Origin of the sequence: Pseudomonas sp. E45-MNA-CIBAN-0222 (genome assembly GCF_040310405.1) — a bacterium.
GTDB lineage: Bacteria > Pseudomonadota > Gammaproteobacteria > Pseudomonadales > Pseudomonadaceae > Stutzerimonas > Stutzerimonas stutzeri_AC.
On record NZ_JBEOPU010000007.1, the window covers coordinates 1 to 112,396 of the forward strand.

Sequence of the window (112,396 nt, forward strand, 5' to 3'; positions counted from 1 at the left end):
ACGACAATGCCCCTATCGACCGATAGAGGCATTGTCTTCACCTTGCACTCAGACTGCTAGGTTTTCACACAGTCTGGCATGGCGGGCTTCTTTTTACTGGTGGTGCTATCAGCCGCAGCAACCACCGCAGCAGCTACCGGAAGCGCGCTTGAGATCGCGAGCAATGTCGTCCTTCATGGTCACGCGCTCCTGCTTGAGCGCATTGAGTGCGGTGTCGTCGAGGGTTTCGACACCGTCTTCGACGCGGCAGATGCGCTTGTCCAACGCTTCGTATTCGTCCGCCTTTCGGGCGAAGGCCGGATCTTCCTGACGCAGTTTCTGCAACTGCTCGCGTTTCTCAGGGAAATCCTTGATCAGTGGGTGATGTTCGACGTGCATGGAAACCGCTCCGGTTTGTCAGGAAGGCGTCCACCTTAGTCTCCCTCCTCCGAGAACCGGTTGACGGCGATCAAGCGAACCTCATTCGCAATAACCGGTCGATGAAAGGCGTTCTGGCGTGGCCTGCGCCGGCAAGCCCGGCTATGCTCTACCACGGCGTTCACCGCCATGTCCGCGGGGGCATGGCGGGCGGCCCGGTCATCCACTAAAGGAAAATCTGCGTATGAGTCTGATCAACGAATTCAAGGCGTTTGCCGTGCGGGGAAATGTCGTCGACATGGCCGTGGGTATCGTCATCGGCGCTGCGTTCGGCAAGATCGTCTCGTCGTTCGTCGACGGGGTGATCATGCCGCCGCTGGGGCTGCTGATCGGCGGGGTGGACTTCTCGGATCTGGCGATAGTGCTCAAGGACGCCGTCGGCGAGGCGCCAGCGGTGGTGCTGCGGTACGGTGCATTCATTCAGACCGTGGTGGATTTCGTGATCATCGCCTTCGCCATCTTCATGGCGATCAAAGCCATCAATCATCTGAAGCGCAAGGAGGCAGAAGCGCCATCCGCACCGCCTGCGCCTTCCAAGGAAGAGCTGCTGCTGACCGAGATTCGGGACTTGCTCAGGGAGCAGAAGAGTAACTGAGCGGGCGTTTACTGAGCGTCATGGGGAAGTTACCCGGCGACTGGCGCCGGGTAACAGGAACGATCACTCAGGCTTTGGAGTGGTCGCTGTGCTGGCAGGAAGGATCGGGTAGGCCACTTGTGGCTGTTCGCCGGTTACGCTGTGCAGGAATGCAGTGATGGCGCTGACTTCATCTTTGTTGAGCTGACGACCCAGTTGGCTGTCGCCCATGATCGCAACCGCTTCTTCAAGCTCCCAGACCTCGCCGCTGTGGAAGTAGGGTGGGGTTAGCGCGACGTTGCGCAACGGTGCGGCGCGGAACACGTATTCGTCGCTTGCCGTGTTGGTCACTGCGAAGCGCCCCTTGTCGCCTACTGGCAGCACCTCGGCTCCTGGCCTCTTGATCACACCGAAGGGGAAGTAACCCTGACCACCGAGGTTTACCCCGTTGTGGCAGGCAGAGCAACCTGCGTCCATGAACAGCGCAAGGCCTTGCTTCTGTTTGTCGTCAAGCGCCTTGTCCTCACCCTTGAGGAAGCGGTCGAACGGTGAGTTCGGCGTAGTCAGCGTTACCTCGAAGGCTTCCAGGGCGTAAGCCATGTTGTCGAAGCTGACCGGATCCTTGTCCTTGGGAAAGGCTTTCTTGAACTCGGCGGCGTACGCCGGAATGCTCTTGAGCGTGGAGACGACGCGCTCTGGTGTGCTGTTCATTTCCACGCTCGCCTGCACCGGGCCTTTGGCCTGCTCCTGCAGGTCCTTGGCGCGACCGTCCCAGAACTGGGCGGCATTGAATACCGCGTTCAGCACGGTTGGCGAGTTGCGTGGACCTTTTTGCCAGCCATGGCCGATGGAGGTCGGCACGTTGTCGCTGCCGCCGATGCTCAGGTTGTGGCAAGTGTTGCAGCTGATGACGTGGCTGCTGGAGAGGCGCGGGTCAAACCAGAGTTTGTGACCGAGTACAGCTTGGTCTTCGCTGACTTTCTGGCCGCGGACTTCGGTGACTTTGTCGGGGATAGGTTTGAAAATGGCATTGGCTCGTTCGCGCAGTTCATCAGCGTTCGCTGCGCTGGTAAACAGTAGGCTGCTAAGCAATAGGGTGAGGGAAGGGTGCATCACGGAAGCTCCTTTTGTGTTGGCTGATGCTAGGAGGCGCCTTTTCGTCAAGCGACCGTTTGATCTGCATCAAGATGATCCGGCAGACCCGGTGCGGCTAACTGTATCCAGTTGTGTCCAGTTACTGATTGGTAGTGGCAGACGCCGGCTGGAGGGCGTGACCTTTTCGTTATGAGGCCCCTTCGAGTTGCGCTGGTCCTGGCCAGCCTTGCGGCGCGACCGAGGCAACGCCAGAATGGCGCCATCAATCGTGGCTATATGCGCCACTCCAGCAAGGATTCCCGATGCCTGAACCTGTCGCTGCCGGCTTGCGCCTGGCACCCGATGCGCTGACCCGTCCCTTCGAGCCCAGCCAATTCAACTTCAACACCACCGCCGAACTTGAGCCGTTTCTTGGTGTGCTCGGTCAGGAGCGCGCAGTCGAGGCGTTGCAGTTCGGCGTGGCAATGCCGCGCCCCGGCTATAACGTGTATGTGATGGGGGAGCCGGGGACAGGGCGTTTCTCCTTCGTGCGGCGCTATCTGAAAGCTGAAGGCAAGCGACTGGAGACGCCTTCGGACTGGGTTTACGTAAACAATTTCGACGAACCTCGTGAGCCACGTGTGCTGGAGTTGCCCAACGGCGGCGCAGCAACCTTTATCGCCGATATCAATCAGCTGATCGACAACCTGCTGGCGACGTTCCCGGCAGTGTTCGAGCATCCGAGCTTTCAGCAGAAGAAGAGCGCGATCGATCGTGCGTTCAACCAACGCTACGACAAGGCGCTGGATATCATTGAGAAGCTCGCGCTGGAAAAGGAAATTGCCCTTTACCGCGACAGCAATAACATCGCCTTTACTCCTATGAAGGAGGGTAAAGCGCTCGACGAGACTGAGTTCGCCCAACTGCCCGAAGCCGAGCGCGAGCGTTATCACGAGGACATTTCCGCACTGGAAGTGCGCCTGAACGAAGAGCTGGCGAGTCTGCCGCAATGGAAGCGCGAGTCGACCAACCAGCTGCGCCAGCTCAACGATGAAACCATCAGTCAGGCGCTGCAGCCGCTGCTGGCGCCGCTGTCCGAGAAGTACGCCGAAAATGCCGGTATCGAAGCCTATCTGCAGGCGGTGCAGGTCAATCTGCTGAAGACAGTTGTCGAGCAACTGGTGGACGAGAACCGTCCGGAAGCGCAGAACCGTGTGTTGCTCGAGGAGCAGTACAGCCCCAGCCTGGTGGTCGGACACCCGCTCGATGGCGGTGCGCCGGTGGTGTTCGAGCCACATCCGACCTATGACAATCTGTTCGGTCGCATCGAATACAACACCGATCAGGGCGCCCTCTACACCAGCTATCGGCAATTGCGTCCGGGTGCCCTGCACCGCGCCAATGGTGGCTTTCTCATGCTGGAGGCGGAGAAACTGCTCAGTGAGCCCTTTGTCTGGGAGGCCCTCAAGCGCGCCTTGCAGTCGCGCAAACTGAAGATGGAGTCGCCGCTGGCCGAACTGGGGCGTCTGGCCACCGTAACGCTGACGCCGCAGGTAATTCCCCTGCATGTGAAGGTGATCATCATCGGCTCGCGCCAGCTCTATTACACGCTGCAGGACCTGGATCCGGACTTCCAGGAAATGTTCCGCGTGCTGGTGGACTTCGACGAGGACATCCCGCTGGCCGAGGACAGCCTCGAACAGTTCGCCCAGCTGATGAAGACCCGCACCTCGGAAGAGGGCATGGCACCGCTTACGGCAGCAGCGGTTGCGCGCCTGGCGACCTACAGTGCGCGTCTGGCCGAGCACCAGGGGCGCTTGTCGGCGCGTATCGGCGATCTGTTCCAGCTGGTCAGCGAGGCCGATTTCATTCGCCAGCTGGCCAAGGACGAAGTCACGGATGTCGGCCATATCGAGCGTGCACTCAAGGCCAAGGCCACGCGTACGGGTCGTGTCTCGGCGCGGATTCTCGAAGACATTCTGGCCGGCGTTATTCTGATCGATAGCGAAGGTGCAGCCATCGGCAAATGCAACGGGCTGACCGTCCTGGAGGTTGGTGACTCGGCATTCGGGATGCCGGCGCGCATTTCTGCCACCGTTTATCCGGGCGGCTCGGGGATCGTCGATATCGAGCGCGAGGTCAATCTCGGTCAGCCGATTCACTCCAAAGGGGTGATGATTCTCACGGGTTATCTGGGCAGCCGTTATGCACAGGAGTTTCCGCTGGAAATATCGGCAAGCATCGCGCTGGAGCAGTCCTACGGCTATGTTGACGGCGATAGCGCCTCGCTCGGGGAGTGCTGTGCACTGATCTCGGGACTATCGCGTACGCCGCTCAAACAGTGTTTCGCCATCACCGGTTCGATCAACCAGTTTGGTGAAGTGCAGGCGGTTGGCGGCGTGAACGAGAAGATCGAGGGTTTCTTCCGTCTTTGCGAAGCGCGCGGACTGACAGGCGAGCAAGGGGTGATCATCCCGTTCGCCAATGTCACTACGCTGATGCTCGACGAGCGCGTGCTGGATGCGGTTCGTCAGCAGCGCTTCCACGTTTATGCCGTAAGGCAGGTAGATGAGGCGCTGTCGCTCTTGGTGGGCGAGGATGTGGGCGCGGCCGATGAGCAGGGACATTTCCCCAAGGGAAGCGTCAACGCCAGGGTGGTTGAGCGCTTGCGTGACATTGCCGAAATCGAGCTGGAAGAGGAAGGCAAGGGCGAGGCTGCGGATTCAACTGAGCAACAAGCGGCCAAGTCGGACGAAGATAACTAGGCGTCACCGCTGTACGGTTTTTGAACGGAACGATAGCGCGCGCGGCGGGTCTGCAGTGGAGGAGGGCATCCACCCTTCATCCACAGGATTATCCACAGCTTCAGGGGATAAACAGGCTCTCGCGCTACATCCGTGAAGGATGTTCCCGCGTCGGCCCGACGCGAGGATCGCCACTATGTCGCACAATCTTTGTCTGAATCGCCAGTGCCTGGGCCTGGTTACCCGAATCGAATGCGCCATACGCCCTCTTGCCGGCGGCAACGGGCTGTGGACGCTGCTCTGCGCGGCTGGTCTGGCAGACGGGCAACCGACTGCAATCAAGGTCCAGGGCCCATTCCACGGGCCTGCAATGGCCGAATCGGTGCTTGCCGCAATCGCCGATAACCTAATTGGCCAAGGCTACTGCGAGTCGGACGCCCCTTCGATCTGGCAGCTGCACATGCAAGCCGAATTGCGCCGAGTTAACGCCAATCAGGCGCGTTTTCTACGCGGCTGGGAGTCGCGACCCTAAGTCCGCCCCGCACACACCTGGTGCTGGCTGACAGGCTCGTTCTTTCTTTTTGCCTGCGCTAGCCGGATTTTTATCCACATGCGGAATGTGCACCGTTGGCTTGTCTTGGTGCGCTCGGTACGGCTGCGTATACTCGCGCGTCTTCCTTTCCCACTGTGAGACCTCATGGAGCGCATTCTTGAAAATGCCATGTACGCCGCTCGCTGGCTGCTGGCCCCCATCTACTTCGGTCTGGCATTTGCGCTGCTGGCGCTGGCAATCAAGTTCTTTCAGGAGGTCTTCCACATCCTCCCGATGATCTTGTCGATCAGCGAAGCGGATCTGGTGCTGACGTTGCTGTCGCTGATCGATATGGCGCTGGTCGGCGGTCTGTTGGTGATGGTCATGATCTCCGGCTACGAGAACTTCGTTTCGCAGCTGGACGTGGACGAGGGCAAGGAGAAGTTGGACTGGCTTGGCAAGATGGATTCCAGTTCGCTAAAGCTCAAGGTCGCGGCTTCGATCGTGGCGATTTCGTCGATTCATCTGCTGCGTATGTTCATGGATGTGCAGCAGATCGAGAGTGAAAAACTGATGTGGTATGTGATCATCCACCTGACGTTCGTGGTCTCGGCCTTCGCCATGGGCTACATGGATAAAATCACCAAACACTGATTGCCGGCACCCTGCCGTCGCGGGCAGGCGGAAGTCCCTGTGGTATCTGATAAAAAGCTCTACAGAATTATTATTTTGTCGAATATTCTGTAGCGGTTTTTCACGGGGATTCGCCATGTACCTTCAGGACCTTGCGACTCATGCCGTCGCCGGACGCGTCGACGCTCTGGAGCTGATTTCACTCGAGGGTGGGATCTACCTTCTCGACATCTATCTTCAAGGCCAGCGGCACAGTTTGACTGATGATCGCGGGAAGGTCTGGCACCTGCGTTCGGTGGAGCATGCCCGCGACATCTTGCGGGAATTGCCCGAACTGCCGTTCCACCTCGTGCAGCAATCGCCCTACGACGAAATGTGCGGTTTGGCCGAGGGCGTTCGCGAACCGCTGCGTGTGCCGCTTGGTATGCGGTCTCAGTGGTGAGATCTCGCCGCTGTTGTGTCCTGCCCTGCTGGTGTGAGGAGGGCTGGTGATGAGCATCACCGCGCTACGGTTGGTGCTCGGCGATCAGCTGAGCTTCGATCTGTCTGTCCTGGATGGGCTGGACCCGGTTCATGATCGGGTTTTGCTTGCTGAAGTGGCCGATGAGGCCAACCATGTGCCGCACCATCCGCAGAAGATTGCCTTTATCTTCAGTGCGATGCGCCACTTCGCCCAGGCCCTGCGCGAGCGCGGTGTGGCCGTGGACTATGTGGCGCTCGATGACCCTGCCAACAGTGGTTCGCTAGCCGGAGAGCTGGCGCGCTTTGCCGCAAAGTATCGACCCGCCGATCACATGGCACGCCGATCAGCGCTTTCTCTGTTCGCGGGCCCAGTTCGCTTGCTGGGCGAGCGGTAAAAAGCAGCTGCGAATGGAGTTCTTCTACCGCGAGATGCGACTCCGAGCAGGTCTTCTGCTGAATCTGGATGGGGCGCCGGAAGGTGGAGTCTGGAATCTCGATGCCGACAACCGCAAGCCTCTGCCGCGAGGACTACACGGCCCGATCACGTTGCGCTTCGTCGCTGACGACATCACGCGCGATGTGCTGGAGCTGGTCGAGGCGCGCTTCGCCCATCACTACGGTAGCCTGGAGAGGTTCGATTACCCGGTGACCCACGCCGAAGCCGAGCAACTCTGGCAGCACTTTCTGGATTTCGGCCTGGCGGCTTTCGGTGACTATCAGGACGCCATGGCGAGCGGCGAACCGTTCCTGTTTCATGCGCGTATCGGTGCGGCGCTCAATGTTGGCCTGCTTGACGTACGGCGACTGTGTGGGGACGTGGAGACAGCCTATCGGCAAGGGCGCGTCGCATTGAATGCCGCGGAAGGTTTCATTCGCCAACTGATCGGCTGGCGTGAGTATGTGCGTGGCATCTACTGGTTGCAGATGCCCGATTACGCCCGGCGCAACGCATTCGGTAACACCAGGCCGCTGCCGGAGTTCTACTGGACTGGTCAGACACGTATGAACTGTATGCGCCAGGTCATAGGGCAGACGCTGGACCATGCCTATGCTCACCATATCCAGCGGCTGATGGTGACAGGCAATTTCGCGCTACTGGCAGGCATCGCTCCACCGGCGTTGTGCGACTGGTATCTGGCGGTGTACATGGACGCATTCGACTGGGTAGAGCTGCCGAATGTGCTTGGCATGGTGCTGCACGCCGACGGTGGCTATCTCGGCTCCAAGCCTTACTGTGCCAGCGGCCAGTACATCAAGCGCATGTCCGACTACTGTCACGGCTGCGCCTACAAGGTGGGTGAGAGTACGACGGACGATGCCTGTCCTTTCAATGCCCTTTATTGGCACTTTCTTATGCGTCACCGCGAGCGGCTGCAAAGTAATCCTCGAATGACGATGATCTACCGCAACCTCGCACGTATGGACGAGAGCAAGCGGGAGGGAGTATGGCGGCGCGGCGAGGCATTGTTGGAGCGTCTGGATGCTGGTGACGCGTTGTGAGACAGAAAGCTGACCTGCCGGTAAAAAACTGCGTGGTGTGCGGACTACCCTTTACCTGGCGAAAGAAATGGGCACGCTGCTGGGATGAGGTGCGGTATTGCTCTGAACGCTGTCGGCGTAACAGGAGCGGGGCGGCCCCTAGGGCGGGTAGCGGCACGTGACGGCAGAGCACTGGCTGCCGCCCCGGTCGCCGCAGCTGTGCTAGGCTGGCCGACCTTTTTTGCTCTCGGAGCCCGGCATGACCGAACTCAACTTCTCCACTGACGAAACCCGCGTAAGCTACGGCATTGGCCGTCAATTGGGCGACCAGTTGCGTGACAACCCTCCGCCTGGTGTCAGCCTTGATGCGGTGATTGCCGGCATTCGCGACGCATTCGCCGGTGTGGCCAGCCAGGTCAGCCCAGAGGCGCTGAATGCCAGTTTCGCGGTGATTCGCGAGCGCATGCAGGCAGAGGCTCAGCAGAAGGCCGAAGCGGCCGCTGCTGAAGGTCGCGCCTTCCTCGTCGAAAATGCCAAGCGCGAAGGCGTGGTTGTGCTGCAGTCGGGCCTGCAGTACGAAGTGCTGACTACCGGTGATGGCGCCAAGCCGTCCCGCGAGGATAGTGTACGTACGCATTACCACGGCACGCTGATCGACGGCAGTGTGTTCGACAGTTCCTATCAGCGCGGCCAGCCAGCCGAGTTTCCGGTTGGCGGTGTAATTGCGGGTTGGACCGAGGCACTCCAGCTGATGAACGCCGGCAGTAAGTGGCGGCTGTATGTGCCGAGCGAATTGGCCTACGGCGCCCAGGGCGTAGGCAGCATCCCGCCGCACAGCACGCTGGTGTTCGACGTCGAGTTGCTGGACGTGCTCTAAAAGGGCAGCAGGCTTCAAGCCACGCCTGAAGCCTGAAAGCGCCTCAAGGCCGCAGCGCCCGGGCATAGCTGAAGAGGAACAGATTGCGGATCTGTTCCTTCAGCACGCAGGGCTCGTTCGTGCTCAGCTCCTGCAGGTCGAGGTCACCTTGCTCGCGCAACTCTTCCAGCGCCTCGCCTTCTAGTGAAACACACACCGCGCCGGTGTTGCGGTCGAGTATGCGCAGGTAGGGCTGCGGTCGGTCCAGCCAAGCATCTATCAAGTAAGTCATGCGGCATCTCCAATTGATTCCCGTAATGAGAATAATTGTTATTTACAAAGATGCAAGCGCAAAAGACCTATTCTGCCCGGCGGGCAAAGAGGGTTGGTGATTAAGCGATCGTGGGTGGCGTTTGGCTGCTGCTGCGCCCTGCACGACGCAGCATCGGAGGTTCTTGGTGGTCAGTGTGTGCGAGCTACGGCAAAGCGGCACAGCTCGACCAGGGCGTCGCGATACTGGTTGGCGGGAATGACTTCTAGGCAGACAATGGCGCGTTCGGCATAGTCGCGCGCAAGCTTTGCGGTGTAATCCAATGCGCCTGATGCCTCAACAGCGGCACGAATGCTCTCGAGGTCTTCCAAGCCGCCTTTCTGGATGGCTTTGCGCACCAGTGCAGCCTGTTCAGTCGTACCTTCGCGCATGGTATAGATCAGCGGGAGCGTGGGCTTGCCTTCGGCAAGGTCGTCACCGACATTCTTGCCAAGGGTTTCCGCGTCACCCTGGTAGTCGAGCAGATCGTCGACCAGCTGGAAGGCGATGCCAAGGTGATCGCCAAAGGTGCGCAACGCTTCACGCTGCTCCTCATTGGCGCCGGCCAGTGTCGCCGCGCTGTGGGTCGAGGCTTCGAAGAGCATCGCGGTCTTGCCGCGGATGACCTCCATGTAGATTTCTTCGGTGGTGCTGGCGTCGCGGACCTTCGACAGCTGCAGTACTTCGCCTTCGGCAATGACGCGCGTTGCCTGGGAGATGATGCGCATCACCGGCATGGAATCCAGTTCCACCATCATTTCGAACGAACGTGCATATAGAAAGTCGCCAACCAGTACGCTTGGCGCATTGCCCCACAGGGCGTTGGCGGTGGAGCGGCCGCGGCGCATGCCGGACATGTCGACCACATCGTCATGTAGCAGCGTGGAGGTGTGCAGGAACTCGATGATGGCGGCCAGCAAGCGTAATTGATCGCCCTGATGCCCGAGTGCACTGCCGCTGAGCAGTACCAGCAGAGGGCGCAGGCGCTTGCCGCCGGCCGAGGTGATGTAGTCCCCGATCTTTTCCACCAGAGGAACGCGCGAAGTCAGTTGCTTGCGGATGATGCCGTCGACAGCGGCAAAATCGTCCGCCACAACTTGATAGAAAGGCTGGGGTTGCATCGGGGACTCCTCGCAGATTGCGCGGCATGCTAGGGGGCGGGTCTGGCACTGTCAAGGCAACTCCAGTTGGCTATTGCGCGGGGTGTATCGCATGCGTACAATCGCGGACCCTGAACTTCCCCCTGGGCATTTCCCTGCCTTACGCAATTGCACGGGCGTCACCTTCCGGCCCCATGCAGCCATGCCAGCCACTAATCATTCTTTCAAAGCGCTGGGTGAGCAGGATCAACGGAGATACACAGATGTACGCAGTTATCGTAACCGGCGGCAAGCAATACAAGGTCGCCGAAGGCGAATACCTCAAGATTGAAAAACTCGAAGTTGCGACTGGCGAAGCTGTCACTTTTGACCGCGTTCTGCTGATCGGCAACGGCGATGATGTAAAGATCGGCGCTCCGGTGGTCGATGGTGCCAAGGTTACCGCTGAAGTGATCGCCCAGGGCCGTCACGACAAGGTCACCATCATCAAATTCCGCCGTCGTAAGCACCACATGAAGCGTCAGGGCCACCGTCAGTGGTTCACTGAGGTCAAAATCACCGGTATTCAGGGCTAATCGGGCCTGAATCCCCTTATAGGAGTATTGAACTCATGGCACACAAAAAAGCTGGCGGTTCTACCCGCAACGGTCGCGACTCAGAAGCCAAACGCCTTGGCGTGAAGATGTACGGCGGCCAGGCCATCAAGGCCGGTAACATCATCGTGCGTCAGCGCGGCACCCAGTTCCATGCCGGTTACGGCGTTGGTATGGGCAAGGATCACACCCTGTTCGCGAAAGTCGAAGGCGTGATCAAATTCGAAGTGAAGGGCGCTTTTGGCCGTCGCTACGTGAGCGTCGTCGCAGCCTAACTGCGCCGTTGCTGGAAAAGCCCTGTCATGCGACGGGGCTTTTTTGTTTCTGTATCCTGTGAGGCTCTTGCAAAGAACTGCTCGGTGCTCAATCAGTTTTCGCTGGGTTTTTTTGCAAGACCCTTATGTTTCTTGTTACTTAAGCCCGTCCTGCGACGGGAGGCGTTCCCATGAAATTCGTCGATGAAGTATCGATTTTTGTAAAGGCCGGCGACGGCGGCAACGGCATGATGAGTTTTCGTCGTGAAAAGTTCATCGAAAAAGGTGGCCCCAACGGTGGTGATGGTGGCGACGGCGGCTCGGTGTATTTGGTAGCTGACGAGAACCTCAACACGCTGGTGGACTACCGTTATACCCGTCGCTTCAATGCGCAGAACGGGCAGAAGGGTGGCAGTACCGATTGCACGGGTGCCAAGGGCGAGGATCTTGTCCTGCCGGTGCCGGTTGGTACCACCATCATTGATGCGGCTACCCAGGAGATCATGGGTGATCTGACCAAGGCCGGGCAGCGTCTGCTGGTGGCTCAGGGTGGCTGGCACGGGTTGGGTAATACTCGATTCAAGTCCAGTACCAATCGGGCACCAAGGCAGACCACGCCGGGCAAGCCGGGTGATGCTCGTGACCTCAAGCTGGAATTGAAGGTCCTCGCTGATGTTGGTCTGCTGGGCCTGCCGAATGCCGGCAAGAGTACCTTTATTCGTTCGGTGTCGGCGGCCAAGCCGAAGGTTGCCGATTATCCGTTCACTACGCTGGTGCCGAATCTGGGCGTGGTCAGCGTTGGGCGCTACAAGAGCTTCGTGATCGCCGACATTCCGGGGCTCATCGAGGGTGCGGCCGAGGGTGCGGGGCTGGGAATTCGTTTCCTCAAGCACCTGGCGCGTACTCGGCTGTTGCTGCATCTGGTGGATATGGCGCCGCTGGATGGCGGTGATCCGGCTGACGCGGCGGAAGTCATCCTGCACGAGCTGGAGAAGTTCAGTCCCGCACTGACTCAGCGTGATCGCTGGCTAGTGCTGAACAAGGCGGATCAGTTGCTCGATGATGAGCGCGAGGAGCGCGTGCGGCATGTTGTCGAACGCCTGGATTGGAAGGGTCCGGTGTTCGTCATTTCTGCACTGGAGAGCGAGGGTACTGAGGCGCTGAGTCAGGCCATCATGCGTTATCTGGACGAGCGTACTGTGCGCATCGCTGAAGAGCCAGAGTATGCCGAAGCCTTGGCCGAGCTCGATCGCCAGATCGAAGATGAGGCCCGTGCGCGGCTGCAAGAGCTTGATGATCAGCGTGCGTTGCGCCGCGCTGGCGTCAAGGCGGTTGATGAGGTCGAGGATGACGACTTCGACGACGATGATGACGAGGGTGGTGCCGAGATCATCTACGTGCGCTGATTCGAACGCCGGGTCGCTGTGCGGCCTGGTCGGACGGGAGGTCGGTGGGCTGGCTCGTGCGCAGCCCGATCCGGAAGTGTTTTGGCCGTATAGAAGGCGGGAACGATGCGGGACAAGGTGAGCGGTGCGCGGCGCTGGGTGGTGAAGATCGGCAGTGCGCTGCTGACCGCCGATGGTCGGGGGCTCGATCAGGCGGCGATGGCGGTCTGGGTCGATCAGATGGTCGCCTTGCGTGAAGCAGGTGTCGAGCTTGTGCTGGTTTCGTCAGGTGCGGTTGCGGCAGGCATGAGTCGTCTCGGTTGGAGTTCTCGACCCAAGGCCGTGCATGAGCTTCAGGCTGCTGCTGCTGTCGGGCAGATGGGCTTGATTCGTGCCTGGGAATCCAGCTTTGCCCGCTGCGATCAGCAAACGGCGCAGATTCTTGTCACTCATGACGATCTCTCGGACCGCAAGCGTTACCTCAATGCGCGTAGCACGCTGCGCACGCTCATCGATCTAGGTGTGGTGCCGGTCATCAACGAGAACGACACTGTCGTCACTGACGAGATCCGCTTTGGGGATAACGACACGCTAGCAGCCCTGGTTGCCAATCTCGTCGAGGCTGATTTGCTAGTCATTCTGACTGATCGCGATGGCATGTTCGATGCCGATCCTCGCTTCAATCCTGAGGCTAATCTGATTAGTGAGGCTCGCGCCGACGATCCCGCCCTGGATGCGGTGGCTGGTGGTGCGGGTGGGGCGCTTGGGCGTGGCGGTATGCAGACCAAGTTGCGCGCGGCTCGTCTGGCGGCGCGTTCTGGTGCGCATACGGTGATCGTCGGTGGGCGCATCGAGCGGGTACTGGCGCGCCTCAAGGTGGGTGAGCGTCTGGGGACGCTGCTGGCGCCGGAGTGCAGTCGGCACGCGGCGCGCAAGCAGTGGCTTGCTGGGCACCTGCAGACTCGTGGCACGCTGACGCTGGATGACGGTGCGGTGCATGCCTTGCGCCAGGGCAATCGCAGTTTGCTACCTGTTGGTGTGCGCGCAGTGCAGGGGGCATTCCGTCGTGGTGAGATGGTTGTCTGTGTGGGGCCGCAAGGTTTGGAGGTTGCGCGCGGTCTGGTGAACTACAGTGCGGCCGAGGCGCAGCGCATTCTCGGGCGGCCATCAGACGAGATCGAGAAGCTGCTCGGTTATGTCGATGAGCCGGAGCTTATCCATCGCGACAACATGATTTTGGTCTGAGGTGATGATGCGTCTTGCCGTTCTGACATTGGCCCTTGGGCTCACGATTCCGCAGTTCGCGCTTGCCGAGCGGATCGGCGAGGTGGATACCGTATTCAAGTGGCTTGGGCCGAATCATCGGATTGTCGTCGAGGCATTCGATGATCCCTTGGTTGATGGCGTGACATGCTATCTCTCTCGCGGAAAGACCGGCGGCATAAAGGGTGGTTTGGGTCTCGCAGAAGATCGGGCTGAGGCGTCCATCGCCTGTCGGCAGGTTGGGCCTATTCGCATTAACGCTAAGCTCAAGGATGGTGATGTGGTCTTCAAGGAGCGCACTTCGCTGGTCTTCAAGACGATGCAGGTTGTGCGCTTCTTCGATGAGTCGCGCAATACTCTTGTCTATCTCGTCTACAGCGATCGTGTCATCGAAGGTAGCCCGCAAAATGCGGTTACGGCCATTCCGATTCTGCCCTGGCCAGTAGCGCCATAACCTGAGTCTTTCCCGTCATCGTGGTGACGGGTAAAAGCGGGACATAAAAAAACCGGCGCTAGGCCGGTTTTTTTCAAGAACCTGCAGTTAGGCTGCAGCAGTTTCGCCGAGAGCCTTGATGTGGCCGTTCAGGCGGCTCTTGTGACGAGCGGCTTTGTTCTTGTGGATGATGCCTTTGTCAGCCATGCGGTCAATGACCGGCACGGCAGCAGTGTAGGCTGTGCGAGCCTTGTCCAGGTCTTTGGCGTCAATGGCCTTGACCACATTCTTGATGTAGGTACGAACCATGGAGCGCAAGCTGGCATTGTGGCTGCGACGCTTCTCAGCCTGAATTGCGCGTTTTTTGGCGGAAGGGCTGTTGGCCACCGTCGAACTCCTCGAAAACTTGGGGGATTGCAAAGCAAATAAGGCCGCGAATCATGCCGACGCGAAGGTCGCTTGTCAAGCCTGGTCGAATGGCTTGAGAAGCTGGTCGGACAGAAGGGGTGCGGCTAAACTCGCCGCCTCTTTTCGTGTCGTAACTGGCCATCGATCCGGCCGGCGCCAGGCGCTCGGTCGATCAATCTCGCTGCAATTCTAGGAAGACAAATGTCCGAAAAAACCGGCAAGGGCGGATTGTTGCGTTCCAGCGCTGTGGTCAGTGTCATGACCCTGCTGTCGCGCGTGCTGGGTATGGTACGCGATATGGTCGTCGCCAGCTACTTTGGTTCTGGAGCTGCCGCTGACGCCTTCTTCATTGCGTTCAAGATTCCCAACTTCTTACGCCGGCTGTTTGCCGAGGGGGCTTTTGCCCAGGCCTTCGTGCCGGTGCTGTCGGAATATCGCACCAAGCGCACGCTGGCCGACGTCAAGCAGTTGGTGGATCGCACCGCCGGCATGCTCGGACTTATCCTTGCCGGTCTGACCGCGCTGGGCGTGCTGTTCGCGCCCTATGTGGTGATGGTCTTCGCGCCAGGCTTTCACGACGATCCGGCGAAGATGCAGCTTGCCGGCGAGTTGCTGCGCATCACCTTTCCCTACCTGATGTTGATCTCGCTGACGGCATTCACCTCCGGCGTGCTCAACAGCTATGGGCATTTTGCGGTGCCCGGCTTCACGCCAGTGCTGCTCAATGTCTGCATGATCGCGTCGGCGGTGTTTCTTACGCCCTATTTCGATCAGCCAATCATGGCGCTGGCCTGGGGGGTGTTCATCGCGGGCTTCGCCCAGTTGGCCTTCCAGCTACCGTACGTTGCCAAGCTCGGCCTGTTGCCCCGGCCAAGGGTCAAACGGGGTGATGAGGGGGTGCGTCGTATCATGCTGCTCATGGTGCCGGCGTTGTTTGGGGTTTCTGTCAGTCAGATCAATCTGCTGCTCGATACCGTGCTCGCGTCCTTCCTGCAAACCGGCAGCGTCTCCTGGTTGTACTACGCCGACCGCCTGTCCGAGTTGCCGTTGGGGGCGTTCGGTATCGCGATTGGTACGGTGATCCTGCCGAGCCTGTCGCGTCAGCACGCCGGCGAAGACCCGAAGGCGTTCTCGGCGACGGTTGATTGGGCGTTGCGCATGGTGCTGCTGGTCGGTGTTCCTGCTGCGCTGGCGCTGGGTATCCTCGCCGAGCCTATGATTGCCAGCCTGTTTTACTACGGCGCCATGAGTGAGGAGGCAGTGGTTCAGTCGGCACGGGCCCTGCAGGCTTACTCGCTGGGCGTGCTGGCGTTCATGCTGATCAAGGTGCTGGCGCCGGGCTTCTTCGCGCGTCAGGACCTCAAGACTCCGGTGCGCGTCGCGGTCATTTGCATGATCGCAAATATGGTGATGAACCTGATTCTGATCTGGCCGTTGCAGCACGTGGGATTAGCATTGGCTACGTCGTTATCCTCGATGCTCAACGCGGTGCTGTTGTTCTGGGGCTTGTACAAGGTCGGGGTCTATCGCCCGGCGCCTGGCTGGTGGCCGTTCGGGTTGCGCCTGGCGGCTGCCTGCGCGGCAATGGTGGCGGTGGTCTGGTGGCTCAATGTGCCGGCACAAGAGTGGTTTGCCTGGGGTTGGCAGCAGCGAGCGCTGCGGTTGGGGATTCTCGTTTGCGCAGGGTTGGCGGCATTTGCCGGTGGGCTGCTGCTGACGGGACTGCGGCCGCGGCATTTGCGGCATTGATCGACGATTCACGGGCGGCGCAAACCTGTCCGGGATGCTCGGCACATGCGTATAATCGGCCACTTTTCAAGCAAGAAGTGCGGTATGCAGCTGGTTCGAGGCCTTCACAATCTGCGACCCCGGCATCGGGGTTGCGTCGCCACCATCGGCAATTTCGACGGCGTGCACCGGGGGCATCAGGCCATCCTGGCGCGGCTGCGCGAGCGTGCGGCCGAATTGGGGCTGCCCAGTTGTGTGGTGATCTTCGAGCCGCAACCGCGTGAGTTCTTTTCGCCGGACAAGGCGCCGGCACGGCTCACCCGGTTGCGTGAAAAGCTGCAGCTCCTGAGCGAGCAGGGCGTCGATCTGGTGCTGTGTCTGGCGTTCAATCGCCGCCTGCGTGAGCTGAGTGCCGCCGAGTTCGTCCATGCCACGCTGGTGGACGGGCTGGGAGTGCAGCACCTGGAGGTGGGTGACGATTTCCGTTTCGGTTGCGACCGCGCCGGCGATTTCGATTTCCTGCTCAAGGCCGGCGCGGCCGAAGGCTTCTCGGTTGAGGCCGCGACCACCATTGAGGTGGATGGCGAGCGGGTCAGCAGTACGCGGCTGCGCCAGGTGCTGGCAGAGGGTGATCTGGCCTGCGCCGAGGCGCTGCTCGGCAGGCCGTTCGGTATCACCGGTCGGGTCATGCATGGGCAAAAGCTAGGTCGCCAGCTCGGCGCACCGACTGCCAATGTGCAGCTCAAGCGTCGCAATACGCCGCTAAGTGGCGTGTTCCTGGTCAGTCTCGAATTGGATGGCAAATCGCTTGCCGGTGTCGCCAACATCGGCATGCGGCCCACGGTCGAGAGTGACGGTAAACCACATCTGGAAGTGCATCTGCTCGATTATCAGGGCGACCTGTACGGCCGTCTGGTGCAGGTGACCTTTCATCGCAAGCTGCGCGACGAGCAGCGCTTTGCCTCGCTGGAGGCGCTCAAGACGGCGATTGATGCCGACATCGCCGCTGCCCGTGATTACTGGCGGGCTTCACCCCTTATGACGAGTCAGGACTGAAATGACCGATTACAAAGCGACCCTCAATCTGCCGTCCACGGCATTTCCGATGAAGGCCGGTCTGCCACAGCGCGAGCCGGAGATTCTGCAGCGCTGGAACAGCATTGACCTGTACCGGAAGCTGCGGCAGATCGGCGAAGGTCGCCCGAAGTTCGTCCTGCACGATGGCCCGCCGTATGCCAACGGCAATATTCACATTGGTCACGCGGTGAACAAGGTGATCAAGGACATGATCGTCCGCTCGCGCACCCTGGCCGGCTTCGACGCGCCTTATGTGCCGGGCTGGGATTGCCACGGTCTGCCGATCGAGCACAAGGTCGAGACCACCTTCGGCAAGAACCAGCCGGCCGATCTGACCCGCGAGCGCTGCCGTGCCTACGCGGCCGAACAGATCGAAGGGCAGAAAGCCGACTTCATCCGTCTCGGCGTCCTGGGCGACTGGGACAACCCGTACAAGACCATGGACTTCGCCAACGAAGCCGGGGAAATCCGCGCCTTGGCCAAGCTGGTCGAAGGTGGCTTCGTCTTCAAGGGCCTGAAGCCGGTGAACTGGTGCTTCGACTGCGGTTCGGCGCTGGCCGAGGCGGAAGTCGAATATCAGGACAAGAAATCCGATGCCATCGACGTCGCCTTCGCGGTCGAGGATGCCGACAAGCTGGCTGCTGCGTTCGGTCTGCCGAATCTGACCAAGCCCGCCAGCATCGTGATCTGGACTACCACGCCCTGGACCATTCCGGCCAACCAAGCGCTGAACGTCCATCCTGAGTTCGTCTATGCGCTGGTCGACACCGGCGAGCGTCTGCTGGTACTGGCCGAGGAGCTGGTGGAGTCCTGTCTGCAGCGCTACGGCCTGGCTGGTGAAATCACCGCCCGTTGCGAAGGCAAGGCGTTGGAGCTGATCCGCTTCCGCCATCCGTTCTACGAGCGCTTCGCTCCGGTCTATCTGGCCGACTACGTGGAAACCGGTGCCGGTACCGGTATCGTCCATTCGGCGCCCGCATACGGCGAGGACGACTTCCGCTCCTGCAAGCACTACGGCATGGAGAATGACGACATTCTCGGCCCGGTGCAGAGTAACGGTGTCTATGTCTCCGACCTGCCGTTCTTCGGCGGCCAGTTCATCTGGAAGGCCAACCCGGCGATCGTCGAGAAGCTCGCCGAGGTTGGCGCGCTGCTCAAGCACGAGTCGATCCAGCACAGCTACATGCACTGCTGGCGGCACAAGACCCCGCTGATCTACCGCGCCACGGCGCAGTGGTTTGTCGGCATGGACAAGGTTGCCCATGACGGCAGCTCGCTGCGCCGCCGTGCGCTGGATGCCATCGAGCAGACCGAATTCGTCCCGGCCTGGGGCCAGGCGCGCCTGCACGGCATGATCGCCGGGCGCCCAGACTGGTGTATCTCGCGTCAGCGCACCTGGGGTGTGCCGATTCCGTTCTTCCTGCACAAGGAAAGCGGCGAGCTGCACCCGCGTACCGTCGAGCTGATGGAAGCCGTGGCGCAGCGTGTGGAGCAGGGCGGTATCGAGGCCTGGTCGAAGCTCGACGCAGCCGAGTTGCTCGGCGACGAAGCGGCGCAGTATGAGAAGATCACCGACACCCTCGATGTCTGGTTCGATTCCGGCACCACCCACTGGCATGTGATGCGCGGCTCGCACCCCATGGGTCACGAAAGCGGCCCGCGTGCCGATCTCTATCTGGAGGGCTCCGACCAGCATCGCGGATGGTTCCATTCATCGCTGCTGACCGGCGCGGCCATCGACGGTCATGCGCCGTACAAGGGCCTGCTGACCCACGGTTTCACCGTGGATGAGAACGGCCGCAAGATGTCCAAGTCCCTCGGCAACGTCATCGCGCCGCAGGAAATCACCGACAGCATGGGCGCCGACATCCTGCGTCTGTGGGTCTCGGCCACCGACTATTCCGGCGAGATGGCGGTATCCAAGCAGATCCTGCAGCGCAGCGCCGATGCCTACCGTCGTATCCGCAACACCGCACGCTTCCTGCTCTCGAATCTCGACGGCTTCGATCCCGCGCAGCACATGGTGCCGAATGATCAGCTGATCGCCCTGGACCGCTGGGCCATCGACCGCGCACTGCTGCTGCAGCAGGAGATCGAGGAGGCCTACACCACCTATCGCTTCTGGAACGTCTACCAGAAGGTGCACAACTTCTGCGTGCAGGAGCTGGGCGGCTTCTATCTGGACATCATCAAGGACCGCCAGTACACCACCGGTGCGGACAGCCTGCCGCGTCGCTCCTGCCAGACCGCGCTGTATCACATCGCCGAGGCGCTGGTGCGCTGGATCGCGCCGATCCTGGCCTTCACCGCCGAGGAAATCTGGCAGTACCTGCCGGGTGAGCGTAACGAGTCGGTGATGCTCAACACCTGGTACACCGGCCTGACCGAACTGCCGCAAGGCACCGAGCTTGATCGCGCCTTCTGGGACAAGGTCATGGCAGTCAAGACCGCGGTGAACAAGGAGCTGGAAAACCAGCGTGCGGCCAAGACCATTGGCGGCAACCTGCAGGCGGAAGTCACGCTGTATGCCGAAGATGCCCTGGTTGCAGAGTTGGCCAAGCTCGGCAACGAGCTGCGCTTCGTACTGATCACCTCTGCTGTCGATATCGCACCACTGACCCAGGCGCCAGCCGAAGCCGTGGAGAGCGAATTGGTCGGCCTCAAGCTGGTGGTCAAGAAGACCGAGCACAGCAAGTGCGGGCGTTGCTGGCATCACCTTCCAGATGTTGGTGCTCATGCCGAGCATCCGGAAATCTGCGGGCGCTGCATCGAGAACATCGAAGGTGCTGGTGAGGTTCGCCACTATGCGTGACTCTGTGCTTACTGCCGTAGGGTGGGCTTCAGCCCCCCATTACGACGTGGCCTTCCGTTTCGGTGGGGAAAGGACCACCACCTTGCCGCGCGGTGTGCTAGCGGAGGCTACGGTATGAGTGCACGTTTCGGCAGGCTCCCCTGGCTTTGGCTCAGTGTGCTGGTGATCGCCTTCGATCAGGCGACAAAACACTACTTCGAGGCCAATTTCAGCCTGTATCAAAAGGTCGACGTAGTTCCCGGCTACTTCGCCTGGACGCTGGCTTACAACACCGGTGCGGCGTTCAGCTTCCTCGCCGATCACGGTGGCTGGCAGCGCTGGCTGTTTGCGGTCATCGCGGTTGGCGTCAGTGTCGTGCTGGTGGTCTGGCTTAAGCGTCTAAAACCGAACGAAACCTGGCTGGCCGTCGCGCTGGCGCTGGTTCTGGGCGGTGCGATTGGCAATCTCTACGACCGCGTGGTGCTGGGCCATGTGGTCGATTTCATCCTGGTGCATTGGCAGAATCGCTGGTATTTCCCTGCATTCAATATCGCCGATAGCGCCATCACCGTCGGCGCCGTGATGCTGGCGCTGGATATGTTCAAGGGCAACAAGACCGGAGAAGCCGCACATGACTGAACAGCGCATTGGGCCGGACAAGGAAGTCACCCTGCATTTCGCGCTCGGCCTGGAGACGGGTGAGCTGGTCGACAGCACGTTCGACAAGAAGCCTGCCACCTTCAAGGTGGGCGATGGCAACCTGCTGCCAGGCTTCGAGCAGCAACTCTACGGACTCAAGGCAGGTGACAAGCGCACCCTGCAGATTGCGCCGGAGCAGGGCTTCGGTCAGGTCAACCAGCAGAATATGCAGGTCATGCCACGCAGTCAGTTCGCCGGAATGGAGCTTTCCGAAGGGCTGATGGTCAGTTTTCAGGATGCTGCGCGCACCGAGCTGCCGGGTGTGGTGAAGGCGTTCGACGATAGTCAGGTTACCGTCGATTTCAATCATCCATTGGCTGGCAAGACCCTTACCTTCGAAGTCGAGATCATCGACGTCAAACCCGCCTAGTTCGGCTGTAGGCCAGCGAATACCGCTGGCCTTTGGGCGCTATCTGCGCTGTAGCCTGTATCGCGTTACACTCCTTCGTCTTCAAGTTTCCGCGTGCCGAGATCAATCATGCAAATCAAACTCGCCAATCCCCGCGGCTTCTGCGCTGGTGTCGATCGCGCCATCGAAATCGTCAACCGTGCTCTGGAAGTCTTCGGCCCGCCGATCTATGTACGGCATGAAGTGGTGCACAACAAGTTCGTGGTGGAAGACCTGCGTGCGCGTGGGGCGATCTTTGTCGAAGAGCTCGATCAGGTGCCGGACGACGTAATCGTCATCTTCAGTGCCCACGGCGTTTCCCAGGCTGTGCGGCTCGAAGCGGAGAAGCGCGGATTGAAGGTCTTCGATGCCACCTGTCCGCTGGTGACCAAGGTGCATCTGGAAGTCGCCAAGTACAGCCGTGATGGGCGCGAATGTATCCTGATTGGGCATCAGGGCCACCCGGAAGTTGAAGGCACCATGGGGCAATACGATTCGCGTAACGGCGGTTCGATCTACCTGGTGGAGGACGAGGAAGACGTCGCGAAGCTGCAGGTACGTAACCCCGAGGCGCTAGCCTTCGTCACCCAGACCACGCTCTCTATGGATGATACCAGTCGTGTCATCGACGCATTGCGCAGCAAGTTTCCAAGCATTGGCGGCCCGCGCAAGGATGACATCTGCTACGCCACTCAGAACCGCCAGGATGCAGTGAAGCAGCTCGCTGACGAATGCGACGTGGTGCTTGTGGTGGGCAGCCCCAATAGCTCCAACTCTAACCGCCTGCGCGAGCTGGCGGAGCGCATGAGCACGCCTGCCTATCTCATAGACGGCGCCGAAGACCTCAAGCGTGAATGGTTCGAGAACATCGAGCGCATCGGCATCACCGCGGGCGCTTCAGCGCCCGAAGTGTTGGTGCGTGGGGTGATCGAGCAGCTCCGAGAGTGGGGTGCCACAGGCATGGACGAGCTGGAAGGGCGACCGGAGAACGTCACGTTCTCCATGCCGAAGGAGTTGCGGGTGAGGGCTGTTTGACTTGCTTCGTATCTTGTTCAACAAACTGGGGCCTTTAACAGGCCCCATTTTTTGTTTCAGCTAAAGAGCGTTGCTCGCTCAATTGAAGACTTAGCGCCAACACTCCGCTGCAGTCTTCCCGCTGCCGCTCCTGTCTTTGGCGCCCAGGGCGTTAAGGGTTAGGTTGCCGCACTTGGTGTCGCCGAAGTTTTGTTCGGCCGTGAGTGTATAACCGCCATCTCCATTGTTTGTTCCTACCGATAGCGTGTATTTACCGGTTTCCGATGTATTACCGTTCTTCAATCCCAGCTTGGCTATATCGGCGTCTGAAGTGATGTAGGCATTGTTCTGGCCGAAGTAACGCTCCTGCCGAGCGGATGCATCGCTCAGCAGGGCTTGGCCTTCGGTGCGGTTACCGCGCTTGACGTACTCGTCATAGCTTGGATAGGCAATCGCTGCCAGGATACCGATGATGGCGACCACGATCATGAGCTCAATCAGAGTGAAACCGCGCTCGGTACGCTTCATGGACTGCTCCGTTAATACTGGATTCATCTCGTTATTCCTGTTCGATACGACGCCAGCTTTGGCGGCCTAGGCTTGCGGGGTCCGGGTAGACATTGATGCACTCCTGACCTGTGCAGTATTGGTATGTCCCGTCGGAATCCTGGGAAAGCGTACCCCCGCCCTCGCCATCCTGACGAACCGCTGAGACATTGGTAGTACCGATATCCGTGGTTGGTATGTAGTCAAAGGCATTGTGAGAGGTTCTGCCGCCAGTGAAGGGATTGATGGCGTAGGTCCAGTTGTTCGCGCCATCACCGCAAGGGTCGTCATTCGGAATCAGCGACTGGAAGAATATCGTGCGGCCCAGCTGCGACATGTTTTCCACCACCATCTCCCCCTGGCTCTGGCGCAGGTTCAGAAACCAGCCGTTTTGTGCCGCCTGGGTGTCGCTGCCCTGCCAGCTGACGTTGTTATTGCTCAGTACGAGACCTTGGCGCGTGGTGCCGTTGGCCTCGACGGTGGTTTGGGTTGTGATTGTCTGCTCCTGCAAGCTACTGCGAGCGATATTCGGGTCACTTGCTTCCTCGCCCAGCGTCTGTTTGTCCCAGATGCCATATACCGTTTGGGCGAAACTCTTGTCGCCTTCCTTGTCGCCGGTTTCGAAGAACTTGCCGGTACCGAATACGACCAGATAGCCGAAGCCAGTAGGGTGGAGCACTAGGCTTGGTGCTGATGTAATGGGCTGACGACCTTCGGTCCCGGTGTTTGCCACGGCGCTGAACAGTGGTTGGCCGCCAAAGGCCACCTCGAAGTCATCAATGGCGTTTTCGCTATCATCTTCGGTGGTGAAGGGCGCCGTATCACTACGACCGTTACGCAGCAGGTCGAAACGCCAGAGATTGCCTTGCAGATCTCCTGCATAGGCGTAATCAGCTACGCCGTCGGCGTTGTAATCGGCGAGTTTGGGAGTCGACAGCCCGTTCGCAACGCCATCGACGCCTTGGACTTCCAAGCTGGTTAGCAGAGTGCCCTCCATTGCATCGACGACGAACAACGCCGCCTTACCGTTGGTGTTGTTGGCGCTTTCGTAACCATTGCCGAACACAACCGCCCAGGTTCCTGTATGCAGGCGTGCGATGGTGGGTTGCGAGAAGCTGTAGCCCATTTTCGCTGCGGCATCGTCCGGTAAGCTGCTGTCATCAAACTCCCAAAGGAGCTCTTCGCTTCCGGGGGTCGTAATGTCCAACGCAAATATTGATTTGCCTCCGGCTTTCAAAGTGCCAACCAAGATGGTGCGCCATTCTGTACCGTTGAATACGTCTGCTACGACCGGGCTGCCATCGACATAAAACTCATGGCTGTAATTGGTACCGGTCAGCTTGTTGAGCTTGGCGAACACGGCACTGGGGACGAAGGCAAATTCTTCGACGCCGGTAAGTGCATTGAAGCCATGGAGCATGCCGTCATTGCCGCCTACATATACGCGAGGCGTCCGCCCAGCGATATTGGTTGCGAATGTCGAATAAGCGGTGTTGCCTTCCAGGCGATTGCTAAAGTTAACCAGGTAGCGGGGCCCAGATACCACTGCAGGGCTAGATGAATAGAAGTCGCCTAGGACGCTGCTGCGTTGGCGGAACGTTGAGTTCTCGCCATTTCGGTTTCCACGAAGATACTGCAAGCGCTGCTCCCCCCGGGCGTCCGGCAGGTTACTGTTCTCCGGGTCGCGGCTTAGAAGATTGGCCAGCGTGCCGGTAGTCTCCGCGGAACCAGCGTTGTCCCAAGTGAAGTCCACGAGTCCGCTGTTCGTGTTGCCGGCCATTTTTATGGTCCGGCTTTGCCAACCAGGCACTTGGCTTTTGGCGCTCCATATTTCGGAAGTTTCAAAGGCGTTGTTTTGGGCGTTCCAGGCTTTTTCGAAGCGCTTGACGTCGCCAGACCAGTTGTCGTCGCTGGCATAGGATGTCTGATATGAGACGGTCTTGACGGTGCCGTTGTTATTTTCGTCGGTACTGACCTGGCCGGAGTTGATGGCAGGCCGGGCTGCTGTGGATTTCCGATCAGCAATTCGGGACAGAATGTCATCGAAGGCCTGAACCATTGCTTCCGGGCTGTCGACACTGAAGAACTCGCCGCGTGAGTTGATGGCCGCGTGCCAAAGGTCATAAACATTGTTGGCGTTGTTAGCGCCGCTACTGGCAGCTGGCGGCCAGCTGGCGGCACCGGACACTAAGTTGCTATAGCCAGTCCCAGCAAAGGTGCTGCCAGCCCAGGGCACGTTGGCATTGTTGAGCGACTGGGTCAGACCCAGGCCCATGACGAAGTTGGTCATATGCTGCCAGGTCGCCGGGTCGTTGCGCGGGTCCCAGTAGTCTGCCGTCGTATCGCCGCTTTTGAAGGGTATGTACGCCGGTAAGTCGTTGTCCAGATCAGGGTTAAGGTCGGTAGCCCAGTAGTGCATGGCCAGGTCGGCCAGAGTTTCACTCGTGTTGTCGTAATAGGGCTTGCGTTCACTATAAGCCCGACCGTCAGGCAGGGTGAAGTTCGCCGCATCGTGACGGAAATTGCTGGGCATGTCGGTGGTGGCGTTCCACATGCCGTCAGTCATCAGGATGTGGTAGCTGGCGCGGCAGGCATAGGTATTCTGTGTGGTGTTGCCGGTACCGTTTGGATTTTTCTGCCAGGGCGTGGTGGTGGTATAGAACTCACCGGCACGTTTTAGCGCCGCTGGTAACGGTGTGCTCTGATTGAAGTTGATGTTCTGCAACCAAGCGTAAAGTTGCCCCTTGTGTGTCGGCGAGTAATCTTTCAGCGAGTTGTTGTAGCAGTTGGCCGTATCGGTACCTGTGAAACTCTTGCAATTACCAAGCCCTTGCCAGGTCAGGCGAACAGAGGGTGAGAGGTCATAGAAGGCTAGCGCCGCAGCGGAAATGGTGGCCAGAGCGCGATTGCGGTAGAAAGAGTACCAATTGGCGAAGTTTTGCTGTTGGTCGCTACTGACGAAGTTCAGGCGGTAACAGTTGTCGTTAGCTGTGGTGCAGTTACTGGCGAGAGTGGCGTCATACGTATAGTAGTAGGCCGGGACGCCCGCCCGTCTCCAGCTACCGGTGTAGCGGCCATTGCCGCTATCGTAAGAACAGCTTCCGCTTGCCCAGCCATCCGTTGAGGCGGTACACGTTCGGGTCGAATTCCAGCCTCTGGTGTCGGCCCCGCGGGTGATCTTTATAGTTCTTCCTGCATTTGTGCAGGTTTTGCTTTCGCCGACATTTAATGTAGTGACGTAGCAGGTTGGAAAGTCTGCACTCGGGTTTTCTCCTAGGTTATTGCTCGTGTTGCTATACCCGTACGTGGTGGCCTGTGCGCTGCGAAGATCATAGCTCCATGTGAACTTGTAGTCGCTGCGTAGATCAATATTGCCAAGGGTGCTTTTGTAACCGTTAAGTAAAGCGGCGCTATAGCTGGTAGAAAGTTGCTGTTCCGTACCGTTCGTATCGAAAACGATGGGTGCGTCATAGCTGATACTTGGGTTGAAATAAAGTGGATTGAAATCGCTCGACTTCGCTCGTCGCGTCGCGTGTATGCCATTGACGTTATCTGGGGCGAAGGCCCAGCGCATACTGCCTGAGTCGTCCAGGGTGAGCGCCATGTTTGGCGGGACGCCAACGGTGAGGCTCAACGGGCTCTGTGATACAGCCGCAAAGCTATTGGCTGCGCTGAGCAGGGCTACGCCAAAAAGAGCGTATGAGAGCGTCTTAGCGCGAGAATAAGGATGAAAACGGGACATGATGTCGGCTCTCAATTGTTAAGGCCAAGGTAGATGTTGGCGTGGGTCGACTGCAGATAGAGGGCGTCGCCGGTTTTGCCATTGTTGAGATAGAAATAGGTGCCACTTCCCTCGCCGCGCCCGCCGTACTCGGCATTGACGGCCGCATTACCTGTTTCAGCCGCCAGAATGCTGTTGTAGTGGGCGTCAGCTTCGGTGTCGGCGGCAGGGTCCGTACCGCGGTAGGGCATCCAGACGTTCGAGGCGGTTAGCAAATCATCCCCGCCGGCCTTTTGCGGCTGGTCCACGAATGCCAACAGGCGATCTGTCTTGACTTCAAGCAGGCAGGGACTGTTGATTCCATTGGTCTTCAGCGTGTTCGCCGCCAAACAGTTCGCTGCTTTGGCTTCAAGCTTGTCGGCCAGATTGCCGGGACCGTAAAAACGAAATTCAGCTTCGCGCAATGCCGCGTCTGCAATGTTCTGGCTTTTCATGTCGTGTTGGCGGTTTGCCGTAATGCGGGACTCGAGCGTCACGCCGCGCATGCTGCTGACGGCCAGCACGGTCAATACCAGTAGCATGACGAGGGAAACGAGGAGCACCGCTCCGCTCTGAGATTTGCGGGAATTGAACGTCATGGCATGAGATTCCTGATGGTTTGCGTGGCGCCTGCTACCTGGTAGATGCGCTTGTTATCTGCTTCTTCCAGTCGGGCCTTCGCTTCCGTTGAGGCCTCTAACAGCCAGTCGTCGAGAACCTTCGAATCATCGCCGTCGCGTTGCCCTGCACGGCTGGCGAGTAGCAGCGCATAGCGCACACTACGAATTGCTCCACTGGCGGGTGTCCAATCTGCTTGCTGGATGAAGGTGGTGACTTCCTTTTCGAGCATGTCAGTCTTACCTACACCGAAGTCCAAACGCAGGTCCGCAATGCCGCGGAGTACCTCGCCGTACTGCGGGCTGGTTGCGTTGAGGCTTTTGCACAATAGGCGGCCGTCTTGCAGCTGGTCGTCGCTGCTGGGTTCGTACTTGAACGCTAGAACGGTCAAGTCACCAGCATCAGGCGGGGACGAAGGGAAGGCCTCATCGTATGTAACAGCACTAGCAGCGCCCTGACAGTCCAGTTCGTTGCCGGTCTGTGGCTGATAGCGAATACAGAAGCCGACACCTTCACTGGGATTCAGGCCGGTCGCGGCATGTCCTGCATTGAACGCAAGGCATCCACCGGAAGCCGGGCGGCTGGGGAAAACGATGTCCAGCAGCGCTGAAGGCGTACGGCGATAACCGGCCTTACCTAGGTAGTCGTTAATGACTAAAGCGGCGAAACGACTATTTTCTACGTTTCCGGCCTGATTCTGTTGGAAGACATAGTTACGCTTGTTGTCGATATAGACTTGCGTAATACCGAGGATTAGAAAGCTACTGATCGCTAGTGCGATAAGCAGCTCTACCATTGATAAGCCAAATTGATATCTAGAGTGATTCATGGTTCTACCCGAACTGTATAGCTGCAGACATCGGAATTGCTTGCATCAAGGCATTCACGAACTCGCCAGGCCAGGCGAATTTCAAGCATTGAACCCTTGTTATCGCAATCACCTGCAATAGAGCTGCGGCAAACGTATACGTCGCTATCGAATAGTTCGCTCCCGCCTGGCAATAACGCTTCAACCTTGTCCGCCCAGCAGTCGCGCAATTCTTTTGCCGTTTTTGCAATTCGGGTCGGACTCGCCACGCAGCTCTCGCGGTCGGCGAAGTCATCGCCGGCGTCTTTATAGAAAATGGAACTGCCTTTTAACCCGCTATTCATAGGAAATTGCGGCGGCGAGGTGTTGAACAGTTCTTTCGGGTGCGCTCTTACAATTTCGATGAGGTCTCCGGCCAGGACAATGGCTGTGTTGCGCTGTACGGAGTCTTGGGTGTACTGAATGCTGCGGCCCTGCAGGGCAACCATTCCCAGTACACCGATGGTGGTTAGCAGTAGGGCCACCAGTACTTCGATCAGGCTGAAGCCTTTATTGGTTTTCATTAGGTTCCTCATGGTGTGCAGCTGTCCAATGCAGCGCCGTCTTTCCTGCCGCGCGGGTAGAGGACGAGGCCTCCGCTGGCTTGCACTTCGAGCAGATAGCCGGTCGCTGGGTCGGATTCGCGGCATACGGTGAACTTGGCCGTTGTCGCGGTGCCGTTGGCCCGGTAGACCAGCTTGTCGTCGCTAAGGGCTGAGCTGAGGATCTCCGCATGGTCGGGGTTATGCTCCAAGATGCGCTCGGCGTCGTCGCTACCTGCTTTGACGATTTCCCACGGTCCGTTGCTTTTAATCTGGACCTCGTATGTCTGCCTGTTGAGGACGGCTTGTCCGCGCGCGTGTTGCAGGAATATCGCTAGCTCTTCGGCCTTGCTCTGCACCTGGTTACTACGGATCAGGCTGTTGAAGCTCGGGACCGCAATCGCAGCGAAGATGCCCAGCAGTGCCACGGTGATCATCAGCTCGACCAGGGTGAATCCGTGCATGTCGGTTCGGCGTGACATGGTGTACTCCAAGAGAATCGTGAGCGGATGATGCAAATGCGTCGGTGTCTTGTCCGCATGGGGATGATGGTTGGCATATTTTCGCGGATAGGCGGTCGGCCGTTCGGTCCGCGTCGCAGGAGAATGTGACGGGGTCGGCGTTTGCCGCGACTTCGCGGCAAACGCCTACTGGCACAGGCTGGCTTTTTGTTGGTTCTCCGCTGCTAGTGCCTGCCGTACCCGCCCTTGGCGGCTGATAATGAGCTGCCACGCGATCTGCTGTCGGTAACATTGGTAGAAGCGTCCGTTGCTAGTAGGGGTAGTGCCGTTGTCGCGAAACCGAATGTTGTCGCTGAAACCCTGCCAGCGCAGGGCGTCATGAGTCGGAAGCTGGGTAAGCTGCAATATCTGGCCGCTCGATGTGCGTACAAGCCAACCGTCCGCCCAGTTCGCAGAGCAGTTCTTACCGTCGCCAGTGCCGCATACCTCTACAGTACGGCGTTGGATGATTGCCTGGGCGCGGGCGTTATGCAGGATTCTCTCTACTTCGTCTTTCAGCGCTTCCCGACGACTTCTTGCAATCGTTTCGTCGACTACTGGAATGGCTATCGCTACGACGATACCCAGTATCGAAAGGGTGATGATCAACTCTATAAGCGTGAAGCCTTGATTTCGGTTCGCCATAGTGCGGTTCCTTTGCACGTATGATGCTCAGCCGTCCTGGCTGCTGTTTGTGTATCGGCGTTCGCGAGATACAACAGACGCTCTTTTAAAGCAGCCTGCTCGTCGGTCCAAGTGAAGATGGGCCGAAATGTGAACCAGATGGTTGGAGAGGCGTGTGAATCAAGAAGTGATCGTTGTCGGCGGGGGAGTGATTGGTCTGTTGTCGGCCTATCGGCTGGCGGAGGCAGGCAAGGTCGTGTCGTTGCTGGAGTCAGGTGCTGTCGGCCGTGAAGCCTCGTGGGCCGGGGGCGGGATTGTTTCTCCGCTGTATCCGTGGCGCTACAGCCCGGCGGTCACCGCGTTGGCGCATTGGTCGCAGGACTTTTATCCGCAATTGGGCGAACGGCTGCTGGCCGAGACTGGCGTGGATCCGGAGGTGCATGTCACCGGTCTTTACTGGCTGGATTTGCACGATGAGGCCGAGGCATTGAGTTGGGCTGAGCGTTATGGGCGGCCACTCACTTCAGTGTCGATGGAAACGGTGCACCAGGCCGTGCCTTCATTGGGTGACGGTTATGGGCGTGCCGTCTACATGGAGGGGGTCGCCAACATTCGCAATCCCCGTCTGCTGCGCGCTTTGCGTGAAGCGCTGCGGCAGCTACCGAATGTGAATGTAATCGAGCAGTGCCCGGTGGAAGGTTTCCTGCGCGATGGCGCGCGCATCGTAGGCGTGCAGACGGCGCAGGGCGAGATGCGAGCGGATCAGGTCGTGGTGGCGGCGGGCGCCTGGAGTGCACAGCTGCTGACGACGCTGGGACTGGAGATTCCGGTCAAGCCGATGAAGGGGCAGATGATCCTCTTCAAGTGCGCGGAGGACTTCTTGCCGAGCATGGTTCTGGCCAAGCGGCGTTATGCGATTCCGCGGCGCGATGGCCACATCCTGGTCGGCAGCACGCTGGAAGATGTCGGCTTCGACAAGACGCCGACGGAAGACGCGCTGGAAAGCCTGAGAGCGACCGCAATCGAATTGCTGCCCGCGCTGGCCGACGCGCAAGTGGTCAAGCACTGGGCCGGTCTGCGTCCCGGTTCGCCGGACGGTGTGCCTTATATAGGGCCGGTGAGCGGTTTCGACGGGCTGTGGCTGAACTGCGGACACTTCCGCAACGGGCTGGTGCTGGCGCCGGCGTCCTGCCAGCTGCTGGTCGATCTGATGCTTGGGCAGGCGCCGATCGTGGATCCCTCGCCCTATGCACCGACCGGTCGTATCGATCAGAAGGGCTGAGCGACTCTTCGCTGGGCTCCCGGTTACGTGAGCAGTCCGGGTTTCATATCCGTCGCCCGGACTCTGTTCTGCTACTGACTCGCATTGCTGGTAAATTAGCCGGCACTTCGGCTCTGCCAGGCAGAGCCAGATTGGCGAGTGAGGTTTGTGTGGCGAAGAAAACCACTTCCCTGGCCGGCCTGAGCGGGCTGGTCTATTCCACCGATGCTGGTCGGCATTGTCCCGAGTGCAGTCAACCGCTGGGCAGTTGCATCTGCAAACAGAGCGTTCTGCCCGAAGGCGACGGCATTGCGCGGGTGCGCCGCGAGAGCAAGGGGCGGGGCGGCAAGACGGTGACCACCATCAGTGGCGTTCCCTTGGCCGAGACCGAGCTCAAGGAGCTGGCCAGCGCGCTGAAGCGCCGCTGCGGCACGGGTGGCGCGTTGAAGGACGGCGTCATCGAGATTCAGGGCGACCACGTTCAGCTGCTGATCGACGAGCTGAACAAACGTGGCTTCAAGGCCAAGAAGTCCGGTGGCTGAGCGCCGATGTGACGCCTCCACCGATTTTCACCATTTTCCGCATATCGGCTGTCGAAGCCGCATAGCCTTCGCCGCGCGGTTCTGCTCGCTGCGAAACACTCAATTTCTTCCGGGAGGCCTTGATGCCTGTACGACGCACACGTAAAGACGACGGTAGCCAGTGGACCGCTGCCGATAGCCGCAGCATCTACGGTATCCGCCATTGGGGCGCTGGGTATTTCGCGATCAACGATCAGGGCAATGTCGAAGTGCGCCCGCAAGGGCCGAGCGGTGAGCCGATCGAGTTCAACGGCCTGATCGAGCAATTGCGCGAGGCGGGGTTGTCGCTGCCGTTGCTGGTGCGTTTCCCCGGCATCCTGCAGGACCGCGTACGGCGCCTGACCGGTGCCTTCGATGCCAACATCGAGCGCATGGAGTACGCCGGCAAGTACACCGCGTTGTATCCGATCAAGGTCAACCAGCAGGAAGCGGTGGTGGAGAGCATCATCGCAACGCAGAACGTTTCCATCGGCCTGGAAGCGGGCTCCAAGCCGGAGCTGATGGCTGTGCTGGCGCTTGCGCCAAAGGGCGGCACCATCGTCTGCAATGGCTACAAGGATCGCGAGTTCATCCGTCTGGCACTGATGGGCCAGAAACTCGGGCATAACGTATTCATCGTCATCGAGAAGGAGTCCGAGGTCGGCCTGGTGATCGAGGAGGCCAACGAGCTCAAGCTGACGCCGCAGGTCGGTCTGCGTGTGCGCCTGTCGTCGCTCGCTTCGTCGAAGTGGGCCGATACCGGTGGCGAGCGTTCCAAGTTCGGCTTGTCCGCAGCGCAGTTGCTCTCGGTGATCGAACGCTTCCGCGCCGCAGAAATGGATCAGGGTATCCGCCTGCTGCACTTCCACATGGGCTCGCAAATCGCCAACCTGGCGGACTACCGTCAGGGCTTCCGTGAGGCTATCCGTTACTACGCCGAGCTACGGGCGTTGAACCTGCCGGTGGATTACATCGATGTCGGCGGCGGCCTGGGGGTCGACTACGATGGCACCCATTCGCGCAACGCCAGCTCGATCAACTATGACATCGACGAGTACGCCGGCACCGTGGTCGGCATGCTCAAGGAATTCTGCGAGGCGCAGGGCCTGCCGCACCCGAACATCTTCTCCGAGAGCGGGCGGGCGATGACCGCGCATCATGCGGTGCTGGTCATGCAGGTCACCGACGTCGAACGGCATAACGACGAGGTGCCGCAGATCGACAATTACGCCGAGCTGCCGGATGTCGTTCAGTCGCTGGCCGATCTACTCGGGCCGACCGACCCGGAAATGGTTACCGAAACCTATTGGCGCGCCACGCATTACATGAGCGAGTCCGGTGCGCAGTATGCCTCCGGTAAGTTGACCCTGGCGCAGAAAGCCCTGGCCGAGCAGAGTTACTTTGCCATCTGCCGCCGCCTGTACAACCAGCTCAAGGCGCGCCAGCGCTCGCACCGCGCGGTGCTCGACGAGCTCAACGACAAGCTGGCGGACAAGTACATCTGCAACTTCTCGGTGTTCCAGAGCCTGCCGGACACCTGGGCGATCGACCAGATTCTGCCGATTGTGCCGCTGCATCGGTTGAGCGAGGAGCCGGTGCGGCGCGCCGTGCTGCAGGACCTGACCTGCGACTCGGACGGCAAGATCAAGCAGTACGTCGACGAGCAGAGCATCGAGAGCAGCATGCCGGTACATGAGGTGCAGCCCGGCGAGGAGTACTTCCTCGGCGTGTTCCTGGTCGGCGCCTACCAGGAAATTCTCGGCGACATGCACAACCTGTTCGGCGATACCGACTCGGTGAATGTCTACCAGCGCGAGGACGGCAGCTACTACCACGCCGGCATCGAGACCCACGACACCATCGAGGACATGCTGCGCTACGTGCACCTGTCGCCCGAGGAGCTGATGACCTACTACCGCGACAAGGTCGCCAGCGCCAAGCTGAGTGCTAAGGAACGCACCCAGTACATCGATGCGTTGCGACTGGGCCTAACGCGGTCTTCCTATCTGACGCCTTGAGTGGCGAGCCCGGCGTCAGCCGGGCATGACGCCAAAGCCGCGCGCCATCAGTGCCGCCAGCAATGGGATCAGCAGGAGTAGCAGCAGCTCCAAGCGGATGGTCAGCTTGACCCACCTGGCGCTGTTGTCCGAGATGATCGGTGCCTGGCCAGCGGACAAGGCCGGGCGCCAGCGCAGGAACGTCAGGGTGGGATAGATGGAAAGTACCGCGACCATCACGAACAGGCCGACCTTGGCATGGAACAGGCTGTTCTTCAGGTAATAGTCCAGACCTTTGCCATAGAAGATTGCCCGCGCCGCTCCGCTGGCCAGTACCGCCGCCGCGGTGATGCCGAAGGCGATGTCGATGCGGAACAGGCTGCGCGCGCGCTCCAGCGTCAGCGGCTGCCGGAACAGATGGTGCTCCAGCAGCAGCAGGGCAAAGAGCAGGAATATCGCCAGAAAATGCAGATAGGCGGCGATGGCGTAGGCCATGTTCAGGGTCCTTCGGAGTGTGTGGTGCTCGGCGCGCCCATGGTAAACCAGGCTCCGCGGCGCTGCAGGCGCTGAGCGAGCACACCGAGGCAGACGCCGCGCATCAGCATGAAGCTCAGAAATGCCAGCCACAAGCCGTGATTGCCAAGCCCTTGCAGTAGCCAGCCCAGCGGCAGCGTCAGACCTACCGCCAGGAGCATGCTGTTGCGCATTTCCCTCGCACGTGTGGCGCCGATGAACAGCCCATCGAGCAGATAACTCCACACCGCGATCAGCGGGAGCGCTGCCAGATAGGGCAGGTAGGTCAGCGCAGTCTGGCGTACCTCGGCGATGTCGGTTTGCATTTGGATGAACACGTGGCCGGCAAAAAGGAAAAACAGACCAAAGACAACGCTGGCTAGTAGCGACCAGCCGCCCGCGACGACCATCACGCGCTGCAGTGTCTTGCGGTCACGGGCGCCTATGGCATGGCCGCTCAGGGCTTCTACGGCGTGTGCCAGTCCGTCGAGAGCGTGCGCGGTCAGCAACAGGCCGTTGAGCAGCAGAGCGTTGGCGGCGACTGTTGCATCGCCCAGCCGTGCGCCCTGTACCGTCACTAGGAAAAACACCAGTTGCAGCGCTAGTGAGCGCAGGAAAATATCGCGGTTGACCGACATCAGCGGCCGCCAGCTCAGCCAGCGGCGCAATGCGCGGGTATCGACTCGACCGGGATAGCGGGCCAGCGCGTTGCGGGTGAGGGCAAGGCCCAGCAGCGCGCCGCTCCATTCGGCGATCACCGAGGCGCGCGCGGCGCCGGCCACGCCCCAGTCGAGGCCGAGCACGAACCACAGGTCCAGCGCCACGTTGATCAGGTTTGTCGTCAGCAAGATGGCCAGCGGTGCGCGGGCGTTCTGCGTCCCGAGAAACCAGCCGATCAAGGCGTAGCTGGCCAGCGCCGCTGGCAGGCCGAACAGGCGCGTGTGGAAATAATCGCGGGTGAGTTCGTCGAGCTGAGCGGAGGGCTGCATGAGCTGTAGCGCGGCGCCCTTCAGCGGTACGCCGATCGCGCCCAGTAACAGCGCGAAACCGAGTGCCAGCAGCAACCCCTGCAACAGGATCTGGCGCAGGGCCCCGCCGTCTTCGCGGCCGGCCGCCTGGGCGGCGAAGCCCGTCGTGCCCATGCGTAGAAAGCCCATCACCCAGACCAGCAACGTATACAGGCTGCCGCCAACTGCCACGGCACCCAGCTGATGCGCGTGCGGCAGATGGCCGATCACGCTGCTGTCCACTAGTGCGACCAGCGGAACGGAAAGGTTTGACAGGATCATCGGCGCCGCCAGCGCCCATACCTTGCTGTGGGTGGGCGTGTGGCGCCAGGCGGCAAGCATGCTGGACATTACGGGCCTCCGGGGCGGCCCGGCACTATACGTGGCATGCGATAAAAGAGGAAAAGCCCGAGCTTTAGGCTGCGCGTCAGTGAATCAACCAGCTCAGCAGCCACAGTCCGAGGAACAGCCAGATCAGCCCACCGATGATCGAGCCGCGAAAGAATGAGCGTACCGCTGCGACCAGCAACAAAAGGCCGATCGCCAGTGCCACCAGACTGATCAGCGAACGATCCATGCCCAGGGTGCGTGAGAGCCCCTCGAGGAAATTGTGCCCGGCCCGGGCGAACAGGCCGAAGAAGTCGCCCAGCGCCTCGACGATGAAGCGTATGACCGAGCCCAGCGCTTGTCCCAGCCATTCGAAGAATCCTTCTACCCGCATGTATCACTCTCCTGAACGTTCGATTGCGGCGCGTGAGCGCAGCCTTGGGCATTGGGCTGTCGAGCAGGCCTGAGAGTTCCAAACATCGCTGCTGCCGGCCTGGAACCACTGGCCGGGAAAGGAGGTCTCAGCGTTGCTGCCTGGGCCGACCGGGTTGGCAATCAGCCTTCATGCAACTGCAACAAGCTCCAGGCAGCCTGTCTACGATTTCCTGAACGAGAACTTTAATGATGCGAGCCCTTGCCAGAGCGCAGCTGGGACGATTCGCGACGCTGCGCCCTGTCTGGTGGTATGGCTGCGCTCTTTTTAGCCTGCTCTATGCCGCATCCTTCATTCATCTGGATGAGCGTCTGTTCTACGCATTGAAAACCACCTGGCATGAAGACACCTGGGAGCGGCGTAGTCTGTGGCTGCCGGAATACAGGGTGAAGATCGACGCACTGCCAGTAGCTTCGGTTAAGGACAATCTTTCCGGGCTGACCTACGATGAGCAGCGAGATCATCTCTGGGCGGTGGTCAACAACCCGGAGGAGCTGGTTGCCCTGGATCGCAACGGCGGCTTCATTGCGCGCTATCCGCTCGAGGAGTTCGAGGATGTAGAGGGTGTTACCTATCTCGGCGATGGCCTGCTGGTGCTGGCCGAGGAGCGTAAGCAGTCGTTGGTTATTGTTCAGATTCCCGACACTGTCCGCCCGTTGAAGCGAAGCGACTATCAAGCACTCACGCTTCGTTTGTTTGACGAGGAGAACTCGGGTTTCGAGGGGCTTGGTTACGACCGGGCCGGTGACCGCCTATTCGTGGTCAAGGAGCACTCACCACGCAAGCTCTACGAGATCCAAGGCCTCAAGCGCAGCCTTGAGGGCAACTTGGACGTCAAGATCATCGACCGCGAGGCCTGGATCGAGAAGCTGGATATGGCCAGTGATCTCTCATCGGTACATTTCGATGAGCGAACTGGACACCTCGTACTGCTCAGCGACGAGGCAAAGATGATGCTGGAGCTGAATGCGAAGGGCGAACTGGTCAGCTTTCGTTCTCTATGGAGCGGTTTTGCCGGCCTCGAGCGTAGCGTCCCGCAGGCCGAGGGCATGACCCTCGATGCACGCGGCAACCTCTACCTGGTCAGCGAACCCAACCTGTTCTACGCCTTCGAGCACGACTGACCCTGTCTTTGCCGGTCTGCTAGCCGCGCTGAATCAGCCAGACGCCAGCAAAAACCAGCAGCAGGCCGGCCACTTTACCCACGCTTATGGAAGACTGGCGAAATCCGGCCCAGCCGAAGTGATCCAGTAGCAGGGCGACGAACAACTGGCCGGCGAGCAATAGGGCCATGAATAGCAGCGCCCCGGTGCGTGGCGCGGCGAAGGCGGCGGTGGCGATAAAGAACGCGCCGAGCAAACCGCCAGACCAATGCCACCAATTCAGGCTTTTGAGCGTCTGCAGCGCCGGCATATCGCGCTGGATCAATACAATTACGAGCAGCGCCAGCGTCCCTACGGCGAACGAGAGCAGCGCCGCTCCCATTACATTGCCGAGGTGACGCGCTACCTGGCCGTTGATTCCTGCCTGTAGCGGCAGCAGTGCGCCAGCAATGAACGGCAGGGTCAGTAACCACCAGGCAACGGCGGGCATGTCGAGTCTCCAGAGTCAGGGGCGCGACATTATGGTGCGCTAGGCAGTGCCTCGCCAGCGTTGTGGCTGCTCAGGTGAAATCGTTCAGTGTGGTGGATACTGCGAAAGAACCCGTGCCACCAGCTCACGCAGGTTGCCGGCGCGCTCGTCGGGCGTTCCCTGACGGCTGCTCAACACTTGCTCGGCGCTGCCGCGCCAGACCAGCTTGCCGTCGGTGGCGTCATACAAGTCGATCTGCAGGGTGCCGACCTGATAATCGATAGTGCGGGTATCGGTGAACATCGGCCCGCCCCAATAGCCATACCAGGGATTGCCCCAGGCGCCGGAGGTCGTGCTGTACTGCTGAGTGCGCTGATCAACGATATACCAGGCCTGCACGTTGACGTCCGTTGCGCTATCAGCAGTGGCCGGGCGTAGGCCTCGCTGATCGAGCTGGTCGGCAACTGCATCGCGGATGCGCTGTTCGGTGAGGTCGCTCTTGATGCGAGGGTCGTCGGGCCGGTATTGCAGCGCTGGCTCTTTCCAGCTCCAGGCACGATAGGCGGAGAAATCCCGCGCGGGATCGAAATCACGCTGCACTTGCGGCCCTTGGCACGCAGCCAGCGCGAGTAGAAGGGGAATCAGCAACAGGCGGCGGAACATGATCGCTCTCCCGGTGTGGAATCTGCTCAGTCTAGGCGTGACGCAGTTTCGGGCCTAGACCACATTGTCGCGCTCAGCGTGGCGGATAGTCTTCGAGTGCGCGCTGCACCGCCTGGCGCACCGCATCCTGCTGTTTGGCTCGGTTGCCGCCACTCCGTGCTTCGGCCCGGTTGCTCCAGACGGACAGGCCTGAGGCGGCGTCGAACATCTCGATCCGTACCGAAATCACCTCTTCTTCATAATTGCGCACGAGGGGCACGCTGGTCCCGACGCCATATCCGGAGCCGTAGCCGCCGCCATAGCGGCCAACGCCGACCTGCGGGCCGTAGTGGTCATAGGTCTGGCGTACCCGCGTTTCCTTGCTGGCGCCGGCAGCAACCAGCACATCGCCTTTGCCGTTGCCTGGGGCAGGCCGCAAACCGCGCTGATCGAGCGCGCCGGCCACCATCTCCTGCAGCTCCTCACCGGTGATCGAGGCCGTGCCGGCCGGTGGAGTTCGCCAGCTCCAACTCTGGTAGCTGGAGAAGTCGCGCGGGGCCGCCGGGTAAGTCGGCGACTGAATTTGCTCGACCGGCGGAGCCGGCGGAATCGGCGCCGAGTCTTCGGTGTAGGGGTTCTTGCTCTGGCAGGCCACCAGGCTCAGACAGAGCAGGGGCAGAAAAGCGCGGATCGACATGAAGACCTCCCGGTCGGCGCTCAGTGCCGCCGACACATCCAGTGCAGGTAGCGCCCGAGACCGGCAAATTGCGGATGGCGGCGGTAGGCCAGTTCCATCTCGATCAGTTCGGCAGGCTCGGTGCGGGCCTGGAAATCGGCGGGCATGTAGTCATGGAACACGCGCACGCCACTGGTTGTTTCGACCTGCCAGTACGGCGCTAGTTGCGCCGCCAGCTCACGCGGGTCGAGTGGCTGTTGTGGCGTCAGACTCTGACGTTCACCCGCATAGCTCTGACTGCGCAGCTTCTTGAAGTGGCCTTTGAGCAGGTTGCGATAGATCAGTGCATCGCGGTTATAGAAGGCCAACGACAGCCAGCCATCTTCGGCAACCAGGCGATGCAACACCGGCAGGATCGCCTGGGGCTCGGCCAGCCATTCCAGCACGGCGTGGCAGATGACCAGATCGAAGCGGCCCTCGACCTGGCTTTCGATCTCCTGCCAAGGCGCTTGAACAAATGTGGCGTTCAGGCCCGCGTCGGCGAACTGCGCGCGGGCGCCCTCGAGCATGGGTTCGGCGGGCTCGGCGAGGGTTACTTCATGGCCCTGGCGCGCCAGCCACAGGCTCATATGGCCGAGGCCGGCACCGACGTCGAGAACCCGCAACGGCCGCTGCGGCAGAACCTCGGACAAGTCCGCCTGCAGTACGGCGAGGCGAATCGCGCCCTTGGCGCCGCCATAGATTTTCTCGGCAAAGCGCGTCGCCAGCTCGTCGAAATGCCGATCGCTCATCGAGTGAACCGCCGCTCGTTATCGGCCAGCTTGGCCAGCAGCGCCTGTTCCATGTCGATGCCCAGTTCGCTGCACATCAGCAACAGGTACATGAGGATGTCGCCGACTTCCTGCCCGGCATGTTCGAGTTTGTCGGGCGGCAGCCGACGCGACTCGTCCTCGGTCTGCCACTGGAAGATTTCCACCAGTTCGGCCATTTCCACGCTGGCGGCCATGGCGAGGTTTTTCGGGCTGTGAAAGCGCTGCCAGTCGTTGCTGTCGCGGATGGCATGCAGGCGTTGGGTAATCTGTTCGATATTCATCTGGGAGAGCGGGCGGTTCGAAAGACGACAAGCTTCCGCCAGCGTGTCCGTGGCCGCAAGAGCGGCGTCAGTCACGGCGTACTTTCAGCTCGCGCTCGATGGCGATCACGCCGGCACGGTAGTCACTTTGCTCGATGGCGCGGATCGCCTGTTCCAGGGTTCGCTCGGCAATCTGCTCGTGCTGCTGGGAGATCGCATTGACGCGGATAGGAAGGAAATCCAGCAACTGCGCGTCGCCAAAGGTCGCCAGCCGCAAGTGCTCCGGCCAGAGTAGATCGCGTTCGCGCAGCGCATCGAAGACGCCTTCGAGCAAGACATAGGCGGTGGTGATCAGGGCATCGGGCAGCGGGCCGCGATCGAGCAGAGCGAGCATTTGTTCGCGGCCGCAGGCGCGGCTGAACTGGTCGGCACGCAGGATGCTGACCTGGCCTATGTGCTGCGAGAGTGCCTGGCGAAAACCTTCTTCGCGCTGCTGACTGATAGGCAATGCGGGGCGTGCGCTGATCAGGGCGATGTGTGCGTCGGCTGGGGTATGTAGGGAGCGCGTCAGCTGCGCTGCTGCTTCGCGATCATCGCTGATCACCGAGCAGAAATGCTCGGCATCCAGTGCCCGATCAAGCGCAATGACAGGCGTCCCGCCTGCCTGGAGCTTGCGGTAGCTGGTGTCATCAGCCGGCAGGCAGCTGGCGACGATCAGTGCATCGCAGCGGCGCGAGCGCAACACCTGGATGACCTGGCGTTCCGTGTCCGGCTCGTCATCGGACCCCGCGATCAACAGCTGATAACCACGCAACCGGGCGCGCTGCTCGAGTAGCTTGGCCAGCCGTGCATAACTGGGGTTTTCCAGATCCGGGACGATTAAACCCAGCGTTCGCGACTGCCCGCGGCGCAGGCCCGCGGCCTGTTGATCGAGCTGAAAACCCTGCTGTTCGGCTACAGCCATTACCCGTTCAACCGTGGCTGGGCTGATGCGACGCTGCGCGGCCTTGCCGTTGAGCACGTAGCTGGCGGTGGTTACCGAAACGTTGGCGAGGCGGGCGATGTCGGTCAGTTTCAACTCGGATCCTAGACAGATGGTTTGAACTCGGGCTTCTAGAATTACCCAATATTGCGTAATGTGCCAGTCTTAGGTGAAACGTTTCAGCAGGCCTTTGGTCAGAAGCGCCAGCCCAGGATTCGGGTGATGCCGGCTCTCGTCGGCGACTACAACAATCGCGAGCCCCGCAGGAGTTATTCATGCTTGAGTTGAATGCGCAGCACATCCATATGCACCAGACGGCGGTGGACAAGCCTGCCGCGCTGGCCCTGCTGGGTGAAGTGCTGGTGGCTGATGGGCTGGTCGCGCCGGGTTATCTGGACGGGCTGCGTGCGCGCGAAGCGCAGGGTTCGACGTTTCTCGGGCAGGGCATCGCGATCCCCCATGGCACGCCGGAAACCCGTGATCAGGTGTTCATCACCGGCGTGCGGCTGCTGCATTTTCCGGCCGGCGTCGATTGGGGCAACGGCCAGCTGGTGTATCTCGCCATCGGCATCGCGGCGCGCTCCGACGAGCACCTGCGCCTGTTGCAGCTGCTGACCCGGGCATTGGGTGAGGGCGATCTGAGCGAGGGGCTGCAGAAAGCTGACGTCCCAGAGGCGATCATCGACCTGCTGCAGGGCGCGCCGCAGGCGCTGGCGCTTGATGGCGAGCTGATCTCGCTGGGTGTCGCGGCGGATGATTTCGACGAGTTGGCCTGGCAGGGCGTCAAGCTGCTCAAGCGTGCGCAGTGCGTGGAGCCCGGCTTCAATGCCAGTCTGCCGCTTGGACAGTCGCTGCCGCTGGGGGACGGCCTCTGGTGGTTGAGCAGCGAGCAGTCGGTGCAGCGTCCTGGTCTCGCTTTCGTCACGCCAGTCTCGAATCTTGAGCATCAGGGTCAGCCGCTCAATGGGCTTTTCGTGCTGGCCAGCATGGGGGAAGCGCATCAGGCCATGCTCGAACGGCTGTGCAATCTGCTGATCGAGGGTCGTGGTCAGGAGCTGAGCCGGGCGACATCCAGTCGCACGGTGCTCGAAGCTCTGGGCGGGGACGTGCCAGTAGACTGGCCGAGCGCCCAGGTGCCGCTGGCCAATGCCCATGGGCTGCATGCGCGCCCGGCCAAAGTGCTGACCGAGATCGCCCAGGCGTTCGAAGGCGAAATTCGCGTGCGGCTGGCTGGTAGTGAGAGCGCCGGGGTATCGGTCAAGAGCCTGAGCAAGCTGTTGGCAATGGGTGCGCATCGCGGTCAAGTGCTGGAATTCATGGCCGAGCCTTCTATTTCAGATGATGCGTTGCCTGCCCTGGTGCGTGCAGTAGAAGAGGGGCTGGGGGAAGAAGTTGAACCCTTACCGGCCCCGGGTGAGGCGGAGCAATCGGTGATCGCCGCGCAACCCGATGAGTCGGCCATTGAGCAGACCGCCCTGCGCGCGGGTGATCTGGTGAATGGTATTGCTGCTTCTCCCGGCATCGCCATCGGTCCGGTCCTGGTACGCAAGCCGCAGGTGATCGACTACCCCAAGCGCGGCGAGTCTCCGGTGATCGAACTGCAGCGGCTGGATGCGGCGCTGGACAAGGTCCATGCGGAGATCGGCACGCTGATCGATGAGAGTCAGGTCGCCAGCATCCGCGACATCTTTACTACCCATCAGGCCATGCTGCGTGACCCGGCGCTGCGCGAGGAAGTCCAGGCGCGTCTGCAAAAAGGATTGAGCGCCGAAGCCGCCTGGATGGAGGAAATCGAAACTGCGGCGCAGCAGCAGGAGGCCTTGCACGACAAGCTGCTGGCCGAGCGGGCCGCCGACCTGCGTGACGTGGGTCGCCGTGTGCTGGCCTGCCTGACAGGTGTGGAAGCCGATCAGGCCCCAGATGAGCCCTACATCCTGGTGATGGACGAGGTGGCGCCGTCGGACGTCGCCACGCTCAACGCCCAGCGCGTCGCAGGCATTCTTACCGCTGGCGGCGGTGCCACCTCGCATAGCGCGATCATCGCCCGGGCACTGGGCATTCCGGCCATCGTCGGTGCCGGGCCGGGTGTGCTCGGCTTGGCGCGCAATACGTTATTGCTGCTCGATGGCGAGCGTGGCGAGCTGCTGGTCGCGCCGACCGATGCGCAGCTGGAGCATGCCCGTAGCGAGCGCGCCGCGCGGGAAGAGCGCAAGCGCCTGGCAAACGAGCGACGCATGGAGCCTGCCATCACTCGCGACGGCCATCCTGTGGAAATTGCTGCCAACATCGGCGCGGCCGGCGAAACTCCGGAAGCCGTGGCGATGGGCGCCGAAGGCATTGGTCTGCTGCGCACCGAGCTGGTGTTCATGAACCACTCTCAGGCGCCAGATCAGGCAACTCAGGAAGCCGAGTACCGCCGCGTGCTGGAAGCCCTCGAAGGGCGCCCCTTGGTGGTGCGCACGCTGGATGTCGGCGGTGACAAGCCGCTTCCATACTGGCCGATGCCCGCTGAAGAAAATCCTTTCCTCGGCGTGCGCGGCATTCGCCTGAGTTTGCAGCGCCCGGACATCCTCGAAACCCAGTTGCGCGCGTTGCTCGCCTCGGCCGATGGCCGCCCGCTGCGGATCATGTTCCCCATGGTCGGCAACATCGATGAATGGCGTAGCGCCAAGGCCATGGTCGACCGCCTGCGCGTTGAGCTGCCTGTGGCGGATCTGCAGGTCGGCATCATGATCGAGATCCCGTCCGCAGCGCTGATCGCGCCGGTGCTGGCGCAGGAAGTCGACTTCTTCAGCATTGGCACCAATGACCTCACCCAGTACACCCTGGCCATCGATCGCGGGCATCCGACGCTTTCAGGGCAGGCCGATGGCTTGCACCCGGCGGTGCTGCGGCTGATCAGCATGACCGTCGAGGCCGCTCATGCGCACGGCAAGTGGGTGGGCGTTTGCGGTGAACTGGCCGCTGATGCACTGGCGGTGCCGATGCTGGTGGGCCTGGGCGTGGATGAGCTAAGCGTCTCGGCGCGCAGCATCGCGTTGGTGAAGGCGCGGGTCCGCGAGCTGGATTACGCCGCCTGCCAGCAACTCGCTCAGCAAGCCCTGATGTTGCCGGGTGCCCATGAAGTTCGCGCCTTCGTCGGGGAGCACTGCTGATGGCTCGCGTGCTGACCGTTACCCTCAACCCGGCACTGGACCTGACCGTCCAACTGCCATTCCTGCGCCTCGGCGAGGTCAATCGCAGCGAAAGCCTGCAGGTTCATGCTGCAGGAAAGGGCCTCAACGTGGCGCAGGTGCTAGCGGATCTCGGCCATCAGCTGACCGTCACCGGTTTTCTTGGGGAAACGAATCCGCAAGCCTTTGAACAGCTGTTCGGCGCGCGGGGCTTCACTGATGAGTTCGTCCGTGTCGCCGGTGAAACCCGCAGCAACCTCAAGCTGGCCGAGACGGATGGGCGGGTCACCGATATCAATGGCCCGGGGCTCGCCGTGACCGAGGCGCAGTGCGATGAGCTGCTGGCTCGGCTCCAGCGTCTGGCACCTGCTCATGACCTCGTGGTGGTAGCCGGCAGCTTGCCGCGGGGCATCGACAGTCAGTGGTTCGTCCAGCTACTGAACTCGCTCAAAGCGCTCGGCGTGCGGGTGGCGCTGGATACCAGCGGCGTCGCGTTGCGAGACGGGCTGGCGACCCGGCCGTGGCTGATCAAGCCCAATGAGGAGGAGCTGGCCGAGGCCCGTGGTGTTGATCTCTCCGGATCTTCGGCGCTGCTGGCCGAAGCGCGGCGACTGCAAAGCGAAGGCATCGAGCACGTGGTGATTTCGCAAGGTGCTGACGGTGTCAGCTGGTTCACCGCAGACGAAGCACTGCACGCCCAGCCGCCCAAGGTTCAGGTGATCAGCACCGTCGGTGCAGGCGACTCGCTGCTCGCCGGGATGCTGCATGGCCTGCTCGTAGGCTGGCCGGCAGAGCGCACCCTCGCGCATGCCACTGCCATCGCCGCACAAGCGGTTGGGCAGGTCGGCTTTGGCATCACCGATACGGCGCAACTGGCCGAACTTCAGGCCGCAGTGCGTCTCCAGCCGCTGAGCCAATAAATCGAACAAGAGGTGAAGGAATGAATCTTCTCATCGTCACGGCCTGCCCCAATGGAATGGTCACCAGCGTACTGACGTCACGCCTACTCGAAGCGGCTGCTCATCGCCTGGGCTGGTCGACTGCAGTGGAAGTCCACGATCCCAAGGCCATTGGCTCGCCGCTGACGCCTGCACAGATCGCCAATGCCGATCTGGTGATCGTGGTGAAAACTGGCCCATTGTCGTTGCAGCGCTTCATCGGCAAGCGCGTCGCGCAATCGACCCCATCCGAGGCACTGCTCGATCCGGAAGGCTTCCTGCGCAGCGCCGCGGACACGGCGAGCGAACTGCAACAGGACGACGAGGCCGACGCCGCACACACCGGCCGCAAGCCCAAGCTGGTTGCCATCACAGCGTGCCCGACCGGTGTTGCGCATACCTTTATGGCGGCCGAAGCGCTGCAGCAGGCTGCGGTTCGCAAGGGCTACGACCTGCAGGTTGAAACCCGCGGATCGGTGGGGGCGCGCAATGTGCTGGAAGCGGACGCCATCGCCGCGGCCGACGTGGTGCTATTGGCTGCCGACATCGAGGTGGATGTGGCCCGCTTCGCCGGTAAGCGCGTGTTTCGCTGTGGCACCGGAGTTGCGCTCAAGCAGCCTGATGCGACTCTGGATCGGGCGCTGGAAGAGGGCGCGGTGCTCGCTGGAGACGTCGCTGCCAGCGCGGGTGGTGAGCAGAAGGGCGAGAAGACCGGCGTCTACAAGCACCTGCTGACGGGTGTGTCCTACATGCTGCCGATGGTGGTGGCCGGCGGTCTGTTGATCGCACTGTCCTTCGTGTTCGGCATCGAGGCATTCAAGGAGGAGGGCACGCTAGCAGCCGCCTTGATGAAGATCGGCGGCGAAACGGCCTTCCAGTTGATGGTGCCGCTGCTGGCGGGCTACATCGCATATTCCATCGCGGATCGCCCGGGCCTGGCGCCCGGCATGATCGGTGGGCTGTTGGCAGGCACCCTGGGAGCAGGTTTTATCGGCGGGATCATCGCCGGTTTCGTGGCCGGCTATGCGGCCAAGGCGGTGAGTCGCTGGATTCCACTTCCGGCCAGTATCGAATCGCTCAAGCCGATCCTGATAATCCCGCTGCTGGCCAGCCTGGTGACGGGCCTTGTGATGATCTACATCGTCGGCACGCCGGTGGCGAAGATGCTTGCCGGGCTCACCGAATTCCTCGACACCATGGGCACGTCCAACGCCATCCTGCTCGGGCTCCTGCTCGGCACCATGATGTGCGTCGACCTCGGCGGACCAGTGAACAAGGCCGCGTATGCCTTCTCCGTCGGACTGCTCGCCTCGCAAAGCTATGCGCCGATGGCCGCCACCATGGCCGCGGGAATGGTGCCGCCCATCGGCATGGGCATCGCGACGCTGCTCGCCCGGCGCAAGTTCGCGCAGACCGAACGCGAAGCCGGCAAGGCCGCGTTGGTATTGGGCTGCTGCTTCATTTCAGAAGGCGCGATTCCTTTCGCTGCAAAGGACCCGCTGCGGGTGATCCCCGCCAGCATCGCCGGTGGTGCGCTGACCGGTGCGCTGTCCATGGCTTTCGGCGCGAAGCTGCTGGCGCCGCATGGCGGGCTGTTCGTGCTGCTGATTCCGAACGCCATCAATCATGCACTGCTGTATCTCGTCGCGATCCTCGCCGGCAGTCTGGTGACGGGGGTGATCTATGCTGTGATCAAGCGGCCTGAAACGCAACCGCTCAGCGTTGGGGCGACGGCGTAAGCGCTCTCCAGAGCGGCTGAACTAAAGCCCTGTCCATCGTATCCACTGAAAGCTGGCGAGACTTTGTGTCAGAAAGTTTCGCCGGCTTTTTGCTTTTTGTTTTGTAAATGAATCGGCTGGAGAGCGTTGCATGAGTATCGATTACGGGCCGCGGCCCATGCGCATCACCCTGACCGCCGTGGTGGTCCTGCTGCTGGGGGCGCTGATGGCGGTCGGCGGCGGCTACCTCGCGATGCTGGGTGGCTCTTGGTATTACCTGCTGGCTGGTATAGGGCTGTTAGGCGTGGCCGGGCTGTTGTTCGCTCGGCGTCGCGCCGCGATCTGGCTCTACGCGGTGCTGCTGCTGGCGACGTTGGCGTGGACGCTGTACGAAGTCAGCTTCGACTGGTGGCAGTTGGCGCCGCGAATCGACCTCTGGTGCATCCTCGGGCTCTGGCTGATTCTGCCTTTCGTCAATCGCTACGTCGGCGATCGGCTGGTCTGGCGTGATGGCGCCAGCGGCCTGCTTGGCTTGGGGCTGCTGGCCGGCGCGCTGATCGCCGGGTACTCGCTGACCCAGGATTATCACTCGATCACGGGTGAATTCAGCGACGCGCAGATGCAGGGCATGAACCCCGAGGGGCAGGCCGGTCGGGTTGCCAGCGAATGGAAAGCCTACGGTGGCTCCGACCGCGGCGATCGTTACTCGACGGCCGATCTGATCACGCCGGATAACGTCGGCAAGCTGAAGAAGGCCTGGGAGTTTCACACCGGTGATCTTTCCGGCGAGGGTGACCCTGGCGAGATCACCTATCAGGTGACGCCGTTGAAGGTTGGCGACAACCTGTTCATCTGCACGCCGCACAGCATCGCCGTCGCCGTCGATGCCGACAGCGGTGAAGAGCGCTGGCGTTTCGACCCGAGCATCAATCGCGATGCTGAGTACTACCAGCACATGACCTGTCGCGGCCTCGCCTTCCATGACGCCACGGCCTATGGGCCCGCAGCGACGGCGCCGTCCGAGCAGCCAGTTGCGCGCTGTGCACGAAGACTGTTTTTGCCGACCAACGACGGCACGCTGGTCGCGTTGGATGTCGAGGACGGCAAGCTCTGTGAAGACTTCGGCAATGCCGGCGTGGTGGATCTGAAGGCTGGACTCGGTAAGGATGCTTTGGGTGTTTATCTGCCGACTTCACCACCGGTGGTTACCGAGAAACTGGTCATCGTCGGCGGTTCGATCACCGACAACGGCGCGGTGGATTCACCCGGCGGCGTGATTCGCGCCTATGACGTGCGCAGCGGCGAGCTGGTGTGGAATTTCGATCCAGGCAATCCGGACGCCACAGAGCCCTTGCCACCCGGCGAAACCTACGTGCGCAGCACGCCGAACTCCTGGACCATCGCCACCGCTGACGAGTCGTTGGGCCTGGTGTACATCCCCACCGGTAACCAGACGCCGGACCAGTGGGCGCAGCCGCGTACGCCGGAGTCCGAGCGCTTCACCGACGCGCTGGTGGCGCTGGACCTGGCCACCGGCCAGGTGCGCTGGGAATTCCAGACCGTTCACCACGATCTCTGGGATCGCGACCTGCCATCGCAGCCGACGCTGGTGGACATCGACGGCCCCCAAGGTCAGGTGCCGGCCATCATCCAGCCGACCAAGCGTGGCGATCTGTACATCCTCGACCGGCGCACCGGCGAGCCGATCGTGCCGGTGGAAGAGGTGCCCGTGCCGCAAGGCACCGACTACGGCGAGTTCACCGCGCCGACCCAGCCCGCATCGGCCGTCAGCTACGCCCCGCAAGAACCGCTGCGCGAGCGCGACATGTGGGGCGGCACTCCGCTGGACCAGATGATGTGCCGCATCCAGTTCCGCAAGCTGCGTTACGAGGGCGACTTCACGCCGCCGTCGGAGCAGGGCTCGCTGATCTATCCGGGTAACGTGGGTACCTTCAATTGGCCATCGGTGGCGGTCGATCCGAGCCGGCAGCTGTTGTTCGGTGCGCCTAACTACCTGGCCTTCGTCTCGACAATGGTCAAGCGCAGCGAGGTCGACCCCGATGAGCGTACCGGTGGCGGTGAGACTGGCCTGCAGCCCAATCTGGGGGCGCCGTATATGGTGCGGCTGGAGCCGTTCATGTCGGTGCTCGGCCTGCCGTGCCAGACCCCGCCATGGGGCTTCGTCACCGCGCTGGACCTGCGCAGCATGAAGAAGGTCTGGATGCACAAGAACGGCACGAGCCGCGACAGTGCCCCGCTGGGCATTCCCTTCCCGGTGGGTACGCCAGCACTGGGCGGGCCGATCGTCACGGCCGGTGGAGTGGCCTTTATGAGCGGTACGCTGGATTACTATTTGCGCGCCTATGATCTGCAAAACGGCAAGGAGCTGTGGAAAGGCCGCTTACCTGCCGGTGGCCAGGCGACGCCGATGACCTACGTTTCTGAAAAGACCGGAAAGCAGTACGTGGTGCAGATGGCCGGCGGGCATGGATCGTTCGGCACCAAGCTGGGTGATTCCTTGATCGCTTGGACCCTTGAGGAGTAGGTGAAGCGGGGGCAGGTGGCGACGTCGACTGCGGCGCTCGACATAGCCACCAGCCCCTCTCCCCGGAGGGGAGAGGGGACTGGACCGGGTAGGATTCAGCTTGACGGATCGGCTAACGCCAGGATGGGGTGCTGGGGGTAAGGGGCGCGGGCCTCGATTTGGTGCAAGATTTCAGTCAAGACTCGGATTCAGGCCGGTGTATCGGTAGTGCGCGGATTGGGTGCAGGTGAGAGTGAACTGATGAACGTCGCAATCGTCAGCGGAGATCAGTGACTCGCAGCCATCGCCGCTCCGCCCCTCTCCCCGAGGGGGAGGGAGAGGGGACTGGACCGGGTTGGATTTCAGCTTGGCGGATCGGCTAACGCCAGGATTGGGCGCTGGGGATGAGAGCGTGCTGGCGGTTGTTGCAACTGCTTGATGGGCAGTCCGCGTTCACGCCCTCGCTTACTCTGCAGGGTCTACATGAGCACAAGTGATCCGGCCGCCTCAATCCGGCCCCCTCTCCCCATTGGGGAGAGGGCTGGGGTGAGGGGCGCGGGCCCGATTTGGTGCAAGATTTCAGTCAAGACTCGGATTCAGGGCGGTGTATCGGTAATGCGCGGATTGGGTGCCGGTGAGAGTGAACTGATGAACGTCGCAATCGTCAGCGGAGATCAGTAACTCGCAGCCATCGCCACCCCGCCCCTCATCCTAGCCCTTTCCTCGGAGGGGAGAGGAGACTGGACCGGGTTGGCTTCAGCTTGGTGGATCGGCTAACCCCCGGATTGGGTGCTGGGGTGAGAGCGTGCTGGTGGGTTGCAACTGCTTGATGGGCACAGCCGTGCTCACGCCCCTCGCTTGCTCTGCCGTGTCTGCATGAATACAAGTGATCCGGCTGCCTCAATCCAGCTCCCTCTCCCCTTCGGGGAGAGGGTTGGGGTGAGGGGGGCGGGTATCAATCCAACTCAAGATTTCAGTCAGGACACCCTCTAGATTCCGTATCACGTCCAGATTGCTGAAGCGTAGAACCTCCAGCCCGTGGTGCTGCAGGTAGGCCGTGCGCAAACGGTCTTTCGCCAGACCAGCTTCGTCGAAGTGCTGACCGCCATCGAGTTCGACCACAAGTCGCAAATCTGCACAGTAGAAATCCAGGACATAGGGCGGGCACGGATGCTGTCGGCGAAATTTGAATCCGGCTAAACCCCGATTGCGCAGCCGTCGCCACAGCAGGCGCTCGCAATCCGTGAGTTGGCCTCGAAGATTTCTGGCGAACTGGAGCTGTTGCGCAGAGGGGCGTTCGGTGGGCATATCACTTCCTTGTGAAAAGCGGGGCTCTCGCATCCTTGCGAGAGGTCGCAGTGTTGGGCGCAGCCTCGCGGCGGTGCCCGATCAAATGCGCCCGCTATACCCGCAGCAGGCGCATTCCTGGGTCAGTGATGCTCGCGCGTCGCCCTGAACTTCACATCCGGCCAGCGCTCTTCCATCAGGCTCAGGTTTACCCGAGTCGGTGCCAGGTAGGTCAGATGGCCGCCGCCGTCGATGGCGAGGTTCTCGTAGGCCTTGTTCTTGAAGTCTTCGAGCTTCTTCTTGTCATCGCACTCGATCCAGCGCGCCGACCAAACGTTGATCGCCTCGTAGGCGCACTCGACCTTGTATTCCTCTTTCAGGCGGCTGGCGACGACGTCGAACTGCAGCACACCGACCGCGCCGAGGATGATGTCGTTATTGCGCTCGGGGAAGAACACCTGGGTGGCGCCTTCCTCGGCCAGTTCCTGCAGGCCCTGTCGCAGCTGCTTGGATTTCAGCGGGTCCTTCAGACGCACGCGACGGAACAGTTCTGGGGCGAAGTGCGGAATGCCGGTGAAGCCGAGGTTCTCGCCTTCGGTGAAGGTGTCACCGATCTGGATGGTGCCGTGGTTGTGCAGGCCGATGATGTCGCCGGCGTAGGCTTCCTCGAGCATCTCGCGCTCGCTGGAGAAGAAGGTCAGGGCGTCGGCGATGCGGACATCCTTGCCGATGCGCGCGTGGCGCAGCTTCATGCCTTTCTCGTACTTGCCCGAGCAGATGCGCATGAAGGCGATGCGGTCGCGGTGTTTGGGGTCCATGTTCGCCTGGATCTTGAACACGAAGCCGGTGAACTTCTCCTCGACCGGCTCGACCACTCGCTCGTTGGCCGCGCGCGGCAGCGGCATCGGCGCCCAGTCGACGACGGCGTCGAGCACGTGGTCCACACCGAAATTGCCCAGCGCGGTACCGAAAAACACAGGGGTCAGCTGACCGTTGAGGAATTCGTCCTGGTCGAACTCGTGGCAGGCGCCCTGAACCAGTTCCAGCTGTTCGATGAAACGTTCGTACTCGTCGCCGATGTGCTTGCGCGCTTCGTCGGAATCCAGGTTCTGGATGATCTTGACCTCGGTGCGCTCGTGTCCGTGGCCCGGCGTGTAGACGATGATGTAGTCGTCCTTGAGGTGGTACACGCCTTTGAAGTCGCGGTAGCAACCAATCGGCCAGGTGATGGGCGCGGCCTTGATCTTCAGCACCGCCTCGATCTCGTCGAGCAGCTCGATGGGGTCGCGGATGTCGCGGTCGAGCTTGTTGATAAAGCTCACGATCGGCGTGTCGCGCAGGCGGCAGACGTCCATCAGCGCAATGGTGCGCGGCTCGACACCCTTACCGCCGTCGAGGACCATCAGCGCGCTGTCCACCGCGGTCAGGGTGCGATAGGTGTCTTCCGAGAAGTCCTCGTGACCGGGGGTGTCGAGCAGGTTGATCATGTGCTCGCGGTAGGGGAATTGCATCACCGAGGTGGTGATGGAGATGCCGCGCTGTTTCTCCATCTCCATCCAGTCGGAGGTGGCATGTCGGTCGGATTTGCGCGACTTCACCGTACCGGCAACGGCAATCGCCTTGCCCATCAGCAGCAGCTTTTCGGTGATGGTGGTCTTGCCCGCATCGGGGTGCGAGATGATGGCGAAGGTACGGCGCTTCGCGACTTCGGCGGCCTGAGTGGTCATCGGAATTAAGGAACCCGTCGACGAGTAGTCGGTCTGTCAAAAAAGGCGGCGATTATAGCGGCAAATGGATTTCGCTGCGGCCCGCACGGCTGCGGAAATCGCCGATTTGTGCAGTTTCCATGACGCTTTGTTTTGAATCGACAACATCTCGAACGCGGGACGTTTTTTTGATTGATCTATGCCCCCCTTGGTCCTAAAGTTCGCGCCCGAACGTCCATGCTGGCAACGATCCATCCGGCTCAAGTACTGACGACGAGAGATCCCCCGTGATACTCGGCGACATGCCTTGGGAAGTAGGCGAACCAAAGTGGGGAAACTGATCAGGCGTTCTTGTCAGGGCTGATGCCCTCCATCCCTCATCCGACTTTTGTTTCCCGTTTTTTGGAGTCCCACGCATGACGGTCAAGATCGAAGACTATTACCCTCGCGCCACCTTCCAGAAGATGAAGGCGTTCGCCGACCAACACGAAACCCCATTCGTGGTGATCGACACCGAAACCATCAGCAAGGCCTACGATGACCTGCGCGCCGGTTTCGAGTTCGCCAGTGTGTACTACGCCGTCAAAGCCAATCCGGCGGTGGAAATCATCGACCTGCTGCGCGACAAGGGTTCGAGTTTCGATATCGCCTCGATCTACGAGCTGGATAAGGTCATGTCCCGTGGCGTGGGTCCGGAGCGAATCAGCTACGGCAACACCATCAAGAAGTCCAAGGACATCCGCTACTTCTACGAGAAGGGCGTGCGTATGTTCGCTACCGACTCCGAAGCTGACCTGCGCAATATCGCCAAGGCCGCCCCGGGCTCGAAAGTCTATGTGCGTATTTTGACCGAAGGCTCGACCACTGCCGATTGGCCACTGTCGCGCAAGTTCGGCTGTCAGACCGACATGGCTATGGATCTGTTGATCCTGGCCCGTCAGCTGAAGCTGGAGCCCTACGGCATCTCCTTCCACGTCGGTTCACAGCAGCGTGATATTTCCGTATGGGACGCCGCCATCGCCAAGGTCAAGGTGATCTTCGAGCGCCTGAAGGAAGAAGACGGCATCGAGCTGAAGATGATCAACATGGGTGGCGGCTTCCCGGCCAACTACATCACCCGCACCAACAGCCTGGAAACCTACGCCGAAGAGATCATCCGTTTCCTCAAGGAAGACTTCGGCGACGAACTGCCAGAAATCATCCTCGAGCCCGGCCGCTCGCTGATCGCCAACGCCGGCATCCTGGTCAGCGAAGTGGTGCTGGTGGCGCGCAAGTCGCGTACCGCAGTCGAGCGCTGGGTGTATGTCGACGTGGGCAAGTTCAGCGGCCTGATCGAAACCATGGACGAGTCCATCAAATTCCCGATCTACGCCGAGAAGAAGGGTGAGGTCGAGGAAGTGGTCATCGCCGGCCCGACCTGCGACAGCGCGGACATCATGTATGAGAACTACAAGTACGGCTTGCCGCTGAACCTGGCCATCGGCGACCGCCTTTACTGGCTGTCCACCGGTGCCTACACCACTAGCTACAGCGCGGTGGAATTCAACGGCTTCCCGCCGCTGAAGGCTTACTACATCTAAGCCATAATCGCTGCACGAGCGCCCCACCATGTGGGGCGTTTTCGTTTCTGCTCGGTGTTGATTGATATCTCGTCACGCCCAGGCGATGCGGTAGCACGGGTCAGTACAAATCCCGTCGGTAACGTCCCTGTTCGGTCAGCTGCTGCAGCTGCGCTTGGCCAAGCAGGCCGAGCAGTATTTGCTGCACTTCCTGCCCCATGCCTTCCAGGCTGCCACACACGTAGATCGCCGCGCCCTGATCGACCCAGCGACGCAGGTCGTCGGCCGCATCCCGTAGGACGTGCTGCACGTAGCGCTTGTCCGGCTGATCGCGAGAAAAAGCCAGATCCAGCCGCGCCAGTAGGCCGCTATCGAGCCAACGCTGCAGTTCGTCATGAAAGAAAAAGTCGTGGGCGGCGTTGCGTTCGCCGAATAGCAGCCAGTTTCGTGAGCCTTGGGAAGTGGCGGCGCGCTCGCGCAGGTGTGCTCGCAGCCCGGCGATGCCGGTGCCATTTCCGATCAGAATGAGCGGTGTCTCGCCAGTCGGGCCGTGAAACGACGGATTGCTACGGATACGCAGGTCGATCGCTTCGCCAAGCGCGGCATAACGGCACAACCAGCCCGAACCGAGTCCTGGCGTGCCATCCGGATAGCTGGCCTCGCGCACCACCAGCTGCAGCGAACCATCGGTTGCGACTGAGGCGATCGAGTATTCGCGGTGGGGCAACGCAGGCAGGGCCAGCAGGGCATCAGCGTCGAGGGCACGCAGCTGCGCGGTCTCGGGCAGCCTTCGGTTGCTTAGGTGCGCTGCCAGGCTCTGACCATCAATGAGTCTGTGAGGATCGAGCCCGAGGTGTTGCAGCATCGCTTCCACGCGCACGAGGTCGTGCCGCGGGCCGACTTCGACGATATCGCCGGCGCGCCAGTGCTGCTGATCGTCTATCGGAACCAGCTTCAGATGCTGCACTGGCGCACCGGCGCTACCGGGGTTAAGGCAGCGTCGGTCGGTGAGGCGCCAGCGTTGATAGGGTGCCGGCAGCCAGTCGCTGAAATCGCTGCTGCCACTCAGATGCGCAAGTTGATGCTGCCAGTGGCGCAGCACGCCGGCATCGGCTCTGTCAGCCTCCAGGCGATCAAATAGAGGTGTGGCGCCACATTGCTTCAGTCGCTCATCCAGGCGCTGCCCGAATGCGCAGAAATGACGGTACTGGCGATCACCGAATGCCAGTACGGCGTACTCCAGATCGTGCAGTGCCAGGCTTGCTCCGGCCAGACTCCGCTCGAAGCGCGCGCCATTGTCTGGAGGTTCGCCTTCGCCATAGGTGCTGACAACGAACAGGATGCGCCGGGCGGGTAGTCGGTTCGGCTCCAACGCATTCAACGGCAGTAGCTGTACGTCCACGCCAGCATCGCGGAGTTGGTCTGCGCTGTGCGCGGCATAGCGCTGCGCTTGCCCGCCTTGGCTGGAGTAGGCCACCAATAGTGCGGTCGTAGTGGCGGCAGGTGTCGGTTGGGAGCACAGCTGCTTACGCCAGCAGTACAACGACACTGCCAGGTAGGTGGCGATTACCAGCGCAGCACTGATCGCCCGCGGCGGTTGCCACCACAGCAGCAGCGCAGCGATGGCGGTGCAGCCGAGCAGCGGCGAAATACGCTGCACGGATGAGAAAGGCGAGGGCAAAGACATGACTCGTTGGCGGGGTTGCGGAATTCGGCGCTGCCTGAGCCGTAGATAGCGGCTCGGGCAGCTATTCGGGCGTCAGGGCGCCAGCACTTCCAGGGTGGCGCTGTAGCTGGCGCGCCGCTCGGTGGCTGGTTTGCTCACACCCTTGTCTGTGGTCAGCTCGGCTTCCAGCCAGTACATACCGGCTTCAGGCCAGGTGATGCTGACCTTGCCGTCGGTGTCGGTCTTGGCGTTGATCTCGCCCAGTTCGTCGCGGTAACGGTTGCCGCCCGGTATCACGCTGATCTCGATATTCGCGGCAGGCTTGCCGTCGAGCAGAAAAACGAACTCCGCCGCTTCGCCAGCAAAAAGGTCGTTGGGGTGGGTGACTGGTTTGAGTTCCAGGCCCTGTCCGGTGGGTGCGAGCACGTCGGTGCTGGGTGCGCCGGAGGTCACGAACACTTCCATACGGCTGTTGGTCTGGCTGACCTTGAGGCCATCCGCCTTAGCCGGAACGTCTTTGGCGAAGCTCTCGGCAGAGCCCATCCAGCGGCGCGTCTCACCCTTTTCCTTCCAGCTGGCAAACAGGCCGCTATTGGCGACTGCCAGCTTATAGGTTCCCTTCTGGCTCAGTTGCACGTCGAAAGTACTGCGGTAGCGACCGATAGCACCGTTCTGCGCGGATACCTTCGAGCCATCGGGTGCAATGATCTGCAGCTCTGGTGTCGGGCGGCGCATGCCCGGCGGGCCGCCTGCCGGAGCCTGAGCCGCTTCGCCGATGCCCTTGAGGCGCATCGGCACGTGTTCGAAATAGAACAGGTCGTTGGAAACGGCGGCGTCGACTGTGATCCACGGCTCTTCACCGGAGAGCACGGTGGCCGAAGGCAGCATCCAGGCGCGGTGGGCCTGAGCCGATAGCGGCAGGCAGACGGCAATGGCCAGGGCGGTCCATTTGATGACGGGTTTCATGGCGTGGTTCCTGTTCATGGGGTCAGCGTGAGGGTGATTGCGCCCAGTTCGCTCTTGCCCTGGGCTTTATGTTCGGCGCTCTGCTGGGGTGGCCAGCTGAACGGAATGCGCATTAGCTCGCGGCCGCCAACTTCGCGTGCCGCTTCGACCACCAAGCGGTACTCACCGGCTTCGAGCGTCTGGAGTGGCGTCTGCTTGTCGGAGAACTTCAGCGTGTGGCTACCCACAGCGCGGGTGGCACCGCTGACGCCATCGACCGGCATCTCCAGGCTGCGGCCACTGCGGCGCCACCACTGCCGCAGATCCTTGAGCCATTTCTCGCCTTCCTTGTCCTTGAGCTTGGTGTCGTACCAAACCGCAAGGTTGGCGACGTGGCTCTGATCCGGCCGCTCCAGCCAGATGGCGACGTAGGGGCGGTGGTATTCGGCAACATCCAGACGGGGTATTTCCACGTCCAGCTGCAGGTCCGCCGCGTACAGCGGGGCGCTGAGCAGGGCGAGGGGCAACAACAGGCGTTTACGCATGAGCAGTCCTTAATGAATGAAGAGCAGCGCCAGCAGCAGCGGAATCACCAGGCCCAAGCCAACCAGTGGCCAGGTGCTGGGCCGGTTGCCGGCATGACGTTGCAGAAGCAGCAGGCCGGTGAGGCTGAACACCACACAGGCAACGGCGAACAAATCGATGAACCAGCTCCAGGCCTCGCCGCTATGGCGACCTTTGTGCAGGTCGTTGAAGTAGGCGATCCAACCGCGGTCGGTCGACTCATATTCCAGCTTGCCGCTTTCCAGGCTCAGGCTTAGCCAGGCGTCGCCGCCGGGGCGGGGCAGGGCGACATAGAGTTCGCCATCGCTCCACTCGGCGTCGCGGCCGGCCAGGCGCAGGTCCAGGGTCTGTTCCAGCCATTGCTGAAGTTCAGCCGGCAAGCCGTCCTCCGGCGGGTCGGTCTGCAGGTTGCTGAGCAGCAGCTCGGGCAGCTGCCCTTCGCGGTTTTCCACCTGCGGCTTGCTCTCGATCTGCCCGGCGTGGTTCAGCGTGATGCCGGTTACCGCGAACAACAGCATGCCGACCAGGCACAGCGCGGAGCTGATCCAGTGCCATTGGCGCAGAGTGCCGAGCCAGAAACGCATGGTGGTCCTTGTATCGTACGGGAAGGTGGGCGAATTCTAGGGTGACTGAGGCGGCAATGCTAAAGATTTACAAACAGCATACATTCGCGTCTTTGCTTGCGGTCTGTGTGGGCTAGAAACAACAGAGCCGGGATGGTCCCGGCTCGTTGATCGTTCATGGGTCAGAAGGTGAAGTTGGCGGAGAGCCAGAGGCGGCGGCCTTCTTCCAGGGTGCCGCTTGTCGCTGCTGCCGACTGGATGTAATCGGAGGCCCAGCCTGTCGACCCAGTATTGGTGGTGTAGTACGTCCCTTCGGTGAAATCCTTATCGAAAAGGTTGTAGATCGTTGCGTTAAGGGTCACGTTTTCCGAGGCTCTGAACGAGCCTCCAAGGTGGAATACCTCATACGCTTTCAGGTCACCAGCTGCGTCATACAGCGCCTGGTTCGCCGCTGTCAGGTTCTCATAGCGATCTGTGAAGCGAGCTCGCTCGCCGCGGTACTCACCCTTGAACCACAGATTGAGGCGATCGGTGGTCTGCCAGCTAAGACGTGCATGGAGCATATGCTCTGGTGTGTTGGTCAGTGGCGCACCTTTGTTCGCGCCGCTCTTTTGTTCGCTATCGGTGTAGGTGTAGTTCATCGCCAGCGCCCAAGCCGGGGCGAACTCCCAGCGCCCAGCCAGTTCCACACCTTGGGTGACGGCTTCGTCGACATTCACGCTTTGGGCGAAGGAATCTTGCGTGAAGCCGCTGCCGAAGCTAACGCAGCCCGGCTGGTTAGGATTGGTAGCAGAGAAGCAGTTGGCGATAGGGGTGCCGTCGTCGATCTTGTCTTCGAACTTGTTGTGGAACACGGTTGCGTTCGCACTGAAACCACTGAGGTTATCGAAGTAAACGCCAAACTCGGTGTTGGTGGTGATTTCCGGATCCAGATCAGGACTGCCAATGGTGATGATCGTGCCTTGACCGGTAACGCCGCTGATACCGTCATGAAGCTGGTTCAATGTTGGTGTCTTGTAGCCACGGCTAACGCCGCCTTTCATGGTCCAGCTATCGTTGGTATTCCACACCAGATAGGCGCGTGGACTGATATGGCCACCAAAAGCCTCGTGGTCCTCATAGCGAGCACCCAACGTCAAAGCCAGATCCTGGCGAAGACGCCACTCGTCCTCGACGAACATCGCCCATGATTTCTGCTGGAAGTCGTCGTCGGCAATACTGTCTGTGACCTTGGCATCCCAGTACTGGCCGCCAACAGTCAGGATGTGCGATTCGCCAACAGGGCTGACCAGCTTGGTGTCGAGGATCAGGTCTGTGGACTTGAGCTCGCGGTCATCACCGATGACGATGGACGGATAGCCGGTATAGGCGTCGCCGATGGGGGTACCTGGGATCGTACGACCGATAGTTTCGGTAGTGTTATGCGTCAGGCTACTGTCCAACGTACCGATGCTGAAGCGACCGGTATGACTCAGCGCAAACTGGTCGCGCTCGAAGCGCAATTCGTCAGCATACCCGTTGGCTTTGGTAGGCGCGTCTACGGTGCAGCCGTCAGTAGCGCTGCCGCCGTTCTTTCCGTCTAGATTGCCTAGCTGACAGTTGTCGTTGTTGTAGACCTGACGGCCACGCTCGAAGTCCAGCGAGATGTCGTGAGCCTCATTGGGGGTCAGACTCAGGCGTGCGCCTAAGACATGATTGCGACCTTCTACAGGTGATGCGCCGCGCTTGCTTACTGGGCTGTCGTTATCGAACGAGAGATCGGATTCGCCACGGTCATACAGACTACCTCTAACAGCAAGTCCCAATAGGCCGTCTACCAGCGGGCCGCTGGCATACAGGCTTGTGTTGCTAGTGTCGCCGTAATCTCGATTTTCTTGGTAGGTATGATCCAGGCTTACCGAAGCGCCCCACTCGGTGGCGACTCTCTTGGTGATGATATTAACAACACCACCCATTGCGTCCGAGCCATACAAGGTCGACATCGGGCCGCGAATGACCTCGATCCGTTCGATTGCAGACATGGGCGGCATGAAGCTGGTAGATGTTTCGTTGAAACCGTTCGGTGTGACGTTGCCGGCCGTGTTCTGCCGGCGTCCATCTATGAGGATGAGTGTGTAGTCGCTGGGCATACCGCGGATGCTGATATTCAGCCCGCCGGTCTTGCCTGTGCCCTGACGGATATCAATGCCTTCCACGTCATCCAGGGCCTGCGCGAGGTTGCTGTAGCGCTTCTGCTGCAAATCCTCCTGGCTGATCACACTGATACTCGCCGGCGCCTCGGTGATCTTCTGCTCAAAGCCAGAAGCACTGACTACGGTGTCATTAAGCGTGACGGGAGAGTTCTGGGCGAAAGCCGTCAAACTGCAGCCGATCATGGCGCAGGACAGGGCGGTACGTGAGAAGGGGATAGACATGCGGGCTCCTTGTGGCCGTCTCGTTGGCGCCCGCATGATAATCATTCGTAAACGAGAATTTACCTTTCTTTGTCGTTGCTTCTCATATCGGTAGTTAGAAAGGCCGCTAGCCCTTGTACAGCTTGGCTTGTGAGATTGTAATAATTTATTTCATTGTGGCTGGCGGCTGCGTTAGGCAGCCGCTAGTAGACGCGTGAGATAGCTGAGTCAAGGCGTCTGCACTTCGATAACACCATCAGCGCTGATCGTAACCTGGCGGCTGCCTGCCTCGATCTCGGGAATGGGCGCTGATTCCATCATGTCCATTTTCATCGCGCTATGACGCATCACGGGCTGAAAACCGCCGCCGTTGAGATTCAGGCTCACCAGCTTGTAGCCGTTGCCGCCAAGCGCTTCGGTAGCAAGCTGGGCGCGAGCTTGAAATGCGGCGACGGCATCCTTGAGCAAGGCATCTTCGTTCTGCTTGCGAATCGGATCGGAAACGCTGAAGTGCATGCTGCCCATTTTCAGGCTCTTCATCAGTTCGGCAGTGAGCTTGGACAGGCTGGCAAAGTTGCTGCTTTCAAGGCGCAGCTCGGCGCGCTCTCGCCAACCGGTAATTTGCTGCCCTTTGTCGTCATAGACCGGGTAGCTGTTGCGGCTACCTTGGCTGACGATCACGTCCTTGTTCTGGCGAGCGCTCTGCAATGCCTGGTTCAAGGTCGTCGTGGTCTGTGCCGCGAGCTGGGCCGGATCACTGTGTTGTGCTTCGCTGTAAAGCGTGACGTGCATGCGGTCATGCGCAACTTCGCTGCTGACTTCGGCGCGCAGGGCGACTTGGTTATAGCGGGGTTGCTCGGCAATGACAGGCAGGCTGACGAGGCCCGTGGCCAGCGCCATGATAGCGGCGCTGCGGAAGGGAGTTGATTGCATAGCGGATCCTTGGCAAAAGCACCGGGCGGTGCGATAGCACAAGACTGTACCTGCGCCGTTAAATGTATGCAGCTGCCTGTGCGTCGAGTTGCCGCATTTCCGGCTGGCTGGCAGATGGCTTGGTTATACTCCGCCGAATTGTTGGAGACTCCATGTACGCATCCGTCCCGCTGCTGTCCGCCAGCCGGCAGAACCTTCGGTTACTGACACTCATCCGCATTGTGGTGCTGGCTGCGCAGTCCGGCGCCGTGGGCGTGGCTTATGCGACCCAGTTGCTGACGCTGCCGTGGCTCGCGTTGGGCATTACGCTCGCTGTCTCGGCCGTGCTTTGTCTGGGCACGGCGTTGCGGTTGCGTGGCCCCTGGCCGGTCACCGAGCTCGAGTATGCGGTGCATCTGGGCTGCGATCTGATGGTCCATAGCGCGCTGCTGTATTACTCCGGTGGCTCGACCAATCCTTTCGTCTCCTATTACCTCGTGCCACTGACCATCGCCGCGGCAACCCTGCCGTGGCTGTACTCCATCGTTCTCTCCGGTCTTGCGCTGTTGGGCTACACATTGATGCTGGTGTGGTACGACCCGCTGACCCTGCCACCCTTCGAGCGCGCGACGCTGCAGGTTTACGGCATGTGGCTGAGTTTCGCGTTGGCCGCGGCACTGATTACGTTCTTCGTCGCGCGCATGGCTGAACAGTTGCGCCGCCAGGAACAACAGCAGGCCCAACGCCGCGAGGAGAGCATGCGCGATCAACAGCTGCTCGCCGTGGCTACACAAGCCGCCGGTGCTGCCCATGAGCTGGGTACGCCGTTGGCGACCATGAGTGTGCTGCTCAAGGAGTTGCGCCAGGAATACAACGATCCACAGCTGAGCGAGGATCTCGGGCTGCTGCAGTCGCAGGTCCAGCTCTGCAAAGAGAGCCTGCGACAGCTGGTTCGGGCTGCCGAGGCTGATCGGCGTCAGGCAGTCGTCGAGCAGACCGCTCGCGAGTGGGTCGACTCGGTCCTGCAGCGCTGGCACCTAATGCGCCCTGAAGCGACCTATCGTTTTCACTGCATGGGCTTAGGCAGTCCGCCGCGTCTGATGCCGCCAGCTGACCTCAGCCAGTCGTTGCTCAACCTGCTGAACAACGCCACCGATGCCAGCCCCGAGGACCTGGAAATACGTCTGGACTGGGACGCGCAGTGGGTGAAGCTGACCATACGCGATCATGGGGCTGGGGTGCCGCTGGCCATTGCCGAGCAAATTGGCAGGCCCTTCATTACCACTAAAGGCAAGGGCTTTGGCCTTGGTCTGTTTCTCAGTCAGGCCAGCGTCACCCGCGCCGGCGGCACAGTGAAGCTCTACAATCACGAAGAAGGTGGCACACTGACCGAACTGCGCCTACCGCATGGTTCGGTGCGCCCCTGATCCCGTTCGTGAACAATGCGAGGAAATGCACAGATGACCGACGAGTTGCAGCAAGAGGGTGAAGAACAACCTCACCTGCTGTTGGTGGATGACGATCCGACGTTCACTCGGGTGATGGCTCGTGCCATGAGCCGTCGTGGCCTGCAGGTCAGTATCGCCGGTTCGGCCGAGGAGGGCCTTGCCCTGGCCAAGCAGGATATCCCCGACTACGCAGTGCTTGATCTGAAAATGGAGGGCGATTCGGGCTTGGTGCTGCTACCCAAGCTGCTCGAGCTGGACCCGGAGATGCGTGTGCTGATCCTGACTGGCTACTCCAGCATCGCCACGGCGGTGGAGGCGATCAAGCGTGGCGCCTGCAATTACCTGTGCAAGCCTGCCGATGCCGACGACGTGCTGGCGGCCTTGCTGTCGCAGCATGCCGATCTCGATAGTCTGGTGCCGGAAAATCCGATGTCTGTCGATCGCTTGCAATGGGAGCATATCCAGCGAGTGCTAAGTGAGCACGATGGCAACATTTCTGCCACCGCGCGCGCGCTGGGCATGCATCGGCGCACATTGCAGCGCAAGTTGCAGAAGCGCCCGGTCAGACGTTAAGGCTGCGATCCGGCTGCGCGGGGGGCAGGCGCCGTAATGGCACGGCGGTTGAGCCCTCGCGCAGCTCATGCTTTATGCTTGCCTCTCCCGTAGTTGCAGGCGTTCTTCATGCTTCCCCTTGTACTCCAAACCCTGAGCGTCACTGCTCCGGTGTTTGCCATGCTGTTTCTCGGCGTCGCGCTCATGCGCCTGCGCTGGATCGACTCGGCGTTCGTCCACACCGCCTCATCGCTGGTGTTCAAGGGCACCATGCCCACGCTGCTGTTCATCTCGATCATCAAGGCCGATCTGACTACGGCCCTGCAACCTGCGCTGCTGCTCTATTTCGTTCTTGCCACGATAGCGACCTTCATCGTGGCCTGGCTCTGGGCTCTATGGCGCTGCCCGACATCCGACCGCGGGGTGTATGTCCAGGGTGCGTTTCGAGGTAACAACGGGATCGTCGGTCTGGCGCTGGCCACCAGCCTCTACGGCGACTACGGACTATCGGTCGGTGGCGTGCTCGCTGGTGTGGTGATTCTGGTTTACAACAGCCTCTCGGCAATGGTCCTCGCCATCTACAGCCCTGACGGTCAGGTCGGACCGAAGGATATTCTGCTCAGTATTCTGCGTAATCCGTTGATCATCGGTGTGGTGGCGGCAGTGCCGTTCGCCTATTGGCAAGTTGTCTTGCCGGGCTGGCTGATGACCTCGGGGCAGTATTTTGCCCAGATGACTTTGCCGCTGGCGCTCATCTGCATCGGCGCCACGCTGTCACTGGATGCGTTGCGCAAAAGTAGCGGCAGTGCGCTAAGTTCGAGCCTGATGAAAATGGTCTGGTTGCCCGCCCTCGCGACACTGGGGGCCTGGGCCTGTGGCTTTCGGGACGCTGAGTTGGGCATTCTGTTCCTCTACTTTGCCAGTCCTACAGCCGCTGCCAGCTTTGTCATGGCGCGTGCGGTCAATTCCAATCATCAGCTCGCCGCCACGATTATCGTCATAACCACGCTAATGGCAGCATTGAGCATCAACGCCGGGCTGTTTCTATTGGGCTGGTTGGGTTGGATCTAACCGACGACGTTGGTAATGATTCCTTGCCGTTCGTCGCCAATGTGACCGATATCGGCTTTACAGCTTAAGAATTGCGGCGCGATGGTCGTAATCGGTCATCAGGCCTCAGAAAAAAAAGCCCGTTTCGGTCACATTGTCCTGGACGTTCAACGGCTTGCCTGGTGGGGCAGCCGCTTTGTGTTCTAGGGAATAACTCATGGCATTTTTCACTCCTTCAAGCCGATCACTGACGCGTGACGACATCCGTGTCGTTAGCCTGCGGCGGCTTGCGGCGCCGGGTTTGGCTCTGGTGCTAGCACTCAGTTTGGGAAGTTTCGCTGGTGGCGTCTGGATCGGTAGCGATCTGCGTGCACAGCCCACGGTTACCTTCGAGGACCCAACGGCATTTGAGGATGAAGGTCGGTTCGCCATCGCCCGCGTTGGTGAGGTGGTAGGCCGCTTGAAATCCCTTGAATCCGACCTGCTCGCTCTGCGGCAGATGATGGATGACCAGCGTGTGCTGCATGGGCAGCTAACCGCGCTGGACCCGGCGTTGCTGCCAGTTTTGGCACCAGATCGTGCTGCGCGCACTGGCGCAGGGCAGGGCGGCGCGCTGTTGCCGCCTAGAGGGTGCTCAGGGCAGCTATTGGCAAATACCGAGCGTGCGACCCTCGCTGACGTGAAGCATAGCGAGACGTCGGCGCGCTGCATGCGCGTGATGCTTGATGACTTGATGCGGCGAGTCGCCGAGCGTAATGCCGCGCTCATGGCGATTCCGTCCCGGCGACCGGTGGGTGAAGCCCGCCTGGGGTCGGCGTTCGGCAACCGCATTGATCCGTTTCGTAAGCAGCTGGCGTTCCATTCGGGGGTCGATTTCGCGCTGAAGAGCGGATCGGAAGTGGTTGCTGCAGCGGGAGGGCGGGTGCGCTTTGCTGGCTACCGCGGCGCCTACGGCAATCTGGTGGAAATCGACCATGGCAATCGGCTGGTTACCCGCTACGCACACCTGTCGCGGCTGGATGTGCGTCAGGGCGACGTGATTACGCCGGCGCAGCGGATCGGTGCTGTAGGCTCTACGGGGCGGTCCACCGGGCCACATCTGCATTTCGAAGTGCTGCACAAGGGGCGTTTCGTCGACCCGCAGCGATTCCTCGCCCTGGGTGATCTGGAGCGCGTCGGCGATGACCTGGCTGAGGACTAAACGCCCCTCCACCCGAGAACTGGTACGCGCTGAACACCGGCCGCAGGCTGGCCGCCGTGCGCGCACCGGGCACTGGATCATTGCTGGACTGCTCTGCGTCATCGGCGCTTTGCTTTATTTGCGCAGCCACGAGCACAGCGACTATGCGCAGCGTACCGAGGCATTGAGTCGCGAGACTCTTGCACTCAAGGCAGAGCTGGAGCAGAGCCGCTTGCAGCGCCAGGAGACTCAGGCCACTGAAGAACAGTTGCTCAGGCGTATCGCCACCCTTTCAGCGCAAGTCGAGCGCCTGCAGACCGATTTGGCATTCTTCCGCCAACAGAAGAAAGCCCGTTAACCGTTTTGGAGTAGATGATGTTCAACAAGAAGAAGCCGGTGTCTCGCGTCACCATCGATCAATTTTCCAGCCTGATCTCCGGAAATTTGTCACTGGTAGGGGATGTCACCTTCGAAGAAGGACTCAAGGTCAGCGGCGAAGTGCGCGGCAACGTTTGCCACAAGCCAGGCACGCATAGCCTGCTGGCGCTGAGCGCCGAAGGTAAGATCGAAGGAAACGTGAGCAGCTACGATGCGCTGATCGACGGCACCATCGTTGGGGATCTGGTGGTCGAACACCTTCTTGAGCTGCATTCCAATGCGCGCGTGCGCGGCAATATCCGCTATCGCCAACTAAGCATGGAAAATGGCGCAGTGGTCGACGGCGCCCTCAATCGTATGAGTGACGAAGAAGAGACCGCCCAGGTGTTCGAGTTGCCACGCCCGCAGGTGTGCGAGGGCTGAAGTGCAGGGGGGAGCCAGTAAGGCCCGCCCCTGAGTCACTTAGCGCTGAGTTTTCCAGGCGCTACCGGTAATGACCAACAGCGTGATTGCGGTAAGCGGCAGCGCGTAGCCCAGCATCGCGTCGCCGAAGGTTTCGGCGAATGGTCGACCGGTGCTGGCGAGCACGAGGTAAAGCGTATACGCCACGTAATAGGCCACGAACAGTGCGCCTTCCCAACGATTGATGCTGTAGCCGGCGAAGAAGATCGGCAGGCAGGCAAACGCCACTGCAATCATCACTGGGAAGTCGAATGCCAGTGCATTGGGCGATATGGCGATAGCCTGCGGTGATACGAGCGAAGCCAGGCCGAGTACGCAGAGCAGATTGAAGATGTTGCTGCCAACGATGTTGCCAACGGCGATATCGCGCTCGCCGCGGATGGCCGCCATGATCGAGGTGGCCAGTTCCGGCAGCGACGTGCCGATGGCGATCACGGTCAAGCCGATGACCAGTTCGGATAGCCCGAGCGCGCGGGCCAGGGCGACCGCGCCCTCGACGAGAAAGTTGGAGCCCACCACCAGCAACACCAGGCCTGCGATCACCAGGCCTGCGTTGATCAGCCCAGCATGCGGCTTGGCCGGCTCATCCAGGCCGAACTCCTTGGCAAACTCGTCGTCGACTTCCGCAGCTTTTTCGCGGCGACTGCTTATGATCAGGAACAGCGTGTAGACCACTACCGCGGTGAACAGCAGCGCACCGTCGATACGGCTGAGCTCGCCGTCCCAGGCCAGGCCGAAAGTCACCAGGCTGGCACCGATCATGATCGGCACATCCAGACGGATCAGTTGACGCGACACCACCAGCGGCGCGACCAGTGCGGTCATGCCGAGGATCAGCAGCACGTTGGCGATGTTGCTGCCCACCACGTTGCCGATCGCAATGTCGCCGCTGCCATTGAGTGCGGCCTGGACGCTGACGGCCGTCTCCGGCGCGCTGGTACCGAAAGCGACCACGGTGAGGCCAATGACCAGTGGGGAGATGCCGAACTGGGCGGCGAGTTTGGCTGCACCTCGCACCAGGACCTCCGCACCAGCGACGAGTAGCACAAGGCCGGCAATGAGGTAGACGAATGTCATCAGGGTCACGATGTGGCGCTCCGGAAGGGGGAGTAGAGGGGAATTAGCGCTGGCGTTGCCAGGCGCGCAGGAAGATCACCAAAAGCGTGACGGCCGTCAAGGGGAAAGCGAACCAGAGCATCGCGTCGCGCAGCAGTTCGATGGCACCCAGCCCTGTGGCGAACATCACCAAATAGAGGGTGTAAGCCACGTAATAGGCGAAGAACAGCAGGCCTTCCCAGCGTTGAATGCAGTAGCCAGAAAAGAAGATTGGCAGGCAGGCGACGAATACGGCCAGCATCACCGGGAAGTCGAATGATTGTGCGTTGGGTGAGATGGACAGCCCCTCCGCGGCCACCGCGGCACCTGCCCCCAAAACAAGCAGTAGATTGAAGATACAGCTGCCGACGATGTTGCCGACCGCAATGTCGCGCTCGCCCCTGATCACGGCTAGAACCGAGGTCGCCAGCTCCGGCATCGAAGTGCCGATCGCTACCACTGTAAGGCCGATAACCAGCTCTGACAGTCCCAGTGCTCGGGCCAGGCCAACGGCACCTTCGATCAGCAGGTTTGAGCCGCCAACCAAAAGGCCCAGGCCCAGTACGATCAGCAACAGCTGAAGCACCCAGGCATAGGGCTTGGCGGCAGGGTCCGGTCCGAACTCGGTATCGAACTCGTCGACACCTGGCCCCGGTTGTTCGCGCTTGCTGGCGATTACCAGAAACAGCGTGTAGCCAACCAGGGCGACAAGCAACAGGATGCCGTCCAGTCGGCTGATACTGCCATTCCAGGCCAGGCCGTAGCACAGTAGGCCGGCACCAATCATTACCGGGACGTCCAGGCGTATCAGCTGTCGGGATACCACGAGCGGTGCAATCAGGGCTGAAAGCCCGAGGATGAGCAGGATATTGGCAATGTTGCTGCCGATCACATTACCAACAGCTATGTCACCGCTGCCATTCAGCGACGCCTGCACGCTGACGGCTGTTTCCGGTGCGCTGGTGCCGAAGGCGACCACTGTCAGACCAATGATCAAGGGTGGAATGCCGAAGCGACTAGCCAGTTTTGCGGCGCCGCGCACCAGCGCTTCGGCACCAACGACGAGCAAAACCAGGCCGCCAATAAGATAGGCGAAAGTAATCAGCGACATGCGTGTGATCCTGTTGGTCCTGTAGCGCTGTCCATGGTTTGGTAGTTCACTGCAAGCACTGGTTTATTCATGGGAGAGTTTCAATTCGTACCCGAACCACGCCACTCCTGAGCATGTCCAGTTGCGTCGCCGCCGCTCGGGAAACGTCGATGATACGGCCGCGGCGAAATGGCCCCCGATCGTTTATGCGCACCACCACTTGCTTGCCATTTTGCTCGTTGGTTACCCGAACACGGGTACCGAATGGCAGGCTGCGATGGGCTGCGACCAGCGCGTTCTGATCATGGGTTTCGCCATTTGCGGTGCGTTGGCCGTGGTGCATTCGCGCGTAATAGGAAGCCTTGCCGCTCTGACTGAAACGATCCTGAGTGGTAGGAGGTGCATTGGTTGGCTGCGTCGCTTGGCGATCGGCGCAGCCGCTGACGATAAGGGTCAGAATCAGCAGGGCAGTGAGGCGTGTCAGGCGCATGAACAATCCTTCCGTTGGGTCGATCGCTGAGTCGGCGATGGCCCGCGGCAGAGGTTGCGCAGTTCTGGCAGTGCCGAGAGCAGTGGAGTGGCGATGTTCGCGGTTGCAGTAATATGCAACCGCGCAGGGCCATCGTTCAGCTTAGCCTTCGAGCTTTTTCTTCAGCAGTTGGTTCACCTGGCCGGGGTTGGCCTTGCCCTTGGACGCCTTCATCGCCTGGCCGACGAAGAAGCCGAACATCTTGCCGCGCTTGGCTTCGTCGCTGGCACGATACTGTTCGACTTGCTCGGCATTCGCTGCCAGCACTTCGTCCAGCATCGACTCGATGGCGCCGGAATCAGTGACCTGCTTGAGGCCCTTCTTCTCGATGATCTCGTCAGCCGAACCTTCGCCGGCGGCCATGGCTTCGAAGACCATCTTGGCGATCTTGCCGCTGATGGTGTCGTCCTTGATGCGCAGGATCATGCCGCCCAGCTGCTCGGCGCTAACCGGTGACTGCTCGATCTCCAGGGCTTCCTTGTTGAGCAAGCTGGACAGCTCGCCCATCACCCAGTTGGCCGCCAGCTTGGCATCGCTGCAGGTGGCATTGACCTGTTCGAAGTAGTCGGCCAGCTCGCGGCTGGCGGCCAGCACGCTGGCGTCGTAGGCGGACAGGCCGAACTGCGCCTCGAAGCGCTCGCGCTTCTGCACCGGCAGTTCCGGCAGGCTGGCGCGCACCTCGTCGAGGAAGCTCTGCTCGATCACCACCGGCAGCAGGTCAGGGCAGGGGAAGTAGCGGTAGTCGTTGGCTTCTTCCTTGCTGCGCATGGAGCGTGTCTCGTTGGCCGCCACGTCGTACAGCACGGTTTCCTGGACGATCTTGCGGCCGGATTCCAGCTCGTCGATCTGCCAGGCGATCTCGGTGTTGATGGCGCGCTCGATGAACTTGAACGAGTTGACGTTCTTGATCTCGCGGCGGGTGCCGAACTCGGCCTGGCCTTTCGGCCGCACCGAGACGTTGCAGTCGCAGCGCAGCGAACCTTCGGCCATGTTGCCGTCGCAGATGCCGAGGTAGCGCACCAGGGCGTGGATCGCCTTGACGTAGGCGACCGCTTCCTTGGCCGAGCGGATGTCCGGCTCGGAGACGATCTCCAGCAGCGGTGTGCCGGCGCGGTTGAGGTCGATGCCGCTCATGCCGTGGAAGTCTTCGTGCAGGCTCTTGCCGGCGTCCTCTTCCAGGTGCGCGCGGGTGATGCCGATGCGCCGCGTGCTGCCGTCTTCCAGGGTAATGTCCAGATAGCCCTTGCCGACGATGGGATGGTCCATCTGGCTGGTCTGGTAGCCCTTGGGCAGGTCGGGGTAGAAGTAGTTCTTGCGCGCGAAGACGTTCTTCGGAGCGATCTCGGCATCGATCGCCAGGCCGAACTTGCACGCCATGCGCACGGCTTCGGCATTGAGCACCGGCAGGGTGCCGGGCATGCCGAGGTCGACCAGGCTGGCCTGGGTGTTGGGCTCGGCGCCGAAGGTGGTGGCGCTGCCGGAAAAGATCTTCGACTGGGTCGCGAGCTGTGCGTGAATCTCCAGCCCGATCACGGTTTCCCATTGCATCTTCAATCTCCTCAGAATCCGGCCGGGGCGCGCATGTGCCAATCGGTGACTTGTTGATACTGGTGCGCCACATTGAGCAGGCGCGCTTCCTGGAAGTACGGCGCCAGCAGTTGCACACCCACCGGCAGGCCATCAATGAAGCCGGCCGGCATCGACAGGCCCGGAATGCCCGCCAGGTTGGCGGTGATGGTGTAGATGTCTTCCAGATAGGCCGAAACCGGATCGGCGTTCTTCTCGCCCAGCTTCCAGGCCAGGTTCGGCGTGGTCGGGCCTAGGATCACGTCGACCTGCTCGAAGGCAGCGACGAAGTCCTGCTTGATCAGACGGCGGATTTTCTGCGCCTTCAGGTAATAGGCATCGTAGTAACCGGCGGACAGCGCGTAGGTGCCGACCATGATGCGCCGCTTGACCTCGTCACCGAAGCCTTCGGCGCGCGAGCGCTTGTAGAGGTCGGTGAGGTCGACCGGGTTTTCGCAGCGATAGCCGAAGCGTACGCCATCGAAACGCGAGAGGTTGGAAGAGGCCTCGGCTGGCGCGATCACGTAATAGGAAGGGATCGCATGCTGCATGTTCGGCAGGCTGATTTCCTTGACCGTGGCGCCGAGCTTCTTCAGCTCCCCGACGGATGCCATGACGGCGTCAGCGATCTTCGGATCGAGGCCGGCGCCGAAATACTCCTTCGGCAGACCGATGCGCAGGCCAGTGAGCGGTTGGCTAAGGGCGGTGAGGTAGTCGTCCAGCGGCTGGTCGACGCTGGTGGAGTCCTTGGCATCGAAGCCGGCCATTGCCGACAGCAGCAGCGCGCAGTCTTCGGCCGTGCGTGCCATCGGGCCGCCCTGATCGAGACTCGAGGCGTAGGCCACCATGCCCCAGCGCGATACGCGGCCGTAGGTGGGCTTGAGGCCGGTGAGGTTGGTCAGCGCGGCAGGCTGGCGGATCGAGCCGCCAGTGTCGGTGCCGGTCGCGGCAGGCAGCAGTCGTGCGGCGATGGCTGCGGCGGAACCACCGGAGGAACCGCCGGGTACGCGGGACAGGTCCCAGGGGTTCTTCACTGGGCCGTAATAGCTCGACTCGTTGGCCGAGCCCATGGCGAATTCGTCCATGTTCAGCTTGCCCAGGGTGACCATGCCGGCGGCGCCGAGCTTTTCAACCACGGTTGCGTCGTACGGGGCTTTGAAGCTGTCGAGAATTTTCGAGCCGCAGCTGGTGCGAATGCCCTGGGTGCAGAACAGGTCCTTGTGGCCGATAGGTGCACCGAGTAACGCGCCGTTCTCGCCAGCGGCACGACGTGCGTCGGCTGCTTTGGCCTGCTCGATGGCGAGTTCATCGGTGACGCTGATGAAGGCGTTGAGCTGCGGGTCGAGCTGCGCGATACGAGTCAGCAGGGTGCGCGTCAGTTCCTCGGCGGAGAAACGCTTTTCGGCAAGGTTGCGGGCGATCTCGGCAAGCGTCAGGTTGTGCATGTCGTTGTCCTTCATCACTCGATCACTCGCGGGACCAGATAAAGGCCTTCTTCCACGGCGGGTGCGATGGCCTGGAAGGCTTCGCGCTGGTTGGTTTCGGTTACCACGTCGGCGCGCAGGCGCTGGGTGGTTTCCAGCGGGTGAGCCAGCGGCTCGATGCCGGTGGTGTCGACCGCTTGCATGCGATCGATCAAGCCGAGGATATTGTTGAGGGTCTCGGTAGTGCGGGGCAGGTCGGCTTCAGACAGGCCCAGGCGGGCCAGGTGAGCGATCTTTTCCACCTCGGTGCGTTCAAGCGCCATCGGGTATCTCCAGCGGAAAGCGAATCGGTTGCACCTTCCGTCGACTGGACGGGGCACATGGCGACACGGGACGAGCCGTGGCAATGGGCATTAGAGCCCGGAAAAGCCGCCAATCTTACATGCCCGAAGCGTTAATCGGTAGCGTACACGCGGCCCGCGTGCCTCTGCTCGGAGTTGGCTTGTATTCCGGCCTGACGCGTAATGGCTCACGTCTGGCGCTACGCGGGCGGACTCGCGCCTTGCCCTAACTTCGCACCATTGTTAGAGTTTGCGGCACTTTTTTCCCCACGCGTTTGCCCCAGGGCCCTTTTCCCATGTTCAAGAAACTGCGTGGCATGTTTTCCAGTGATCTGTCGATCGACCTGGGCACTGCCAATACCCTTATTTATGTGCGCGATCGCGGCATTGTCCTCGACGAACCTTCGGTTGTTGCCATTCGTACCCACGGCAATCAGAAAAGTGTTGTCGCTGTAGGCACCGAGGCCAAGCGCATGCTGGGCCGTACTCCAGGCAACATCAACGCCATTCGTCCCATGAAGGACGGTGTGATCGCCGATTTCAGCGTCTGCGAGAAGATGCTGCAGTACTTCATCAACAAGGTGCACGAAAACAGCTTTCTGCAGCCCAGCCCGCGAGTGCTGATCTGCGTGCCTTGCAAGTCGACGCAGGTCGAGCGCCGCGCCATTCGTGAATCCGCCTTAGGTGCTGGTGCTCGCGAAGTGTTTTTGATCGAAGAGCCAATGGCCGCCGCAATCGGTGCCGGCCTGCCGGTCGACGAAGCGCGTGGTTCGATGGTGGTGGACATCGGCGGTGGTACCACCGAGATCGCGCTGATTTCTCTCAATGGGGTTGTCTACGCCGAATCCGTGCGGGTGGGTGGCGATCGCTTCGATGAGTCCATCGTGACCTACGTGCGCCGCAACTATGGCAGCCTGATCGGTGAGTCCACCGCTGAGCGCATCAAGCAGGAAATCGGCACCGCGTTCCCTGGTGGCGAAATCCGTGAGGTGGATGTCCGCGGTCGTAACCTGGCCGAAGGCGTGCCTCGTGCATTCACGCTGAACTCCAACGAGGTGCTGGAAGCGCTGCAGGAGTCGCTGGCGACCATCGTTCAGGCGGTCAAGAGCGCGCTGGAGCAATCGCCGCCGGAGCTGGCCTCCGATATCGCTGAGCGTGGCCTGGTGCTGACCGGGGGCGGCGCGCTTTTGCGCGATCTGGATAAGCTGCTGGCACAGGAAACCGGCCTGCCGGTTATCGTTGCCGAAGAGCCGCTGACCTGTGTCGCCCGTGGTGGCGGCCGTGCTCTGGAAATGATGGATCGTCATGCGATGGACTTGCTGTCCACAGAGTGAGCGTGACGCTCAAGTGCTCATCACAAGCCGAAAGATCCGGTAGCGCCGGCTTTCGGCTTGTCGCGTTTAGTCTGTAGCTTTCAGTCGTGAGGACGTTGCAATCAAGCCGCTATTTGCCAAAGGACCTTTACTCGGTGTTCGCCTGTTGGTGTTCGTCGTGCTTTGTGTCGTGCTGATGGTGGTGGATGCGCGTTTCGAGGCGCTGAAGACGGTACGCAGCCAGATGGGCCTGGTGCTGACCCCCTTCTACTTGGTGGGCGAGATGCCAGGGCGCATCTGGAGAATGGCGACCGAGCAGATCGCCAGCAGCAACAGCTTGATGGCTGAAAACGAGAAGCTAAAGGCCGAGGCGCTTTTGATGCAGCGCCGCTTACAGCGTCTCGCCATGCTTACCGAACAGAACGTGCGGTTGCGCGAGCTGCTCAATTCGGCGGCTCTGGTCGACGATAAGGTGATCGTCTCTGAGCTGATCGGCCTGGATCCGAATCCTTTCACCCATCGCATCCTGATCGATAAGGGCGAAAAGGACGGCGTTTTCATGGGGCAGCCGGTGCTAGATGCCAGCGGTTTGATGGGGCAGGTGGTCGAGGTGTTGCCTTACGCTGCCCGCGTGCTGCTGCTGACCGACGTCACCCATAGCATTCCGGTCCAGGTCACGCGTAATGGCCTGCGCGCGATCGCCGTGGGCACCGGGAATCCGGATTATCTGGAGCTGCGCCACGTTGCTGAAACCGCCGACGTCAAGGCCGGCGACCTGCTGGTCAGCTCTGGACTCGGTCAGCGTTTCCCCAGCGGTTATCCGGTCGCTCAAGTGACCGAAGTGGTACATGGCTCCGGGCAGCCGTTCGCCATTGTTCGCGCAGTGCCGACGGCCATGCTCAATCGCAGCCGTTATCTGATGTTGGTGTTCAGCGACTCGCGGACGCCGGAAGAGCGGGCGGCTGCAGCAGCAGAAGCGCAGGCCGATGCGGATCAGAAGGCTGCTTCAGAGGGCACAGGCGTGACCACGCCGCCTGCTGGGGCTGAAGTCGATGACGCGGGTCAGTCGCCCGCTGTCGCGCCGCAAGCGCCGACCTCGGAGGTGGTGCAATGATCAGCGGTCGCTCGAACAACGGTTGGGTTATCTGGTTCAGCCTGACGGTTGCCTTGCTGCTCAGCGTTGCGCCAATGCCCGGCAATGCGGAGCTCGCTCGTCCGCTGTGGCTGGGCTTGGTCATTGCGTTCTGGTCCCTTTCGCTCCCGCATCGGGGTGGCTTAGGCGCTGCCTTTTGTTTCGGGCTCGCTCAGGACGTACTTGCCGGTACGTTGTTCGGCCAGAGCGCTCTGCCTTTGATCCTGATTGCCTTCCTGGTGTTGAGCCTGCAGCAGCGTCTGCGCATGTTTCCATTGTGGCAACAGAGCATGGTGCTGCTGGTGATTCTCGGCCTCGCGCAGCTGGTTCAGCTTTGGCTCAATACCTTGACCGGCAATCGGCCGCCGACGCTGCTTTTTCTGGTGCCGGTTCCTGTCAGTGCCCTGCTTTGGCCATGGGTATTCGTTGCGCTGCAGGGGCTGCGCCAGCGATTCGCCGTTTACTGAGCTTTTTTCGGCCAGCGTGTCGCCCTCTAAATTTCGTCTATAAGACCTTTTCGCTAGTGTGGTTTTGTGTGGCCCGGCACGGCTTGCGCCTTGATGCTCCGAGCTGTTTCTGAAATCATGTTGCCAGCATGGCCTTCGGCCATTACTGGTTTCTGTTTCAGAAAACGATAAGCACAACAGCACGGGCGATGAGTATGGAAGCTGGCATCTCGATTTTTTCCACGCCGCAAGGCTCTCGTAGTGCTCGGGCAGTGGTAGCTGCTGGCGCCCTCGGATCGTTGTTGGTAACGCTGCTCATCGGTAGTGCCTATTCACAGGCTGATAGCGCTCCCCAAACACCTCGGCTGGCTAAATTATCGACTCCCGCCCCGCTCGCCATTTCCGGGGCTGCAGAAGCGCCTGTCGATTCGCCTCGCGCCGAACAACTGGCAAACAAGATCGCTGAGCTCGATGCCATTCTTCTGGAGAAGCACAAGCTTGAGGATGCATTGCGTGTTGAGAAGAGCGAGCTGGCTGCCATTGAGTTACAGCTTGCAAACACCAAGAAACTGATTCGGCTGGAAGTCGACGACTTTCTCGGACAGAGCGCCGAGCGCAAGCGACTCGATGATCTGCTGGATGAGCACAAGCGCAGCGCCGATGCCGCCGCAGCCGTCAGCGAGCGTGTCGATGTACTGGAAAAGGACTTGGGTAGTCAGCACTTGAAGTTCTCGCTCGCCGCTCGCGATGTCGAGCGCCTCAAGTCTCAACTGGCTGCCGAGATTCGCGAGAGCAACAGCAAGAAAATCCAGGCCATTGCCCGCAAGTTGGACAAGACCATCCGCTTCGAGCAGGCCATCTCGTTCCGTTGCTCGGCCAGCAAGAGCCTTGCAGCTTGTCTGGCCGAGCACGGTAGTCAGGGGCAGATGTCGCAATGGGTGCTGGACAACTACCAGCGCGAGCTGGCCGAGGATATTCGTGAGCAGGTTGCCGATCTTGCGCTGGATACCGCTTGGTACCGTTTCCGAACCCGCACAGACTTCGCGCAGGCCAGCATGAGCCTGGATGGCACCGTAAACGCGCAGATGAATGTCGAAGCCACCATCACCGCGAAAAAGATGATGCCGTGCGCGATTCTCGATGTGCCCTATGAGCAATGCGACAGCAAGACGCATTCGCTGATCGTGCGCAGCAACAAGTACGACGATCAAGTCCGCATCAATGACCAGGAGCACGGTGCAACGCCGGTGTCGCTGGTGCTCGATAGCGGCGTTTACGATATTCAGGTCACCTCCGGTGGCGTGACGCAGAAGCGTACGCTGTCGCTCAAGGGTGACCAGGTGCTCAACTTCAAGTTCTGATCCTATGGTCTGGCGTCCCTTGCGCGCCCGACCTTTGTGCCTTCCTCGACGTGCCCGGATATGCGACGCTGTCGTTTATTTTTCGTTGAGGATCGGCCATGGGCGCATTGTTTCTAGCCTCGGCTTCACCCCGTCGCCGCGAACTGCTTGCGCAGATAGGCGTCCCTTTTTCCCTGCTTGACGTATCAGTCGACGAGACGCCGTCGCCGACCGAGTCCCCTGAGGCATACGTCGAGCGCGTTGCCCGGGACAAGGCACTTGCTGGTCTGGCGGGCATAGGCGAGGGCGACAGTTATGTGCTGGGCGCCGATACCAGCGTGGTGCTGGACCAGCGCATTCTTGGCAAGCCGGTGGATCGTGCAGATGGATTGGCCATGCTGGCTGCCTTGTCCGGACGTACGCATCGAGTCATGACTGCAGTAGCGCTGGCTAGCCGGACGGCGTGCGAGGTTCGCGTGGTCATCAGCGAAGTGACGTTCCGCACCATCGAAGAGGCCGAGGCAGAACGTTATTGGGACAGTGGCGAGCCGCAGGACAAGGCGGGCGGTTACGCCATTCAGGGCTGGGGCGCGGTGTTCGTCAGCCAGTTACACGGCAGCTATTCGGCAGTGGTTGGCCTGCCGCTGTGTGAAACAGCGCAGCTCGTCGACGCGTTCGGCCTGCCGCGTTGGACCAAAGGCTCACGCTAGAGCCTGTGGCTTCGGCACGCTTGCCGGTTAGAATCGACCCAACGATCAGCTAGCGCTGCACATCAAGCCACCGCCGAGAACAATAATGAGCGAAGAAATCCTGATGAACATCACCCCCATGGAGTCGCGGGTGGCGGTGGTGGAGAACGGTGTTCTGCAGGAGGTGCACGTCGAGCGTACGCAGCGCCGCGGCATCGTCGGCAACATTTACAAAGGCAAGGTGGTCAGGGTGCTGCCCGGTATGCAAGCGGCGTTCGTCGATATCGGGCTGGATCGCGCTGCGTTTATCCATGCTTCGGAGATTTCTTCCCGCGAAGGCAATGCCGTCGAGCCGATCAACGCCCTGGTGCATGAAGGGCAAAGCCTGGTGGTACAAGTCACCAAAGACCCCATCGGCACCAAGGGCGCGCGGCTGACCACACAGCTGTCGATCCCGTCGCGCTACCTGGTCTACATGCCGCGCACCAGTCATGTCGGAATCTCCCTGCGTATCGAGGATGAAGCCGAGCGCGAGCGACTCAAGCAGGTAGTGGCCGAATGCGTGGCGGCAGAAGGCATCCAGGAAGCCGGTGGTTTTATTCTGCGTACCGCGGCAGAGGGCGCTGGTAGCGATGAAATTCTCATGGATATCCGCTATCTGCGCCGTTTGTGGGAACAGATCGCGAGCCAGATAAAGACTGTCGCAGCGCCGACGGTAATCTACGAAGACTTGTCGTTGGCGATGCGCACCTTGCGCGATCTGGTCAACCCACGAATCGAGAAGATCCGCATCGATTCACGTGAGAATTTCCAGAAGGTCACGCAGTTTGTCGGCGAACTCATGCCGGAGCTGGGCGATCGCCTGGAGCACTATCCGGGCGAGCGCCCGATCTTCGATCTCTATGGCGTCGAGGATGAGATTCAAAAGGCCCTTGATCGCAAGGTCATGCTCAAGTCGGGCGGGTATCTGATCATCGACCCGGCCGAGGCGATGACCACCATCGACGTCAACACCGGTGCTTTCGTCGGCCACCGCACGCTGGAAGAAACCATTTTCAAGACCAACCTCGAGTCGGCCACCGCCATTGCCCGGCAGCTCAGGCTGCGCAATCTGGGCGGTATCATCATCATCGACTTCATCGACATGGAAGACGAAGAGCACCGTCGGCAGGTCCTGCGCACGCTGGAAAAGCAGCTCGAACGCGATCACGCCAAGACCAATATCATCGGCATCACCGAACTCGGTCTGGTGCAGATGACCCGCAAGCGCACCCGCGAGAGCCTTGAACAGATACTGTGCGAGCCGTGCATGTGCTGCCAGGGGCGGGGCAAACTGAAGACCCCGGAAACCGTTTGCTACGAGATCTTCCGGGAAATCCTGCGCGAGGCCCGGGCTTATCAGGCGGAGGGCTATCGGGTGCTGGCGAACCAGAAAGTGATCGATCGTCTGCTGGACGAGGAGTCGGGCAACGTCGCGGATCTGGAGGCCTTCATCGGTCGCTCGATCAAGTTTCAGGTGGAAAGCATGTACTCGCAGGAACAGTACGACGTGGTGTTGCTCTGAACAGAGGTAGACCAGGCCGCAAGTGCCGGGATGACCGGAGCGCCTCCACATGAATCGTCTCGCTGCCTTCCTCGTTACGCTGTCGCGCCAGTTGCTCTGGATGGGCGCGCTTGGGCTGATTTTAGCCGCGTTGTACGTCAGCCTAGGGCGGCAATTGGTACCTCTGGTTGCCGAGTACCGTGCAGACGTCGAGGACAAGGCGCGTCAGGCTCTCGATATGCCAGTGACTCTGGGCCGCCTCGAAGGCGAATGGCAGGGCTTTGCCCCGCGCCTGCTGGCGCACGATGTATTGCTCGGTGAGGGCGATAGCGCAATGCGACTGGACCAGATCGCGCTCAAGCCCGATCTTGCTGCCAGCCTCTGGGCCCGTGAGCTGCGGCTGGACTCGCTCGAGTTCGGCGGTGTGCATCTGTCGCTGGTCGAGGACGCAGAAGGCAAATGGCGGGTGAAGGGGCTGCCGGAGCGAGCCGAACAACCGCCTCCCGATCCGCAGAAGATTCTTGCCGCACTGCAACAGGTGCGGGGTCTGGCTTTACGTGATAGTCAGATCACTTTGGAGCCCTTTGCTGAGACGCCGCTGACCCTGAGCTACACCAATCTGAATCTGCGCGTTGACGGCGAGCGCCTGAGGCTTGATGGGCGCAGTGTGCTACCCGATGGACAGCCGTTGGCTGGTCGTATGCAGGTCCGTGTGCAGCCGCGGCATTGGCAGCAGGCCGAGGCGCAGATTTACCTCAGTCTGCCGCAGAGTGATTGGGCTGCATGGTTGCCGCGACGGTTGACGGCCGACTGGCATTTGCAAACGTTGCAAATGGGCGGCGAGGTTTGGGGTCGCTGGAGCAAACAGCGGCTTGAGCGCGCCGTGCTGCGTTTGAACGCTCCGCTGTTAAGCGCGACCTATGCCGATCGCGCCCCTTTACAGGTCGAGGATCTGGCAGTCGAGGCGTACGTCGATCATGCCGAGCAAGGCTACCGATTGCTGTTCGATGGGCTGGCCTTCGATCTTGATGGCGAGCGTTGGGGCGATGCGCGAATTCAGTTGCAGCAGGATCAGGCCCGGCAACACTGGCAATTGCAGGCTGACCGGTTGGGTGTCGCGCCGATCGCCACGCTCGTTCGTGCGCTTGCGCCGCTACCGCCGGCAGCAGGCGAGGCGCTGGCGGCACTGCGGCCCAGCGGAACAGTGCGCAATCTTCGGTTGGACTACTACCGCGAGATGGCATCGCCTCAGCAACTGCAGTTTGCGGCCAATCTGGATCGCATCAGCTTCGGGGCACACAACTGGATTCCGGCGGTAGGCAATGCCAGTGGCAGCATTCAGGGCGATCTGGGCAGTGGCGAACTACGCTTGGACAGCAAGGATTTCAGCCTGCAGCTGGCGCCGTTGTATCCCGAGCCCTGGCAATATCGGCACGGTGCAGGTCGCCTGACCTGGAAGCTCGACGAGCAGGCCTTCACCTTGGCAGCGCCCTATCTGCGCGTCGATGGCGAGGAAGGCCGGATCGCAGGGGATTTCCTGATCCGCCTGCCGCGTGATCCGGCCGCAGAAGACTATATGGACCTGCGCGTCGGCTTGAGCGAGGGTGATGCACGCTACACCGAAAAATACCTGCCGACACGCTCGCCGGCTTTGAGCCCCGCGCTGACTACCTGGCTAAAAGAGGCGATTCGCGGCGGTACCGTCGAACAGGGTTACTTCCAGTACCAAGGAGCACTGAACAAGAACGCTTCAGACAGCGCGCGTAGCCTGAGCCTGTACTTCAAAGTGCGTGATGCCGAGTTGGCCTTCCAGCCAGGCTGGCCGGTGCTGCGGCAGGGGCGCGGCGAGGTCTTGATTGAGGACAGCGGCGTTCGCGTACGACTTGCCGAGGGTCGGATTCTGGATAGCCGCGTATATGACGCGACTGCGGACATCCCCCGTGCAGGTAGCGACAAGGTGCCGATACTGGCGGTGAAAGGGCAGGTCTCTAGCAGCCTTGCCGACGCGCTGAAGCTGTTGCAGGAAGCGCCTATAGGCACCGATGAAATCTTTGCCGGCTGGCAGGGGCAGGGGAGCCTGCAGGGCGCGCTGGATCTACAGATTCCGCTGGGCAAAGGCACGCCGCGAGTGGCAGTGGATTTCTCCAGCGACGGCGCATCGCTGCGGATCCCGGAACCGTTGCTCGATCTGGAAGGGCTCAGCGGTAAATTTCGCTACGACACTGCGCGAGGGTTGAGTGCAGAGGATATTCAGGGACGCCTGTTCGGCCGTCCCGTGAGAGGCAAGGCCGTGGCGACGGGGTCGGCTGGCAAGCCGGCCTCACGCATAGAAGCGCGCGGCGCCGTGGGGCTAAAGCGCCTGGTTGAGTGGCTGGAGGTTGAGCAGCCTTTGCCTGCCAGCGGCGAGCTGCCCTATCAGCTGCGCCTGGATCTGGCGGGTGAGAACAGTCAGCTGCAGATCGACTCCTCGTTACAGGGGCTGCGTATCGATCTGCCCGCACCGTTCGGCAAGGCGGCCAGCGTACGCCGTGACACCACATTGCGCATGTCCCTGCAGGGTACGGAGCGGCGCTATGGCGTCAGGCACGGTGAGCTTGCCGCTCTAGCTTTCGCGGCGCCTCCAGGGGCCATGGCGCAAGGGCGCGGTGAGCTACGTCTTGGAGGCGGCGCGGCCAATCTTCCCGGGCGTGCGGGATTGTATGTGAGGGGGCGTCTGCCTGAACTCGACTGGAAAGCCTGGCAGGCAGTGCTGGACCGGTACGGCAGCGGCGACCCACAGCAGGCCACTGGATCCTTACTGCGCCAGGTGCAAGTCGATATCGACCGTTTCAATGGTTTCGGCACCCGCGTTGCCGATCTTGGCGTAAATCTGCAGCGCATCACTGGTGCTTGGCAACTGGGCTTGCGCAGTACGACCATCAATGGTGCGGTGCGTCTGCCAGACGCTGCAGGCGCTACCATCGTCGCTGATCTGGCGCTGCTGCGCTTGCCTGCTGCGAAGGCCGGCGAAGCAGCGCCATCTGCGCATGTCGATCCACTGGCCGATGTGGACCCGCAGAGTCTGCCATCGATGGATATCGCTATCAGGCAAGTCTTCCGGGGCGACGACCTTCTCGGTGCAGGGGCGTTAAAGCTACGCCCAACCAGTGCGGGTGTGGAGTTCCGCGATATTGCACTCGACCTCAAGGGGCTGAAGGTCGGCGGCAACGGCGGCTGGCAGGACGGCTCAACCTGGTACAAGGGCCGCCTGGAGGGCCGCAACCTGGCGGACGTGTTGCTTGCATGGGGCTTCGCACCATCGGTCACCAGCGATAGCTTCCGCTTGGACGTGGATGGGCGGTGGCCAGGTTCGCCGGCCTCGTTCGCCATGGCACGCTATACCGGCAGCATGAAGCCACGGTTGCGCAAGGGGCAGTTCGTCGAGATCGATGGTAGCAGCCAGGCCCTGCGCGTGTTCGGCGTGCTGAATTTCAATTCGATAGGGCGCCGCTTGCGGCTGGATTTTTCCGATCTGTTCAGCAAGGGCTTCAGCTATGACCGGCTGGATGGGAGCCTGAAGGGCAATGCTGGCGTATTCATAACAGCTGAGCCGATTACCGTCAGCGGGCCGTCCAGCAATCTGGAGCTCAATGGCAAGCTGGATATGGCGCGCGACGAGGTCGACGCCAAGTTGCTTGTCACACTGCCAATCAGCAACAACCTGCCTCTGGCAGCGCTGATCGTCGGTGCACCCGCCATCGGCGGGGCGCTGTTCATTGCGGATAAGCTGCTTGGCGACCGAGTAGCGCGTTTCGCTACCGTGCAGTACGACGTCAAGGGCCCATGGCAGTCGCCAAAGATCAGCTTCGACAAGCCATTCGAGAAGCCCAACTGATCCGTGATTGTTCTCGGACCTTGCCTTTTACCAGTAGGGATTGCATGTCCTTAGCCGTGATCCAGATGGTCAGTCAGACTGACGTTGCACTTAACTTGCGCCGTGCACGGCAACTGCTCGAGCAGGCCGCAGAGGCAGGCGCACGGTTGGCCGTGCTGCCAGAAAACTTCGCTGCAATTGGCCATAAAGATCCGGCGCTACTCGGGCGCACTGAGGCGACAGGCGAGGGACCGATTCTGCCTTGGTTGAAACGCACTGCCCGTGACCTCAGGTTATGGATAGTCGCCGGCACCATCCCGTTACCGCCCGAAGACAATCCGCAGGGCAGGCCGAATGCCTGCTCGCTGCTGTTCGATGATCATGGGCAGCGGGTCGCGCGTTATGACAAGTTGCATCTGTTCGATGCGGACGTAGCCGACAGCCGCGCCCATTACCGCGAGTCCGATGACTACGCGGCGGGGCAGCAATTGGTGGTAGCCGACACACCGGTCGGTCGACTCGGTCTGACCGTGTGCTATGACCTGCGCTTCGCCGAGCTATATACGGCGCTACGCACAGCGGGTGCAGAGTTGATCAGCGTGCCGTCGGCGTTCACCACGGTGACCGGTGAAGCGCATTGGGAGATCCTGATTCGTGCCCGTGCCATCGAGACACAATGCTATATCCTGGCCGCCGCACAGGGCGGCGAGCATCCCGGCAGTCGCCTCACCTACGGCCATTCGTCTATCGTGGACCCATGGGGTCGGTTGTTATGTGAGCAGGCGACCGGCGAAGCGAGCTTGGTCGCACTGCGAGATGCGGACGAACAGACTGCCATCCGGCAGCGCATGCCGGTGCAGCGTCACCGCCGATTTTCCGTACCGTGCCTGGTCACGGACCGTTTGGAGTGAATATGAGTGAACTGTTGTTACCCGTCACCGAGCGACTGCTGACCCCCGGCGGCCTGGGTATCGATGATCTACCTGGCCTGCTGGGAGAACTGGCTGGCCCCGGCGTAGATGCGGCGGACCTGTACTTTCAGGATCAGGTCTCCGAGTCCTGGGTGCTGGAAGATGGCATCGTCAAGGAAGGTGGCTTCCACCTGGAGCAGGGCGTCGGTGTTCGCGCGCTGTCCGGCGAGAAGACCGGCTTCGCCTATAGCAATGCCATCACTGCCGATGCGTTGCGCCAAGCGGCCCAGGCTGCGCGCTCGATCGCGCGCAGTGGTCAGCAAGGCGAGGTCAAGGTGCTGTCCAGAGCGGCGTTCGCGCCGCTGTATAGCCAGGATAATCCGCTCGACGGGTTAACCCGTGCCGAAAAGGTCGAGCTGCTAAAGCGCATCGACGTTGCCACGCGCGCGTTGGACCCTCGCATAAAACAAGTCACTGTGAGCCTGGCCGGCGTCTGGGAACACATTCTGGTTGCCGGTATGGATGGCGGCATGGCGACAGATATCCGTCCGCTGGTGCGCTTCAACGTCAGCGTGATCGTCGAGCAGAACGGTCGGCGTGAGCGCGGCGGGCATGGTGGCGGTGGTCGTACTGGCTATCAGCACTTTCTCAGCGAAGACCGGGCGATGGGCTATGCGCGCGAGGCGCTGCGCCAGGCGCTGGTCAATCTCGAGGCGGTCCCCGCGCCTGCAGGCTCTTTGCCTGTGGTGCTCGGCCCCGGTTGGTCCGGTGTATTGCTGCACGAGGCAGTTGGCCATGGCCTGGAAGGCGATTTCAATCGCAAGGGCAGCTCGGCTTACAGTGGACAGATAGGCCAGCAAGTGGCGTCCAAGCTTTGCACTATTGTTGATGATGGTACCCTGGCGGATCGACGGGGCTCGCTCAGCGTCGATGACGAAGGCACACCGACCCAATGCACCACGCTAATCGAGAATGGCATTCTCAAGGGTTACATCCAAGACAAGCTAAACGCCCGCCTGATGGGCGTCGCGCCGACCGGTAACGGCCGCCGCGAGTCTTACGCGCATCTACCGATGCCGCGCATGACCAACACTTACATGCTGGCCGGCGAAAGCGATCCGCAAGAAATCATTCGTTCGGTGAAAAAGGGCATCTACTGCGCCAGCCTAGGTGGTGGTCAGGTCGATATCACCAGCGGCAAGTTCGTGTTTTCCACCAGCGAGGCGTATCTGATCGAGGATGGCAAGATCACTGCGCCGGTCAAAGGGGCGACGCTGATCGGTAACGGGCCCGAGGTGATGAACCGGGTCTCGATGGTCGGTAACGACCTGGCCCTGGATAGCGGTGTCGGTACCTGCGGCAAGGATGGGCAGTCAGTGCCGGTTGGTGTTGGCCAGCCAACGCTGAAGATCGACGAGATTACCGTAGGCGGAACGGGTGCTTGAAGCATCGGCAGACACCAGGCCGCAAGCGCCAAGAGGAAGCAGGGGGATCCTTATTCACTCTTGTAGCTTGTGGCGGCGTTAGCGTCAGCGCAGTCCGCGTTTGGCTTCGTCCAGCTCGCGGATGTACTTGAAGATTTTGCGGCTCGCAGCTGGCGGTTTGTTACGTGCCGCCTCGTGCTGGGCGTGACGGATCAGGCCGCGTAGGTGCTGGCGGTCGGTCTCGGAGTATTCGGCTACGAAAGCTTCGAGGGTGGCGTCGTCGCCTCCGATGAGGCGGTCGCGCCAGCGCTCTAGTGCGTGGAAGCGTTCGTTGTACTGGCGTGTCGATGCGTCGAGCTGATCGACCAGCGCCAGGATGGCATCGACATCCTGGTCGCGCATCAGCTTGCCGATGTACTGGATGTGTCGTTTGCGGGCGATGTGTGCCTTGTGCTTCGGCGCGTCGGCCAATGCTTTTTGCAGCGCATCGCTCAGCGGCAGGCGGGCAATCAGGTCGGGCTTGAGCGTGGTCAGGCGCTCACCGAGCTCCTGTAGAGCGTGCAGCTCGCGCTTGACCTGGGTTTTGCTTTTTTCGTCGAAATCTTCGGCGTCGGAGTGTTCAGACATGGGGGTGGTCCACTAGGAGATGCCGCCATGATAACAGCAGCCCTGGCAGCAGGCTCCAGAGGAGCGGCGCCAGGTTGCAACTTGATTCGATTGCAGTGGTTTGGGAGTGCTTATGAGTGAAGTAGAGGGCATCGGCCCGCACGCGCTGCCCGGTTTGCGCGAGAAGGTCGAGCGCATCATCGAGGAAGCGCGTCGGCAGGGCGCCAGCGCCAGTGAGGTTTCGGTCTCCATGGAGCAGGGATTGTCGACCACGGTGCGCCAAGGCGAGGTGGAGACTGTCGAGTTCAACCGCGACCAGGGATTTGGCATCACGCTCTATGTCGGTCAGAGCAAAGGAACGGCGAGCACGACAGGCAGCGGCGACGATGCCATACGTGATACCGTGGCAGCGGCGCTGGCCATTGCCAAGCACGCCTCGGAAGACGAGTTCGCGGGGCTTGCCGATGCGGCCCTGATGGCTCGCGAACTGCCCGATCTGGACCTCTACCACCCCTGGGCCATCACGCCCGAGCAGGCGATCGAGCAGGCGCTTAGCTGTGAAAGCGCCGCCTTCGAGGTCGATCAGCGTATCCGTAATGCCGATGGTACCAGCCTCAATACACATCAAGGCTGTCGTGCCTATGGCAACAGCAACGGTTTCATCGGTGGCTACAGCAGCAGCCGGCATAGTTTGAGTTGCGTGATGATTGCCGAAAGCGATGGCCAGATGCAGCGCGATTACTTCTATGACGTGAATCGAATCGGTGAGGCGCTGCTTGATCCCCAGACTATCGGTCGCCGCGCGGCCGAACGTGCCGTGCGGCGCTTGGGCGCACGCCCGATACCTACCTGCGACGTGCCGGTGCTTTTTGCCTCCGAGCTTGCGACTGGTTTGTTCGGCCATTTCATTGCGGCCATATCCGGCGGCAACCTATACCGCAAATCCTCCTACCTGGAGGATGCCCTTGGGCAGACGCTATTTCCTGAATGGCTAAGCCTGGACGAGCGTCCGCACATTCCTCGTGCACTTGGTAGCGCCGGCTATGACGGAGACGGCCTGGCAACCTATGCCAAGCCGTTTGTGGAGAACGGCCGTTTGCTGTCCTATGTGCTATCGACCTATTCGGGGCGCAAGTTGGGTATGCCGAGTACGGCCAATGCCGGGGGAGTACACAACCTGCACGTCAGCCATGGCGAGGAGGATCAGGCTGCTCTGATTCGTCGTATGGGGCGGGGTTTGCTGGTCACCGAGTTGATGGGGCAGGGGTTGAATCTGGTGACAGGTGATTACTCCCGCGGTGCTGGCGGCTACTGGGTAGAAAACGGCGAAATCCAGTTCCCGGTGCAGGAGGTGACCATCGCCGGCAACCTGCGCGACATGTTCCGACAGATTGTCGCTGTCGGCTGTGATATCGAGACGCGCAGCAACGTGCGTACCGGCTCGGTGCTGATCGAGCGGATGATGGTCGCGGGCAAGTGACGCATACCGCGCGGCGCGACCGGAGACGGTCTGCGCCGGCGTGGTGAGGTGATTACTCGCCTTCTTCGAAGTAATCGTCGATCAGCGCGACCAATGCATTGAGTGCATCGTCTTCCTGCTCACCTTCTGTGTGTAGATGCACCGTGCTGCCTTTGCTCGCAGCCAGCATCATGACGGCCATGATGCTCTTGCCGTCCACCAGCGTCGCCGGGCAGCGACCTACGCGGATGGTGCACGGGTACTGATTGGCGACACCGACGAACTTGGCGGCTGCGCGGGCGTGCAGGCCGAGTTTATTGATGATGGTGACTTCGCGGGCGGGCATGGGTGCAGGTATTCCTAAGCGAGGTCCCGGTGACGGACCTGCAAGTTCTTCAGCGGCTCTTTTAGCGCCTGACCCAGGCGTTCAGCCAGGTAGACCGAGCGATGATGGCCCCCGGTGCAGCCGATGGCGATGGTGACGTAGGCCCGGTTGCTGGCGGCAAAGCGCGGCAACCATTTACTTAGATAGCCGTGGATGTCCTGAAACATCTCCTCCACGTCAGGCTGAGCAGCCAGATAGTCGACGACAGGCTGGTCGAGCCCGGAGAAGTCGCGAAGCTCGGCCTTCCAGTACGGATTCGGCAGGCAGCGCACGTCGAATACCAGGTCGGCGTCCACAGGCATGCCTCGTTTGAAGCCGAACGACTCGATGAGAAAGGCTGTGCCCGGTTCGGGCTTGTTGAGCAGGCGCAGCTTTAGCATGTCGCGAAGCTGATACAGATTCAGGTGCGTAGTATCGATCTTCAAGTCGGCATGATCGATGATCGTCGCCAGCAACAACTCTTCGTCATGGATCGCTTCGGCCAGGGAGCGGTTCTCGTTGGTCAGCGGGTGGCGCCGGCGGGTTTCCGAAAAACGCTTGAGCAAGGTTTCGTCGTCGGCGTCCAGATAAAGAACGTCGCACAGGATGTGCTTCGCACGCACCTCCGCGAGTAGTTCCGGGAATCGCTGCAGCTGGCTGGGAAGGTTGCGCGCATCGATCGATACGGCGACCTGCGGGTGCAATAACTCGGTATGCAGCAGGGCGCGTTCGGCGAGCTCGGGTAGCAACCCGGCGGGCAGGTTATCGATGCAATAGAAGCCATTGTCCTCGAGCACGTTCAGCGCGGTGCTTTTGCCTGAGCCCGAGCGTCCACTGACGATGATCAGCCGCATCTGGTGCCCATTGCGCTAAGCCCCATTCTGCACGTCAACCACTACTTGGTAGAGGTGCTGATTGCTCGTCGCCTGGCGCAGCCGTTGGCGTACGTCTTCGCGGTCGAGCATGCTGGCGATCTGGCGTAGCAGTTCGAGGTGCTCGTCTGTAGCTGCCTCTGGGACCAGCAGCACGAATAGCAAATCCACCGGCGCGCCGTCGATGGCATCGAAATCCACCGGGGTTTCCAGACGCAGGACGGCGCTCAGCGGTGCGTTGCAGCCGACCATGCGGCAGTGCGGGATGGCAATGCCGTTGCCGAAGCCGGTGGAACCGAGCTTCTCGCGGGCAATCAGGCTTTCGAAGATGGTCTGGGAATCGAGGTCGATGAGGTCCTGGGCAATCACCTTGGCGATCTGCTCCAGGACGCGTTTCTTGCTACCGCCCGGGACGTTCACCAGTGAACGTCCGGGGGTCAGGATGTTTTCGAGTCGGATCATAGTGAGTCAGCGGGTGACGGCGCCCTGAGTGTGGTCGAGCTGCTTTTCCTTGTGCTTGATCAGCTGACGATCAAGCTTGTCGGCGAGCAGGTCGATGGCAGCGTACATGTCTTCGTGTTCGGCGATGGCCACTACTTCGCGGCCGGCGACGTGCAGGGTTGCTTCGGCTTTCTGCTTGAGCTTCTCGACCTGGAGAATCACCTGGACACTGATGATGCGGTCGAAATGACGGGCAAGACGCTCGAATTTCTCCTCAATGTAGTCACGCAGGGCGTCGGTTACTTCCAGATGAACACCGCTGATCTTGACTTGCATACTGCTATCTCCTTTGCCTAGTGCGAAGAGCAGGTTGGTAGGCCTGCCGCCGGGACAGTTGGACCAGTGGCCGATCACAGCAATCGTTTACGCTCGCTGGACGGTGCGATACCGAGTGACTCCCGATACTTTGCAACGGTACGACGGGCCACCTGGATGCCCTGCGCTTCCAGTAAACCAGCGATCTTGCTGTCGCTCAACGGCTTTTTCTGGTTTTCCGCGGCGACCAGCTTCTTGATGATTGCGCGAATCGCAGTAGATGAACACTCGCCACCTTCGGCGGTGCTGACGTGGCTGGAAAAGAAGTACTTGAGTTCGTAGATACCGCGCGGCGTGTGCATGTATTTCTGCGTAGTCACGCGAGAAATGGTCGACTCGTGCATACCCACCGCCTCGGCGATGTCATGCAGCACCAGCGGCTTCATCGCCTCGTCGCCGTGCTCGAGGAATGCGCGCTGGTGCTCGACGATCTGGGTGGCGACCTTCATCAGCGTTTCGTTGCGGCTGAGCAGGCTTTTGATGAACCAGCGCGCTTCCTGCAGCTGGTTGCGCATGAAGGTGTTGTCGGCGCTGGAGTCGGCGCGTTTGACGAAGCCGGCGTACTGCGCATTGACGCGTAGTTTCGGCATCGCCTCCTGATTCAGCTCGACCAGCCAACGATCATTGTGCTTGCGCACGATCACATCGGGCACCACGTATTCCGGTTCGCTCGCCTCGATCTGCGAGCCGGGGCGGGGGTTCAGGCTCTGAATCAGCTCGATGACCTGGCGCAGCTCGTCTTCCTTGATCTTCATTCGGCGCATCAGCAGGCCGTAGTCACGGCTGCCGAGTATGTCCAGATGATCACTGACCAGCCGTTGCGCTTCATTCAACCAGGCGGTTCGCTCGGGGAGCTGGCGTAGCTGCAGCAGCAGGCACTCGCGCAGGTCGCGCGCGCCGATGCCGGCTGGTTCGAACTGCTGAATGCGCCGCAGCACGACTTCGACTTCATCGAGTTCGATTTCAAGCTCGGGGTCGAACGAGTCGACGATTTCCTGCAGCGACTCGTCGAGATAACCCTGATCGTTGATGCAATCGATCAACGTGGTGGCGATGAGGCGGTCGGTATCGCTCATTGGCGCGAGGTTGAGCTGCCACAGCAGGTGGCTTTGCAGGCTGATGCCAGTCGACGTGCGGCTGGTGAAGTCCCACTCGTCGTCATCGTTGCTGGGTAGGCTGCTGGCGCTGGTCTGATAGATATCTTCCCAGGCAGTGTCTACCGGCAGCTCGCTGGGAATGCGCTCGCCCCAGTCGCCGTCTTCAAGGCTCTCGGCGCTGTGGGAGGGTTCCTCGTAGGTGCTTTCCTGGCTGCTGCTTTTCTCAGCGCCGGATTCGCCCGGCCGTTCGGCAGCTTCGGCCATGGGGTCGGCGTTGTCGAAGTCGTCACCGTCTTCTTCCCGCTCGAGCATGGGATTGGAATCCAGTGCCTCCTGGATCTCCTGTTGCAGATCGAGGGTGGATAACTGGAGGAGCCGTATGGCCTGTTGCAGCTGCGGTGTCATCGTCAGCTGCTGGCCCATCTTCAGGGCTAGCGATGGTTTCATGGCAGAGGACTTCAAACCTTTTATGCCGGCGCAACCGCGCCCGTTCCGACATGTGGCGCGCCAGGCGCCAACAGAAAGCAAATTATATGCCTGCCGAGGAAGCCTTTGCCTAGGGCCGATTTGCCGAGCTGCGCAAAAAAAACGGCTCTACAGACGGAATTCGTGGCCCAGATAGACTTCCTTGACCAGTTGGTTGCTCAGGATTGTTTGGGCGTCGCCCTCGGCGATCAGCTGGCCATCGTTGACGATGTAGGCGGTTTCGCAGATGTCCAGGGTTTCACGGACATTGTGGTCGGTGATCAGTACGCCGATGCCCTTGGCCTTGAGGTGGTGGATGATCTGTTTGATGTCGCCCACCGATATCGGATCGACGCCAGCGAAGGGTTCGTCGAGGAGGATGAATTTGGGCGCAGTAGCCAGCGCACGGGCGATCTCCACGCGGCGACGCTCGCCGCCGGACAGGCTCATGCCGAGGCTGTTGCGGATATGGTTGATGTGGAACTCCTGCAGCAGGCCTTCCAGCGCCTGCTGGCGGCCGCTACGGTCCAGATCCTTGCGGGTCTCGAGAATCGCCATGATGTTGTCGGCGACCGAGAGCTTGCGGAAAATGGACGCTTCCTGCGGTAAATAACCGATCCCGGCCCGTGCACGGCCGTGCATTGGCAAATGGGTAACGTCGTTCTGATCGATCAGAACCCGGCCTTGGTCGGCGTTGACCAGGCCGGCGATCATGTAGAAGCAGGTGGTCTTGCCGGCACCATTAGGGCCGAGAAGGCCGACGATCTGCCCACTTTCGATGGAAAGACTGACGTCCCGGACGACCTGGCGACTCTTGTAGCTCTTGGCCAAATGCTGAGCTTTTAGAACTGCCATTATTCGGATTGCTCCGCAGCCGCTTCCTTCTTGCGCGGCTGGATGACCATATCCACGCGTGGACGTGGTGTGGTCACGTCGGCATTGGTGGCGCGGCCGGCGTTCACGATTTGCCGACGGGTGTCGTAGACGATCTTCTCACCTTCGAAGGTGTTGCCTTCCTGAACGACCTTGGCCTGATCGATGAGTACGATGCGCTCGTTGGCGGCGAAATACTGGATGGTCAGGCCGTAGGCTTTGACGATTTCCTTGTCCACCGCAGGCTTCTGTTCGTAATAGGCAGGCTTGCCGATAGAGGTGAAAACCTCGACGTCACCGCTGCTGTTCTGAGTGATGGTCACCGTATCGCCGGTGATCTTCATCGTGCCCTGGGTGATGACTACGTCACCGCGGTAAACCGCTACGCCTTGTCGGTCGTCCAGTTCGGCGGAATCGGCCTGTACGCGGATTGGCTGTTCACGATCCTCGGGAAGCGCCCAGGCGCTGGCGCCAAGCCAGAATGCGCTCAAACCGAGCAGGAGGGGGAGAGTCTTAACGCAGCTCATGCTGGCCTCTTACGTTGGACAGCAGGAGCATCCTGCCGTCATCCATGTACGCTTTCATGCCGGTTGCCGTGGTCACGCCATTGGCGGCCTCGATTCTAACGGCTTGCTTTGTCTCGGCATAATCCTTCTCCGGCCACACCGTCAGGCGGCTGGTGGTAAGGATCGTCGGGCGGCCTTTGGCGTCGGTGCGCTCGACTCTGACCTTATCGATCAGCAAGACTTCGTCGCCCTCCGCCGACACTTCACCGCGTTCGCTGCGCACATGCCAGGGCAGCTCGGTGCCGCGATAGGACAGCAGATCCGGCTTGGTCAGCAGGCTGATGTCGCTGGCCTTGATGTGTTCGAGTTTGTCCGCTTTCAGCTCGTAGTTGAGCTTGCCGTCGGGTTGGTATTGCACCGTGCGCGAGTTGATTACGTAGAAATCGACATCCGGCGTATCACTGCTGGCAACGGGAGGCTGCTGCATGAAGCTTTCCGGGCGGATATTCCAGTAGCCAACTGCGACCAATAAGGCGGCGACCAAGGTCAGCAGGGCGGCGAAGCGCAGTTTGCGAAGCATCCAGACCTCTACAGGTAAGCGTTTTGCGCTGCAGCCAGGGTGCCCTGGGCGCGCATGATCAACTCGCAGAACTCGCGCGCCGCACCCTCGCCACCGCGTGCCTGTGTCACACCGTGGGCGTGTTCGCGCACGAAGCCGTCGGCGCTGGCGACCGCCATGCCAAGGCCGACGCGGCGAATCACAGGCAGGTCGGGAAGGTCGTCACCAAGATAAGCCACTTCAGAGTAGCTTAGCCCGAGCTCGGCCAGCAGCTCGTCGAGCACTACCAGCTTGTCTTCGCGGCCTTGATATAGATGCTGTATGCCCAGATTCTGCGCCCGACGCTCCACCACTGGGGTTTTGCGTCCGCTGATAATGGCGGTGCTTACGCCTGAGTTGATCAGCATCTTTATGCCGTGGCCGTCCAGCGTATTGAACGTCTTGAACTCGCTGCCGTCGGTCAGAAAGTACAGGCGACCGTCGGTGAGCACGCCGTCAACATCGAAAATGGCCAGACGGATGTCCCGGGCCCGTTGTAGTAGCTGTTCGTGCATCACATGACTCCTGCGCGAAGCAAATCGTGCATGTTCAGTGCTCCAACCGGCATCTGTTGATCGTCGATCACCACCAGCGAACTGATCTTGTGGTCTTCCATGATCTTCAGCGCTTCGGCGGCAAGCATTTCGGAGTTGGCGGTCTTGCCGTGTACGGTCATCACCTCGTCGATGCTGGTTTGGCGTACGTCGACACCCTTGTCGAGCGCTCGGCGAAGGTCGCCATCAGTGAAGATTCCGGCCAGCCTCCCGTCGGCTTCGACAATGACGGTCATGCCCAATCCTTTTTCGGTCATCTCCAGCAGCGCGTCACGTAGCGAGGTGCCTCGGGCGATTTTCGGCAGACGCTCGCCGGTGTGCATGACATGTTCGACCTTGAGGAGCAGACGACGGCCCAGCGCGCCGCCGGGATGAGAAAAGGCGAAGTCCTCGGCGGTGAATCCGCGCGCCTCAAGCAGCGCGATGGCCAATGCATCGCCCAGCACAAGGCTTACCGTGGTGGAGGAGGTAGGCGCGAGATTCAGTGGGCAGGCTTCGATCGCCACGCTGGCGTCCAGATTGACCGCTGCCGCCTTGGCCAGTACCGAGGCTGGATTTCCGGTCATGCTGACCAGGGTGATGCCCAGTCGCTTGATCAGCGGTAACAGGGTGACAATTTCGCTGGTTGAGCCTGAATTGGACAGGGCCAACACCACGTCATCTTGGGTGATCATGCCCATGTCGCCGTGGCTGGCTTCTGCCGGGTGCACGAAGAAAGCCGCGGTTCCGGTGCTGGCTAGGGTTGCGGCAATCTTGCGCCCGACGTGGCCTGACTTGCCCATGCCAACCACGACGACACGGCCCTTGCAGCTGAGAATGAGTTCGCAGGCCTTCACAAAGGAGGAATCGATACGTGCGTTCAACTGCTCAACGGCCTCGACTTCAAGGCGGATGGTGCGCTGCGCGGTTTCGATCAACTGGCTGCTCTGGCTCATAACTGGCGAGGTCGTCCGATTAAAAGGCGGCGATTATAGCGAGAATCCGCTACGCGCTCATGGAAAATGTCCGCGCAACGTCTGCTGCCGTCCATTCGCTTTTCAACAGTGCTGGCTGAACCTCGGCTGAACGGTACATGGCTAGTCATCTGCTGAAACGCTCATCAGTTGGGCGGCTTGGGGGGCAGTGCTATAGTGCGCCGCCGAAAACGGTCATGGCAGAAAGTATCCCGGCGGCATCGGGAGCCGTCTGTTACGCAGACTGCATGCAAGGAGATCAGATGAGCGCCTGCAACGACTACGCCGTCGAGCTGAAGGGAGTGACCTTCAAGCGCGGTGAGCGCAGTATTTTCGAGAATGTCGACATCACCATCCCGCGAGGGAAGGTAACGGCCATCATGGGGCCGTCCGGGTGTGGCAAGACGACTCTGCTGCGGCTTATCGCCGCTCAACTGATGCCTGCCCAGGGAGAAGTCTGGGTGGCCGGGAACAATTTGCCGAGCCTCTCGCGTAGCGAGCTGTTCGATATGCGCAAACAGATGGGCGTGTTGTTTCAGAGTGGCGCGCTGTTTACCGACCTCGACGTGTTCGAGAACGTCGCGTTTCCGCTACGTGTGCACACCAAGCTGTCAGACGAGATGATTCGCGACATCGTGCTGATGAAGTTGCAGGCGGTGGGTCTGCGTGGTGCCATCGAGCTTATGCCCGATGAGCTTTCCGGAGGCATGAAGCGGCGTGTCGCGCTGGCGCGGGCTATTGCTCTGGATCCGCAAATCCTTATGTATGACGAGCCGTTTGCCGGACAGGATCCGATTGCGATGGGCGTTCTGGTGCGCCTGATTCGGTTGCTCAATGACGCGCTTGGCATCACCAGCATCGTGGTATCTCACGATCTCGCCGAAACCGCGTCCATTGCCGACTACATCTATGTGGTAGGCGACGCCCAGGTACTCGGGCAGGGTACGCCGGCCGAGTTGATGAAGTCGGACAATCCGCGCATTCGGCAATTCATGAAAGGCGAGGCCGATGGGCCGGTACCCTTCCACTTTCCTGCGCCGGCCTATGCCGACGATCTGCTGAGAGGCACCGATGCGTAAGCGTTCCTTGTTGGATCGGATCGCCCTGTTGGGTCGCGCCGGTCTGGATGTGTTGGCGGCCCTGGGGCGCTCGACCATCTTCCTCGTGCATGTTCTGTTTGGTCGCAGCGCGCTGCATAACGGCTTTTCGCTGCTGGTCAAGCAGCTGTATTCGGTTGGCGTGCTGTCGCTGGCGATTGTCGTGGTCTCTGGCATCTTCATCGGCATGGTGCTTGCGCTGCAGGGCTACAGCATACTTAGCAGCTACGGTTCGGAGCAGGCGGTTGGGCAGATGGTCGCTCTGACCTTGTTGCGCGAGCTCGGGCCGGTGGTCACTGCGCTGCTATTTGCTGGGCGTGCCGGCTCGGCGCTGGCGGCCGAGATCGGCAACATGAAATCCACCGAACAGCTCTCGAGCCTGGAGATGATTGGTGTCGACCCGCTCAAGTACATCATCGCGCCGCGCCTGTGGGCCGGTTTCATTTCGCTGCCGCTGCTGACCCTGATTTTCAACGTCGTTGGGATCTGGGGCGGGGCGATGGTCGCGGTGCAGTGGCTGGGGGTCTATGAAGGCTCGTTCTGGGCCAACATGCAAAACAGTGTCGACTTCAGTTCGGATGTGCTCAACGGCGTGATCAAAAGCGTGGTGTTCGCGTTGGTGGTTACGTGGATTGCAGTATTTCAAGGCTATGACTGCGAGCCGACCTCCGAGGGTATCAGTCGTGCCACCACCCGGACCGTCGTGTACGCCTCGCTGGCGGTGCTCGGCCTCGATTTCATTTTGACCGCGTTGATGTTTGGAGATTTCTGATGCGTATTCGCACACTGGAAATAGGCGTCGGCCTGTTCCTGCTTGCCGGCCTGCTGGCCTTGTTGCTGCTGTCGCTGCGCGTCAGCGGACTGACCGTCGGCAATGCCGACACGTATAAGCTGTATGCCTATTTCGACAATATTGCCGGTTTGACTGTCCGATCCAAGGTGACCATGGCCGGCGTTACGATCGGCAAGGTCACAGCGATCGATCTGGATCGCGACAGCTATACCGGACGAGTGACGCTGGAAATCCAACAGGGCGTGAAAATCCTGCCGGCCGATTCGACCGCCTCGATTCTCACTGCCGGGCTGCTTGGCGAGAAGTACATCGGTATCAGTGTCGGCGGTGAGGATGAATTGTTGGCGGATGGTGACACCATTCAGGACACCCAGTCCTCGCTGGTGCTTGAGGACCTGATCGGCAAATTCTTGCTCAACTCGGTTAATAAAGATTAAAGGAGATGCTCATGATGACTGCCTTGCGTCGTGGCCTGCTGATTCTGCTGGCTGTACTGCCCATGTTCTCCCACGCTGCGCTGACCGCCCATCAGGTCATTCAGAAAACCACCGATGAGCTGCTGGCGGACCTGAAGGACAATAAGGAGCAGTACCGTAATGATCCTGCGGCTTTCTATGACTCGTTAAACGAGATTCTTGGGCCGGTGGTCGATGCCGAAGGCATCTCGCGCAGCATTATGACGGTGAAATACTCGCGTAATGCTTCACCTGAGCAGATCGCGCGCTTCCAGGAAAACTTCAAGCGTAGCCTGATGCAGTTCTATGGCAACGCGCTGCTGGAGTACAACAACCAACAGATTCGTGTGTTGGCACCAAGCGGCAAGCAGGATGACAAACGCACCAGCGTTGGAATGGAAGTGGTCGGGCGGCAGGGTGAGACTTATCCGGTGTCCTACACCATGGTCAAGGATGGCGAGTGGCGCGTGCGCAACGTGATCATCAATGGCATCAACATCGGCAAGCTGTTCCGCGATCAGTTTGCCGACTCCATGCAGCGCAACGGCGGTGATCTGGACAAGACCATCGATGGTTGGGCTGAAGTGGTGGCGCGCGCCAAGGACACCGAGGCTGGACAGCAGGCTGTCGGCGATGAGTGAGGCGCGAATCGAGCGCGTTGCCGAAGGCGAGTTACGCCTGATCGGTGTGCTGGACTACCAGACCGGCCCTGCTCTGCGAGAGGCTGGGCGGGCGTTGATAGCCGCCAGTCGTACGCCGTTGACGCTGAATTGCTCGTCGGTCGAGCGCTCCAGTAGCGTTGGTCTCTCATTGCTGCTGGCGTTTATGCGTGACGCCAAGGCTGCTGGTGTCGATTTGCGCGTCAGCGCGTTACCTGAAGAGATGGAAAAGATTGCCAAGGTGTCCGGCTTGCTGGATATCCTTCCGCTGGAAGCAATTCACGCTTAAAGGACGGCTGTATGAAACTGCGCTGGGCGGAAGAGCTGCGCGATAGCGTGCACGAACTGGCCGAATCGCTGGGCAACCTGCTGGTGGAGAGCTTCCACTACCTGGCGCTGTTTGCGATCGGCGCGGTCACGGCCTGGGCCGCGGTCATGGCCTTTCTCGGCATGGTCGAGAAGGGGCATATCACGGTCGATGACATCCTGCTGCTGTTCATCTACCTAGAGCTGGGTGCAATGGTCGGGATTTACTTCAAGACCAACCACATGCCGGTTCGCTTCCTCATCTACGTAGCGATTACCGCGCTGACGCGTCTGCTGATCTCCGACGTTTCTCACCACCACCGTCCTGATATGGGTGTGGTCTATATCTCCGGTGCAATCCTGCTGTTGGCGTTGGCCATTCTTGTGGTGCGCTTTGCCTCCTCACGATTCCCTGCAGTGCAGAGCGATAGCGGCCGGTCTCGCCAGCGCAGCCGAGACCAAGGCGCCGAGACGCTTGATTGAGACGCCTGTGTCGGATCGACGAGGTTCGGGGTTCGCAGCCTCCGGCCTTTTTTGTATGATGACCGGCCCGTGCGCGTCCTGCGCCGATCGAGGTTGAACATGCAGGCCCAAGAAGTGAAGAGTTTCCTGGAACAGAAGATTCCAGAAGCCCAGGTAGAAGTGGAAGGTGAAGGCTGCAACTTCCAGCTCAACGTAATCAGCGATGAGCTGGCCGGGCTCAGCCCGGTAAAGCGTCAGCAGCAGATATACGCCCACCTCAATCCCTGGATCGCCGATGGCAGCATTCATGCCGTCACCATGAAGTTCTTCAGTCGTGCCGACTGGGCTGGGCGCGCCTGATCGCCGCCGGCCAGCGCTACCAACCATTTCAGGCAGAGCGCGTCTCGCTGACTGCGCGGCCTCCTTCGACAGTGCTTTCAGCCTGCGGCTTACGGGAATATCCATGGACAAACTGATCATTACCGGCGGCATTCGCCTCGACGGCGAAATCCGCATCTCCGGTGCGAAGAACTCTGCTTTGCCGATTCTGGCCGCCACATTGCTGGCCGACACCCCAGTCACGGTGTGCAACCTGCCACATCTGCATGACATCACCACGATGATCGAGCTCTTCGGCCGTATGGGCGTGCAGCCGGTCATCGACGAGAAACTCAGCGTCGAAGTGGACGCCAGCAGTATCAAGACATTGGTTGCGCCCTATGAGCTGGTGAAAACCATGCGCGCATCGATTCTGGTGCTCGGTCCGATGGTCGCGCGCTTCGGTGAGGCTGAAGTTGCCCTGCCAGGCGGTTGTGCGATTGGCTCGCGGCCAGTCGATCTGCACATCCGTGGTCTTGAGGCGATGGGTGCACACATCGATGTCGAGGGCGGCTACATCAAGGCCAAGGCGCCGGCCGGTGGTTTGCGCGGCGCGCACTTCTTCTTTGATACGGTCAGTGTGACTGGTACCGAGAACATCATGATGGCCGCTGCCCTGGCCAACGGTCGTAGCGTGCTGGAAAACGCCGCACGCGAGCCTGAGGTGGTCGATCTGGCCAACTTCCTCAACTCGATGGGCGCCAAGGTTTCCGGTGCCGGCACCGATACCATCACCATCGATGGCGTCAAGCGCCTTGGCGGCGGACGCTATAGCGTTATGCCCGACCGTATCGAAACCGGCACTTATCTAGTGGCGGCTGCCGCCACTGGCGGCCGTGTCCGCCTGAAGGATACCGATGCAACGCTGCTCGAGGCCGTGCTGCACAAGCTGGTCGAAGCGGGTGCGCATATCGATACTGGCAGCGACTGGATCGAGCTGGACATGAAGGGTAAGCGGCCCAAGGCCGTTAACGTACGGACGGCACCGTACCCGGCGTTCCCTACCGATATGCAGGCGCAGTTCATCGCCTTGAACGCGATTGCCGAAGGCACCGGTACGGTAATCGAAACGGTCTTCGAAAATCGTTTCATGCACGTCTACGAAATGAATCGCATGGGTTCGCAGATTCTGGTCGAAGGCAATACGGCCGTCGTCACCGGCGTTGAGCGTCTCAAAGGTGCACCGGTCATGGCGACCGACCTGCGCGCTTCGGCGAGCCTGGTAATTGCCGGCCTGGTCGCCGAGGGCGATACGCTGATCGACCGCATCTACCACATTGATCGTGGCTACGAGTGCATTGAGGAGAAACTGCAGCTGCTGGGGGCGAAGATTCGCCGCGTTCCAGGCTAGGTTTCGCAAGACGGATGGCTAGCGGGCCCTCGTTTTTGCCGAGGGTCCTTCCCAGTTCCCAAAGGAAATGTGTTCCATGCTCACCATCGCCCTGTCCAAAGGCCGCATTCTCGACGATACCCTGCCGCTGCTCGCCGCGGCCGGCATCGTGCCCACCGAGAACCCGGACAAGAGCCGCAAGCTGATCATTCCGACCACCCAGGACGATGTGCGTCTGCTGATCGTCCGTGCCACCGACGTTCCCACCTATGTTGAGCATGGCGCAGCCGATCTCGGCGTTGCCGGCAAGGACGTGCTGATGGAGTACGGCGGTCAGGGGTTGTACGAGCCGCTCGATTTGCGCATCGCCAATTGCAAGCTGATGACTGCTGGCAAGGTCGGCGCGCCGGAGCCTAAAGGCCGCTTGCGCGTCGCCACCAAGTTCGTCAACGTCGCCAAACGTTACTACGCCGAGCAGGGGCGTCAGGTCGATATCATCAAGCTGTACGGCTCCATGGAACTCGCTCCGCTGGTGGGGCTGGCAGACAAGATCATCGACGTGGTCGACACCGGCAATACGCTGCGGGCCAACGGTCTGGAGCCCCAGGAGCTGATCGCTCACATCAGTTCCCGCCTGGTAGTGAATAAGGCTTCCATGAAAATGCAGCATGGGCGTATCCAGGCGCTGATTGATACTCTGCACGCGGCCGTCCAACAGCATCAGCATTGATGAATCTCGCGGTCGCCACCGCGCCTGTCTATCCGTGCCATAGCTGAAATTCTCAGGTGCCCGCACGGTGGGCTTGATATTCTAGCGGCGCCTGAGAGCCCGGCCTGCGCTTCGTGCCGTTGCAATGAAGCAGGCCGCTTCCGATGCCTAGCCAACCATGAGGCCCGCTATGACCGCTCCCTCCGCCATTCGCCGACTCAACGCTGCCGATGCCGATTTCGCACGTCATCTGGATCATCTGTTGAGCTGGGAAAGCGTTTCCGACGATGGCGTAAACGAGCGAGTGCTGGAGATCATCAAGGCTGTGCGCGAGCGCGGCGATGCTGCGCTGGTCGAGCTAACCCAGCGCTTCGATGGACTACAGGTCGCCTCCATGGCTGATCTGATCCTGCCGCGCGCACGGCTGGAGCAGGCCCTCGAGCGCATCACCCCTGAGCAGCGCGAGGCCCTCGAAGTTGCTGCCGAGCGGGTGCGCAGCTATCACGAGCGGCAGAAACAGGACTCCTGGACCTATACCGAGGCCGATGGCACGGTGCTGGGGCAGAAAGTCACCCCGCTGGACCGCGCCGGTCTCTATGTGCCGGGCGGCAAGGCATCCTATCCGTCGTCGGTGCTTATGAACGCCATCCCTGCCAAGGTTGCTGGTGTGCCGGAGGTGGTCATGGTGGTGCCCACTCCGCGCGGCGAACTCAATGAGTTGGTGCTGGCCGCAGCCTGTATAGCCGGTGTCGATCGGGTGTTTACCATCGGTGGTGCACAGGCGGTCGCGGCGCTGGCCTACGGTACCGAGAGCGTGCCGCCGGTGGACAAGATCGTCGGCCCGGGCAACATCTATGTTGCTACTGCCAAGCGTCACGTATTCGGCAAGGTCGGTATCGACATGATTGCCGGGCCGTCGGAGATCCTGGTGGTCTGTGACGGCCAGACCGATCCTGACTGGATCGCCATGGACTTGTTCTCCCAGGCCGAGCATGACGAGGATGCCCAGTCGATCCTGGTCAGCCCTGACGCCGAATTTCTTGATCGAGTTGCCGAAAGCATTACCCGCCTGCTGCCGACCTTGGAGCGTGCCGATATTGCCCGCATTTCCATCGAAGGTCGCGGTGCGCTGATTCAGGTGGCTGACATGCAGCAGGCCATCGACGTGGCCAATCGCATCGCGCCGGAGCACTTGGAGTTGTCCGTCGCTGAGCCGGAGCAGTGGCTGCCGCAGATTCGTCATGCGGGCGCCATCTTCATGGGGCGCTACACCGCCGAGGCGCTGGGTGATTACTGCGCTGGGCCCAACCACGTGTTGCCGACCTCCGGAACAGCACGCTTTTCCTCGCCGCTGGGCGTGTATGACTTCCAGAAGCGTTCGTCGATCATCAATTGCTCGGCCGAGGGTGCCTCTACGTTGGGCAAGGTGGCGTCGGTCCTTGCGCGCGGCGAGTCGCTCACGGCTCATGCCCGCAGCGCCGAGTACCGCATCAAGAACTAACGTCTGGGACTTTGAGTGGGCAGCGTCGTTGACCACTTAAGCCTATTCGAATGGCGGAAGCGTCGATATTTCCGTCTACGGCAAACCGATCACATTCAAGGAGAGAAGGGCAGATGAGCAAATTCTGGAGCCCTTTCGTCAAGGACCTGGTGCCCTACGTGCCGGGTGAGCAGCCGAAGCTGAGCAAGCTGGTCAAGCTCAATACCAACGAGAACCCTTATGGTCCTTCCCCGCGCGCAATTGCCGCGATGCAGGCGGAGCTCAACGACAACCTGCGGCTGTATCCGGATCCCAACGGCGAGCGCCTTAAGCAGGCTGTGGCTGAGTATTATGCGGTGCAGCCGAATCAGGTGTTTGTCGGTAACGGCTCGGATGAAGTCCTCGCCCACGCTTTCCATGGCTTGTTTCAGCACGATGGCCCGCTTCTCTTTCCGGATGTGAGCTACAGCTTTTACCCGGTCTACTGCGGGCTTTACGGCATCGAATACGAAGCAGTCGCACTGAACCCGCAGTTCCAGATCGAGGTGGCGGACTACAACCGTCCGAATGCCGGCATTATCTTCCCCAATCCAAATGCGCCGACCGGGTGCCTGCTTGCGCTTGAGGCGATCGAACAGTTGCTTAAGGCGAATACTGAATCCGTCGTGCTGGTCGATGAGGCCTATGTAGATTTTGGTGGCGAGTCAGCCATTGCTCTGATCGATCGTTATCCGAATTTGCTGGTGACGCAGACGCTGTCTAAGTCGCGCTCGTTGGCCGGGCTTCGCGTAGGGCTCGCGGTTGGTCACCCAGACCTGATTGAGGCCTTGGAGCGAATCAAGAACAGCTTCAACTCGTACCCGCTGGATCGCGTTGCCATTGCGGGTGCCGCTGCAGCGTTCGAGGATCGCGCGTATTTCCAGCAGACCTGTCAGCAGGTCATCGAAAGTCGTGAAGCAGTGGTGAACGCCATGCAGGGCCTGGGTTTTGAGGTGCTGCCGTCGGCGGCGAACTTCATTTTCACGCGCCACCCGCAGCGCGATGCGGCAACCATCGCTGCCAGTCTGCGCGAGCAGGGCGTAATCGTGCGGCACTTCAAGCAGCCGCGGATCGAGCAATTTCTGCGCATCACCATCGGCACGCCGGAGCAGAATCAGGCGCTGTTGGCCGCACTCGGCTAGCGCCGGCTGTGCTTCCTGCTGTTGTTTTCTCGGCGAAGACGCGCCTCGGTTGCGCGTCGGTCGTCAGCGCGATGAGCTCGCTATTTCGGTGCGGCGTTTACCGGCGGCCGCATACCTACTTCGGCGGTTAGGGTCAGCGGTTTGCCGTTGCGCAGGATGTCGATGTCGATTTTCTCGCCCGGGCGGGCGCGGGCCACCTGATTCATCGAGCTGCGCCCATCGGCTGATTGCACTCGGTCAATGCTCAGAATCAGATCTCCAGGCTGGAGTCCTGCGCGGGCTGCGGGGCCATCGCGGTATACGCCGGCCACGACGATGCCTGGACGGCCCTCCTGACCAAAGGACTCGGCCAGCTCCTGGGTCAGCGACTGTACCTCCACACCCAGCCAGCCGCGGATCACCTGGCCGTGCTCGATGATCGATTTCATCACCTCAAGTGCAAGCTTCACCGGAATCGCGAAACCAATACCTTGGGAACCGCCAGACTCGGAAATGATTGCAGTGTTAATGCCGATCAAGTTGCCGCCTGCATCCACCAGGGCCCCGCCCGAGTTGCCGCGATTGATGGCGGCATCGGTCTGGATGAAGTCCTCATAAGTGTTCAGGCCCAGCTGATTGCGGCCCGTCGCGCTGATGATGCCCATGGTTACCGTCTGGCCGACCCCGAACGGGTTGCCAATGGCCAGCGTGACGTCACCAACGCGAATGCGATCGGAATGGCCGACGGTGATGACAGGAAGATCGGCCAGATCGATCTTCAGCACAGCGAGGTCGGTTTCCGGGTCGCTGCCGATCACGCGTGCCAGCGTCTCCCGCCCGTCCTTGAGCGCCACGACGATCTGCTCGGCGTTGGCAGTCACATGGTTGTTGGTCAGCAAGTAGCCTTCGGAGCTCATGATCACAGCCGAGCCGAGGCTCGATTCCATCCGCCTTTGCCTGGGCAGGTTGTCGCTGAAAAAGCGCTGGAATAATGGATCTTTGGATAGGAGCGCTTGCTGCTCGCTCTTCTCGATAACCTTGGTGGTATAGAGGTTGGCGACTGCGGGCGCGGCTCCAGCTACTGCATCGGCGTAGGAATAAGGGCCCTGCTGCGGCACGGCTGCCACCAGTGGCGCCTGTTGCAGGCCGATGTCGTGTTCCTTGATGCCCACCAGGTGTGGGTAACGCTGGATGATCAGCATTGCGACAAGTGTGCCGACCAGCAACGGCCAGCCGAGGAAACGCAGGGCATTGAACATCGCGCGGAAATCCGGACAAAGTTGCGGGCGCAAAGAGCGCCCCTTAGTCGGGTAGGGACAGGCCATTACTGGCCCGTCCCCCCCTAAGAACCGTACGTGCGGCTTTCACCGCATACGGCTCAAGTTTACGAAAAGCCAGCCTATGGCTGGCCGGCAACTATGGTGGCGATATTAACATTACCCTCCATATCGCAGAGCTACCTTTTCACGCTGGCTGTGCACCAGCGCATGGCAGTTGGGATGAAGCAGCATACGATTCCTCAGAGTATCCGGCCCGCCGTCCACACGCCTGATGACGTGATGGTCGTGCCAGCCGGTTTCCTTGTTGATCGCATGTCCGCACAGGGCACAAAGCCCCTTCTGCCTGCGGAAGATGCTGAGTATCTGCCCCCGATAACGCAGCGAGTGCTGCATCCGTTTGACCCTCAGCGCTTCCCACTTCAGCTCCTGCATCGCGTCGTAGGGCTGATACTCACCCGGTAGACGCTTGTGACGCACGATTGCGGTTTCCGCCAGCCCGTACAGCCGTCGGAACTGCCTTTCTCCCTTGCCATTCTTGTAGGGATACGCAAACACCCAGTTCTGCCTGCCTATGGATCGGAAGTATTTATTCCTGATCCAGTCAGCCGACTTCTTCGGATGCCTACGCTTCGCCCACCTCCAGAGTCGCCAGAACACCAAGTGATCAAGCTTGCTGAAGGTCTGTTTTGCCACGACCGGGGAGTGGTATTGCGCCCACCCTCTCAGTACCGGGTTCAGCTGGCCGATCAACGCGTCCTGCGTCAGAGCCCCGCTGCCTTTGATGATCTCGCGCACTTTCCGATAGAACGCCGAGACGTTCTTCTTCGAGGGTTTGATCAACAGCTTGGCGTTCCTATACGGCGATTTCGGCACGTACTTCCTGAAATTCCACCCCAGAAAATCGAAGCCTTGATGGATATGCGTGATCTGCGTTTTCTCCCGTGACAGCGCAACCCCTCGTACCGACAGGAATTGCTCTACCCAGGGTTTGACCTCCTCTTCCAACAGCTCTTTCGAGGCTGCTGTCACGACGAAGTCATCCGCATAGCGCACACACTGCACTTTGATCTTCCTGGCCTTCATGGCACCCAGCTTCTGCGCCAGATGGCGCTTCAGCTGAGTCTCCAGACCATTCAGGGTGGCGTTTGCCAGACAGGGCGAGATAATTCCTCCCTGCGGCGTCCCGGCCTCCGTAGCCATGAGTTGTCGCCGGTCGATAACCCCGGCCTTCAACCATTTGCGCAGCACCTTCCTATCCATCGGGACATTCCGGCACAGCCACTCGTGGTTAATGTTGTCGAAGAACCCTTTGATATCACCTTCCAGAATCCAGACCGGCGCCGTTTGCGGCGACAGCAGGTGGAAAAGCTCAACCATTGCGTCAGCAGTCGAACGATCCGGGCGAAATCCATAGGACTTCGGATCGCTGGTGCTTTCCACGACAGGCTCCAACGCTTGGAGATACAGCGCCTGCATGGCCCGATCCAACATCGTCGGGATACCCAGCGGGCGTTTCTCCTGTTTACCGGGCTTCGGTATCCATACCCGCCACAGCGGTCTGGGCCGATAGCCTCGTTGTTTCGACAGACGTCCCACGGCATGGAGCTTGGCCTGAGGCGTTCCCCAGGTTTCTCCATCGACACCCGGCGTCTTACGACCCCGGTTCTCCGTGACTCGTCTTACGGCCAGACAGCGACCATAGAACGAGTGGGTCAGCAGTCGTTGCAGGCGTTTAACCCTGCGCCAGTCGCCTTCCCGAGTTGCCTGCGCAATCTTTAGCTGCGTTTTCCGAACGGTTTGTTGAATTCTGGCCCAATCGAGATCGTGCCAGTTCTTCATCCCGTCGAAGGACGCAGACGCGACCGGTGCTGCTGGTTGCGTTTTCATACAGTCCTCCTGAAATGCACGACATTCAGGACGGACTACTCCCCTATGGGCAGTAGTCGCCCATAGGGTCGTTTGTTATCGCTGGAATCAGCGGCTCTTCTTGCGCTCGTAAACCAGATGCACGTCAGCCAGGGTTGCCCCTGCCGGTAATGTCTCAACCGGTATGCCACCCATTACAGGTAGCCCTTCGCTTTTTGCATCCTCCCATTCCCCACACCCATCAGCGCCCCTTGCGGTTTGCCTGCCTGACCGATGTTGCTGGCCAGGCGAGTGGTCGGGATTGCCACGTTCCCCGAGTCGCATCAATTCCCCGTTTAGGCTTCGTCTTTCCCCCGGCAGTCGTCGTGGTACCGCATCACACTCACCTACTGTGATGACCGACTGCGTTGCCGTTTGGCTGGGGCCGATAATTGCCGTAGGCCCGTCAATGCTTACGGAGGTTCTGGCGACGATTCACATGTGTTAGCCATGCGGGTTGGGTCATTAGCCTCGACACGTCCGTGCAATTCGGACGCGAAGCGTTCTCCGTCACCGGATAACACCCTCTTGCGAGCGAGACATTGTTAATCAGGCTTCACACCTTGGAGTTGGCCCCCAACGCATGCCGATCTAATGAACTGGCGGGTACACGCCAGGCTCGGTACTCCCTGAACAAGCAGAGCTGAGCAATGCGATTCGGAGCTTGACGCTCCGTGCTTGGTTCAACGTCCCCCAACGTCTCACGACGGTGATAAAGGCTCTATGCCCAACGTGAGGGACGAAATCTGCCCAGAGGGCGGAATTCACCCCATGGGTTAGACATTATTTGTAACAATCGAGCCAGGCTGGATTGCTACTTTCTGGTTTCTACACCCCATTGCGGACCCATTTTGGGTGCGAATTGATGCAGATTTATTGCCTCGCTTCGACAAAACGCAGAGCGTCCGAAGCGTAGGATTACCAGGCAAAGCCGGTACATTGACTGCTGTTTTAGGCATCAACCCCTTGATATCAAAGGATTTGGAGCCATGGTGCAGTGAACCAGACCAACCACGACACGTACACACGTGTCGCACAGGTGGCGGCATTATACGAAGCTCTTACTGAAATGCAGCTTCATGCGTGCATGATTTGTCGCGACCGTTAACCGAGAAATTCATCGGGCCGTGTCGCATTGACCAAGAGGTTTCCCATGACTGTTGCGCTCACCACCCTGGTTCAGGAAGCAGATCGTTATCTGGATGCCGCCAGGATCTCCGATTACTGCCCCAACGGCCTGCAAGTGGAGGGACGGCAGCAGGTGGCGCGAATCGTCAGCGGTGTGACGGCCAGCCAGGCGCTGCTGGATGCGGCGGTCGAGGCGCACGCGGATGTAGTGCTGGTGCACCACGGGTACTTCTGGAAGAACGAGGACGCGCGCATCGTCGGCATGAAGCAGCGGCGTCTGAAAACGCTGCTTAGCAACGATATCAGTCTGCTGGCCTACCACCTGCCGCTCGATGTCCATCCAGAGGTTGGTAACAATATTCGGTTGGGGCAGCTGCTGGGGTTAACTGCAGAGGGGCCGCTGGAGCCGGGAAACCCACGCTCGGTGGGTTTGGTGGGGTCGCTGTGCGAGCCTATGTCCCCGCTAGATTTCATGCGTCGGATACACGAGGTGCTTGGCCGAGAGCCGCTGATGGTTGAAGGCAGTAGCCCAATTCAGCGTGTTGCCTGGTGTACTGGTGGTGCGCAGGGCTATATCGAACAGGCAGTGGCGGCCGGGGTGGATGCCTATGTCACAGGCGAGATCTCCGAACCCACAGCGCATATCGCACGTGAGAACGGTCTGAGCTTCTTTGCCGCCGGCCATCACGCGACAGAGCGTTATGGGGTGCGCGCGCTGGGTGAATACCTTGCCAACCGCTTCGGCATCGAGCACCTGTTTATTGATTGCCCGAACCCCGCGTAGAGGTTGCCCTATGAGCGCAGTGGGGCATGCACTCTCCATTTCAGTGGTCCCGCAGCGCGGTGGCGAGTCGATATAAATCTATAGCTTTTAGGTCTAAAACGCCGCCTGATTAGAATTGAAGGTCGTGTTAGAGTTGCGCCCATTCCACGGCCGGCCGGCCGTCCATCTGCCAAATCGTGAGTAGCCATGGTCGACAAACTGACGCATCTGAAACAGCTGGAGGCGGAAAGCATCCATATCATTCGTGAGGTCGCTGCAGAGTTCGGCAACCCGGTGATGCTGTATTCCATCGGCAAAGATTCGGCCGTAATGCTGCACCTGGCGCGCAAGGCCTTCTTCCCTGGCAAGCTGCCGTTCCCGGTGCTGCATGTCGACACGCGCTGGAAGTTCCAGGAGATGTACAGCTTCCGCACCAAGATGGTCGAGGAGATGGGCCTTGAGCTGATCACCCACATCAATCCAGACGGTGTGGCGCAGGACATGAACCCCTTTACGTATGGCAGTGCCAAGCACACCGACGTCATGAAGACCGAGGGGCTCAAGCAGGCGCTGGACAAATACGGCTTCGACGCCGCCTTTGGCGGTGCCCGTCGCGATGAGGAAAAATCTCGCGCGAAGGAGCGTGTCTACTCCTTCCGCGACAGCAAGCACCGCTGGGACCCGAAGAACCAGCGTCCCGAACTCTGGAATCTCTACAACGGCAAGGTCAAGAAGGGTGAGTCGATCCGTGTCTTCCCGCTCTCCAACTGGACCGAGTTAGACATCTGGCAATACATCTACCTCGAGCAGATCCCGATCGTGCCGCTGTACTTCGCTGCCGAGCGGGAAGTCATCGAGAAAAACGGCACGCTGATCATGATCGATGACGATCGCATTCTTGAGCACCTCTCCGACGAGGAAAAAGCGCGTATCGAAAAACGCATGGTCCGCTTCCGTACCCTCGGCTGCTACCCGCTGACCGGTGCCGTGGAGTCAACCGCAACCAGCCTGCCGGAGATTATTCAGGAGATGCTCCTGACCCGTACTTCCGAGCGTCAGGGGCGCGTCATCGATCATGACGCAACCGGTTCGATGGAAGAAAAGAAACGCCAGGGTTACTTCTAAGGAAACGCATCATGAGTCATCAATCCGAACTGATCAGCGAGGACATCCTCGCGTACCTGGCGCAACACGAGCGCAAGGAACTCCTGCGTTTCCTGACCTGCGGCAACGTCGATGACGGTAAAAGCACGCTCATCGGCCGCCTGCTGCATGATTCGAAGATGATCTACGAGGACCATCTCGAAGCGATTACCCGCGATTCCAAGAAGGTCGGTACCACTGGCGAAGACGTCGATCTGGCGCTGCTGGTCGATGGACTGCAGGCCGAGCGCGAGCAGGGCATCACTATTGACGTTGCCTACCGCTATTTCTCCACCGCCAAGCGCAAGTTCATCATTGCCGACACCCCTGGCCATGAGCAGTACACGCGCAACATGGCGACCGGCGCTTCCACCTGCGACCTCGCGATCATCCTGGTAGATGCCCGCTACGGGGTGCAGACCCAGACCAAGCGCCACAGCTTCATCACCTCATTGCTGGGCATCAAGCATATCGTCGTCGCCATCAACAAGATGGACCTGATGAACTTCGATCAGGATGTGTTCGAGAAGATTAAGGCCGACTACCTTGCTTTCGCCGATCGTATCGAGCTCAAGCCCTCGTCCCTGCACTTCGTGCCTATGTCGGCGCTCAAGGGCGACAACGTGGTCAATCGCAGCGAACGTGCGCCATGGTATGAGGGGCAGTCGCTGATGGAGATTCTCGAGAGTGTCGAGATCGCTGGCGACCGCAACTTCGACGACCTGCGCTTCCCGGTGCAATACGTCAATCGCCCGAACCTGAACTTCCGCGGTTTCGCCGGCACCCTGGCGAGCGGCATCGTGCGCAAGGGCGACGAGATCGCCGTGCTGCCGTCCGGCAAAATCAGTCGGGTGAAGTCCATTGTCACCTTCGATGGTGAGCTGGAGCAGGCGACCCCGGGTGAGGCCGTCACCCTGACGCTCGAAGACGAGATCGACGTATCTCGCGGCGACATGCTGGTGCATGCCGATAGCCGTCCGCGCATCGCCGACAGCTTCGAGGCGATGCTGGTGTGGATGGGCGAAGAGCCGATGCTGCCGGGTAAGAAGTACGACATCAAGCGCGCCACCAGCTACGTGCCAGGCTCCATCGCCAGCATTACCCATAAAGTGGATGTGAACACGCTGGAGAAGGGCGCTGCGAGCAGTCTGCAGCTCAACGAGATCGGTAAGGTCAAGGTCAGCCTGGATGCGCCGATCGCCCTGGACGGCTACGCGCAGAACCGCACCACCGGTGCCTTCATCGTCATCGATCGCCTTACCAATGGCACCGTCGGCGCCGGCATGATCATCGCCGACCCGGTTGCCCAGGGTTCCGGTGGTCATCATGGCGCGCTGGCGCATGTGTCTACCGAAGAACGCGCAACTCGCTTCGGCCAGCAGCCGGCTACCGTGCTGTTCACCGGCCTTTCCGGTGCCGGCAAGAGCACCTTGGCCTATTCAGTGGAGCGCAAGTTGTTCGACATGGGCCGCGCAGTTTACGTGCTCGATGGTCAAAACCTTCGCCACGACCTGAACAAAGGCCTACCGCAAGACCGCGCCGGCCGTACTGAGAACTGGCGCCGCGCCGCCCACGTCGCTCGGCAGTTCAATGAAGCTGGCCTGATCACCTTGGCCGCGTTTGTTGCACCAGACGCCGAAGGCCGCGAGCAAGCCAAGGCGTTGATCGGTACTGACCGGATGCTGACGGTCTACGTGCAGGCGTCGCCGCAATCGTGCCAGCAGCGTGACCCGCAAGGCTTGTACGCAGCTGCGGACGATAATATCCCCGGTGAATCCTTCCCTTACGATGTGCCCGGGAATGCTGATCTGGTGATCGATACCGAGTCGTTGAGCGTGGAAGAGAGTGCCAAGCAGGTCATCGACCTGTTGCGGAAGCGCGGCGTTATTTAACGCGACCGTATGACAAGAAGTGCCCTGCTTATGCAGGGCGTTTTCGTTTGAACACAGTCAGCAGGAGGCACCGGTGATCCGCGGTGCCCAGCCAACGTAGGTTGGATTAGCCGAAGGCGTAATCCGACGTTCAAGTGGGTGGGACCGGTTGCGGTGTTCGGGCGAGGGATACAGCCGATTCGCGGTAACTGACGGAAGCGCCTCTGGCGATTCCATCCTACGAAAAGCGATCTGCGATGCTGCGCTCGTTTCCCGGCACCAGAAGCTTCGGGTCGCCCGCCCAGTCGGCGGGGTACAGTCCCGCACGAACGTCACGATGAAAGCTCGAATAGGGCCAATCCCTTACGCGCCGAACCAGGCCATGCTTGAGCGGGTTGACGTATACGTAGTCAACGTGTCGTCTGAAGTCGTCTTCATTACGGATGAGATGCTCCCAGTAACGGCGCTGCCAGATACCGCGCTCGCCCCTCTGCACGCGCACTGCTGACCGATATTCGTCAGGAGGCAATGCGCGGGAGAAGAAAGTTTTGATCAACCGCCAGCGCAGAGGATAGGCCGCGTCATCCGGCGGCAGAGTCCAGACACAATGCATATGCTCGGGCAGCACCACCCAGGCATCAATGGTGAATGGATGGAGCCGATGCACGCGGCGGACTGAAGCCCGTAGCAGGTCGATATGCCGCACCAGCAGATCGTTGCCGCGGCGCTCCAACAGATTCACAGTGAAAAACCAGCTCGCCCCTGGCGCGAGGGCGCGACGATAGTTAGGCATCCATGCCTCTCCGACATTTACGGACCCGAAGTGTAGGCTGGATCAGTTACCGGCGATGTGTTCCGATCCGCGGTAAACGACGGAAGCGCCTTCGGCGATTCCATCCTACGAAAATCGATCCGCAGTATCGCCATACCACGATGCGGTACCAAGCCGGCGCAGGTTGGGATAGCCGAAGGCGTATTCCGACGATCGAGATGGTCGGAGCGATTTCGGTGTGTGGGAGACGTGGCCCATCTGCGGGAAACGATGGAAGCGCCTCTGGCGATACCATCCTACGAAACTGCAAACGGCAAAACGCCCCGCACGAAGGCGAGGCGTTTAGTTTGCAATGGCGGCACAGGAAGCTCGCGATAAATGATGGGTTATGCGTCGCTAATCCATCTTGCGAATTGATCCGCCTTGCCGCGTTAAGATCAAGGTTTGCACGCGTTTGGCAGATATTTCGCATCAATATCTGTTCCGGCGCCAGTGAGCGTACCGATAGTGGTGTTCCCGCACGCCCAAGTACTACCGCCGTCAGCTGTAGTAAATGTCAGCTTCTTTTTATCTGCTTTTCCAGTAGTCATGGTGACAGTGATAGTGCCAGCCGGGTAATCGCCAGTAATCGTGTCGGTAACAATGCTGTATTTACCAGTCAAGGTTGCGTTGAGTTGGCCTGCTGTCGGGGTGGCTGTCGGTGCAATAAGCTTAGTCGGCCATGCGTTTTTGTCTGCACCGTACTCAGCCAGCGGAGACTTCAAGCCGCCGCCCAGAGAAACGGCCTCTGTCACCTGCCCACGCGTGATGTAGTCTTGATAAGCAGGGATCGCCACCGCAGCCAAAATACCGATAATCGCAACAACGATCATCAGTTCGATTAGAGTAAAACCTTTTTGCATCTGAGCTTTCATGTGTTTCTCCTTGAAATGTCCAGGCAGTTGAGCCTGCTCTCCCCAATGCAGCGGGCGTGCCAACTTTTTGATGCCACGAATTACGCGGCTCCGCAAAGCAATGTGAACCATGCACGCTGCCTGGATTCGCGCCCTTCTGACAAAAATCGTCACCTCTCGCGACGCCGTTTGGCACCCTTCGTTATCTGCGATATAAGGCGTGGCATTAATACGGGAGAACC

Annotated in this window: 107 protein-coding genes and 1 pseudogene; 58 read left to right on the plus strand and 50 right to left on the minus strand. The window is 60.5% G+C overall.

Features of this window, described 5'->3' with window-relative positions; genetic code table 11:
* Positions 1 to 108 precede the first annotated feature (108 nt).
* Positions 109 to 378, minus strand: coding sequence for an HP1242/YdcH family protein (locus AAEZ08_RS11860; protein WP_500124348.1), 270 nt, complete (start codon positions 376 to 378; stop codon positions 109 to 111).
* Between the two features lie 223 nt (positions 379 to 601).
* Here AAEZ08_RS11860 and mscL point away from each other — a divergent pair, with 223 nt between their 5' ends.
* A complete protein-coding gene (gene mscL / locus AAEZ08_RS11865) occupies positions 602 to 1,012 on the plus strand; it encodes a large-conductance mechanosensitive channel protein MscL (protein WP_427703680.1) in 411 nt (136 codons plus the stop codon).
* Between the two features lie 63 nt (positions 1,013 to 1,075).
* On the opposite strand, the gene AAEZ08_RS11870 is transcribed toward mscL, so the two are convergent.
* The gene (locus AAEZ08_RS11870) at positions 1,076 to 2,104 is read right to left on the minus strand and encodes a cytochrome-c peroxidase (RefSeq protein ID WP_500124349.1); all 1,029 of its coding nucleotides are present in this window, start codon (positions 2,102 to 2,104) and stop codon (positions 1,076 to 1,078) included.
* Between the two features lie 284 nt (positions 2,105 to 2,388).
* Between AAEZ08_RS11870 and AAEZ08_RS11875 the strand changes: the two genes are divergently transcribed.
* The 7 genes and pseudogenes from AAEZ08_RS11875 to bamJ all read left to right on the plus strand — a co-directional run bounded on the left by AAEZ08_RS11875 (position 2,389) and on the right by bamJ (position 8,792).
* Entirely contained in the window at positions 2,389 to 4,830 is a 2,442-nt protein-coding gene (locus AAEZ08_RS11875) for a Lon protease family protein (protein WP_058063827.1), read from the plus strand.
* A gap of 175 nt (positions 4,831 to 5,005) precedes the next feature.
* The gene (locus AAEZ08_RS11880) at positions 5,006 to 5,341 is read left to right on the plus strand and encodes a PA4575 family protein (RefSeq protein WP_003281592.1); all 336 of its coding nucleotides are present in this window, start codon (positions 5,006 to 5,008) and stop codon (positions 5,339 to 5,341) included.
* Between the two features lie 165 nt (positions 5,342 to 5,506).
* Entirely contained in the window at positions 5,507 to 5,995 is a 489-nt protein-coding gene (locus tag AAEZ08_RS11885) for a TIGR00645 family protein (RefSeq protein WP_003281590.1), read from the plus strand.
* A gap of 115 nt (positions 5,996 to 6,110) precedes the next feature.
* Complete coding sequence (locus tag AAEZ08_RS11890) at positions 6,111 to 6,416, plus strand: DUF6482 family protein (protein WP_058063828.1); 306 nt, start codon at positions 6,111 to 6,113, stop codon at positions 6,414 to 6,416.
* A gap of 49 nt (positions 6,417 to 6,465) precedes the next feature.
* Positions 6,466 to 7,936, plus strand: a pseudogene (locus AAEZ08_RS11895) (cryptochrome/photolyase family protein).
* Entirely contained in the window at positions 7,933 to 8,097 is a 165-nt protein-coding gene (locus AAEZ08_RS11900) for a DUF2256 domain-containing protein (protein ID WP_102820550.1), read from the plus strand. The pseudogene AAEZ08_RS11895 and the gene AAEZ08_RS11900 overlap by 4 nt, the downstream one beginning before the upstream one ends.
* A 77-nt stretch (positions 8,098 to 8,174) precedes the next feature.
* Positions 8,175 to 8,792 (plus strand): BamJ family beta-barrel-assembly machinery protein, encoded by a 618-nt coding sequence (bamJ, locus tag AAEZ08_RS11905; protein WP_003281583.1) that lies wholly within the window; start codon positions 8,175 to 8,177, stop codon positions 8,790 to 8,792.
* Positions 8,793 to 8,835: 43 nt separating this feature from the next.
* On the opposite strand, the gene AAEZ08_RS11910 is transcribed toward bamJ, so the two are convergent.
* Positions 8,836 to 9,063, minus strand: coding sequence for a PA4570 family protein (locus tag AAEZ08_RS11910; protein WP_003281581.1), 228 nt, complete (start codon positions 9,061 to 9,063; stop codon positions 8,836 to 8,838).
* 170 nt (positions 9,064 to 9,233) lie between these two features.
* The gene (locus tag AAEZ08_RS11915) at positions 9,234 to 10,202 is read right to left on the minus strand and encodes a polyprenyl synthetase family protein (RefSeq protein WP_500124350.1); all 969 of its coding nucleotides are present in this window, start codon (positions 10,200 to 10,202) and stop codon (positions 9,234 to 9,236) included.
* A gap of 242 nt (positions 10,203 to 10,444) precedes the next feature.
* Here AAEZ08_RS11915 and rplU point away from each other — a divergent pair, with 242 nt between their 5' ends.
* The 5 genes from rplU to AAEZ08_RS11940 all read left to right on the plus strand — a co-directional run bounded on the left by rplU (position 10,445) and on the right by AAEZ08_RS11940 (position 14,130).
* Positions 10,445 to 10,756, plus strand: a complete 312-nt coding sequence (rplU, locus tag AAEZ08_RS11920; RefSeq protein ID WP_003302133.1) for a 50S ribosomal protein L21 — start codon at positions 10,445 to 10,447, stop codon at positions 10,754 to 10,756.
* A 35-nt stretch (positions 10,757 to 10,791) separates the two neighbouring features.
* Entirely contained in the window at positions 10,792 to 11,049 is a 258-nt protein-coding gene (rpmA, locus tag AAEZ08_RS11925; RefSeq protein ID WP_003281574.1) for a 50S ribosomal protein L27, read from the plus strand.
* 170 nt (positions 11,050 to 11,219) lie between these two features.
* Positions 11,220 to 12,434, plus strand: a complete 1,215-nt coding sequence (cgtA, locus tag AAEZ08_RS11930; protein ID WP_500124351.1) for an Obg family GTPase CgtA — start codon at positions 11,220 to 11,222, stop codon at positions 12,432 to 12,434.
* Between the two features lie 105 nt (positions 12,435 to 12,539).
* Positions 12,540 to 13,658, plus strand: a complete 1,119-nt coding sequence (proB, locus tag AAEZ08_RS11935; RefSeq protein ID WP_500124352.1) for a glutamate 5-kinase — start codon at positions 12,540 to 12,542, stop codon at positions 13,656 to 13,658.
* A gap of 4 nt (positions 13,659 to 13,662) precedes the next feature.
* The gene (locus AAEZ08_RS11940; protein ID WP_162097211.1) at positions 13,663 to 14,130 is read left to right on the plus strand and encodes a CreA family protein; all 468 of its coding nucleotides are present in this window, start codon (positions 13,663 to 13,665) and stop codon (positions 14,128 to 14,130) included.
* Positions 14,131 to 14,217: 87 nt separating this feature from the next.
* On the opposite strand, the gene rpsT is transcribed toward AAEZ08_RS11940, so the two are convergent.
* On the minus strand, positions 14,218 to 14,496 hold the full coding sequence (gene rpsT / locus AAEZ08_RS11945; RefSeq protein WP_102820553.1) for a 30S ribosomal protein S20: 279 nt from the start codon (positions 14,494 to 14,496) through the stop codon (positions 14,218 to 14,220).
* Positions 14,497 to 14,718: 222 nt separating this feature from the next.
* Here rpsT and murJ point away from each other — a divergent pair, with 222 nt between their 5' ends.
* From murJ to ispH, 6 genes are all read left to right on the plus strand, one after another.
* Positions 14,719 to 16,266, plus strand: coding sequence for a murein biosynthesis integral membrane protein MurJ (murJ, locus tag AAEZ08_RS11950; protein WP_500124353.1), 1,548 nt, complete (start codon positions 14,719 to 14,721; stop codon positions 16,264 to 16,266).
* Positions 16,267 to 16,350: 84 nt separating this feature from the next.
* On the plus strand, positions 16,351 to 17,301 hold the full coding sequence (ribF, locus tag AAEZ08_RS11955; protein WP_500124354.1) for a bifunctional riboflavin kinase/FAD synthetase: 951 nt from the start codon (positions 16,351 to 16,353) through the stop codon (positions 17,299 to 17,301).
* Position 17,302: 1 nt separating this feature from the next.
* On the plus strand, positions 17,303 to 20,134 hold the full coding sequence (gene ileS / locus AAEZ08_RS11960) for an isoleucine--tRNA ligase (protein WP_500124355.1): 2,832 nt from the start codon (positions 17,303 to 17,305) through the stop codon (positions 20,132 to 20,134).
* A gap of 114 nt (positions 20,135 to 20,248) precedes the next feature.
* Positions 20,249 to 20,752, plus strand: coding sequence for a signal peptidase II (gene lspA / locus AAEZ08_RS11965; RefSeq protein WP_003281559.1), 504 nt, complete (start codon positions 20,249 to 20,251; stop codon positions 20,750 to 20,752).
* The gene (locus AAEZ08_RS11970) at positions 20,745 to 21,182 is read left to right on the plus strand and encodes an FKBP-type peptidyl-prolyl cis-trans isomerase (RefSeq protein ID WP_500124356.1); all 438 of its coding nucleotides are present in this window, start codon (positions 20,745 to 20,747) and stop codon (positions 21,180 to 21,182) included. Before lspA ends, AAEZ08_RS11970 begins: the two co-directional genes overlap by 8 nt.
* A 108-nt stretch (positions 21,183 to 21,290) precedes the next feature.
* Positions 21,291 to 22,235, plus strand: a complete 945-nt coding sequence (ispH, locus tag AAEZ08_RS11975; protein ID WP_044315015.1) for a 4-hydroxy-3-methylbut-2-enyl diphosphate reductase — start codon at positions 21,291 to 21,293, stop codon at positions 22,233 to 22,235.
* Between the two features lie 90 nt (positions 22,236 to 22,325).
* Here the strand turns inward: ispH and AAEZ08_RS11980 are convergent, their stop codons facing one another.
* The 7 genes from AAEZ08_RS11980 to AAEZ08_RS12010 form a co-directional block, all read right to left on the minus strand.
* Positions 22,326 to 22,742 carry a type IV pilin protein gene (locus tag AAEZ08_RS11980; RefSeq protein ID WP_058064063.1) on the minus strand — a complete coding sequence of 139 codons (417 nt, stop codon included), beginning with the start codon at positions 22,740 to 22,742 and terminating at the stop codon, positions 22,326 to 22,328.
* A 31-nt stretch (positions 22,743 to 22,773) separates the two neighbouring features.
* A complete protein-coding gene (locus AAEZ08_RS11985; protein ID WP_500124358.1) occupies positions 22,774 to 26,502 on the minus strand; it encodes a pilus assembly protein in 3,729 nt (1,242 codons plus the stop codon).
* Between the two features lie 11 nt (positions 26,503 to 26,513).
* Positions 26,514 to 27,119 (minus strand): PilX N-terminal domain-containing pilus assembly protein, encoded by a 606-nt coding sequence (locus AAEZ08_RS11990; RefSeq protein ID WP_200631297.1) that lies wholly within the window; start codon positions 27,117 to 27,119, stop codon positions 26,514 to 26,516.
* On the minus strand, positions 27,116 to 27,967 hold the full coding sequence (locus tag AAEZ08_RS11995; protein WP_058063837.1) for a PilW family protein: 852 nt from the start codon (positions 27,965 to 27,967) through the stop codon (positions 27,116 to 27,118). Before AAEZ08_RS11995 ends, AAEZ08_RS11990 begins: the two co-directional genes overlap by 4 nt.
* On the minus strand, positions 27,964 to 28,509 hold the full coding sequence (pilV, locus tag AAEZ08_RS12000; RefSeq protein ID WP_058063838.1) for a type IV pilus modification protein PilV: 546 nt from the start codon (positions 28,507 to 28,509) through the stop codon (positions 27,964 to 27,966). The genes AAEZ08_RS11995 and pilV overlap by 4 nt, the downstream gene beginning before the upstream one ends.
* 8 nt (positions 28,510 to 28,517) lie before the next feature.
* On the minus strand, positions 28,518 to 29,009 hold the full coding sequence (locus AAEZ08_RS12005; RefSeq protein ID WP_500124359.1) for a GspH/FimT family pseudopilin: 492 nt from the start codon (positions 29,007 to 29,009) through the stop codon (positions 28,518 to 28,520).
* A 165-nt stretch (positions 29,010 to 29,174) separates the two neighbouring features.
* Entirely contained in the window at positions 29,175 to 29,672 is a 498-nt protein-coding gene (locus AAEZ08_RS12010; RefSeq protein ID WP_058063840.1) for a GspH/FimT family pseudopilin, read from the minus strand.
* 154 nt (positions 29,673 to 29,826) lie between these two features.
* Here AAEZ08_RS12010 and thiO point away from each other — a divergent pair, with 154 nt between their 5' ends.
* The 3 genes from thiO to speA all read left to right on the plus strand — a co-directional run bounded on the left by thiO (position 29,827) and on the right by speA (position 33,490).
* Positions 29,827 to 30,933, plus strand: a complete 1,107-nt coding sequence (gene thiO / locus AAEZ08_RS12015; RefSeq protein ID WP_278433554.1) for a glycine oxidase ThiO — start codon at positions 29,827 to 29,829, stop codon at positions 30,931 to 30,933.
* A gap of 149 nt (positions 30,934 to 31,082) precedes the next feature.
* Positions 31,083 to 31,454, plus strand: coding sequence for a translation initiation factor Sui1 (locus AAEZ08_RS12020; protein ID WP_427702835.1), 372 nt, complete (start codon positions 31,083 to 31,085; stop codon positions 31,452 to 31,454).
* Between the two features lie 122 nt (positions 31,455 to 31,576).
* Positions 31,577 to 33,490, plus strand: coding sequence for an arginine decarboxylase (gene speA, locus AAEZ08_RS12025; RefSeq protein ID WP_500124360.1), 1,914 nt, complete (start codon positions 31,577 to 31,579; stop codon positions 33,488 to 33,490).
* A 15-nt stretch (positions 33,491 to 33,505) separates the two neighbouring features.
* Here the strand turns inward: speA and AAEZ08_RS12030 are convergent, their stop codons facing one another.
* From AAEZ08_RS12030 to AAEZ08_RS12040, 3 genes are all read right to left on the minus strand, one after another.
* Positions 33,506 to 33,964: a DUF2214 family protein gene (locus tag AAEZ08_RS12030; RefSeq protein WP_482695498.1), complete on the minus strand. Its 459-nt coding sequence runs from the start codon at positions 33,962 to 33,964 to the stop codon at positions 33,506 to 33,508.
* 2 nt (positions 33,965 to 33,966) lie between these two features.
* Positions 33,967 to 35,340 carry an MATE family efflux transporter gene (locus AAEZ08_RS12035; protein ID WP_058063845.1) on the minus strand — a complete coding sequence of 458 codons (1,374 nt, stop codon included), beginning with the start codon at positions 35,338 to 35,340 and terminating at the stop codon, positions 33,967 to 33,969.
* A gap of 76 nt (positions 35,341 to 35,416) precedes the next feature.
* Positions 35,417 to 35,710: a hypothetical protein gene (locus tag AAEZ08_RS12040; protein ID WP_003281534.1), complete on the minus strand. Its 294-nt coding sequence runs from the start codon at positions 35,708 to 35,710 to the stop codon at positions 35,417 to 35,419.
* 230 nt (positions 35,711 to 35,940) lie between these two features.
* On the opposite strand from AAEZ08_RS12040, the gene AAEZ08_RS12045 reads away from it, so the two are divergent.
* Positions 35,941 to 36,873, plus strand: a complete 933-nt coding sequence (locus tag AAEZ08_RS12045; protein ID WP_483032217.1) for an SdiA-regulated domain-containing protein — start codon at positions 35,941 to 35,943, stop codon at positions 36,871 to 36,873.
* 19 nt (positions 36,874 to 36,892) lie between these two features.
* Here AAEZ08_RS12045 and AAEZ08_RS12050 read toward each other — a convergent pair whose 3' ends face one another.
* The 6 genes from AAEZ08_RS12050 to cra form a co-directional block, all read right to left on the minus strand.
* Complete coding sequence (locus AAEZ08_RS12050; protein WP_003281530.1) at positions 36,893 to 37,342, minus strand: DMT family transporter; 450 nt, start codon at positions 37,340 to 37,342, stop codon at positions 36,893 to 36,895.
* 84 nt (positions 37,343 to 37,426) lie between these two features.
* Positions 37,427 to 37,984: a DUF4136 domain-containing protein gene (locus tag AAEZ08_RS12055; protein ID WP_003281528.1), complete on the minus strand. Its 558-nt coding sequence runs from the start codon at positions 37,982 to 37,984 to the stop codon at positions 37,427 to 37,429.
* A gap of 73 nt (positions 37,985 to 38,057) precedes the next feature.
* A complete protein-coding gene (locus tag AAEZ08_RS12060) occupies positions 38,058 to 38,660 on the minus strand; it encodes a DUF4136 domain-containing protein (protein ID WP_500124362.1) in 603 nt (200 codons plus the stop codon).
* 20 nt (positions 38,661 to 38,680) lie between these two features.
* A complete protein-coding gene (locus AAEZ08_RS12065; protein ID WP_500124363.1) occupies positions 38,681 to 39,430 on the minus strand; it encodes a methyltransferase domain-containing protein in 750 nt (249 codons plus the stop codon).
* Positions 39,427 to 39,732 carry a nucleotide pyrophosphohydrolase gene (locus tag AAEZ08_RS12070; protein WP_500124364.1) on the minus strand — a complete coding sequence of 102 codons (306 nt, stop codon included), beginning with the start codon at positions 39,730 to 39,732 and terminating at the stop codon, positions 39,427 to 39,429. The genes AAEZ08_RS12065 and AAEZ08_RS12070 overlap by 4 nt, the downstream gene beginning before the upstream one ends.
* Positions 39,733 to 39,799: 67 nt before the next feature.
* Positions 39,800 to 40,789: a catabolite repressor/activator gene (cra, locus tag AAEZ08_RS12075; protein WP_003281520.1), complete on the minus strand. Its 990-nt coding sequence runs from the start codon at positions 40,787 to 40,789 to the stop codon at positions 39,800 to 39,802.
* A gap of 179 nt (positions 40,790 to 40,968) precedes the next feature.
* On the opposite strand from cra, the gene ptsP reads away from it, so the two are divergent.
* From ptsP to AAEZ08_RS12095, 4 genes are all read left to right on the plus strand, one after another.
* Entirely contained in the window at positions 40,969 to 43,848 is a 2,880-nt protein-coding gene (gene ptsP, locus AAEZ08_RS12080; RefSeq protein WP_500124365.1) for a phosphoenolpyruvate--protein phosphotransferase, read from the plus strand.
* The gene (gene pfkB / locus AAEZ08_RS12085; RefSeq protein ID WP_500124366.1) at positions 43,848 to 44,786 is read left to right on the plus strand and encodes a 1-phosphofructokinase; all 939 of its coding nucleotides are present in this window, start codon (positions 43,848 to 43,850) and stop codon (positions 44,784 to 44,786) included. The genes ptsP and pfkB overlap by 1 nt, the downstream gene beginning before the upstream one ends.
* Before the next feature lie 20 nt (positions 44,787 to 44,806).
* Positions 44,807 to 46,543, plus strand: a complete 1,737-nt coding sequence (locus tag AAEZ08_RS12090) for a PTS fructose-like transporter subunit IIB (RefSeq protein WP_500124367.1) — start codon at positions 44,807 to 44,809, stop codon at positions 46,541 to 46,543.
* Between the two features lie 130 nt (positions 46,544 to 46,673).
* A complete protein-coding gene (locus AAEZ08_RS12095; protein ID WP_500124368.1) occupies positions 46,674 to 49,067 on the plus strand; it encodes a membrane-bound PQQ-dependent dehydrogenase, glucose/quinate/shikimate family in 2,394 nt (797 codons plus the stop codon).
* A gap of 879 nt (positions 49,068 to 49,946) precedes the next feature.
* On the opposite strand, the gene AAEZ08_RS12100 is transcribed toward AAEZ08_RS12095, so the two are convergent.
* A complete protein-coding gene (locus tag AAEZ08_RS12100; RefSeq protein ID WP_500124369.1) occupies positions 49,947 to 50,354 on the minus strand; it encodes an endonuclease domain-containing protein in 408 nt (135 codons plus the stop codon).
* A gap of 122 nt (positions 50,355 to 50,476) precedes the next feature.
* Positions 50,477 to 52,060, minus strand: a complete 1,584-nt coding sequence (locus AAEZ08_RS12105) for a peptide chain release factor 3 (RefSeq protein ID WP_102820575.1) — start codon at positions 52,058 to 52,060, stop codon at positions 50,477 to 50,479.
* 395 nt (positions 52,061 to 52,455) lie between these two features.
* Here AAEZ08_RS12105 and AAEZ08_RS12110 point away from each other — a divergent pair, with 395 nt between their 5' ends.
* Entirely contained in the window at positions 52,456 to 53,619 is a 1,164-nt protein-coding gene (locus AAEZ08_RS12110) for a type III PLP-dependent enzyme (RefSeq protein WP_003281125.1), read from the plus strand.
* 100 nt (positions 53,620 to 53,719) lie between these two features.
* Here the strand turns inward: AAEZ08_RS12110 and AAEZ08_RS12115 are convergent, their stop codons facing one another.
* The 6 genes from AAEZ08_RS12115 to AAEZ08_RS12140 all read right to left on the minus strand — a co-directional run bounded on the left by AAEZ08_RS12115 (position 53,720) and on the right by AAEZ08_RS12140 (position 60,662).
* Entirely contained in the window at positions 53,720 to 55,285 is a 1,566-nt protein-coding gene (locus tag AAEZ08_RS12115) for a sulfite reductase subunit alpha (protein WP_500124371.1), read from the minus strand.
* 72 nt (positions 55,286 to 55,357) lie between these two features.
* Positions 55,358 to 56,230: a DUF4198 domain-containing protein gene (locus AAEZ08_RS12120; protein ID WP_102820577.1), complete on the minus strand. Its 873-nt coding sequence runs from the start codon at positions 56,228 to 56,230 to the stop codon at positions 55,358 to 55,360.
* A gap of 14 nt (positions 56,231 to 56,244) precedes the next feature.
* A complete protein-coding gene (locus AAEZ08_RS12125) occupies positions 56,245 to 56,754 on the minus strand; it encodes a DUF2271 domain-containing protein (RefSeq protein ID WP_500124372.1) in 510 nt (169 codons plus the stop codon).
* 9 nt (positions 56,755 to 56,763) lie between these two features.
* Complete coding sequence (locus AAEZ08_RS12130) at positions 56,764 to 57,357, minus strand: PepSY-associated TM helix domain-containing protein (RefSeq protein WP_500124373.1); 594 nt, start codon at positions 57,355 to 57,357, stop codon at positions 56,764 to 56,766.
* 161 nt (positions 57,358 to 57,518) lie between these two features.
* Entirely contained in the window at positions 57,519 to 59,750 is a 2,232-nt protein-coding gene (locus AAEZ08_RS12135; protein WP_102820579.1) for a TonB-dependent receptor domain-containing protein, read from the minus strand.
* A 207-nt stretch (positions 59,751 to 59,957) separates the two neighbouring features.
* Positions 59,958 to 60,662, minus strand: coding sequence for an SIMPL domain-containing protein (locus tag AAEZ08_RS12140; protein WP_500124374.1), 705 nt, complete (start codon positions 60,660 to 60,662; stop codon positions 59,958 to 59,960).
* A 152-nt stretch (positions 60,663 to 60,814) separates the two neighbouring features.
* Between AAEZ08_RS12140 and AAEZ08_RS12145 the strand changes: the two genes are divergently transcribed.
* The 6 genes from AAEZ08_RS12145 to AAEZ08_RS12170 all read left to right on the plus strand — a co-directional run bounded on the left by AAEZ08_RS12145 (position 60,815) and on the right by AAEZ08_RS12170 (position 65,672).
* The gene (locus tag AAEZ08_RS12145) at positions 60,815 to 62,068 is read left to right on the plus strand and encodes an ATP-binding protein (protein ID WP_003281273.1); all 1,254 of its coding nucleotides are present in this window, start codon (positions 60,815 to 60,817) and stop codon (positions 62,066 to 62,068) included.
* Positions 62,069 to 62,101: 33 nt separating this feature from the next.
* Entirely contained in the window at positions 62,102 to 62,662 is a 561-nt protein-coding gene (locus AAEZ08_RS12150) for a response regulator transcription factor (RefSeq protein ID WP_014821408.1), read from the plus strand.
* 108 nt (positions 62,663 to 62,770) lie between these two features.
* Entirely contained in the window at positions 62,771 to 63,712 is a 942-nt protein-coding gene (locus AAEZ08_RS12155) for an AEC family transporter (protein ID WP_003281277.1), read from the plus strand.
* A gap of 196 nt (positions 63,713 to 63,908) precedes the next feature.
* Positions 63,909 to 64,892 carry a M23 family metallopeptidase gene (locus tag AAEZ08_RS12160; RefSeq protein ID WP_102820582.1) on the plus strand — a complete coding sequence of 328 codons (984 nt, stop codon included), beginning with the start codon at positions 63,909 to 63,911 and terminating at the stop codon, positions 64,890 to 64,892.
* Complete coding sequence (locus tag AAEZ08_RS12165; RefSeq protein WP_058063860.1) at positions 64,873 to 65,229, plus strand: hypothetical protein; 357 nt, start codon at positions 64,873 to 64,875, stop codon at positions 65,227 to 65,229. The genes AAEZ08_RS12160 and AAEZ08_RS12165 overlap by 20 nt, the downstream gene beginning before the upstream one ends.
* Before the next feature lie 17 nt (positions 65,230 to 65,246).
* Entirely contained in the window at positions 65,247 to 65,672 is a 426-nt protein-coding gene (locus tag AAEZ08_RS12170) for a bactofilin family protein (protein WP_003281281.1), read from the plus strand.
* A gap of 39 nt (positions 65,673 to 65,711) precedes the next feature.
* On the opposite strand, the gene AAEZ08_RS12175 is transcribed toward AAEZ08_RS12170, so the two are convergent.
* From AAEZ08_RS12175 to gatC, 6 genes are all read right to left on the minus strand, one after another.
* The gene (locus AAEZ08_RS12175; RefSeq protein WP_102820583.1) at positions 65,712 to 66,797 is read right to left on the minus strand and encodes a calcium/sodium antiporter; all 1,086 of its coding nucleotides are present in this window, start codon (positions 66,795 to 66,797) and stop codon (positions 65,712 to 65,714) included.
* Between the two features lie 34 nt (positions 66,798 to 66,831).
* Positions 66,832 to 67,917 (minus strand): calcium/sodium antiporter, encoded by a 1,086-nt coding sequence (locus AAEZ08_RS12180; protein WP_102820584.1) that lies wholly within the window; start codon positions 67,915 to 67,917, stop codon positions 66,832 to 66,834.
* A gap of 67 nt (positions 67,918 to 67,984) precedes the next feature.
* On the minus strand, positions 67,985 to 68,386 hold the full coding sequence (locus AAEZ08_RS12185; protein WP_181066225.1) for a septal ring lytic transglycosylase RlpA family protein: 402 nt from the start codon (positions 68,384 to 68,386) through the stop codon (positions 67,985 to 67,987).
* 141 nt (positions 68,387 to 68,527) lie between these two features.
* Positions 68,528 to 69,973, minus strand: coding sequence for an Asp-tRNA(Asn)/Glu-tRNA(Gln) amidotransferase subunit GatB (gatB, locus tag AAEZ08_RS12190; protein ID WP_102820586.1), 1,446 nt, complete (start codon positions 69,971 to 69,973; stop codon positions 68,528 to 68,530).
* A gap of 11 nt (positions 69,974 to 69,984) precedes the next feature.
* A complete protein-coding gene (gatA, locus tag AAEZ08_RS12195) occupies positions 69,985 to 71,436 on the minus strand; it encodes an Asp-tRNA(Asn)/Glu-tRNA(Gln) amidotransferase subunit GatA (protein ID WP_500124376.1) in 1,452 nt (483 codons plus the stop codon).
* A 14-nt stretch (positions 71,437 to 71,450) separates the two neighbouring features.
* Positions 71,451 to 71,738, minus strand: a complete 288-nt coding sequence (gene gatC / locus AAEZ08_RS12200; RefSeq protein ID WP_003281258.1) for an Asp-tRNA(Asn)/Glu-tRNA(Gln) amidotransferase subunit GatC — start codon at positions 71,736 to 71,738, stop codon at positions 71,451 to 71,453.
* 314 nt (positions 71,739 to 72,052) lie between these two features.
* On the opposite strand from gatC, the gene mreB reads away from it, so the two are divergent.
* The 9 genes from mreB (at position 72,053) to tldD (ending at position 84,428) form a co-directional block, all read left to right on the plus strand.
* Entirely contained in the window at positions 72,053 to 73,090 is a 1,038-nt protein-coding gene (mreB, locus tag AAEZ08_RS12205; RefSeq protein ID WP_003281256.1) for a rod shape-determining protein MreB, read from the plus strand.
* Between the two features lie 148 nt (positions 73,091 to 73,238).
* Positions 73,239 to 74,183 (plus strand): rod shape-determining protein MreC, encoded by a 945-nt coding sequence (gene mreC / locus AAEZ08_RS12210; RefSeq protein ID WP_500124451.1) that lies wholly within the window; start codon positions 73,239 to 73,241, stop codon positions 74,181 to 74,183.
* Positions 74,180 to 74,668, plus strand: coding sequence for a rod shape-determining protein MreD (mreD, locus tag AAEZ08_RS12215; protein WP_003281254.1), 489 nt, complete (start codon positions 74,180 to 74,182; stop codon positions 74,666 to 74,668). Before mreC ends, mreD begins: the two co-directional genes overlap by 4 nt.
* A gap of 194 nt (positions 74,669 to 74,862) precedes the next feature.
* The gene (locus AAEZ08_RS12220) at positions 74,863 to 76,008 is read left to right on the plus strand and encodes a PEGA domain-containing protein (RefSeq protein WP_500124453.1); all 1,146 of its coding nucleotides are present in this window, start codon (positions 74,863 to 74,865) and stop codon (positions 76,006 to 76,008) included.
* A 98-nt stretch (positions 76,009 to 76,106) separates the two neighbouring features.
* A complete protein-coding gene (locus AAEZ08_RS12225) occupies positions 76,107 to 76,697 on the plus strand; it encodes a Maf family protein (protein WP_003281250.1) in 591 nt (196 codons plus the stop codon).
* A gap of 85 nt (positions 76,698 to 76,782) precedes the next feature.
* Positions 76,783 to 78,240 carry a ribonuclease G gene (rng, locus tag AAEZ08_RS12230; RefSeq protein ID WP_003281248.1) on the plus strand — a complete coding sequence of 486 codons (1,458 nt, stop codon included), beginning with the start codon at positions 76,783 to 76,785 and terminating at the stop codon, positions 78,238 to 78,240.
* A gap of 49 nt (positions 78,241 to 78,289) precedes the next feature.
* Positions 78,290 to 82,093: a YhdP family protein gene (locus AAEZ08_RS12235; protein WP_500124377.1), complete on the plus strand. Its 3,804-nt coding sequence runs from the start codon at positions 78,290 to 78,292 to the stop codon at positions 82,091 to 82,093.
* Between the two features lie 44 nt (positions 82,094 to 82,137).
* Positions 82,138 to 82,983, plus strand: a complete 846-nt coding sequence (locus AAEZ08_RS12240) for a carbon-nitrogen hydrolase family protein (protein ID WP_003281246.1) — start codon at positions 82,138 to 82,140, stop codon at positions 82,981 to 82,983.
* Positions 82,984 to 82,985: 2 nt separating this feature from the next.
* A complete protein-coding gene (gene tldD, locus AAEZ08_RS12245; RefSeq protein WP_003281244.1) occupies positions 82,986 to 84,428 on the plus strand; it encodes a metalloprotease TldD in 1,443 nt (480 codons plus the stop codon).
* Between the two features lie 84 nt (positions 84,429 to 84,512).
* Here tldD and yjgA read toward each other — a convergent pair whose 3' ends face one another.
* Entirely contained in the window at positions 84,513 to 85,034 is a 522-nt protein-coding gene (yjgA, locus tag AAEZ08_RS12250; protein ID WP_003281243.1) for a ribosome biogenesis factor YjgA, read from the minus strand.
* A gap of 112 nt (positions 85,035 to 85,146) precedes the next feature.
* Between yjgA and pmbA the strand changes: the two genes are divergently transcribed.
* Positions 85,147 to 86,493, plus strand: coding sequence for a metalloprotease PmbA (pmbA, locus tag AAEZ08_RS12255; RefSeq protein ID WP_500124378.1), 1,347 nt, complete (start codon positions 85,147 to 85,149; stop codon positions 86,491 to 86,493).
* A 52-nt stretch (positions 86,494 to 86,545) separates the two neighbouring features.
* Here the strand turns inward: pmbA and AAEZ08_RS12260 are convergent, their stop codons facing one another.
* From AAEZ08_RS12260 to AAEZ08_RS12305, 10 genes are all read right to left on the minus strand, one after another.
* Positions 86,546 to 86,818 carry an HPr family phosphocarrier protein gene (locus AAEZ08_RS12260; RefSeq protein ID WP_003281240.1) on the minus strand — a complete coding sequence of 91 codons (273 nt, stop codon included), beginning with the start codon at positions 86,816 to 86,818 and terminating at the stop codon, positions 86,546 to 86,548.
* A gap of 14 nt (positions 86,819 to 86,832) precedes the next feature.
* Positions 86,833 to 87,690, minus strand: a complete 858-nt coding sequence (rapZ, locus tag AAEZ08_RS12265; RefSeq protein WP_003281238.1) for an RNase adapter RapZ — start codon at positions 87,688 to 87,690, stop codon at positions 86,833 to 86,835.
* Between the two features lie 15 nt (positions 87,691 to 87,705).
* Positions 87,706 to 88,170, minus strand: a complete 465-nt coding sequence (gene ptsN / locus AAEZ08_RS12270; RefSeq protein ID WP_003281236.1) for a PTS IIA-like nitrogen regulatory protein PtsN — start codon at positions 88,168 to 88,170, stop codon at positions 87,706 to 87,708.
* A 6-nt stretch (positions 88,171 to 88,176) separates the two neighbouring features.
* Entirely contained in the window at positions 88,177 to 88,485 is a 309-nt protein-coding gene (gene hpf, locus AAEZ08_RS12275; protein WP_003281235.1) for a ribosome hibernation-promoting factor, HPF/YfiA family, read from the minus strand.
* A gap of 74 nt (positions 88,486 to 88,559) precedes the next feature.
* Positions 88,560 to 90,068 (minus strand): RNA polymerase factor sigma-54, encoded by a 1,509-nt coding sequence (locus AAEZ08_RS12280; RefSeq protein ID WP_500124379.1) that lies wholly within the window; start codon positions 90,066 to 90,068, stop codon positions 88,560 to 88,562.
* A gap of 147 nt (positions 90,069 to 90,215) precedes the next feature.
* A complete protein-coding gene (lptB, locus tag AAEZ08_RS12285; protein ID WP_003281232.1) occupies positions 90,216 to 90,941 on the minus strand; it encodes an LPS export ABC transporter ATP-binding protein in 726 nt (241 codons plus the stop codon).
* Positions 90,941 to 91,486: a lipopolysaccharide transport periplasmic protein LptA gene (gene lptA, locus AAEZ08_RS12290; protein ID WP_003281230.1), complete on the minus strand. Its 546-nt coding sequence runs from the start codon at positions 91,484 to 91,486 to the stop codon at positions 90,941 to 90,943. Before lptA ends, lptB begins: the two co-directional genes overlap by 1 nt.
* Positions 91,473 to 92,045, minus strand: a complete 573-nt coding sequence (gene lptC, locus AAEZ08_RS12295; protein ID WP_003281229.1) for an LPS export ABC transporter periplasmic protein LptC — start codon at positions 92,043 to 92,045, stop codon at positions 91,473 to 91,475. The genes lptA and lptC overlap by 14 nt, the downstream gene beginning before the upstream one ends.
* Positions 92,046 to 92,053: 8 nt before the next feature.
* Positions 92,054 to 92,578 (minus strand): KdsC family phosphatase, encoded by a 525-nt coding sequence (locus AAEZ08_RS12300; protein WP_103455204.1) that lies wholly within the window; start codon positions 92,576 to 92,578, stop codon positions 92,054 to 92,056.
* Positions 92,578 to 93,552, minus strand: coding sequence for a KpsF/GutQ family sugar-phosphate isomerase (locus AAEZ08_RS12305; RefSeq protein WP_102820591.1), 975 nt, complete (start codon positions 93,550 to 93,552; stop codon positions 92,578 to 92,580). Before AAEZ08_RS12305 ends, AAEZ08_RS12300 begins: the two co-directional genes overlap by 1 nt.
* Positions 93,553 to 93,833: 281 nt before the next feature.
* Between AAEZ08_RS12305 and AAEZ08_RS12310 the strand changes: the two genes are divergently transcribed.
* The 11 genes from AAEZ08_RS12310 (at position 93,834) to hisC (ending at position 102,420) form a co-directional block, all read left to right on the plus strand.
* Complete coding sequence (locus tag AAEZ08_RS12310; RefSeq protein ID WP_003281226.1) at positions 93,834 to 94,649, plus strand: ATP-binding cassette domain-containing protein; 816 nt, start codon at positions 93,834 to 93,836, stop codon at positions 94,647 to 94,649.
* Positions 94,642 to 95,439 carry a lipid asymmetry maintenance ABC transporter permease subunit MlaE gene (gene mlaE / locus AAEZ08_RS12315; RefSeq protein ID WP_003281224.1) on the plus strand — a complete coding sequence of 266 codons (798 nt, stop codon included), beginning with the start codon at positions 94,642 to 94,644 and terminating at the stop codon, positions 95,437 to 95,439. The genes AAEZ08_RS12310 and mlaE overlap by 8 nt, the downstream gene beginning before the upstream one ends.
* Positions 95,439 to 95,897, plus strand: coding sequence for an outer membrane lipid asymmetry maintenance protein MlaD (gene mlaD / locus AAEZ08_RS12320; RefSeq protein WP_500124380.1), 459 nt, complete (start codon positions 95,439 to 95,441; stop codon positions 95,895 to 95,897). The genes mlaE and mlaD overlap by 1 nt, the downstream gene beginning before the upstream one ends.
* Before the next feature lie 11 nt (positions 95,898 to 95,908).
* Positions 95,909 to 96,556 (plus strand): MlaC/ttg2D family ABC transporter substrate-binding protein, encoded by a 648-nt coding sequence (locus AAEZ08_RS12325; protein ID WP_003281221.1) that lies wholly within the window; start codon positions 95,909 to 95,911, stop codon positions 96,554 to 96,556.
* Positions 96,549 to 96,863, plus strand: a complete 315-nt coding sequence (locus AAEZ08_RS12330; protein WP_003281220.1) for an STAS domain-containing protein — start codon at positions 96,549 to 96,551, stop codon at positions 96,861 to 96,863. Before AAEZ08_RS12325 ends, AAEZ08_RS12330 begins: the two co-directional genes overlap by 8 nt.
* A gap of 11 nt (positions 96,864 to 96,874) precedes the next feature.
* Positions 96,875 to 97,363 carry a phosphate-starvation-inducible protein PsiE gene (locus tag AAEZ08_RS12335; protein WP_003281219.1) on the plus strand — a complete coding sequence of 163 codons (489 nt, stop codon included), beginning with the start codon at positions 96,875 to 96,877 and terminating at the stop codon, positions 97,361 to 97,363.
* Positions 97,364 to 97,462: 99 nt separating this feature from the next.
* Positions 97,463 to 97,702 (plus strand): BolA family protein, encoded by a 240-nt coding sequence (locus AAEZ08_RS12340; RefSeq protein WP_103455206.1) that lies wholly within the window; start codon positions 97,463 to 97,465, stop codon positions 97,700 to 97,702.
* 103 nt (positions 97,703 to 97,805) lie between these two features.
* Positions 97,806 to 99,071, plus strand: coding sequence for a UDP-N-acetylglucosamine 1-carboxyvinyltransferase (gene murA / locus AAEZ08_RS12345; protein WP_003281216.1), 1,266 nt, complete (start codon positions 97,806 to 97,808; stop codon positions 99,069 to 99,071).
* Between the two features lie 76 nt (positions 99,072 to 99,147).
* Positions 99,148 to 99,780 (plus strand): ATP phosphoribosyltransferase, encoded by a 633-nt coding sequence (hisG, locus tag AAEZ08_RS12350; RefSeq protein WP_003281214.1) that lies wholly within the window; start codon positions 99,148 to 99,150, stop codon positions 99,778 to 99,780.
* Positions 99,781 to 99,949: 169 nt separating this feature from the next.
* A complete protein-coding gene (gene hisD / locus AAEZ08_RS12355) occupies positions 99,950 to 101,260 on the plus strand; it encodes a histidinol dehydrogenase (RefSeq protein WP_003281212.1) in 1,311 nt (436 codons plus the stop codon).
* 113 nt (positions 101,261 to 101,373) lie between these two features.
* On the plus strand, positions 101,374 to 102,420 hold the full coding sequence (gene hisC, locus AAEZ08_RS12360) for a histidinol-phosphate transaminase (protein ID WP_103455207.1): 1,047 nt from the start codon (positions 101,374 to 101,376) through the stop codon (positions 102,418 to 102,420).
* An 80-nt stretch (positions 102,421 to 102,500) separates the two neighbouring features.
* Here the strand turns inward: hisC and algW are convergent, their stop codons facing one another.
* Positions 102,501 to 103,658: a Do family serine endopeptidase AlgW gene (gene algW / locus AAEZ08_RS12365; protein WP_500124456.1), complete on the minus strand. Its 1,158-nt coding sequence runs from the start codon at positions 103,656 to 103,658 to the stop codon at positions 102,501 to 102,503.
* A gap of 177 nt (positions 103,659 to 103,835) precedes the next feature.
* Complete coding sequence (ltrA, locus tag AAEZ08_RS12370) at positions 103,836 to 105,566, minus strand: group II intron reverse transcriptase/maturase (protein ID WP_169917517.1); 1,731 nt, start codon at positions 105,564 to 105,566, stop codon at positions 103,836 to 103,838.
* A gap of 1,171 nt (positions 105,567 to 106,737) precedes the next feature.
* Between ltrA and AAEZ08_RS12375 the strand changes: the two genes are divergently transcribed.
* The 3 genes from AAEZ08_RS12375 to cysN all read left to right on the plus strand — a co-directional run bounded on the left by AAEZ08_RS12375 (position 106,738) and on the right by cysN (position 110,510).
* Positions 106,738 to 107,496, plus strand: coding sequence for a Nif3-like dinuclear metal center hexameric protein (locus tag AAEZ08_RS12375; protein WP_427702810.1), 759 nt, complete (start codon positions 106,738 to 106,740; stop codon positions 107,494 to 107,496).
* Between the two features lie 186 nt (positions 107,497 to 107,682).
* Positions 107,683 to 108,600 (plus strand): sulfate adenylyltransferase subunit CysD, encoded by a 918-nt coding sequence (gene cysD / locus AAEZ08_RS12380; RefSeq protein ID WP_049325333.1) that lies wholly within the window; start codon positions 107,683 to 107,685, stop codon positions 108,598 to 108,600.
* An 11-nt stretch (positions 108,601 to 108,611) separates the two neighbouring features.
* On the plus strand, positions 108,612 to 110,510 hold the full coding sequence (gene cysN, locus AAEZ08_RS12385) for a sulfate adenylyltransferase subunit CysN (protein ID WP_500124381.1): 1,899 nt from the start codon (positions 108,612 to 108,614) through the stop codon (positions 110,508 to 110,510).
* Positions 110,511 to 110,727: 217 nt separating this feature from the next.
* Here the strand turns inward: cysN and AAEZ08_RS12390 are convergent, their stop codons facing one another.
* Complete coding sequence (locus AAEZ08_RS12390; RefSeq protein WP_301631626.1) at positions 110,728 to 111,282, minus strand: REP-associated tyrosine transposase; 555 nt, start codon at positions 111,280 to 111,282, stop codon at positions 110,728 to 110,730.
* A gap of 416 nt (positions 111,283 to 111,698) precedes the next feature.
* Positions 111,699 to 112,175, minus strand: coding sequence for a pilin (locus tag AAEZ08_RS12395; RefSeq protein ID WP_500124382.1), 477 nt, complete (start codon positions 112,173 to 112,175; stop codon positions 111,699 to 111,701).
* Positions 112,176 to 112,396: the final 221 nt, after the last annotated feature.

Coding starts and splice junctions, on each gene's coding strand:
- AAEZ08_RS11860 (WP_500124348.1), bottom strand. CDS start 378: ATGCACGTCGAACATCACCCACTGATCAAGGATTTCCCTGAGAAACGC.
- mscL (WP_427703680.1), top strand. CDS start 602: ATGAGTCTGATCAACGAATTCAAGGCGTTTGCCGTGCGGGGAAATGTC.
- AAEZ08_RS11870 (WP_500124349.1), bottom strand. CDS start 2,104: ATGCACCCTTCCCTCACCCTATTGCTTAGCAGCCTACTGTTTACCAGC.
- AAEZ08_RS11875 (WP_058063827.1), top strand. CDS start 2,389: ATGCCTGAACCTGTCGCTGCCGGCTTGCGCCTGGCACCCGATGCGCTG.
- AAEZ08_RS11880 (WP_003281592.1), top strand. CDS start 5,006: ATGTCGCACAATCTTTGTCTGAATCGCCAGTGCCTGGGCCTGGTTACC.
- AAEZ08_RS11885 (WP_003281590.1), top strand. CDS start 5,507: ATGGAGCGCATTCTTGAAAATGCCATGTACGCCGCTCGCTGGCTGCTG.
- AAEZ08_RS11890 (WP_058063828.1), top strand. CDS start 6,111: ATGTACCTTCAGGACCTTGCGACTCATGCCGTCGCCGGACGCGTCGAC.
- bamJ (WP_003281583.1), top strand. CDS start 8,175: ATGACCGAACTCAACTTCTCCACTGACGAAACCCGCGTAAGCTACGGC.
- AAEZ08_RS11910 (WP_003281581.1), bottom strand. CDS start 9,063: ATGACTTACTTGATAGATGCTTGGCTGGACCGACCGCAGCCCTACCTG.
- AAEZ08_RS11915 (WP_500124350.1), bottom strand. CDS start 10,202: ATGCAACCCCAGCCTTTCTATCAAGTTGTGGCGGACGATTTTGCCGCT.
- rplU (WP_003302133.1), top strand. CDS start 10,445: ATGTACGCAGTTATCGTAACCGGCGGCAAGCAATACAAGGTCGCCGAA.
- rpmA (WP_003281574.1), top strand. CDS start 10,792: ATGGCACACAAAAAAGCTGGCGGTTCTACCCGCAACGGTCGCGACTCA.
- cgtA (WP_500124351.1), top strand. CDS start 11,220: ATGAAATTCGTCGATGAAGTATCGATTTTTGTAAAGGCCGGCGACGGC.
- proB (WP_500124352.1), top strand. CDS start 12,540: ATGCGGGACAAGGTGAGCGGTGCGCGGCGCTGGGTGGTGAAGATCGGC.
- AAEZ08_RS11940 (WP_162097211.1), top strand. CDS start 13,663: ATGATGCGTCTTGCCGTTCTGACATTGGCCCTTGGGCTCACGATTCCG.
- murJ (WP_500124353.1), top strand. CDS start 14,719: ATGTCCGAAAAAACCGGCAAGGGCGGATTGTTGCGTTCCAGCGCTGTG.
- ribF (WP_500124354.1), top strand. CDS start 16,351: ATGCAGCTGGTTCGAGGCCTTCACAATCTGCGACCCCGGCATCGGGGT.
- ileS (WP_500124355.1), top strand. CDS start 17,303: ATGACCGATTACAAAGCGACCCTCAATCTGCCGTCCACGGCATTTCCG.
- lspA (WP_003281559.1), top strand. CDS start 20,249: ATGAGTGCACGTTTCGGCAGGCTCCCCTGGCTTTGGCTCAGTGTGCTG.
- AAEZ08_RS11970 (WP_500124356.1), top strand. CDS start 20,745: ATGACTGAACAGCGCATTGGGCCGGACAAGGAAGTCACCCTGCATTTC.
- ispH (WP_044315015.1), top strand. CDS start 21,291: ATGCAAATCAAACTCGCCAATCCCCGCGGCTTCTGCGCTGGTGTCGAT.
- AAEZ08_RS11980 (WP_058064063.1), bottom strand. CDS start 22,742: ATGAAGCGTACCGAGCGCGGTTTCACTCTGATTGAGCTCATGATCGTG.
- AAEZ08_RS11985 (WP_500124358.1), bottom strand. CDS start 26,502: ATGTCCCGTTTTCATCCTTATTCTCGCGCTAAGACGCTCTCATACGCT.
- AAEZ08_RS11990 (WP_200631297.1), bottom strand. CDS start 27,119: ATGACGTTCAATTCCCGCAAATCTCAGAGCGGAGCGGTGCTCCTCGTT.
- AAEZ08_RS11995 (WP_058063837.1), bottom strand. CDS start 27,967: ATGAATCACTCTAGATATCAATTTGGCTTATCAATGGTAGAGCTGCTT.
- pilV (WP_058063838.1), bottom strand. CDS start 28,509: ATGAAAACCAATAAAGGCTTCAGCCTGATCGAAGTACTGGTGGCCCTA.
- AAEZ08_RS12005 (WP_500124359.1), bottom strand. CDS start 29,009: ATGTCACGCCGAACCGACATGCACGGATTCACCCTGGTCGAGCTGATG.
- AAEZ08_RS12010 (WP_058063840.1), bottom strand. CDS start 29,672: ATGGCGAACCGAAATCAAGGCTTCACGCTTATAGAGTTGATCATCACC.
- speA (WP_500124360.1), top strand. CDS start 31,577: ATGCCTGTACGACGCACACGTAAAGACGACGGTAGCCAGTGGACCGCT.
- AAEZ08_RS12030 (WP_482695498.1), bottom strand. CDS start 33,964: ATGGCCTACGCCATCGCCGCCTATCTGCATTTTCTGGCGATATTCCTG.
- AAEZ08_RS12035 (WP_058063845.1), bottom strand. CDS start 35,340: ATGTCCAGCATGCTTGCCGCCTGGCGCCACACGCCCACCCACAGCAAG.
- AAEZ08_RS12040 (WP_003281534.1), bottom strand. CDS start 35,710: ATGCGGGTAGAAGGATTCTTCGAATGGCTGGGACAAGCGCTGGGCTCG.
- AAEZ08_RS12045 (WP_483032217.1), top strand. CDS start 35,941: ATGCGAGCCCTTGCCAGAGCGCAGCTGGGACGATTCGCGACGCTGCGC.
- AAEZ08_RS12050 (WP_003281530.1), bottom strand. CDS start 37,342: ATGCCCGCCGTTGCCTGGTGGTTACTGACCCTGCCGTTCATTGCTGGC.
- AAEZ08_RS12055 (WP_003281528.1), bottom strand. CDS start 37,984: ATGTTCCGCCGCCTGTTGCTGATTCCCCTTCTACTCGCGCTGGCTGCG.
- AAEZ08_RS12060 (WP_500124362.1), bottom strand. CDS start 38,660: ATGTCGATCCGCGCTTTTCTGCCCCTGCTCTGTCTGAGCCTGGTGGCC.
- AAEZ08_RS12065 (WP_500124363.1), bottom strand. CDS start 39,430: ATGAGCGATCGGCATTTCGACGAGCTGGCGACGCGCTTTGCCGAGAAA.
- AAEZ08_RS12070 (WP_500124364.1), bottom strand. CDS start 39,732: ATGAATATCGAACAGATTACCCAACGCCTGCATGCCATCCGCGACAGC.
- ptsP (WP_500124365.1), top strand. CDS start 40,969: ATGCTTGAGTTGAATGCGCAGCACATCCATATGCACCAGACGGCGGTG.
- pfkB (WP_500124366.1), top strand. CDS start 43,848: ATGGCTCGCGTGCTGACCGTTACCCTCAACCCGGCACTGGACCTGACC.
- AAEZ08_RS12090 (WP_500124367.1), top strand. CDS start 44,807: ATGAATCTTCTCATCGTCACGGCCTGCCCCAATGGAATGGTCACCAGC.
- AAEZ08_RS12095 (WP_500124368.1), top strand. CDS start 46,674: ATGAGTATCGATTACGGGCCGCGGCCCATGCGCATCACCCTGACCGCC.
- AAEZ08_RS12100 (WP_500124369.1), bottom strand. CDS start 50,354: ATGCCCACCGAACGCCCCTCTGCGCAACAGCTCCAGTTCGCCAGAAAT.
- AAEZ08_RS12105 (WP_102820575.1), bottom strand. CDS start 52,060: ATGACCACTCAGGCCGCCGAAGTCGCGAAGCGCCGTACCTTCGCCATC.
- AAEZ08_RS12110 (WP_003281125.1), top strand. CDS start 52,456: ATGACGGTCAAGATCGAAGACTATTACCCTCGCGCCACCTTCCAGAAG.
- AAEZ08_RS12115 (WP_500124371.1), bottom strand. CDS start 55,285: ATGTCTTTGCCCTCGCCTTTCTCATCCGTGCAGCGTATTTCGCCGCTG.
- AAEZ08_RS12120 (WP_102820577.1), bottom strand. CDS start 56,230: ATGAAACCCGTCATCAAATGGACCGCCCTGGCCATTGCCGTCTGCCTG.
- AAEZ08_RS12125 (WP_500124372.1), bottom strand. CDS start 56,754: ATGCGTAAACGCCTGTTGTTGCCCCTCGCCCTGCTCAGCGCCCCGCTG.
- AAEZ08_RS12130 (WP_500124373.1), bottom strand. CDS start 57,357: ATGCGTTTCTGGCTCGGCACTCTGCGCCAATGGCACTGGATCAGCTCC.
- AAEZ08_RS12135 (WP_102820579.1), bottom strand. CDS start 59,750: ATGTCTATCCCCTTCTCACGTACCGCCCTGTCCTGCGCCATGATCGGC.
- AAEZ08_RS12140 (WP_500124374.1), bottom strand. CDS start 60,662: ATGCAATCAACTCCCTTCCGCAGCGCCGCTATCATGGCGCTGGCCACG.
- AAEZ08_RS12145 (WP_003281273.1), top strand. CDS start 60,815: ATGTACGCATCCGTCCCGCTGCTGTCCGCCAGCCGGCAGAACCTTCGG.
- AAEZ08_RS12150 (WP_014821408.1), top strand. CDS start 62,102: ATGACCGACGAGTTGCAGCAAGAGGGTGAAGAACAACCTCACCTGCTG.
- AAEZ08_RS12155 (WP_003281277.1), top strand. CDS start 62,771: ATGCTTCCCCTTGTACTCCAAACCCTGAGCGTCACTGCTCCGGTGTTT.
- AAEZ08_RS12160 (WP_102820582.1), top strand. CDS start 63,909: ATGGCATTTTTCACTCCTTCAAGCCGATCACTGACGCGTGACGACATC.
- AAEZ08_RS12165 (WP_058063860.1), top strand. CDS start 64,873: ATGACCTGGCTGAGGACTAAACGCCCCTCCACCCGAGAACTGGTACGC.
- AAEZ08_RS12170 (WP_003281281.1), top strand. CDS start 65,247: ATGTTCAACAAGAAGAAGCCGGTGTCTCGCGTCACCATCGATCAATTT.
- AAEZ08_RS12180 (WP_102820584.1), bottom strand. CDS start 67,917: ATGTCGCTGATTACTTTCGCCTATCTTATTGGCGGCCTGGTTTTGCTC.
- AAEZ08_RS12185 (WP_181066225.1), bottom strand. CDS start 68,386: ATGCGCCTGACACGCCTCACTGCCCTGCTGATTCTGACCCTTATCGTC.
- gatB (WP_102820586.1), bottom strand. CDS start 69,973: ATGCAATGGGAAACCGTGATCGGGCTGGAGATTCACGCACAGCTCGCG.
- gatA (WP_500124376.1), bottom strand. CDS start 71,436: ATGCACAACCTGACGCTTGCCGAGATCGCCCGCAACCTTGCCGAAAAG.
- gatC (WP_003281258.1), bottom strand. CDS start 71,738: ATGGCGCTTGAACGCACCGAGGTGGAAAAGATCGCTCACCTGGCCCGC.
- mreB (WP_003281256.1), top strand. CDS start 72,053: ATGTTCAAGAAACTGCGTGGCATGTTTTCCAGTGATCTGTCGATCGAC.
- mreD (WP_003281254.1), top strand. CDS start 74,180: ATGATCAGCGGTCGCTCGAACAACGGTTGGGTTATCTGGTTCAGCCTG.
- AAEZ08_RS12220 (WP_500124453.1), top strand. CDS start 74,863: ATGGAAGCTGGCATCTCGATTTTTTCCACGCCGCAAGGCTCTCGTAGT.
- AAEZ08_RS12225 (WP_003281250.1), top strand. CDS start 76,107: ATGGGCGCATTGTTTCTAGCCTCGGCTTCACCCCGTCGCCGCGAACTG.
- rng (WP_003281248.1), top strand. CDS start 76,783: ATGAGCGAAGAAATCCTGATGAACATCACCCCCATGGAGTCGCGGGTG.
- AAEZ08_RS12235 (WP_500124377.1), top strand. CDS start 78,290: ATGAATCGTCTCGCTGCCTTCCTCGTTACGCTGTCGCGCCAGTTGCTC.
- AAEZ08_RS12240 (WP_003281246.1), top strand. CDS start 82,138: ATGTCCTTAGCCGTGATCCAGATGGTCAGTCAGACTGACGTTGCACTT.
- tldD (WP_003281244.1), top strand. CDS start 82,986: ATGAGTGAACTGTTGTTACCCGTCACCGAGCGACTGCTGACCCCCGGC.
- yjgA (WP_003281243.1), bottom strand. CDS start 85,034: ATGTCTGAACACTCCGACGCCGAAGATTTCGACGAAAAAAGCAAAACC.
- pmbA (WP_500124378.1), top strand. CDS start 85,147: ATGAGTGAAGTAGAGGGCATCGGCCCGCACGCGCTGCCCGGTTTGCGC.
- AAEZ08_RS12260 (WP_003281240.1), bottom strand. CDS start 86,818: ATGCCCGCCCGCGAAGTCACCATCATCAATAAACTCGGCCTGCACGCC.
- rapZ (WP_003281238.1), bottom strand. CDS start 87,690: ATGCGGCTGATCATCGTCAGTGGACGCTCGGGCTCAGGCAAAAGCACC.
- ptsN (WP_003281236.1), bottom strand. CDS start 88,170: ATGATCCGACTCGAAAACATCCTGACCCCCGGACGTTCACTGGTGAAC.
- hpf (WP_003281235.1), bottom strand. CDS start 88,485: ATGCAAGTCAAGATCAGCGGTGTTCATCTGGAAGTAACCGACGCCCTG.
- AAEZ08_RS12280 (WP_500124379.1), bottom strand. CDS start 90,068: ATGAAACCATCGCTAGCCCTGAAGATGGGCCAGCAGCTGACGATGACA.
- lptB (WP_003281232.1), bottom strand. CDS start 90,941: ATGGCAGTTCTAAAAGCTCAGCATTTGGCCAAGAGCTACAAGAGTCGC.
- lptA (WP_003281230.1), bottom strand. CDS start 91,486: ATGAGCTGCGTTAAGACTCTCCCCCTCCTGCTCGGTTTGAGCGCATTC.
- lptC (WP_003281229.1), bottom strand. CDS start 92,045: ATGCTTCGCAAACTGCGCTTCGCCGCCCTGCTGACCTTGGTCGCCGCC.
- AAEZ08_RS12300 (WP_103455204.1), bottom strand. CDS start 92,578: ATGCACGAACAGCTACTACAACGGGCCCGGGACATCCGTCTGGCCATT.
- AAEZ08_RS12305 (WP_102820591.1), bottom strand. CDS start 93,552: ATGAGCCAGAGCAGCCAGTTGATCGAAACCGCGCAGCGCACCATCCGC.
- AAEZ08_RS12310 (WP_003281226.1), top strand. CDS start 93,834: ATGAGCGCCTGCAACGACTACGCCGTCGAGCTGAAGGGAGTGACCTTC.
- mlaE (WP_003281224.1), top strand. CDS start 94,642: ATGCGTAAGCGTTCCTTGTTGGATCGGATCGCCCTGTTGGGTCGCGCC.
- mlaD (WP_500124380.1), top strand. CDS start 95,439: ATGCGTATTCGCACACTGGAAATAGGCGTCGGCCTGTTCCTGCTTGCC.
- AAEZ08_RS12325 (WP_003281221.1), top strand. CDS start 95,909: ATGATGACTGCCTTGCGTCGTGGCCTGCTGATTCTGCTGGCTGTACTG.
- AAEZ08_RS12330 (WP_003281220.1), top strand. CDS start 96,549: ATGAGTGAGGCGCGAATCGAGCGCGTTGCCGAAGGCGAGTTACGCCTG.
- AAEZ08_RS12335 (WP_003281219.1), top strand. CDS start 96,875: ATGAAACTGCGCTGGGCGGAAGAGCTGCGCGATAGCGTGCACGAACTG.
- AAEZ08_RS12340 (WP_103455206.1), top strand. CDS start 97,463: ATGCAGGCCCAAGAAGTGAAGAGTTTCCTGGAACAGAAGATTCCAGAA.
- murA (WP_003281216.1), top strand. CDS start 97,806: ATGGACAAACTGATCATTACCGGCGGCATTCGCCTCGACGGCGAAATC.
- hisG (WP_003281214.1), top strand. CDS start 99,148: ATGCTCACCATCGCCCTGTCCAAAGGCCGCATTCTCGACGATACCCTG.
- hisD (WP_003281212.1), top strand. CDS start 99,950: ATGACCGCTCCCTCCGCCATTCGCCGACTCAACGCTGCCGATGCCGAT.
- hisC (WP_103455207.1), top strand. CDS start 101,374: ATGAGCAAATTCTGGAGCCCTTTCGTCAAGGACCTGGTGCCCTACGTG.
- algW (WP_500124456.1), bottom strand. CDS start 103,658: ATGTTCAATGCCCTGCGTTTCCTCGGCTGGCCGTTGCTGGTCGGCACA.
- ltrA (WP_169917517.1), bottom strand. CDS start 105,566: ATGAAAACGCAACCAGCAGCACCGGTCGCGTCTGCGTCCTTCGACGGG.
- AAEZ08_RS12375 (WP_427702810.1), top strand. CDS start 106,738: ATGACTGTTGCGCTCACCACCCTGGTTCAGGAAGCAGATCGTTATCTG.
- cysD (WP_049325333.1), top strand. CDS start 107,683: ATGGTCGACAAACTGACGCATCTGAAACAGCTGGAGGCGGAAAGCATC.
- cysN (WP_500124381.1), top strand. CDS start 108,612: ATGAGTCATCAATCCGAACTGATCAGCGAGGACATCCTCGCGTACCTG.
- AAEZ08_RS12390 (WP_301631626.1), bottom strand. CDS start 111,282: ATGCCTAACTATCGTCGCGCCCTCGCGCCAGGGGCGAGCTGGTTTTTC.
- AAEZ08_RS12395 (WP_500124382.1), bottom strand. CDS start 112,175: ATGAAAGCTCAGATGCAAAAAGGTTTTACTCTAATCGAACTGATGATC.